This window comes from Tepidanaerobacter acetatoxydans Re1 (assembly GCF_000328765.2).
GTDB classification, from domain to species: domain Bacteria; phylum Bacillota; class Thermosediminibacteria; order Thermosediminibacterales; family Tepidanaerobacteraceae; genus Tepidanaerobacter; species Tepidanaerobacter acetatoxydans.
The window spans coordinates 483,186-598,528 of record NC_019954.2 but is presented as its reverse complement, the minus strand read 5'-3'; the positions used below and the strand labels follow the sequence as shown (position 1 = coordinate 598,528).

The window sequence follows — 115,343 nt, the reverse complement described above, 5'->3', positions numbered from 1 at the left end:
TTCCACTGCACATTCAGCTTCAGCCGAAGCCAAGTGAGCAAGTTGCGGCCCCGGAACTACATCGCCGATAGCATAAATACCTTCTACATTCGTTTGCATATACTCATTTACAAGGATTCGGCCTCGATCCATAGCAATCCCTAGCTGCTCAAGACCTATATCTGAGGTGTTCGCCTTTCGACCAATGGCTACTAGCATCATATCTGCCTGGATTTCCTTGCCGTTGTCCAGTATAGCCTTTACCCCTGCATCGGTTTTTTCGACTTTTTCTATTTTAGATTTAAGCAGCAGTTTTATTTTTTTTCGCTTTAAAACCTTTTCCATTTCCCTGCCAATTTCCTTATCCTCCAAAGGCAAAGCATGATCCATCATTTCAACCATTGTAATAGATGTACCTAAGTTGTTGAAAAACATTCCAAATTCACATCCTATTACACCGGCTCCTACTATTATCATGCTCTTTGGGATTTCTCTGAGATTTAGCGCCTCATCACTAATAATAACTTTTTTACCATCATAAGGAAATATAGGAATCTGAGCCGGCAGCGAACCCGTAGCTATGATTATAGCATCAGCTTCAAGTTCTTCAATGGAGTTATCGTCTTTAACCACTTCTACATGATTTTTATCAGTAATTCTTCCGCAGCCTTTAACAAATTTGACATTGTTTTTGTCAAGTAAAAATTCTATGCCATTTACAAGGCGCTCAACGATTTTATCCTTTCTATCCATCATAAAATTAATATCCGGCTTTACTTCTCCTTCTATCATTATCCCAAAATCTTTGGCTTCTTTTACATTTGTCAGAACATCACTTGATGCAAGCAGCGCTTTAGTCGGAATACATCCACGATTTAAGCAGGTCCCTCCAACCTTATCCTTGTCTACTATGGTTACCTCGGCTCCCATTTTTGCAGCTTTTATTGCACCTACATATCCGCCGGGGCCTGCACCAATAATGACAATCTTTTTTGTCATCATAAATCCTCCCGTCAGTTTCTAAAATCCGCACATATCAAATAATACCGGCAAATTTTCTTCTGCTCCAACCGCCATGATATGAACTCCTGCACAAATTTTTTCTTCTCTCACTTGTTTAATAAATTCAGCAGCAATATTAAGACCTTCCTTTTCCTTGTCCTGAGCTTTTTTCATTTTATCAATTATTTCATCCGGCACATGAATACCCGGAACATTGTTGTTCATATGCTTTGCCATACCGGCAGATTTAAGCGGTATTACTCCTACAAGTACTTTTGCATCCAAATCTTTTATTTTATCCATAAAACCCTTAATAACATCTATATCATAAACAGCCTGAGTTTGAAAAAATCTAGCTCCTGCTTGAATCTTCTTCACCATTTTTATAATTTGCAGCTCAACGGGTTCATACAGCGGTGTAACACTGGCACCTAAAAAATACTCAGGAATACCAGAAAGTTCATGACCATTAAAATCTTCTCCGTTCATCAACTTTGTAGCAGCCTGAAGAATGCCTACCGAATCCATGTCAAAGACTCCTCGGGCTTCCGGATGATCGCCTATGCTTGGATGGTCTCCGGTTAAAGCTAATATATTTTTGATACCCAAGGCCGCTGCCGATAACAGTTCACCCTGGATAGCTATACGGTTTCGGTCACGGCCCGTTATCTGCATTACAGGTTCTAGGCCTTCTTCAAGTAAAACCTTAGCTCCACCCAGTGATGAGGACCTTACCACAGCACTTTGAAAATCCGTTACATTTACCGCATCCACTCTGCCCTTCACAGCTTGGGCGCACTCTCTAATACGGCCAAAATCAATGCCTTTAGGAGGAGCCATTTCAGCAGTAATTGCAAATTCATTATGTTCTAACTTTTCTTTTAGACCCATTTAACGTTCCTCCTTGTATTTAACTATTTGCTTGCCGCAAGCTTTCTGGGATGTAAAGATTTGCTGTAATCTTTGGGCGGCTTTATTTCTAAAAGCGTATTCAGCATATCTAAATCTTTTAGTCGATTATAAATTAGAATCCATGCACAATCGTTTTCCGGATTAATTTCACATTTTCCATTTTTCGCGCCACCACATGGACCATTGAGCAAACTCTTGGCGCATTTTGTTATTGGGCATATTCCTGCTGTCCAGCCCAATTCGCATTGGCCGCAAGCTTTGCAGGCTTCTTGATATTGGCCTATCCTCTCTATTTCGCCGATAAATAGCGTATCATTTGCAGGGTATACCGGAGTTTTTATGCAATTTGCCACGGTCTGGGTGCCGTCACCACAAGCCATACATAAGACGGCATCCGCCTCGTTAATTTGAGATTTTTGTTTTTTTAGAGTTGCTTTTACTTGCAGCTTATGGCAGGATGGGTCTAGAATCACAGAGCCAGTCACTATTTTCCCTTGTTTCTCAAGTTTTTCCTTCATTCTTCAATCTGCTGCTGGCCGCCTGTCATGCATGAAGTAGCACATAGACTGCAGCCTGTTATAAAAATTTTATTCTTACCATTTAAAAATTCCAGTATTTCTTCAAAAGGCTTCTGCTTTGATATAATCATATCAACTGCCTCCTATAAGCCTTGTTGAAGCTTAAAGGCTTCAATTACATGCTTGGCAAGCACTGTTGATGTGACAGAGCCAACCCCTCCTGGAACAGGTGTTATTTGACCCGCTATAGGGCTTACACTATCAAAGTCCACATCGCCGCACATCTTTCCGTTTTCATCAAAATTGATTCCAACATCGATAACCACAGCACCTTCGCTTACCATATCCTTGGTAACCATTCGGGCTTTCCCTGCTGCAGCGATAAGTATTTCTGCTCTTTGAGTTTCTTGTGGCAGATTTTTCGTTCTCGTATGACAAATAGTCACAGTAGCATTCCTTTTCAAGAGCATCATCGCAAGGGGCCGACCTACCACCATACTCCTTCCAATCAAAACGGCTCTTTTACCTTCAAGCCCGATACCGTAATAATCCAGTATTTCAATTACAGCAGCAGGAGTACATGGAGCAAAACCGTCATTATCGCCGCTCATTACCTTACTTACATTAATAGGACTAAAGCAATCTACATCTTTTTCCGGTGCTATTTTATATTTGACCACATCTTCCGAAATCTGACGTGGCAATGGTCTCATGATAATAATGCCATTTATTTAGAATCTTTATTTAATCTGTCAAGAACCTTTAAAAACTCATCTTGGCTTATTTCCTCAGGAAGCTTTTCTACCTGGCAGTCAATACCTACGTCGGTACACCGTTTTACGGCGCCTTTAATATAAGATGCAGAGTCAGGCCTGTCTCCAGCCATTACTATGCATAAACCTAAAGCCTTTCCCTGTTCTTTTAATTTTTTAACTTCTTCAGTAAGTTTATCCTTTAAGGCTGCCGCTACTTCCTTACCACTAAGTATTTTAGCCATTCAATTATCCTCCTTAGCTTATTTTTTAATTCTCTGCTCTACTTTATCGTAAGTTTCATCAGCAATCTTAACGCCTTCCTCTACTAAAGCATCCATTTCTTTGCTGATTTTTAAGACAAAATCTTCATCTTTTATCCCGTTCAAATTTATAATTACATTTAGCTTTCCACTTAGTAATGCAGTCTTTAAGCACAGGACGCCAACGCCCACATCACTTAAAGCCATAATTGAACCTATTTCACTAAGTCTTGCCTGAAGTTTAATCGCCTCTACGGCCGTTCTTATGATATCCATCGGCACAGTACAGGCTTGTTTTAATGCCTTTTCCATAGCTTCGGCCCTAGCTTCTTTTTCTTTATGTGTTTCTTTCGGCATACTATACACCTTTGCTACTTCGCCAAAAACCTCTGCATCGCCATCTACCATCGACAGCAGAGCTTCTTGCAGCTTTGTGGCCTTTTCCATGATTGCATAAACCTCAGATTCTACATCCTTGTACTTCTTTTTTCCCACTGTAAGATTGCCCACCATATTGCCCAAGGCCATACCTATAGCCCCAACCAAAGCTGCCGCTCCACCTCCTCCGGGCACCGGTTCCTTGGAAGAAAGAACTTCTACAAAATCTTTACAGCTTTTTTCAATTAGCATAGCTGTCCTCCTCATGATTTTTTTGAGCGTCCTTTGCCGCATAAAGGTTGATGTACGCTGCCAAATGCATGGGCGAATCTGCTATCTCAGGATCCATATGGCTACTGGAAAGACAAGGGTAGACATGCCATAGTCTGTTGGCAGCATCAACCATATTTTCCCTGTTTATACCTATTAGACCAGAAGCTACATGATATGTTGCACCACAGGGCGATGAACATTTGACATCTACATCTATTACATTTTCTTTTTCATCAGTTATAACTTCGTACTTAGGTTTACCTATTTTAAATTGGTCAATAAAAGCATTGATATATATAAACTTTCCTTTTGAAAGAGAACAAAAGGGGCGAGGGAAGGCATATTCAAGTCCTTTAGTCTCGCACATATTCTTTAATTTATTTACAAAAGAGGTGGTCAACCAATCCGGGTCTTCCCGAGGAATTACTACCGCTTTACACCCGGCACTTATAGCTTTCCTGATAAGTTCGATAAGTATATCAGGATGTACCCCTACGGCAACGAGAATATCATGGGCAGGAATTGCATCTTTTAGATACGATTGTGCATCATCGATAAGTTCTGGCAAAACCGAAGGGAAAAGCATAATCTTGGCGATATCTTCAGTAAAATCTAATGCAAACCTTTGTCTAAATTGATAGCATTGTTTTGTACAAAAATCCGGGTTATTTTTAAAGTTTGTCAGGTGCGGCAAAAATTTTCTTGCAGCAAATTCTCCACCATATTTTACTTGGAAAAAACCCGGACGATCAGTAGTATCTTCGCTTGCTGCTATGAAAAGTTTTAGACGTTTCATCAGAAAACCACCTTTATGTCAAACAGGTTTAAAAGAGTCCCGCTATCTTTCCATTGACATCTACATCTATTTTTTCTGCTGCCGGACGCTTTGGTAGGCCGGGCATTGTCATGATAGCACCGGTAAGTGCTACAACAAATCCTGCGCCTGCAGAAATTTTTACGTTTCTTACATTTATCTTAAATCCGGTTGGTCGTCCTAGTAGTTTAGGATCATCGGTTAGAGAATATTGGGTTTTTGCTATACATACAGGCACATTTTTAAATCCTAGTTCTTCCAATGTATTTATTTCTTTTAATGCTGCAGGGGCAAATTCGACACCATCAGCACCGTATATTTCTTTAGCTATAGTAGTTATTTTATCTGCAATACCCATATCTAAATCATAGATGGGTTTGAAGTTGTTTTTACCTTCTTCAATAATTCTCACAACTTCTTTTGCAAGTTCCAAGCCGCCTTCGCCGCCTTTTGCCCAAACCTCGGAAAGCACTGCATTTACGCCTAGACGATTGCATTCTTCTTGAACCAGTGCCAGCTCTCTTTCGGTATCAGTGGGGAATTGATTGATAGCAACAACTGCCGGTATGCCATATTTTTCGGTAATGTTCTCCACATGTTTCAAAAGATTTGGCAGACCTTTCTTTAATGCATCAAGGTTTTCCTGATTTAAGTCTTCTTTCTTGACCCCGCCATTATATTTCAAGGCCCGAATAGTTGCCACAATTACCACGGCATCCGGTCTAATATCTGCCATGCGGCATTTTATATCCAAGAATTTTTCCGCACCCAAATCTGCGCCGAAGCCTGCCTCAGTTACCACATAATCAGCAAGTTTTAGAGCCATTTTTGTCGCTATTATACTGTTGCAGCCATGCGCTATATTGGCAAAAGGCCCTCCATGAACAAATGCAGGTGTTCCTTCAAGGGTTTGCACTAAATTAGGTTTAAAGGCATCTTTTAAAAGTGCGGCCATAGCTCCCTGAGCTTTTAGTTGTCCGGCTGTAACCGGTTTTCCATCATATGTATAACCAATTATTATCCTTGCAAGCCTATTTTTCAAATCTTCCATGTCATTTGCCAGGCAAAATACAGCCATTATCTCAGAAGCTACCGTAATATCATAACCGTCCTCTCGTGGCGTCCCATTGGCTTTCCCTCCGAGACCGTCAACCACAAATCTGAGCTGTCGATCATTCATATCCACACATCTCTTCCAAGTAATGCGACGAGGATCGATGTTGAGCTCATTTCCCTGATAAATGTGGTTATCTATCATTGCTGCTAAAAGATTGTTTGCCGCACCAATGGCATGAAAATCTCCGGTAAAATGAAGGTTTATGTCCTCCATAGGCACTACCTGTGCATATCCGCCTCCTGCGGCACCGCCTTTTATACCAAATACCGGTCCGAGAGATGGCTCTCGCAGAGCTATCATTGCATTTTTACCGAGCCTTCTGAGTGCATCACCTAAGCCTACGGTAGTCGTAGTTTTGCCTTCACCTGCAGGAGTTGGATTAATAGCTGTTGTAAGTATTAACTTGGCATCTTTTTTATCTTCAAAGCGTTTCAGTAGATTATAATCGATTTTTGCCTTATACTTACCGTAATATTCGATATCATCCTCACATAGGCCAATTTTTGTCGCTACATCCTTAATATGCTCGATTTTTGCCTCTTGGGCAATTTCGATATCACTCTTATAACTCATTTCATTTCCTCCTTAATTTTAATTATTTATTAAATTTAAAATTTTATCCTTGATAGCTCTTACTTCATCAGTATAACATTCGCCTTTATTAAAAGGTGTTTTTCCCTGCCTATCCGCTTCAATTAGAGCCGCATCATAAGGAAGAAAGCCTAATATTGAAATATTTTCGCATGCATTTATTATAAACGATTTTTCCTCATTAGTCCTTATTTTATTACCTACCACAAAGATTTTTTGTATTCCAATATCCAAAGCCAGCTTTTTAATAGTTTTTAATGTTTGTATACTCCTTTGGCCGGGTTCTGCTACAACAATAAACGCATCTACACAATCTGCCGTAGCTCTTCCCAGATGCTCAATACCCGCTTCCATATCCATTATCAATGCCTCCTGAGGTGTTAATAGCAGGTGCTGCATCAATGCCCTCAGAAAAGCATGTTCAGGGCATATGCACCCCGAACCTCCTGCTTTTACGGTGCCCATTACAAGAAGCTTTATGCCATCATGTTCGATACAATATTTTTCAGGTATATCATCAACTTTCGGATTTAGCTTAAACATCTGGCCAAATACCCCTGGAACAGCTTCAGTTCTTTTAGCGATAATATCTTTTATTTCTGAAAGAGGGGTTATAGATGATAATTTTTCTTCAGGAATACCTAAAGCCATTGGAAGGTTTGCATCTGGGTCCGCATCAACGGCAAGCACCCCATAGCCGTCTTCGGCCAATACTTTCGAAAGAACTCCGGCAAACGTGGTTTTACCTACACCGCCTTTACCGGTAATTGCTATCTTCATGGGCAGCACATCCTTTAGTTCTTTATAGTTACTTTTGTTATTTTTATATGTTAAGGGATTTTCTCTTTTTCTCAATATGGTCAATTATTTTTTCTGCCGCCTTCTGCGGATTTGCCTCTATATCAAAACACCCGCCATATATATCTTTAATATCATCTGTGAGGAATCTTGTCAGGTTCTCGGAACCTGTCACTTGTGGTGCCACTCCCAGCATGGTATATACTCCCGAAGCAACGACATAAGTCCCGATTGAAAGCGCCTTTTCCGACATCCATTCCGGAGCCGCTCCTGCTGCCGGAAGATCTTTTATGTCCACATTCATAAACTTAGCCAACTCCGAAAGCAGCAGCAGTATTCTGCTTATATCCACACAAGAGCCCATATGAAGTACCGGAGGTATCTTTACCAGTTCACAAACAGTAGCAAGTCCTTTGCCGCAGAATTTAGTCGCCTCTTTTGACATAAGACCTTCCTTTATACAGGCATAAGCACCGCATCCTGTGGTTACAACCAGTACATCATTTTTTATAAGTTCTTTGGCAAGTTCCTCATGGCCTTTATCGTGTAAAACCTTGTGGTTGTTGCACCCCACAATAGCTGCCGCTCCCCGTAATACTCCCGACTTTATGGCATCTGCCAGGGGTTTTACCGTACCCATGGGATGGGCAACGCTGTTTGCAACACCATCCAAGGCATTTATAATGGCTTCATTGCTATAGCCTACAAAGCCCTTGGATTTTTCTTGGGGAATCAATATGTTTCCACGTCTGTTTTTAAAATTGCTTACAGCCTCTCTTACAATTTTTTTAGCCGATTCTATAGCCTCTTCCTCATTAAATTGCATATGAATGGCACCTGGGATTTTAGCCTTAGGTGAGGTAGTTATGAGTTTTGTATGATAGCATTTTGCTACTTGAGACAGAGCCGGCATGATGCATTGCACATCAACTACCATTGCATCTACTGCTCCGGTAATTATCGCAAGTTCCTGCTGAAAAAAGTTGCCTGCCATCGGTATACCGTGCCGCATGGCAATTTCGTTTCCTGTGCAGCACATGCCGACAAGGTTGATTCCTTCAGCACCTTGTTTTTTAGCAAGCTCAACTAATTCCGGATCATTTACAGCGACAAGTATAGCCTCTGATAAGGTAGGCTCATGGCCATGTATTACTAAGTTTACTTCGTCTTCTTTAAACACTCCTAGATTTGCCTCAATCTCATGAGGCTCGGGTACGCCAAATAAGATATCCGAAAGCTCTGTTCCTATCATGGAACCGCCCCATCCATCGCTAAGCGCCGCTCTTGTGGCCGCAACCATAATATTCCTATAGTCTGCATCACAGCCGATATGTGTTGAGTGTAAAACTTCCACAATATCTCTATCTATGGCCCGAGGCACCACATTCATCTTTTTCCAAATATCAATTCTATCCTCAGGTGCTCTATCCACAAATCTAAGATGCCCAAAAGGTTTGCCAAATTCTTGAAGTGCTGTTTCAGCGACCTTTGCAGCTATATCTTTTATATCGAGATTTTCTGTTGAAATACCCCATTCTTTTGCAAGAGAAATAAGTTTCTCCGGATTTTTTACTTTGTAGCCTGATTCGGGATTTTTTGCGGCATTATACAGGGCATGAGCAATATCCCTGCCGTGGTCAGAGTGAGCAGACGAGCCGGCAGCAATCGAACGAGCAAGATTTCTTGCAGCTATAGTGTCTTCATCTGCACCGCATATTCCTTTTTTGGGACCGTCTTCACTTACTTTAACTATGCGGCATGGCCCCATAGAACAATTAGTGCAGCAAAGGCCCATTTCTCCAAAACCACATTGGGGCTGCATTGCTTCAGCCCTGTCCCAGACTGTTTCGATTTTTTCGTTTTTTGCTTTCTCTATCAATTTGTAATTGGCTTTATCGCAACTTAAACACTTAAAATCTTCAGACATAACATCACCTCATGTTTTTTTATACAATCTTTACCTTTAACGCTCTTGTTGGGCACGACATAGCGCATAGCGGCTTACCCGAATGCATACATCTGTCGCACATGGTAGGAAATGTATGTAGTTCAATAGCACCAAAGGGACATGCATCTTCGCAAAGACCGCAGCCTGTACATGCCATCTTATTTACCTTTATAATTCCTGACTCCTCATCCTTCGACAGTGCACCGGTCGGGCAGGCAGCTATGCAGCGAGGATTTGTGCAAAGCATGCACTGCTCTAATTTCAGTTTGCCACCTTTTGTCCTTATTCTAAGTCGTGAGATTTTGTTCTCCTTTATAGCACCGGCTAAGCTCTTAGTTTCAGAATGAGCTGCCGCACAAGCTAATTCACAGGTCTTGCATCCGAGGCAAAGGTCTTTTTCAAAAAGAATCTTTACCATATTAAATACCCCTCTTCGTTTTAATATTTTATATTTGTTATTATTTTCACAATCCCTGAATTCATGATACAATATTGATAAATATTTGTCAATATGATTTAAAATAAATTAGTAGGTATATTTTGCTATATTGAAAAAGCCACGAATTTACTATATTATCATAGTAATGGCGTTAAGGGAAAACTGTAATTAAAATTTCAGCCTATCAAAGGAGGTTATTGCTCATGATTAGGTTTGGAGTCGTCGGTACAAGCTGGATTACCGATGCATTTATAAAGGGAGCAAGTCTAAATGAGGATTTCAAACTTGCTGCTGTTTATTCCAGAACCGAGGAAAAAGCCAAGAAGTTTGCGGCAAATTACTCTGTCAAAAATATATTCACAGATTTAGATGATATGGCAAAAAGTCCGTTAATTGATGCCGTTTACATAGCAAGCCCAAATTCTTTGCATGCAGAGCAATCCATACTTTTTATGAACCACAAAAAACATGTTTTATGTGAAAAGCCCTTGGCTTCTAATAGTAACGAAGTGAAAAACATGATAAAAGCCTCCAAAGGCAATAATGTTGTACTAATGGAGGCGTTAAAAACCGGATTTCTTCCTAATTTTATTGCAGTAAAAGATAATTTACATAAATTGGGCAAAATTCGAAGAGTAATAGCGAACTTTTGTCAGTATTCTTCCAGATATGATGGATTTAAGCAAGGAAATCGTTATAATATTTTTGACCCCGCCTTTTCTGCCGGTTCATTAATGGACATAGGTGTTTACTGCACATATTTTGTAATAAATTTATTCGGTATTCCTAAAGACATCATAGCAATTGGTACAATGCTGGAATCCGGAGTAGACGGGCAAGGCACTGTCTGCCTCAAATATGATGAAATGGAAGCTGTGATAATACATTCAAAGATAACCGATTCGGCAATCCCAAGCGAAATTCAGGGTGAAAGCGGAAGTATGGTTATCGATAAGATTTCAGTGCCACAAAAAATTACAATACATTACCGAAAAGACGGTGTCCAAAATATTTCCCGACCTCAGATAGAAGACGATATGTATTATGAAGCAGCCGAATTTATAAACTTGATAAAGACCGGAAAAATCGAGTCCGATATCAACTCACACAAGCTTTCCCTTTCGATCATGAGTGTGCTGGACGAGGCCAGAAGGCAGATGGGAGTGGTCTTTCCTGCGGATAATCGCAAATAATTATCTTCTTGTTTTCCGTTTCATATAGTTTCCCAATTATCCTTGAACCTATAAAATTAAACTCTCTGATATCAACGATTAAAAACCGGTTAAATTGAAAGGAATTATTATAATGGATGCCTTTCCATCTATAAATGAAATTCTAGAGATTCTGAATGAAATTGCAGAAGAAATTCCCGGAGAATTTTTTCGCAGATTAAACAAGGGGATTATTTTATTGCCTGATTATAAACTGCATAAAAACAGTAAAGACCCTAATAAGTTATACGTCATGGGGGAATATAGCTCAGATATAACCGGCAGGCAAATTAGGATATATTATGGTTCTCTAAAAAAAGTATACCATGATATGCCTTTAGAGATTTTAAAGGTAAAACTAAAGGATGTACTTCTGCACGAATTTACACATCACCTGGAATCTCTTGCAGGAGAAAATAATTTAGAAATTAAGGATGCAACCGCCTTGGCAAAATATATGGAGAATGATTTCTAGCCGGCAGTATTTAAACTGCTGTTACATCCTTTTTATCCATTAAAGCCAGTTTTGCTACAAAAACTATACCAAGCTCTTTCGGAGTCGATGGTAAGTAACTCACCCACGATTGCAATGGTAATTATTTCACTATCGCTGAGTATAGCGTTTTTGATATTGCGACGATTTTTAATATATATAGGAGTAACATCCTGGTAAATATCGTCAATAATGACATATGCTACTGTGATAAAATCTTTTAATTCAGTTATTTCTTTGATAGAATACTTATTAGGAAACTCCGACATATGCTAACCTTTCTATTGTTTTAGTTAATCATATATAAAATAGGTTAACATATCCTTTCGGAGTTTTCTATTTGTATTTATCTTTAGTTGAACTAGCACCACGGGTTAATTATGTTTTTTAAATCATGTTTTTGAATTTTAATATCTACATTATCGTATTTCAGAAGTGCAAATAAAAATGGAATAGCAAATAAATTACGATAAAAAGTCATTGACAGTGAGTTGTTGCCCATTTCATATGTCAAACTTGCCAATATTGGTGTAAATCCATATAAAAATGCAGATATGATTACAGATAATACCCCTTTAATTTTCATTTTCTATTTCCCAGCCTTCTGTTGAATATCAAAAGACATGCAAAAATCTGTATTGTAAAGTTCTATATCTGTTCAAATAATCCCTGCTACAGGGAAAAAGTCTTGCTAATTTATAATTTCCGAAAATATTCCCCGGATTAATGTCAGCTAATACGTCTTAGAAGAAGATGAGATTTGAGCATAATAAAGCAGGAAATCAGTCAGGATTAGTATTCCTCTACAGATGGTTATTACTCCCGTTTAAAAGCCCTAGGTCGTTAGTTTGTCTAGGGCTTTGCCTTAAATACTAATTAAATTCTATCCTCCATCCAGGTAATAATGTCTTTTATTACCTGATCCTTTTCTGCTTTTTCATTTAATATTTCATGGTAGCAATCTTTATAAATTTTGATAGTCTTATCTTTTGATGGTGTATTTTCATAGAACCATTTAGATGATTCCGGAGGAACTATTTTATCCTCTCCTCCGTGGAGTATAAGGCATGGATATTGGTATTTATCAATATTTTCCGATAGCCATATCGGCCCTTTAACAAAGGCTTCTCCCAATAATTTTAAATTTGTTTCTTTTAACACCAGTGGATCCTCATCATAAGCTTTGACCACTTCAGGATCCCTGCATATAAGATTCGTTAGAGCATTAGGAGCTTTTCCCCTTGGATTTTTTTCGAAAAAATTATCCTTTTTTATGTCTTTTACTAAAGTTTCAATTTCAAGTAAAGCAGGTCCAGACAAGATTTGCCCTTTTATTTTTCCGGGATATTTCATGCCATAGCCTGCAGTTATAAAACCTCCCATGCTATGTCCCAACATAAATATAGGAAGGCCCTTATGCTCAGCCAAGGCCATATCTATAACTTTATCGGCATCATCAAAGAAATTTTGAAAATCCTCCACATAACCTCGCTCACCACCTGATTGCCCATGACCACGATTATCAAACCTGTAGACACCAAATCCCCTTTCATTAAACTTATTCGTCACATAATCATATCTTCCCAAATGCTCACATAATCCATGAACTATAACTACAATTGCCTTAATTGTTTTAGGAATATCCTTTCGATAAAAAATTTCGGTCCCATCAAAGGATTTAAACTTTCCTTCCATTGTTTCCACTGTCATTATAACCCCTCCCTGCTTTAATTTTGTCTTTATATAATAAATCTTAGTTTAATTATATTTTTATGTCAAGTTCGATTTTTCTGTAATATTGTCCTGTTTTATCTTTTTATCTGATAATTGAACCAAATAGTATAGTTCAGTTATCCCGAGAAAATTTTCTCTTATTTAAGACTCTTATAACCTCCTCATCCGATACCTGGGAAAAGTTTTTATAAAACTGACCTACAGCATAAAATGGTTCTTCGGATATTAACCATACCGGCTCATCTACCAGCTTTTCCATTTCCGTAAGGGTATCAGGAGCTATAACCGGTGTGCACAAAATTAACTTTATCGGGTTTAATTCCCTTAGAAAATTTATAGCCGCCATAACTGTATAACCTGTGGCTATCCCATCATCGACAAGTAAAACCTTTTTGCCTGACAATGAGCCATATTCATCGCTGCCCCTATACTTTTTCAGCCTGGCTCGTGCCTCTTCCGCCTTGCGCTTAGCTTCTTTTTCTATATATTCATCATTTACACGAATCATGTTTATTGCATTGTGATTTAAAATCTTACCACCTTTACTATCTACTGCTCCTATTGCAAATTCTTCATTAAAGGGGGCCCCAATCTTCCTGGTAACTACAATATCCATGGGAAGATTTAATTGATCACATACGACATCTGCTACGATAACGCCTCCCCTAGGGATTGCAAATACAATTGTATTGGAGTCGTCTTTATACTTTTGCAGTTTTTCTGCCAATCGTATCCCTGCATCATAACGATCTTGGAACATGACAACCCCTCCTAAAGTAAGCTAGATTGGCTTTTATATTAATATTAATTATAATCAAATATTGAATTTGCTTTAAATTCAAGCTTTAATATAAGATTGCGTCGAGTAATTTTCGGCTCCCTAATTAATCAAGAGCCTCCGCCAGCTTTTACCGCTCACCGCTGGAGCATTACATCAATTGTAGGCAGCGAGCGCCTTGTAACGCTCTTTTTCTTTTCGTTTTCCAAGTATCTGTCCATAAGACTTACGTAGTAATCATCATAATTAGTGACTGGGAAGCCTCTGAAGAAGTGAAACATTATTGTAAATAACAAAAACCGTCATCCTGAGCGATAGCGAAGGATCTAATGTTAGAGCGATTTTTAGGATTCTTCATTCCGTTTCGTTTCATTCAAAATGACATAAACCCAGATTCTAATTCACTGTGATATTTTTACGTTAAATTTTATTTTTATAAATAATAAACATTTTAAAATCACTATTCGTAAAACTTGCAAGGACTATTGCACTCCAACTATCGAAAATGAGATTATAGCATAGATATGTAAAATAATTACAAAAGTAACAAAGGAGTGCTCATTTCAGTCTGTGTACAAACTAGGGTCAAGCATCACCCTAAATATTATTACTGTCATGTTTATATTTACTGTAAGTTATAATAAATCCTCTTAATTATAATGGATGAAGTTTAATTAGTCTCAGACACAATTTTTCTTAAGGCTGGAACGTATTTCCTAAATTCTTTTTCAAAAATTATCATAAAGTTTATCATATTGTCTTGTAACTCGTCCCATTTATCTTCATCACCTAATCCCGCTTCACTAAAACTTTTTTTTAATTCTACATGCTCTTCTATTATCTAATCTTTCCCACTCCAGCTCTGTTTTCAAATTATTCTCAATTTCATGTTTTTTAGAGTAAAGATAGTCAAATCTTTTCTTATTAATTTCCTCAGAACCAGGTCCTCGATCAATGTAAAGTTCAACCGTTCCACCATCATATGTGATGACATACTGTAAAGACAGCCCAGTAAGTCCTATGCCTGTAGCTATCCAATTTGAAGTAACCGGTGAAATTGAAGAGAATAATGAAGTCTTATCCTTACTCTTTTTTAGAAGTAAGCTCCAAAATTCTTTTCGTTTATAGTGTCTTTCAGACAACTTAGCTTTCTCCGAACCAATATCTTTAGAATCTTCACTTGGTCCAACAATTTTATAGAACAACGGTGCAGGTTCTGATTCTCCAATTTTAATTGCTTCCACTTTCAGGAGGTAAAAACTAATGGGGGTATACTCATTTAACCATGTTATTGCTGTAATATGCTCCTGTCTTGGGTCTGACGTTATCCAAATGGCAGTTTTTGCTTCAAGGTTTGCACTATATGTTACTAATTTCCCTAAATGATCATGATCAGTTTTTTCCAGTTGATTTTCTATGACAACAGAATTACCTGACATATCTTCTGCTAAAATATCAACATTAAATGAGCCAACTGATTTTTCTACCTCTGCACAACTACCATTTTCTTTTTTGTAGTTCATAGTTTTTATCGGCAGTAATCCAAATATATTCCGCGCTATACGCAATGTAAGACCTGATACATGCCCCTTTACTACCGCATAATAGTCGATCTTGTTGTATTTTCTTATAGAAAGCTTGTCAGTTGAGGTTTATTTCCTGACTCGGCATAATGGCTTTTAGTATAGTAAAGCCCAGTTTATCGCCATCATTAAAATCTACTACTTTTATAATTCCTGCCAGATTATTTTTTTCGTCAAGCCTTATGGATTATAACCTATTTGTAAAAATATGCTTCCTTTATGCTCTACAGTTTTAATGTTTTAACTGTCTAGTATAAAGGAAGCATAATCGTAAAATTTCCGGAATAACTGCATAGCAAAGCGGTATCCGCTCAATTAACCGGAATCTTTAAGTATCGCTCCTGCTATAATTATTTAAGTGGGATTAATCCCGGTTTTCCATCAACTTTAGGAACTCCAAATCTTACGACCACCGGAAGGTCTGAAGGTTTGCATCCTTGACATATTTCAAAGGAGCCTTTTACAGACATATATAAATACGCATCCGTCATATCCCAATTATAGGCTTTACTAATCAGTAACTGCATTTGCTCACATGCATATTTTAAAGCTGACTCGAACTTATCATCACTTGCTATAACATACCAGGCATTATCGGTTTCTAATACAGGCCATTCTAAGAGGAAATCTTTAATTAAATCAAGCTTTACAGTAACTTCTCCCGCTATTTCAATTCCTGTTCCGCAAATTTCGCCGTCTCCCATTGATGCATGTAAATCGCCCAGCTGAAATAGTGCACCAGGCACTCGTATGGGAAAATACACCCTACTTCCTTTCGTGATTTTATTACAATCCATGTTGCCCCCATGGTTTCCCGGATATCCGCAGGGAATTTCCCCCTCTTTAGGCGCTACGCCGATGACTCCTATCATTGGCTTAGTGAAAAATTCAATATCATTAAATACAGCCTTACCGTCTTTGATTGAAACAATCTTTGTTCTAGGCTCAGCCTTATGACTCAAAGGACCAGTTTCCGGCAGAGTAGAAATAACTCCTTTGTCATCTACTTTTATATCTTTTATATCTACTAATAATAAATCCCCCGCTTCGGCCTCTTCTACAAAAACAGGGCCGGTAGCAGGATTTACCCGATTAAAGTCTATAGATGTAACTAATTGCTCTTCACTTTTTACTTGATTGCTAAAACAGTCCAAGGTTTTAAATACAATTGTTTCACCTTTTCTTACTCTTTCTACCGGTTTATTGTCCGGAGAAAAATGATAAACATATTTTTCGATCATTTTTACAGCCTCCTTTTTTTATCATTTTTAATTATGTTTAAGTTTTGACTAGACATATGCCTTAATCCATTCTAATACCCTGCTTTTCGCTACATTTAAACTGAACTTGCTCATACTTTTCTTAGTTTTATTAGCTCGCCTGGCCATTTAAAGCGATTACATGTTGCCTCAAATTAATCTTATAAATCCTATCTATTACTTATCATACATGGTTTGTTTCAAATATTCAAATATCGAGCGCTCTGAAATTCCCTAAAAAAAGCAAAAGAACCCATCTAAAGGTTCTTTTCTAATACTTCAAGTATATCCTTGGCCGTTGGAGGGCATCCTGGCACGTTTTGTGTAAAGCCTCTGGTGCAGTTTCCTACTCCGATGCCTTCGCCTTTAATTCCCTTGTAGCCCTGGCCTATAAAGAGTTTTGTTTTAAGCCTTCTTAAAATACCTTTTTCGTCCAGTCTTGCAAGAGCATGAATTAAGCTGCCATAGCATGCAGAGCAGGCATCTTTTTCTTTGACATATTTGGATAGTTTTTCGATTTCACGTGAGTAGGGTATTTTTTGAGTATTATTATTTTCGTTCAATTCATTTACCTGCTCCTTTGAGGCAATGCAGTTTCCCACACCTATTTGCTCCGCTATCTTTATGTACGGTATCTCTTTTTCATCATATCCCATTAAATTTGCTACATATGAATCGACTAAAACCGGATCAAACCCCAGGATAATTCTGTCCATTTGAACAGGATTGCCGCCTTCTTCAAAGTTTAAATCTCCTACCAGTCCATCTACTATTATCAAGTCGCTTTTAACGGCTCTATTTAGGTATGCAATGGGTTTATGCAGTCCCATAGTATGAAATCTTCTCTTTTCTTTGTTGGGAATACAGCCCTTTAAGTTTTTCAGAGCACAAGTCATCTTAGTCTGGCAGTGTCCTTTAAGCACCGGCATGTTTATCAGATAATCCACTTCCAGCGCTTTTTCGCATACGTTTATTTGCATACCCTCTATGTCACATACCCTATACGCATCTTTTTGTAAGTCGATCAAAGGGATATCGTATTTTTCGGCAATCTTTGTGTATCCGCATACTTCAAAAGCCCTTGAGGTTTTATCTCCAACCCAGGAGCCCTCCATGACTATAATATTGTTAAAACCCTTTGACTTTAAATAGTCTATTGTCCCTTCCAAGAGTTCCGGTGATGTTGTCGCTCCGGATGTGGAAGGTTTTGCAACTACTAGATTGGGCTTTATGCCTATAAGCGCATCCTTTTTTATGTAATTTTCGATTTGAAGTTCTGACAGTGCGTCGTGAATCATTTCTTTTGGCTTGTTGCCGTATATCACGTAGATTTTATCTTTTACCATATTTTATATTATTTCACCTTCCTGTTGTAATTTTTGCTATAATACATGATATCACTGTTTTTGCGTTAATTTAAAATCGGCTCTAGTGTAGAAACTCTGTTTATGCACCAGAGCTGATAATATATCTATATGGGTTTCTCGTAGTCCATATTCTAAATTGAGTCGCGCGAACAGAATTTACTCTATAGCCGACAGAGATTATGGCATCGAGATTATAGAAGTTAATCTCACGCATTACTTCCCGATTGCCTTCTTTTCGAACTATCCGGAATTTCCGGATAGTTGCTTTTTTATCTAATTCACCTTCTTGATAGACATTTTATAGATGCTCATTTACCGTTCTTACATCAACATCAAATAACTCAGCCATCATCTTTTGGGTAAGCCAAACAGTCTCATCTTGAAAAAATACGTCTATTTTAGCATCTCAGTCTTCCGTTGTATAGAGTAGAATTAAATTATCAACCACAATGATTCTTACCTCCTATCTAATGAACATTCTATATAGCAAGGTGAGCTCATCTTCTAATGATTTCATACTTTTTCTTAAACTACAATAAATTGCTTTCATTTTTCATTCAAAAATCAAGCGGTGCAATTTCGCATTGATACTTAGCTAAAATAAGACCTATTCAACCCCCAAAGCTTTAAAAACAGCATCCTTGGGATCTTGATAGAAGGATATCTGGAATTTTGCAAACAATTCCGGAGGTACTGTGCCTATATCTGCTGCTGATGACATTGGAATTAAAACTTTTTTTGCTCCTGAATCAAAACATACTTGAAGGACATTTGCCAATTCTTCTACTTTATTGATAGTTCCTCCTATGCTCATAGAACCTAACACTACCAGCTGGCTTTGCACCGGCCGGCTTAAAGCTCCTGAGCATAATGCAATAAATGCAGCCAATGCCAGTTCTGATGTGAGTCCTACGCCTTGAATATCTTCAACATGCATTAAATAATCTTTTTTTGATGTACTTATCGTGCCACTTATATTCTTGCTATTTGCTCTAAAATACCTAAAGGCAGTTTCAATTGCTTCCTTCGCTTCTCTATCTGAACCAAGACCTGTTTTTTCAAACTTACCGGTGCCATTTACTACCTCGGTTTCTATCTTATAGACTCCAATCATGCCCGACTTTCCACGACCGACAGTATATAAATGCCCAGGCTTACTTAACCCTTCTGGGATTATCTTACCCCCGCCTTGTTCCGGCACTGATACAAATTTTTCTTCCATAGTTTCGATGTCTATATATGAAAAATGCACATCATAAAACTCCATACCGCCTATTTTCTTAAGTTGTTCTTTAACTCTTCTTCGACCTACCAAGGCATATCTTAATACTTCTTCTACATCTTCTTTTGAAAAGTTCCCATCAGGATAAATCAATTTAAGCAGGCCTGATACAGTCTTTCTGACAGCAATTACATCCCGCTGATTTAAGTTGTTGCCTAGCTTAAAATATTTGTCAAAAGCATCAGTAAAAGATCTTTTCCTCATTTCTCGCATAAATTCTGATAAATAGTCAGTAATAAATCCGTATTCATCGGTAAAATATTCAGGCCGCATCTTGGGTATTTCCCATCCGGGTAAGTAATAGTGCATACGGTCAAAAAAAGCAGCATCATTAGCCATGGCTTCGGGGAATGGTTCAAATAAATGAGATGTTTTTAAAAGCACGTCAACACTCTGATTGATATTTCCGATGAACACCATTGATGCATTTGCATTCTTTTCTTCTTTGCCTCTAGCAAAGGACCCAGATGCCATAAAATCCTTCATAATCTGAATCCCATCTTGGTCTTTAAATTTTATCCCGGCCACTTCATCAAAGGCAACACAGTCCCACAATCCCACAAGGCCGATTTGCCGTGATGCCATGTTATAAAATAAATTCGCTACAGTAGTTTGCCCTCCGGACACTAGTATAGAATTAGGCGAGATTTCTTTGTACAAATGAGACTTCCCAGTTCCTCGAGGTCCCAGCTCGCAAAGATTGTAGTTATTTTCAACAAGTGGCACCATCCGCTCAAGAATATGCCATTTTACTTTTTGTTCTAACTGCGTCGGTTCCATACCGACAGACCGCATCAGAACATCTATCCATTCATCTTTTGAAAAATGCTTTCTGCCTTCAAAAATCTCTTGAATATCCATATGAGGCATCTGAATAGGTGTGAGGGAATCTATATTAAAAGGGCTTGCCATCTTAACTTCCTCATCATAAAAATAGCTCATTTTAACAATACACCAGATACCCCCAGCGAGGAGCTTGTCAAAGTCTTTCACATATTGCGGAGAAATCTCTACGCCCTTTAGCCCGAGGTTAGAAAACTCTGCTTGATATATATCAAGTTTTTCATTGAGCTTAACTGTTATCATATCAATAACGGTGAATCTGCCAAGTTCCCGTACCTTTGACTTGACTTTTTCCGCTTCATCGGGCCTTACGAAATTTTCCGCCAGAATGTTCTTTACTGTCTCAACACCATCGTTGATACTGTTTTCATCATCAGTAGCACAATACATCCCTAACAAGTATTCAAGGACATAAACAGGTACATTGGCTCCTTCTTTAATTTTTTTAGTCAGGTCTTTTCTTACGACTCTTCCGGGGAAATACCTATTTAATTTTTTACTAAGCTCATCCATTCGGCTCTCCTCACTTTAAAAACCAAAATCATTCATAAATGCAATATCAATAATGAACGGAATCTTCTCATATATCCTTTCAACGGTTTCCTCTTCATCCTCTAGAACCAGATAATATTTACTACTTTTATCATATTTCATACTCTTGAGTACGAACTTTTCCCTAAAGGTCCTATCTTCGGGGTTATCTGATGTGCTGTCGGCTATTATTATATTCTCGTTTGATACCCTGTTCCCCTCTTCATCTGCAAGATAAACTGAAAGTCTCCTTGGCACAGTCTTGTCCTGAATTTTTTCCACTTGGAAAAACTCAAGATAGGTAATATTATTTGTTATCTTCCTAGATATACTAGTAAGCTTAACATCAACTTTTTTGACTTCTTTTGCGGTTTTGCCTCTCTCATGTTTGAATTTAATAACAGGTATAACCACTTCCTGGAGTGCCGCACCACCATGAACATAATTAGCTCCTTTCCCCTGGACTTTGAACCTGCTTACACCCCGTGGCACTATACACTTTAACTTTGTATCTTCAATATGACTCATATTAAAAGTAAGAGTGCCATTAAAATCTACATCTTCTTCAGTAAGAATAAAACGCCGATTTTGTAATGAATCCTCTAAAGATTCCTTGGATACCTTATCACTTTCTTGTATATTTCCTCGTTTATATATAAAACCATGATCGGCAGTAATATATATATTGGTTGCTGAAACATTATTTATCAAATCATTGATTAGAGCTTTAAGCTCGCCAAAAGTATCTTCGACAGCATTGAAAACCTCGTTTTCAGTAAGGGCGTTATCTCCTCTAGCATCAATGCTGTTATGATATATATATACTACCTTTTTGCCGCCAAAAAGTTTTCTGAAATCATCCCTTTTCATGCCACTGAGCTGTTCATACCCAACAGCAATACTGTCTTTTTGCGCCTTCTGAAGAATCTTACTTCGGTTCTCTGTTCCATCAGAACTAAGCCCGTCCACAATTACCTGAAATTTATCATTTATTTTGATTTCATTATGTGGAAGCAAGGCAGCCATGCCAAGGGCGGTATAGGAAGGAAGTATGCCAAGCATAGGAGTAATCTTTGTTGAGCCCTTCCTTTCAGTATTCAAATCCTCTTCTAACTCCTTAGCCGCCTCATATCTTAAACCATCAGAAATAATTACAAATACCCTCTCGTCCTTATCTTCATAAGGTTTTACGTGATTTATATAGAAATCCTGCTGCAACTCCAAAGGAGAAATTTTCCAGTTTTGCTCTAAAGTCTCCAAGCTATCGCTCCATTTTATCGACAGTTGGTTCAAATACCCGTTTACATAGGTATTTTCTATCTTTTCCTTTAATTCAAAAAACGGTTCTTTATTAGGTAGTTTATCAAAGAAATATATGAATTTTCTATAAGCCATATCTATAATGTAATATTGACCCGCATATTTTTGAAATAAATCATATGGTTTATCTTCTTTTATATCATCCTTAATCTTTCTCCATGAATCAAGCATAACTAGGGCCCAGTAAACACAGTTATAGTCATTTTCATACTTTCTATACCAATGTTTTGTTCTCCGCTGCAAAATAATATCTGTATATCTTTCAAACTCACCGGCATCAGAAATTAAATTTTCAATTAACTTATTTATAATAGTCTCATCAAAAATTTTAAATACATCACTTACCACATAATTATCAATATGCCATTTGTCTGCATAATCTCGTAGATTTAATTGTTTTTCTACTTTTATTGAAAGCATATCAAAATAATCCATAGCCTTAGCATTGTTCATAAAGTTACTAAGAAACACAAAACAGTCCGCCTTTTTAGGAGAAATAAACTTTTCCCAGTGAGCTGGTATTTTATCTTCAAGGGTATAATACAAAGCTGTTATCAAGAAAAAAGCGCTAAGGTGTTCGATAGTTTTTTCCTCTAAAATATATCCGTAGTATTTCTCCATAAGCGCCCAAAAAGTATTAATATCTCCAAACTTATCTATTTCCGTAAAATACGTGTTATCATCTTTGGCATACTCTATTAAAAGAGATTTTACCACCTCATCAAGGTCGGAAAAGGGAAGTTTGCACAAAGCTGACAATATTGCTATATGAACGGATTCTTCAGTGCAGTATTCTATATTGTAGGATTTGAGGAGTCTATATCTTTCTTTATTATCAAAAAACTTTTTATAATGTTCAAATATATTTTTTAAAGCTTCATTTTTGACTCCTAAGTTTCTCATAATAATAGTAGTCCTGTCAGTAGAAAATTCATCACTATATTTTAAAATATCTAATAGCCAGTTTTCTCGAGGTCCAGGCTTGCAAAAAGGTGCATATACCAGATAGTTGCTCTTAATATCCTGTTTTTCTAGAAGATATTTTGCATAAAAATAGTTTTGGCCGTCCAATTTTAAAATTTTTGCATTGGAAAGCTCTAAAGTGTCAATTTGACCTTTAAATTCGCCATTATCATCATACCAAAAGATGATATTTCGCTTTTTTCCTTCAGAAAGCCCTTTGTTAAAGTTTTGTTCCAGTATTTTTTTTACTTCATCAAGTTCCAAATTAATCACCTGCTTAAATTTTTGCCAATAAATTTGCCTTTAACGGTTTTTTTCCTTCTCCCTGTGGTATCTCTATACCTTGAAACTTAGCATAATTCACGATTACCCCATCATCAAGGTCTATTTTTATTCTTTGATTTGCCACATGGGCAATCACTTGGTCATACTCAAGGCATTCCTGTATCTGTTTTTGCAGCTTTTCCTTTGCCTTTCGGGCATTATTCTTTTCTCGCAGTGATAAGTTTGAATCTATGATTACATCAAGTCTTTTTATCTCATCCTCATATTTTCTCTGAAGTTTATGAAGATAGTCAATTCTAACGCGGGCTGCAATATGTTCATCATATCTGTGCATGTATATAAGCGCTTTAAACCCATCCTGCCTTCCTGAATCAAATAGCCAGTATATTGGCCTTTGTTTATATGTCTGAACATGGTTTTTATAAAAATCCTTTAAGAAATAGCGGCGCAGTGCCTGACGAGAAGTTTCAGACTTCCGTTTCCCTATACTTTCAGCTATATAGTCTAGATTTTCTTCTAATTTTTCCTCTCCAAAAGTCACCTTCAGGAATTCAATAAATCTTGCAACTATATCATCTTCAAAATACTCTTCATCGGTTATGGGGATGGTGTTGTCGCTTTCCGGTGCAAAGGTGGCATCAATCCATGTATCTTCTAATATATCATTATCTTCATCCTTGACTAGTTTACGGACTTTCCATTGCCCGTTTTCTATCTTCCACTTATCGCTCCACTCCCCTCCTGCATACACCAATCCTTCCACATCAGGAGAATACCTTCCGAACATACAGCCTACTGCATAGGAGATAAATGACTTAATGTCCCGCTCCCTGTCGGCTTTACTTACCGTTACATCTTTTTCATCAACTTCAGGAGTAAGCTCATCTTCAAGACCATAAATCTTGATAAATATTCGGTTTAACTCCTCTTCATTGGCTTTGAGCTGATAAAATTGTTTTTCCGCAAACTCCGCCCAATTGTTAAAGGCTTGCTCTATGGTATCTGCATCACCTTTGTGCGTGAGTATTGGATGCTTTTTAAAGTCCCATGAAGTTTCGAAGGAGTCCCAGTCGGTTTTGGAGATGGAGATAGATAAGTCAACAATATGATTTATTTTGTTTAAACACTTATCTGAATTAGCAAGCTTGATTGGCAAACTTGCTACATCGCTAATATTAAATGCCAAGGTTGAACTAAGTATTTTTAGTAATTCACTTGCTACCTTAGTAATGCCGAAACCAAGTATATATCTTATTTTATCTTTATCGATAAATATTGCAGAACCATTAGAATCAAAAATAAATCCTTTAGGAACATACCGCAATCCAAAAGAGTTTTTTGAACTTATCAAAGTCCAAGACAATGCTTCCTTAAAATATAAGTTAATACTTCGTAGATTTGCACTTTTATGTTCTTTCAGTTCTAACCCATTGTTCAACCAGTTTATAACATACTCATTATTGCCATACCATTTCCTAAACCCGCCACCTTTATTATAGGGTATCCATTTTTTTGCAAACTTTATTGTGTCTTCTCCTTTTCTTAATCCAATACCAACTTTACATCTTGACACTTCGTACCAATATCGCAAAAATCTTTCATTATTCCCTGTATCCATTCCTTTTCGAACCTTTGCCATATCACCTAGTAGTTTGTTTTGAAATATGTTTACAATTTTTTTATTAACCCAGTATGCGATGGGACCACCAGGTATTTTTGAAAACATTTCTTGCTTTACGTTATCATACCTATAGTTTACGTTCTTATCTTCTATGGCATTAATGAATTTCTTTTTCTTTTCATAAGCAGAACTGAAATCAACTAATCTAATATATGACGATTTTAATTGTTTCATCGAAGTAGGATATAATTCTCTCCATTTAGCAAAAACAAAAGCGACTGTTTGAACAACTTCTCCTCTAATCTCATTAAATGCTCTTGGCCCTAAATGCACAATGTTAATTATAGTTATATTTTTCATTAACTTTGATCTTAATTTTTCAAAACTCGACAGAAACATCCATGACTGCTGATTTATCATTCCCATAAAACCGTATTGTTCCAAATAATTTATTCCAACTTCCATAAAAACTGCAAATAAATCATTCTTCGAATCTTTGTAATGCTCATCTACATATTTCTTTAACGCATTATTCATCCCCTTCCGCCCCATATAAGGCGGGTTGGTGACTACTACATCATATTTGCTGCTCATTATCTTGGCCTGCTTTATGAGGGGCGGGAGTTTTTCAAGTAGTATTTGTTTATGCCCAAATTCAAATGCGTCGCCGGGATGATTTTGCCGAATTTCCTCTAATCGGTTTTCTGTCTTATCAAAATCAAGCTTTTTCACTTCTAGTATCGAACCATATTCCTTGGCATCTTGAAATACATGGATAAGGTATCTTGCCTGAATTTCAAAATCCGCATCGGACAAGTTGTCTTTGCCTTTTATCTTTTCTTCCAGCTCTGTCTTTGAAATAAATTTTTTTCCGCCGGCAAAGTATGTAATAGTTTCTTCAGGTATTCCATTACTTTCTTGGATAGAGCACAAATTTATATCTATGTTTTCGCGAAATATTCGCCTGTTTTTGCTTCTGGCTTTCATCATCACTGCAAAATAGGCCAGTTGGCCCGCTCGATCGTCAATGTCTAACCCGTAAAGATTGTTTTCCAGGATAAGTTTAGGTATCTCCCGTTCAGAATAGCCGGCGCTTTTATATATATCAAAAAGCACATCAAATGCGTAGACTAGTATATGGCCACTGCCCATAGCCGGGTCTAATACTTTTATGTCTTCTGGCTTCATATCCTTACTTTCTGCCCTTATCTTTTTAAGCTGCTCCTCCACTTCCGGCTCCTGCTCAGCCTCATCAATATAATACTTCCACTTCTCTTTTAACTTCTTACTATCCACTACCCACTTCCCACTGCCCACTATCTCCTGCCCACTAATCTTCTCCAGCCACAATCGCCCCAAAGAGTTTTCCACCATATACTTTACTATCCATTTAGGAGTAAACAGCTGGGTTGCAGCAGGAATTTTTTCTTTAGTTATCTTTTGATTTTTCTTAAGACCTGCAAAAACCTCATCTTTCTTTTCTGAAATATAGTATTGATAGAGCCAGCCTATTATCTCTACTTGTTCTTTGAAGTATTCCTCCGGTATATCGGAAACCAGGCGGCGTATAATCGAGCCTTCTGACAGCAAATTCTTCGGCAGCAATATATCAGTATAGTCTCCTATCTTTTCAAATAGCCCAGGGAGAATATCATTTAGCTTGTTGCACTGTTTAACAAGAAGATATCTGAACAGTTCTTCTGTATCATTTTCATCTTTTAGTCTTGCAACTACTTCTTGGTTTAAATCAAGGTCGATATGCTCGGCATATGTGATGATATCTGGTTCTGTTTTCCCCGGTTCTGCTGATGACAGCACTCTGACCCCTGTGGGAATATAACCGTTTACCTCCATGAACCTTAAGGCTATAATCCGGTTAAACCAAGTATAGGCAACTTCTTCAACTACTTGCTCGAATCCTTTTTCGCGTATTTTAGCCTCAAGGCTTTTTCGCTGATTTATTTCAAATGACTTGAGTTTTTTCCCGTTTATTCTTATATAGTCTTGCGATACTTCTTCAGGCTTTTTTATTTCATTTTCCGTGATTCCAAGTTCATAAGCTCTTTGAGAAATATCTTCAATTAATTTATTTCTTGCCCATACGGCATAGTTTTTTATCAAGCTTTTATCCATGGTAACCCCCTACATCTTGCGATAACTGAAATTTTTTTATATTAACCGTCTTCTCTTATAATTGCATTTTCAAAGCTAGTTAGATTAAGCTGCTCATATTCTATATGATTATTTTTTGAAACAGCATTCTCATCGAACCAATCTTTAATACTTATGCGCTCATCTTCATAAACCATTGAATCTATTGGCTTGGCCCCAATTTTTAATAGTTCCTTATTACCCTCAGGAATATTGTCTTCTTTTCTCACAAAAAGCGGTACCCATTGATTTTTTATATTTTCTGTGGCACCGGTCCAAGTACCGCCTTTGTTCAAATCTGATGATATTACTATTGCATACCTAGATAATGCATAAATATACTTGTTTCTCTCCATTGCAGAATATATCGTAAACCGTGATTTCGGGTTTACAGCGGATAGTATCAGTAAATCGCCACTAATTATTTTTTCTCTGATTTCTTTTTTCTTTATTCTCTGTATCATACTATCGGCAATAAAAGCCACTGCTTTCCCGTTACTCTGTAAAGCAGCATTCTGAGCCGCAGTATCTACGCCTTTTGCACCACCTGAAATGATGCTAAATCCTTCCAATACACATTTTTGAGCTATTTTATGTGTAGCAACCAGCCCATGGCTGTCTACATCCCTTGAGCCTACTATAGCCACACCTTTATTATTTGCTATGTTTATATCGCCACAATAAAATATAATTGGTGGGCTTTTTTTCTTTAAAATAGCTTTTAACCGTTTAGGATAGTTTCCTTCTGCTCTAGTCGTTACACCAATACCCATATTGCTTAAGTTATCTAACTCGATCCCCAGTTGACCCGCATTCGAAAGCAATTGTTTCAATCTGTATGTTTCTGCGGGACTGAGATACAACTCTCTTGCCCAATCTTCTTCATCGGTGTGGAAAAATGCTGCAGGCCTTCGTAGAGAGGAGTTAATTAAACGATCTACTAAAGTATTCCACTGCTTTAGAGTATATGGTCTTATATTTTTTTCTTTACTATTGATTACTAAATTCGAGTATATTAAAAGAGTAGCTAAACTATCTTCCGATAAATTGTTCAATCTTTTCACCTTCTAACTTAACTTTGATGTTGATGCAAGGGCAAATGGATAGACATCTCCTGAACCCGCTCTCTTTAAAAGAACACTACATACAGTTATAGTCCATCCGGAGTCAATCATATCATCTACCAGCAATACAGGATTATTTGAAATTTGCCCTTTTATCTCAAACCCATCTAAGGCATTTTTGCTCTGGTAAAAGCTGTTCTCCATTGTCTTTTGTTGAGGGGTATCCTTTTTCTTTTTTATCACATCATAATATGGCAACCCCAATTTTGCCGCCAATCTTTGCGCAAAGCTCTTTACGAGTTCCGGCCTTCTAAGAGATGGTATTGAAGTTACCCATGTAGGTTCACTTTCTTTGTCCCAATTGTTTTTTATTAATTCTACGCTTGCATCTACCAATTCATCCCTAAAGTAGTTCTTCTCATATTTATCTTGTCTTACATATTTCCCCAACCGGTTTTTTGCACTACTAAAGTTTTTTTACTGTTTAATACAGATTCTATTGCTTCCCACTGGCCCTTACGAAAATTGGCATCCCTGCCGAGAATCCTTTTTAATAGTTCCAATCCCTTATCCCGCATTACTCTAACCTCCTCGGTTTTCTTAAACCAATTTGATTATAGTCTCTTCGTCTAATTTGCTTTCTAGTTTTTCCTTTATTTCAGCCAATAAATTATCTATATCTCTTTGGGATTCAATAGTCCTAGTTCTCGGCAGTATACTGGCAAGGCTAACGTTTACAGTCTTTCTAACTTTGTATGGCGTCCCTCCTTCTCCACCGCAGAGCGGTCCAGAATGTGTTGGTTCGGTCTTTCTTGATTCAAGCTCTTTTTGTATTGTATTGAGGCATCGAATTTTTAGTGTTTCACTTAATTGTGTCAGCCCATAAATCTCTGCAAGGTTGTTAGAATGTTCTAAGGTATTTAATAAATCATCAAAACTATTTTTGAATTTTGCAGTATATTTATACCCAAAATCGCATAAAGCAAGTTCTTCTATAACTTTGTCGCGACTTTCTTCTATAGAAGTTTTGATAGGCTTGCTCTCTTTCTCCAATAATTTAGCAAACTCAGTATTAAATTTTTCAATTAAATCCGGTAGTCTGGGTATGTCATTATAGGGTTCTTTCATGTTTACTATGGACTTTATATCCTGTATATATTTTGCTATAACGGGATTTGTTAGATAATCTTTGTTTTTTTCATAAATTTTTATTTTAGCAAGAGCATCATCAAAAATCTCTCTTTGTTTTCCATCTTTGTTAAAGAAGTTTTTGACTTCCGGAGAATAATCCGCATATTCCAGCAGATCATCCTTGTCTTGATATAGAGTGTCGAAAAATTCCTTGGCATCATCTATAGATAATAATTTTTTAAATAATGTTAAGCCTTTTTTTAATATATCTTCACCTGGATAAGGTGCAGTATTATATTCTTCAAGGAGTCTTTCAATTTTGTAGCTTTCTGTTTCAATAAGTTTATCAAGTTCTCGCATAATGCCATCTTCATCATTTGGAAGAGCTATTATGCCAAAAAGTTGCTGACATAAATTTTTCGCATTGGTTATCTGAAAAGGAGGAACCTTTATTCTTTTTTCTATCAACAAACGTTCAGCGTAGTCCCTTTTAGTTAAATAATTTATCAGGTTCTTGTCTTCAATGTTTAGATATTTACTGTTAAGTTGAAGTTTAATCTCTTGTTCTTTGAAGAGTTTTGCAACAAGACCTTCGATGTCTAATTCATTCCAACCATAAGGAGCTTTCGAAAAATGATTTAATATGGAGCGCATGGTTACGGGTATATTTCTTAATGTATTTCTTTCTACATGATTTGCCACTTCATTTAGGGCTAATTTGTTATCTCTCTCTTCTTCTAAGGACACTTGGACTATATTATGTGTCAGTATATTTTCAATATCTCTGGGAGAATCTATAAAATTATCTATATAATGAAGTTTATGATATATGCTTTCTACCAAGATTTTTAAGCCTTCATTTATTCTGTCGATGGGATTTTTTTCTCTGATATCGAGTTTCTGTGAATTAGCATACATCTCTGCGGATTTCAGTGCTTCTTCAATGAGCTCTCGCACTCTAGTCAGACCGTCGGCTGCCTCTCTTCTCTTTCTATCTTTGATGTCTTCAATTTCTGCCGTTGATGTGCTTCCCCCTGTTTGACGGAGAAAAGTTTCAATCCTTAATACTTCTTCCATTTCTTCAAGAAAAGTAGTATCTTGAGGTAGTTTTATTATTAAATTATTTTCTCCGGATGACATGAGCTTAAGTGCTTGACTCGTCAGCTCTACTTGTGTTTCATAGTAAGGCGTTATGATTTTTACGCCAATATCATTAGCCTGACTTCCTCTGTATAATCTGTCATCGACATTTTGATTAAAAGGAAAATTATATTGCTGAGAGTATTTATATTTTTTCTCAGGAAAAATATCTTCAAAGATTATTTCCGATATCTTTCTAATTGTTTCGGCCATTTCAACATTGATGCTTTTGATTTCCCTATTAATATCCTGTTCTTCGTATGTCAGAAATATATATTCATCCCCGCTTTTTTGAACAAGGGTTTCTCTTATTAAACGTTTTAGTGAATTCTCAACTTCCTTTTTTAGTTCCAATTTGTCATCATCTATGTGGCTAATCATAAGAGTTGTAAGATTTTCAATATTGGTGGGAATTTCTTTTACATACCTTGTCATGAAAAGCACTTTCAATAATTCCACATCAAAGGGTTTTAATCTTTCATTTTTTTGAGCATGGTATATTACCGTTTTTATTCCCGAATCTAAAAAGGTTTCAATCGTATCATAAAAAGCATAAAAGGGTATAAGGGCTCCTGCTTCTTCGTCAGCAAAGCGGATACAGGACTCCTGAAAAGCACTTAACATGGAACGCTCACCTTCTGATAGGTGTTTCCCCGATGAACCGTGGATACGAACCGAAGTAAGAACCTCCTGCATCAATTTAAATTGATAGGGAATAAAAGGATAAACCTCTGTAAAATCTTGTGCATCTGTATATATCTTCTTCTCAGGTGTATTTGCTGAAAATGTGATGAGATTTTTTATTACTGAACTTTTATTCTCATATAATAGTTTTAGAGTGTCTTTCCCAACATCGTTTTTTAATAAAATCCTTCGTTTTATAACTTCATCTACATTGGCACTGGAAAGTGAAAGTCGAGTATCAAATCTGCCCTGAATTTTGGAGAAGTCATTGCGTTTTGTGCCTTTCATATTTGTCATAGAATCGATATCCTGTTGACTTGTTACTATAACCCAGGCCTTTCCCCCACATTCGGTTCCCAAATCTTCCACTACAGTCTGTAGATTTAACATAAGGTCAGAATCATCACCTATATATTGGCCCATTTCATCTACGAGAAATACCACATGATGATTGTTACCTTTACTTTCAATATATTCTCTAACTCTTTTGGCAAATTTATCAACACTTAAAGTGTAGTTTTCTTCAGCTTTGTTGTACCAGTTTCTGGCTGCTTCTTTACTCATTTTGGTTGATTTTGCAAGTGCCTCGATTATTGCGTCCTCTTCATAATAAAAATCTTCTCTTGCATCAACCCATTCTCTGCCTGATATTTCTTTAAAAGCTGCTTTGAAGTTATCATAAGTCCCATCTAAAGTCATTTGTCGTTCCAAATCGGCTACCCATGGAATGGAACCGCAAAAACCCTGCATATCATAAAAAACTCGCATAAATACTTTTACAATGGCATCCTTATTTGCCTTTGAATCAGAGTCGCTCTTAGAATCAATATTAAATAAGATAACATCTGTAGGAGTTTCTCCGGCAAGTTTCATGTCTGCCAAGACCATTGGGTCTTGTATTTTATCATTAAAATATGTAATAGCTTTTTTACCTTCAACTTCTTTGTTTTCCAGCAAATATGATAATATTTTTAAAAAGTGAGATTTACCGCTACCAAAAAAACCTGAAATCCAGACACCCATTTTATCCGTATAACCCAGTATGCTTTTTTTATAGTTTTTGAAAAAATCGTCAAAGTGTTTTGACAGTTCTTGAGTTACTACATATTCTTCTAATTCTTGATATATGTTTTCATCGTCATTTTGACCAATTTTGATGACACCTTTAATATCTCTGGTAATATCTTTATAAAACATATCCTTGATTTTCATATACTCTCCCCCAATTTACTGATATTCGTCAATAAATCTAAAGGCCCTGTAGTAATTATCATCTTTAACCTCATCAAGCAAAACAAGAGAACCACCATCATAGGTCCCTGGGAAAAACATAACCAGCGGGATTTCATCCACTACCGGATGCAAGTTGTTGAGTATAGTATGAGAACGTATAATAGGCCAAGCCTTGCCTACTCCTGTTAAAAAAATTATGTCGTCTTCTTCAACTCGATCCTTTATGTATTTGATGATTAAATCATTAGCAGTTGTAAGTCTTAAAGCCTTTTTGGCAGCATTAAATACATATTCACTTCCCTTTTTTCGTTCCATTTCGAAATTTTTTTCGAGATATCCTTTTGAGTCAAGAATTTCTAACATTATTTCATATAAATCGAATTCTTTTATTTTAAATCCATAGTTCCCACTATTTACTTTGTCCTTTAAAAAATTGATATAATCCCTTACCAACATCTCATGTTGAGGTTCATAGTCAAAAATATAGTACCCAATCTCATTTCCAAGACCTTTGTTTTCCCTAAAAGATTTTTTGGTTATTGCAGGAAGTATTTTATCAAGTCTTTCTTTTGTTGTAGCCACAGCCTGCCTCCTTTCGATCGCAATATTTAATCCAGTTTACCTAATAAGATATCAAGATATACAGTATCTCCTATTTCTTTTAAATGATCTACGACAGAATGTTCTATAATTGGTCTTACTATTTCTATTTTTTTACCTTTATTTTTAACAAGGCCGGATTCGGTCAGAATCCTTGAAATTACCTGCTTAAGCTTATAAAAGGTATAATCCGCCCAGGATGCCACCTTAGCACTTTGCTCCTTTTTTCTGTCAAAAAATATATTAAAGTCCTTGTCCAAAATGAATCTATCCCCAAGTATGATTTTATCTTTATATACTTCATTCATAAATTCAAAAAACAGCCTATCAGTTTTCATTATAGAATATATTGCTATGAGCTTACTTGTTTGTATGTCAGAATTTACTAACTTTTCTATGAAGAATCTATCCAGTGCATTTAGTCTAGTTATAACAGCTGATGCAATTTCTGCTTTTCTGGCATCAGTATTTACCTGGAATATATTGTCATAAAGTGATTTATTTCGGATTTGATATTCATCCTGCCCTTGTAAAACAAGCTTTGCAGCTTTTTTTATCTCTACATACAAAAATGATTGCGATTTAATTGTCGTCCTGTATTTCCATTTATTTTCCATTGTATTACCTCATTTCGGGCCACTTTTACTTAATGTTATTATAGCACAAACATATTCAAAAGTAAGTCAAATCCCCCCTAAAAAGCAAAAAACCCTATCTAAAGGTTTTTTTCTAATACTTCAAGTATATCCTTGGCCGTTGGAGGGCATCCTTGCACGTTCTGTGTAAAGCCTCTGGTGCAGTTTCCTACTCCGATACCTTCGCCTTTAATTCCCTTGTAGCCCTGGCCTATAAAGAGTTTTGTTTTAAGCCTTCTTAAAATACCTTTTTCGTCCAGTCTTGCAAGAGCATGAATTAAGCTGCCATAGCATGCAGAGCAGGCATCTTTTTCTTTGACATATTTGGATAGTTTTTCGATTTCACGTGAGTAGGGTATTTTTTGAGTATTATTATTTTCGTTCAATTCATTTACCTGCTCCTTTGAGGCAATGCAGTTTCCCACACCTATTTGCTCCGCTATCTTTATGTACGGTATCTCTTTTTCATCATATCCCATTAAATTTGCTACATATGAATCGACTAAAACCGGATCAAACCCCAGGATAATTCTGTCCATTTGAACAGGATTGCCGCCTTCTTCAAAGTTTAAATCTCCTACCAGTCCATCTACTATTATCAAGTCGCTTTTAACGGCTTTATTTAGGTATGCAATGGGTTTATGCAGTCCCATAGTATGAAATCTTCTCTTTTCTTTGTTGGGAATACAGCCCTTTAAGTTTTTCAGAGCACAAGTCATCTTAGTCTGGCAGTGTCCTTATTTTATATTATTTCACCTTCCTGTTTTAATTTTTGCTATAATACATGATATCACTGTTTTGCATTAATTTAAAATCGGCTCTAGTGTAGAAACTCTGTTTATGCACCAGAGCTGATAATATATCTATATGGGTTTCTCGTAGTCCATATTCCAAATTGAGTCGCGCGAACAGAATTTACTCTATAGCCGACAGAGATGATAGCATCGAGATTGATTGTAAACCTTTATTCAAAAATCAAGCCGTTTAATTCCGCCTTGATACTTCGCCAATTTGGGAGGAATTTATCCATATATGAAATAAAATGCTTGTTGTGAAGGCGCTCAAGCAGATGCACCATTTCATGCACTATAATATATTCAAGGCAAGCCGGATTTTTCTTAGCAAGTTCTAAATTTACCCAAATCCTTCCGGCATTTATATTGCAGCTGCCCCATTTGGTTTTCATCGATTTTACTCCCCAGGACTTGACATGAACTCCCATTATCGGCTCCCACTTTTCTATGAGCGGGGGGATTAAGGATTTTAGTTCTTGTCTGTACCACTCTTTTAAAACCTTCTGCCTCTGCTCTTTTGGCTTTGGTATTTATATTAACGGGATAATCCGAAGCAGTTTCTGGATTCTTTGACTTTTGGGCTATCTCAACAACTTTTTTTAAATATTCTTCATAGGATATTGCCGCTGCTTTTCTTTGTCTTATTACTTCTTCTAAAAGCGCCGACATATTTTCGTAATATTTAGGATTTGTAGGTTTTTCTTCTACAATCAGTTTGCGCACATTGTTTTCAATAATCTCGGCTGCGGTTTCCTTGTCTTTTTTTATATCATCCGGCAGTTCCTTGATAAAATCTTCTCCGCGATTAACGATCAACTCAATCAATGTCATATCCTCAAAGGCGGAAATCTGCCTGCTTTCATCTGCACTTATACAATTGTCAATTAAATGTCTCATAGCTGGTTCATAGGATTTTAAATCTATATTATCATTTGCTGCAAGCATTACTTCTCTGCGAACAGTATTAAAATGTTTTACATCATTTTTTATGTCTTCTATTTCTTTAGGGGTATATCCGGCTTCTTCCATCTCATTTGCAATATTGGCATAGGCTCTGATTAGCGAAGTAGTATACTTATAAAGGGCTAATCGCTTTTCTTCTTTTTCTTTCAGTTCTTCTTCGCTTCTAAAAATATTTTCCCAGCAAAAATATCTGATATACTGACGTGTATCTTTAGGAGGTTCTACCGGCTCGCAGAGCGCTTTTACCTTTTCCAAAGCTTCATCCAAATGCTCTTTAGCTTTTTCCAATCTGTCGCTAAGTAGCCCTCTAACATCTTCCTCATCATAGCCTGAAAAGGCTTCTGATGTATAATCTTTTACAGATTTTTGCAGGCTTTTAAATAAATCCATATAATCGACTATATAACCATATTCTTTATCATCGCCGTCAAGCCGATTTACACGGCATATAGCTTGGAATAAGGCATGATCCTTCATGCTTTTGTCAATGTATAAATATGTTGCCGGAGGTGCATCAAAACCTGTAAGCAATTTATCCACCACAATGAGCAGCTTCATCTGAGCAGGTTCATCTATAAATTTCCTTTTTACTTCTTCTTCAAATACTTCTGGACTTTTACCGTTAAGCATCTTTTGATAGATCCTGTATTTTTCTACATTTTCAGTAGCTTTATTTTCTCCGGTAGTCTCGCCTTTAATGTCATTTATATTAGGGCTGTAAGATGTCACTATGGCACATTCTTTTAATCCTGCAGCCTCTTTACTTCCCACTCCCCGGTAAATCCTGGTAATCGTTTTTTGCCTGTTAGCAAAAGCTGCATTGTGCCCTGCTTTATTTTCTGTTTTTTATCTATTAATTTCTCTATTGATGTTATTAATTCATCTATATCGGGCAAAACCTCGGCAACGGCTTTTTGTTCTTCAAGGGGTGGGAGGAAGATTTCTATTGTCTCAAATGTTGATTTATTAATAATGGGGATAGCTTGCTCTGATGCCATTTCCCTTATTTTCGGTGTTAAATAGAGGAGGCTATAGTAGACAAATTAAACCCTTTGTTTGAAAGTTTCTTTTCAGTTTGCAAAACATATTTATTCATTCCTAAATCCGCTTAGGATGTGTCCCATATTTTGTGTAAACCGCCATAATTAAGGCATAAAATAGAGCTAATTTATTCTGTAGCAAGGCTGGTAGAGGTCTTGTAAAAAACCTAAGATTACTTGACGCGATCTAATCCGGGCAAAAATATTGAATAATTTGTTTAGATGCGTTATGCTTAACTTGCAAGTAGAATATTCTATTTGACTATTGATATGATTGGAGGTAACATCATGTATCGTTTTGACGGCAAACAGTCTGGGTTATGGCGAATACAGTTTTGGTGCAGTCCACAGTTATGGAGAGGACAAATCAAAATCATTCATATGGGCGCATAAGCCGGACTGCTGATGGTCTGCTTGTGCGCTTTTTAAATTAGAAAAGTTACGGTTTGCTTTGTGAAAGGAGTTAATAATGAAAAAAATAATAGCCTTATTGCTAACTATGACTATGATTTTTACCTTCACAACACCTGCATTTGCTGCGAGTGAGTCGAATGCACTTGAAGGGGTTCAAGTTTCGTCCTTTATTGATGGTGAGGGTAAAACAAACACCGTACATATTTCATCATCTCAAATCGGTACGGCTCATGTAGATTATTATATTGATGGAGTTTTGATTAATACTGCAGATGTTACGCTTCTTGAAATTAATTCTGCCGGTGTTGATTCTATTAATAAATCAAGCAGTGTCCGCATTGTTTATAACGATATAGCTAACGCTGTGTCACGGTCTTACATTGAGCCGCTTTCAAATTATCTTAGCTATTCACATACAACTACTGAATCCCCAAAATCTATATCTTCATATTCTTATCAAGGAAGAATAAACTATAATACGTATTATGATTCATTTGGGAACCAATATAATGATAAACTGTCTATCTATCAGGAAACTGGAAGTACTACTTATGAGTATGAAACAGTTAATGCCGCACAAGGTGCTGTTGCTTCAATAGTAATTGGTGTTATCGCTGCTGCTTTAACGGTTATTTGTCCTGCACTTTCGGTTGTTTCTACAAATCTTCTATATGCTGCTGCATACGCAGCAGGAACGACAATTGTCGGTGGGATTGTACAGGGTGCGATTGCAAAGCAATACTATGTTCGAACGACTAACTATAATGTGAAAGCTCGTGATGTGAGTACTTCTCGTGAGAACATCTATGATGCAAAAAGATACCAAGTAGCTTTAAGTGGTGGGGGCTATTCATCGGAGTATTATTATGAGGGTTATCTTCCTTGGCGTACAAACGCAGTAGCGTATTGGATGTTCTGTGACTTTTGGGCGTACACTTATCCTGGTGTAAGCAGCTATTCATAAAGCCTATGACGACACAAACATGCCCATATTGCGGAAATCCTTTAGAAGAGGGAACGCTTCGAAGCAGAGGTGGTAATTTTTACTTACCCGCAGGCGAAAGTGTTCCAATACTATATTCTAAACAGGCAATGAACAAAAAAGGAGCAATACGTCTTGCACCAAATTTCTTGTCTTTAGCCCCACAGTGGCCGCATGCATATGTATGCCGTAATTGCAAAATAATAATAATACTATACGAAGATTAGGAATATTTTTATAGTCCCACATGCTATCAAACAGAACCCAAATACAATATTCTCTGGGTTCTGTTTGCCATTTTTTAGTTTTTATGTTTCCTTTTATTTGCTTAAATGAATCTTTTATTGCGGACTCGGAATAGGACAGAACGGCTGTTATTATCTGGCTCGTCTTGTGGTATGCTTCTTTATTAACCATGAGCATTAACATAAGTCTTATCACCGCAAATAGCGATGGAATCAGAAAGCACATAAGGATAATTATCGATATATGGTTTAATCACCCTGGCAGCAGAAGTAGCATAACACGAATAAACGAAGAACTGCTTACGGTCGTGTTTTTTTCTGAAGAGGTCTACCACAATATGGGCATTTAAGCGTAAGTTTCTCCAAATAAGCCTTATTAGGATAGAAAGTAGACTTGCATGCCTTACAGCCGGCTGGCCTCTATCACCGGCATTGTCGTATATGTACTCATAAGGGGCATAGGGCAGGTATTACTGAATTCATCACTATATTTTCTTTGTACCATGATTTTATACGCCTCCTAACGCTTATTTTGTATATTTATTATCATACTTAAGATATATTGTCCATTATCGTTAGGTGGCTTAATAGATAGAACATCTACATCATATAGTTCCACACTCACAAGTCGGGAGTAATACCTATAAGAACATAGCTGGATTGTGCAGCAAATGTCATGATAAGGTGCACACTGATTCAAAAGCTAAAGTAGAGCTAGCGGGCAAAGCTCAAGGAATAACGGAGCAATACAAGCATGCTAGCATATTGGATACCATTATACCATATTTATATGACTATCTAAAAGCTCAGTCTGTCTACCTTTTCCTTCCCCTTGCCCAGTTTGTCATCATCATTAAAATCCGCTACTGTTATAATCCCTACCAGATCATTTTCTTCGGCAAGCCTATGAATTATCTTATTCATTCCGTCGCCGATTTCACTATTTCCTTTTAGCTTCACCATATCGTGAAAACTTCCGCCATCAGGCACTACCAATAATGAATCCGGCTTTCCATAATATTTATCCGTTACATATTTCACAAATAGCCGCACCAACACACAATCTTTATATTGTGAGGCATCCATGCCGCCTCTTAATTCATCACAGCTTTGCCAAAGCTTACTGTATAAATCGCTTTTTTTATTGCCATTTACTTTCCTCCGCCTCAATATTTTTACCAATTACCATTATTCCAAATTTTACTTGTAATTGTTTTGAATTCAATAATAATTTTGCTGTATTTTATTATTATAGCATAAAAATGGTTCACTGAAGAGCCCCACCTACAGCGGCCCATAAAACGGCTGCTTTTTTGCAGCAGTCTGCTATTTCTCTAGTCAACTTTAGGAGGAGTTTTGATGTAAGATGAATATCCCAGATGTCTAGTATGCTTTAGGAGGTAATTGCGAAGGTGTTGATGAAACCAATAGAAATGATTGCTTGGTTTAATAATGGTAATTTTCCTATACCTTTTAGGTGTAGAATTTTAACTGAAAATAACAATAATGTATTTATTAAAATAGATAGAATTCTTTTATGGAAGAAGAAAAACTAGCAGATAATAGAATTATACTTTATCGATGTAAAAGTGTAATAAATAATACCCAGAGATTATTCGAATTAAGGTTTGGAATATCCAATTCAAGAATATTCTTGAATTGGATATTTTGATATAGTTAAACTAATTATTCTGTTGCTATTTTAGAAATGTTTTCCTCATTAAGTAAATCTTTTGAATTTGATACAATTACAGCTGCAGCAGCATCACCCATTATATTGGGAACAACTCTTGCCATATTTAGTATTCTATCTATTCCTGCTAATAAACCAATGCCTTCTAAAGGAAGGTTAACTGCACTTAAAACAATTGTTAACATTACTAAACCAGACCCAGGAACTCCCGCAGTTCCAATAGCTGCAAGTGTTCCGGCAAAAAGAACCATTAATTGCTGCATAAAAGTCAATTCAATACCATAAACCTGTGCTGTAAATACTACTGCTATAGCAGAATATATTGCTGTCCCATTCATATTAACAACAGCACCAAGAGGGATAACAAAATTTGAAACTTTTTCATTTATTCCTAATTTTTTTGCTCCATCAAGAGTTAGAGGAATCGTTGCAACACTGCTACAGGTTGCAAATGCAAACATAGCTGCCTCTTTCATTGCCTTAAAGTATTCAAAGACATTTGTTTTACCTAACATACCTACCATAATAACGCCCTGTATTAAAAACATACATATTATAGAACCTAAGTACATTGCTATTATAGTTTTTGTATATGGGATTAAAATTCCCAATCCATTAGTTCCTACAACTTTTGCCATTAATCCAAAGACTCCATAAGGAGTAAATTTTAGTACTATATCTGTGATTGTAGTCATAACATCCTTTAGGCTACTAAAAAATTTATATACAGCGTCTCCCTTTTCTCCTATTTTTGTGATAGCAAAACCAACAAATAAAGCAAAGAAAATAATTTGAAGTAAATTCATTTCTGTTAAGGCTTGGAATGGATTCTTAGGTATGATATTAATAAGTGTATCTAATGTTGATGGTATTTCTACAGTTTTTGCATCAGTTGTTAAATTTGTATTCATACCCAATCCTACATTAAACATATTTGCTAATACTAATCCTAATATTATTGAAGCTACAGTACTAACTAAAAATATAATTACTGTTTTAATACCAATTTTCCCTAGTGATTTATAATCACCTACGTCTGCTGCAGCACAAATAAGTAAACTTAATACCAATGGAGCAACAACCATAGTTAGTAATCTAACTAGAATAGTCCCTAAAAATTCAAGTTTGCTAGCTTTAGGACCTAATATTGCTCCTGCAACTATACCTAAAATGAAGCCTATCATAATTTTTGTAAATAAATTTAGGTTTTTCCAATATTTGGACACACAGAACCCTCCATTCTATTTAGAATAAAATTAATCAGATATTCTATACTTTTTTATTTCCTCATTTTGTAGTATTCTGCCTTCTGTATCTATACCCACAAGCACTCTTAAATTTTCAACATAAAGTTTCTTTATTGACTCTGTCCCTAAATCTTCATATGCAACTACTTCAACGCTTTTAATGTTTTTTGTATATAAAGCTGATAACCCACCTATGCCCAATAAGTACACAGCCCCATATTCTTTACATAAATCAGCTACATAATCCGCTCTTTGTCCCTTACCAATCATAGCTGTTACACCATGTTGTAACATGATTTCAACAAAAGGATCCATTCTCGAACTAGTTGTAGGACCAATTGAACCCGTCTTCCACCCAGGTTTTGCAGGTGTCGGACCAGTATAGAATATTGTTTGATTTTTTAATTCAATTGGTAACTCACCATTAGATTCTATAGCTTCCTTAATTCTCTTATGGGCTGCATCCCTAGCTGTATATAGAAATCCTGTTAGATATAATTCATCTCCTACCTTAAAGCTTTTTGCAATCTCCTTAGTAATTGGTAAATTAATTTTCATTTTTTCATCCCCCTATATAGTAATCGAAGCATGCCTTGAAGCATGACATTGAAAATTTACAGCAACAGGTAATGCAGTGATATGACAAGGGAAATAATTTATATGAACATCTAATGCAGTAATCCTTCCACCAGTGCCTAATGGACCAATTCCCAATTTGTTAATTTCATTTAGTATTTCTACTTCAAGAGCAGCATAATGTTCTTCTTTATGACGTTCCCCAATTGGTCTCAGTAATGCCTTTTTAGCAAGAATTGCACATTGATCCATTGTGCCCCCTACTCCTACCCCAACTATTAATGGAGGGCAGGGTCTACCTCCTGCTTCAATTACAGATTTTAATACAAAGTTTTTAACACCTTCAGCTCCTTCAGATGGTATAAGGGTGGTAAAACTCCCCATATTCTCGCTGCCTCCACCTTTAGGCATAACAGTTATTTTTACTTTATCACCTGGAACTATATCTACATGTATTACTGCGGGTGTATTATCTTCAGTATTAATTCTAACTAATGGGTCCTTAACAATGGATTTCCTCAGGTATCCATTTATGTAACCTTCTCTAACTCCCTGATTAACAGCATTAGTTAAACTATCACCAGTCCATGAAACTTCTTCTCCAATTTCAAGAAATACAACAGTAGTTCCCGTATCTTGACATACAGCAATTTGTTGTTCTTTTGCATATTTTGCATTTTCTAATAACAAGGAAATGGTTTTCTTCCCTATTGGAGATTCCTCATGTTTAAGTGCTTCCTCTAACGCCCCAATAAAATTATCGTCTAATTCGTAACAAGCTTTCTTTACCAGTTCTTCAATTACTGGTATTATTACACTAGTATTTAATACTCTAGCCATATCAATCGCTCCTTTCTTAATCTTTGATACGACCTTTAATATAGCAATTTGTATGCCAAGAAATAGGAACTATTACAAAACATGCATTATCCTTGTATGATAGCATATATTGGGTATCAGATTTTTTAATTCATAAATAAAATAAATGTTGCATGCAACACAATGATTGTTGCATGCAACATTTATTTTATTTATTATTTATTCAAATACCTCCAAATTGTAGATCTGTGAACACCTAAATATTCTGCAGCTTTGCTCTTATTACCATTAAAGAAGTTAATTGTTTCTATAATTTTATCTTTTGTTAAGTTATTATTAAAATTACTTAATTCTTTTATTCCTTCTAAATTTCTTACCTCACTAAAATAATTTAATATATCACTATCAGATATTTTATTGTCATTTGAAATTACACATAGTCTTTCAACAAGATTATCTAGTTCCCTAACATTTCCAGGCCAATCATAATTTTCCATTAAATCTAATGCGTTTTGTGATATTAATACACTATTATAGCCATATTTTGTAATAAAAAATTTTACCAAATCTTCAATGTCTTCTTTTCTATTTCTAAGAGGAGGTATATTAAGTCTTAAAACATTAATTCTAAAATATAAATCCTTACGAAATCTACCATTATTTATTTCTTCGATTAGGTTTTTGTTCGTAGCAGCAATTATCCTTGCGTTTACAGGCATTATCTTATCGTCACCAAGTCTCATTATTTGTTTTTCTTGTATAACTCTCAATAGTTTACCTTGAACATCCAAAGGTATTTCGGAAATTTCGTCAAGAAACAGAGTACCATCTTGCGCCATTTCAAATACACCTGGTTTCCCTGTTTTTTTGGCACCAGTAAAAGCACCCTCTACATAACCAAATAGTTCACTTTCCAAAATGCTTGTACTAAGAGATGCGCAATTTATAGCAACAAATGGTCCATTTTTTAATTTACTATTTTGATGTATGGACTGTGCGAACATTTCTTTTCCAGTCCCAGATTCGCCAAATATTAATATCGGCGATTCATGTTTAGCATATAATTTTGCAATCTTTTTTGTTTCTTGAAGAGCTTTGCTTTTCCCAATAATTTTATCAAAATTATATTTTGCTGATAGCCATCTATTATTTTGTTTGAGTCTTACCTTTGATTCTTCAGCTCTAATGTTTACAATATCTTTAAATATAATCATATAACCAATATCATCATAGTTAAGCTTTAAGTCTTGCTTAGATGCTAAAACAGTCTTTCCATTTATTTCAAAAAGTTCATATGTATCCTTTGATATTTGATCTAAAATATTTTTAAATTCAAATCCCTTTATTTTTATTTTATCTATATTTATACCAATAATATCTTGATTAACATTAAGAAATTCACAGCAAGCTTCATTTATTAATGTAACATTAGAATTCATATCAAATGCAATATATGCATCATCAGTATTATCTAATATTACCCTGAATTCTTCCAATTTCCTCTTTTGATTAATTATTACATTTCGTATCCTTAGGGCTTCCTGATAAGCAATATAGAAGGACGATGGGCTTGTTTCTAATAAAACGTAAGGAATTCCTAACATTTTTGCTATACCACATTGTACTTCTCCTCCTACCACAACTTCGTAGCCTTCAAGTCTAGCCTTTAAAATTTTTTCATATGCATCATCTTCATTATATATAATTTCCTGCTTTATATCTAAATCAACAAGGTTTGAGAGGTTATGAAACCCTTGGATATGATTTTTAAATCCAATTAACAATATTCTATTACCTATCTTTTTTGCTTTTGATAAAGCATCAAATATATCTTCTACCGTTATTTTAATTTCAACTAAGTTAATCCCTTCTATTTCTGATAACTTTAAAGCTGTGCCACCCCTTGATATAAAAATTTTTATTTTATTATCGGAATTAATAATTTCTCTTGCTATACCTACAGCTTCTTCCATTAAACCACATTTAATTGTAAGATCTAAGCCATATATTTTTTTAGCCTCAATAGCACTTTCAGCAATTTGTAAATTCGGGGATATTAAAATAATATCTATCATATAATCATCCTTTCAATGTAATTATCTAAAGATACAATTAAACTCGTTGCGGTTAACCGCAACGAGTTTTTTTAATATATAATTGATTCTAGTGTAAAAATCATGTTTCTACACTCCATCTCTTCACTTTGACAACTTCATAAGGTAAAATCTGTAACTAAAACTTCACACTTTCAAAAGTAATATAAACCTTGAAAATTCAACATTATTGGGTATAAATATAACATGAATCTACCATTTTGGATATAATTAAATTGACAAACCAATAAACCAAAATGGAGGCTCATGCTATGAAAAGTATAACACAAGATTACCAAAATGATAAGATAGTTTCATCATTTATTTATAAAAAGGTTTTTTAAAGAATTTTTTTATTCATCAAACCTTTTTCTTCTTTAATAATTTTAAGCGGAAAAAGTCTTCTCTATCCTTTTCTTCCAATACGTCCGATATCATTTTTACGAGGAATTCATATTTGGGAATCTGAATATTTTGCAGGGCATTGGCTCTTTTTTGTGTTTTTTTGATTTCTACCGCAAGTTTATATACCGAATTTTCTACTTCCGCCAATTCATATATCAGATACTTTACTTCGTGAAATTTCTGTAAGGCTACATCTAGGGCAGTATTTGTATGATAAAAACTATAATAATGCTGAATATCTTGTTTTTCATATTTTATCATAGGAATTTCTACACCCATTACGCTGCGGGTTAGCATAGTTGTTTCATCTGCTGTCGGTATAGACTTTGCCACTTCATAGACTTCAGTTATTCCGAGGGTGACATTTGCCATAATTAGGGCCTCATAGGCTTCTTTGAATGTCTCGCCTATAATCTGCTGGAGTTTCTCTGCCCTGTCCATAAAGCCCATCATTTCCCGAATGAGCACATTTCTTTTCTTATCCAGCAGCTCGTAGCCTTTTTGGGAAAAGTCCAGTGCTGCCTTTGAAGCCATTAGATTTGCCTTAGTAGGTGCGATATTTTCCTGCATTGAAATCACTTCCTAAGGTATTTTTGTATTAGTGATGGGTCTATTCTGTTAAGTTCTTGCTCTGGTAAAATCTTCAGCAGCTTCCACATAAGGTCTAATGTATGGTTAATATCTCTATTTTCTTCGAAGCCTTGTTTTGCAAAAAGCTCCTCAAATTTGCGCCCAAATTCCATATACTTTGCGTCGGTATCCGAAAGTTCGTCCTCTCCTATAACCTGTGCCAAAGCCCTTATTTCCTGAACATTGGAATATGCGGAAAAAACCTGATTGGACACATCGGGGTGGTCCTCACGGGTGTATTCTGCTCCTATGCCGTCCTTCATAAGCCGTGAAAGTGAGGGAAGCACATTAATTGGCGGATATATACCCATTTGATATAAGGACCTGCTTAAAACTATCTGCCCTTCGGTAATATAGCCGGTAAGGTCCGGCACCGGATGTGTGATATCATCATTAGGCATTGTAAGTATGGGTATTTGAGTTATGCTTCCTTTTACGCTCTTTAGCATGCCTGCCCTCTCATAAAGGCTTGCCAAATCTGAATAAAGGTATCCGGGATAACCCTTCCTGGAAGGCACTTCTTCCCGTGCAGAGGATATTTCCCTTAGAGCCTCACAGTAGCTTGTCATATCAGTCATTATGACAAGCACATGCATATTACAATCAAAGGCCAGATACTCTGCAGCAGTAAGCGCACACCTAGGGGTGATAATTCTTTCTACCACCGGATCATCCGCCAGATTTATGAACATCACGACTCTGTCCATAACTCCAGCTTCTTCAAAAACCTTAGTAAAGAAGTTAGCTTCATCATGTTTTATGCCCATAGCCACAAAAACTACTGCAAAGTTGCCGGATTCTTCATCACTGATTTTAGCTTGTCTTACTATCTGAGCTGCTAACTGATTGTGCGGCAGGCCGTCTCCCGAAAAAATAGGAAGTTTCTGTCCCCTTATCAGTGTCATAAGTCCGTCAATTGCCGATATGCCTGTCTGTATATAGTTTCTGGGGTAAAGCCGTGCTACAGGGTTCATTGGTCTGCCATTTATATTGTAATATTTATCCGAATAAATCTCTCCTGCGCCATCGGCAGGCTGTGCTATACCGTTAAATCTCCTGCCTAAGATTTCTCTTGATAATGGTATTTCCATAGGTTTGCCGCTAAATTCCACGCTTACATCACTTAAGGAAATACCGGATATGCCTTGAAACACCTGTATTATGACTTTGTCCTTGTCGATTTGAACGACCTTACCTATTCTGTGCTCGTGATCAGGCATCTCTACTTCGACTATTTCATCATAAACCGCATCCTTGACATTGCTCATGACTATAAGAGGGCCTTCAGCCTTATCTAATTTTCGGTATCTGACTTTCATCAGTATCACCTTCTTTGTACATGCTCTCCAAGCTATCGTAATAGCTGTCTATTTTACTGTTTAGGTTTTCAAAAACTTTCGGTTTATCATCGGAAACATTATATTTCATCATTATAATGTCGGAAAATAAGGTTTCGTCTTTTACTTTAGATATCGGTATGCCCTTCTTAATACAAGATGACGCACGTTCATACAGCTTATCAATTACCTTGAGCATTTTATATTGCCTTACAAGCGGGGCGTATGCATCCTGGGCATGGTATGCATTTTGCTGTAAATACCCCGCTTTTATAATCTTGGCTATCTCAAGAATTATACGCTGCTCATCCGGCAATACATCTTCACCTACTAATTTTACTATGTCCATAAGCTTATTTTCTTCTTGAAGTATTTTCATCATTTTGGCCCTCAGCTCTAAAATATCAGGAGCCACATGCTCCTTAAACCATTCCTCAAGCATTGAAACATAGCCACTATAAGATGAAATCCAGTTTATTGACGGGAAATGCCTGGCATGGGCAAGTTCCTTATCCAAAGCCAAAAAGGCTCCTACTATTCTTTTTGTGGATTGAGTAACCGGTTCAGAAAAATCTCCGCCTGCCGGAGAAACCGCACCAATTATAGTAACTGACCCCTCTGTGCCGTTTAGGTTTTCGACATATCCTGCTCTTTCGTAAAAGGCCGCCAAGCGCGAAGCCAAATATGCAGGATAGCCTTCTTCAGCCGGCATTTCTTCAAGTCTGCCAGCTATTTCCCTCAGCGCTTCAGCCCATCTTGAAGTTGAATCTGCCATTATAGCCACACTGTAACCCATATCTCTAAAATATTCAGCTATGGTAATCCCTGTGTATATAGATGCTTCTCGCGCTGCCACAGGCATGTTGGAGGTATTTGCTATAAGGACGGTCCGATCCATTAACGGATTTCCGGTTCTGGGATCTTTTAGCTTTGGAAAATCCTCTAAAACTTCGGTCATTTCATTTCCTCGCTCACCACAGCCTACATACACTATAATGTCGGCATCGCTCCACTTTGCCAGTTGATGCTGTGTTATGGTTTTCCCTGTTCCAAACCCACCGGGAATAGCCGCAGTGCCGCCTTTGGCTATTGGGAAAAATACATCAATTACTCTTTGACCTGTTACAAGTAGTTTTTCAATTGGCATACGCCTGCTAACAGGCCTGGGAGTTCTTACCGGCCATTCTTGGTACATTTTTAGTTCATGTCTCCGACCGGCCGAATCCTCTAGCACAGCTAAAGTATCGCAAATATTATAATCTCCGCTTTCTACAACACTTACCACTTTGCCCTCTATGCCGGGCGGGACCATGATTTTATGAGTTACGATAGATGTTTCCTGAACCTTCGCAAATACATCATCCTGTTTTAATATATCGTCCTTTTTGACTAAAATATCAACATGCCAAAGCTTCTTTTCATCTATAGATATAAGGCCGATTCCCTCAGGAATAAATTTAAAACCTGAATTGTATATTTCAGAAAGAGGCCGTTCAATTCCGTCAAAAATATTGCCTATGATTCCCGGACCCAGCTTCAGCGATAGCGGCTTACCTGTGCCGATTATTTTTTCATTCATCTTAAGGCCGGATGTTTCTTCATAGACCTGAACTGTGCCAATATCTTCTTCTAGTGAAATGACTTCACCTATGAGCTTTTTATCGCCGACCATTACCATTTCCCGTACCATAAAATCTTCCATATGATCGGCTTTTACCACCGGACCGTTGATATATATTATATTGCCTTGGCCTGACATTTTACCACCTCTCATTAAACTTCGAAGACAGGATTTCTCCTATCAATTTGCGACTTTCTTCTATGATAGAATTCACTGTTAAATCCACTTCCACACCGCCATCGCCATCTCTGGCAAAGACGCCGCCGATTATGTTGTTTGCTTCTTCGATTTTGAAGTTGCCCTCATCTCGAAATAATTTTATTGTGTTTAAAATAATATCTCTATGTTTTTCAATATCATTTCTACTGAAACTGTAACTTACAAAGTCATTATCAGTAAATTGGGAGCTGACTTTCTTAATAGCCTGCCGCAAAAACTCAACATATTCAGGTGTTTTGCCGAAGGCCTCGGCTTCTTTTCTTACCTCATCCATAATTCTTTCAGTAAATTCACGTCTCTGCTTTAACACTGCAAGGTGCATATCAGACTTGGCTTTTGAAATCATCTGTTGTTTTTTAATCTCGGCATTTTTAGTTGCATCATCTATAGCCGCCTTTGTTTTTTCTTCATAATCTTTGATAATCCCTAATTTCCGAGATTCATAATAACTCATAAGTTTTTTTTGTTTTTCTGTGTAGTCTGACTCTATTCTTTCTATCAATACCTTTGTAAAAAGGGATATCTTATCTTCAATTGTAGTGGGCATACTGTCACCTCAAATCTTAACTCCTATGGATTCCCTTATATGCTTTGTCAAAAAGTCGGCGGGCCGTCTAAAGCCATGTCTGTCGGGAATTTCAATTATAATTGGAGGACTGTTTGAGCGTTTCATGAAATCTAATTCATGCTGTACTTTTTCTGCCAAAATCTCCGTGATAATTACTATACCAATATCCCGGCTTCTTTTTAATTTCTTTAGCTCATTTAGCACTTCTTCCCTTTCATGCACAACAACACCCTCTATACCGGCCAATCTCATACCCGCTAGAGTCGTGCTGTTATCACTTATCAAAAAACATTTCATGTGATATCTCCTCTACAATCTTCCGAGAATCATTATAGATACAATCAAGCCATAAATTGCAATACCTTCGGCCAGCCCTACAAATATTAGAGTTTTACCCAGTATATTCGGATCTTCGGAAACCGCTCCTAAAGCCGAGGAACCTACGGCACCTACTGCATAACCTGCACCTATGGTAGCAAGCCCCGTAGCAAGGGCGGCTGCAATAAATCCTAAGCCCGATGCGGGATTAGGAAGAGCTGCGGCACTTGCAGTACTCGGAACCATAAAGAATAGAAAAACCGCCATGAGTATGGCATAAGCCAGTGCACTAAATCTGCTAAGTTTCTTAAATCTTTTTGCTTTTATTCTATCTCCCATTAAGTAAATAACAAGTCCTGTCGCCACAGTTAAAACTGATATAGCCATTGCAATAAATAATATTATATACATGTTGACTACCTCCTAAAGCTTATTGTTAGTTGTATATTTATACACTGCTATGAGCAGTATCTAACTTCCTATCGTTAAACGATTTTCGCTTTATCTTTGCAGGTGCATACTCGATGCCATCTCCCCTGAAATATTTTGTAAAGAGCTCATAGTATTCCAGCCGCAATGCCTGAATAAAAACTATCAAACCCTCAAGCCCAATTATTATCACATTTCCCAGCACAAGCAACAGAATATTCCCCCATGCCGAGCCAATCATCTCTCCCATAGTCGCAAAAGCCATATAAAGGCCTACGTGGTTTAGTGCAAATGCTCCGACCCTAATAAAGGAAATAGTATTAGACATCATTGAAAGCAATGTCTCAATTATCCCAAAACCTTCTTCGATGTAATAGTCGGTGGGAGAGCCACTGTAAAGCTTGCCTGCATGTGTGATACTGTTTGCCAACGGCTGCTTAAACACCATTAAGAGCAAAAGACATATCAATGTATAAACCATCACCGGCGAAATACCACTATTAACAAGAACTGTGCGCGTTACTGCATATAACACTATCAAATAAAAAGCAAGCCCTACTACGCCATTTCTGCCGAAAATGCCTTCTTCCATATTCCGATCAATATAGGAATTCATAATGTTGTATATATAGCCGGCTATAGTCAGGAAAACGCCCAAGACTATAGCTGCTACTAGCATAAAATTTATATTTGCCATCGGTCTTACGACAAGTGGCTCAATAATTTCTTCAGAACCAAAAACACTTCCATAAATAAAACCAAATATAGTGGAGGCAAATCCCACCCTACTTAACACGCCTCCTAAACTGGTCCTTTTCATTACAATTTCCAAAAAAGTCCCGGCCAAAAACAATATAAGGCCCTGCCCTACATCTCCAAACATAGCACCGAACAGCAACATGTATGTCAAACTGAAAAAAACAGTCGGGTCTATCTCGTTATAGGCGGGTGTGCCGTACATTTTTACCAACGTTTCAAACGGCCTAAAGATTCTCGAATTACTCAGTTTAGTAGGCGGAGTTATAATAGAATCGCTTGCATCCGCTTCATCTGTCAGCACAATAACGGCATCTTTGAACTGCTGCTTGAGGCTGTTTTCCAGCCTTGGCACACAGCTTATAGGCACAAAGCCAAACATAAAAAATAATTTATCACCTACAGCAATATCTGATTTGAGCTCTTCAATTTTTTCTTCCATTTCCAGTCTTGAAAAGCCTTTTTCAAACTCCTCCGCAAACTTTACTCTATATTCTTTTAGCGATTTTTTTAAAAATTCTACGGCGTCTTGATCCTCTTTTATACTGTCTGTCAGCTCATCAATAGCCTCTGCAGCAGTGCCTGATATCCATGTAGGCAATGAGAGAAGGGTGTAGTTCAAAGAACCGAATATCCTCTCAACTGTTTCTTCCAAGATTATCGGAGTTATAACAGCTACTATGACATCTTTACTTTCCTCCGCTACCTTTAAAACCACAGCCGGTATATTTTCATAATTCTTTTTAAGCTTAGTATAATTTTCCTTAGAGAGTTTTAAAAGTTTAAAACTTAGATGTTTCATGTTGGAAAGCATATCTATGTTAAAGTTATATTGCCGTAGATACTTCAGGCTATCGATATATGCTCTTTTTTGTTCTATAGAACGCAGCTTTTCATCCACCTCATCAGCAGTACGGCAAACCTTGTCATAGATATCGGAAAGCCCTTGCATGAATTCATCATAATCATAATCCTGGCCAAGATGTTCTAACCTGACATAAGGTTTCATACTAAAGAGATTCAGGAGTGCTGCAATCATCTGTTCATCATGAGTAAAATCACGTTTAGAAGAATTTGGTTTTAAAAACGGCAGTTCTTCTAAAGCCTTTATGTTTTTTTCGTTAGGAGGTAGAAAAAAATCGCTGGAATTTATGCGTGCTAAGGCATTTACCGTATGCATGCTACCGTCTACCAGCACAAGACGTAGAACGCGATTTAAAATAGCATTTTCACCAATTACACCAACGATTTTCATCTTCTCTACTGCCATAAAAAATCATCTCCCACAACTTATATAACCTTAATAAGAAATTTTTTGGCTTGTTCCGGCTGCATATCATATCTTATACTTTCAATTATTGAAACAATATCTCGTATTTCAAATTCGAAGGATATTATATACTCTATAGTCTGCATTACACTCATTGGATGCTCATGAGCTAAGGTTCTTAACTTATAGTACATAAATCGGTTTATTCGCCTTTCCATATAAATATCTCTAGACATTTCTTCTTTTTTAAATAAAAATCCATATCCAAAGTCTGCTGCCATGTGGTAAAGTTGCTCAAGACTTTTTGTATAACACATTGCTTTTCTTGCATCAAAATTAAGCTTATCCCCAAAATTAATGGTATAGTTTAGAAGTTCTTCCGGTGAAATTGCATAGAATTTTTTGCCTCGATATATCCATTGAATATTGTAGAGGTCGGCTACCATGCCTTCCCACTTTTTGAGCACTTCGCTATCTTGTTTTGAAATGTATTTTCTCCTGCTCTCTATAATACTGAAATAACCTGTATCAATAGCCATCTCAAACCTAAAAAGGTCCTCGTTTTTGAATTTAAGTAAAGGCTTAAGTACTTCGAAGAAATCCGAGCCTTCCAGAGCATATATGAGCTCTTCTACAGTTTTAGACTCTAAGAGCTTTCGAGAATCAATTCTGCTATACTTACCTAAAAAAGAAAGCGGCCTTTCCATAGTATCCAGCTTTTCCCCATTAAATATCTCTCTTGCTAAAACTTTCAAATCTTCAGCCTCATATTTTATATAAAATGAACGGATAAAATCTTTGTAATCATGTCTAAAATAATGCAGCAATTTGTCCATATTATTTATCATATTGCGCTTTAAGATATCTTCTATATCTCTTCTTCCTGCTTTATCTATACGCATATCTTCTAGAAGCTTACCGTAAGAAGTGTTATCTTTTAAATAATGAGCCACATCAGCAACTGACTTCTTTTGCAAGAGATTCATATAGTCATCTTGTTTTAAAAATTCGCCTTCCAATGCCTTTATCTTGGCGTTTACTGCTGCATAGACAGTTATTTTATCCATGACGTTCCCTCTCGATATTAAAAACCTGCTCTATTATCTTGGAAGTTAAACTTTGATGAACATTTTGAAATTCTTGTTCCATGTTTTCTAAAGCTTGAGCCGCCTTTTCATTTAGATTATTAACTTCCTCTTGTGCTTCTTGCATTATCTGCCGAATAACCGCATTACTTTCATCTTCTGCCTTGCGTGATAAATCCGCTGCTATTCTTTGTTCTTCTTCCTTATAGTTACGTTCCAATTCTGCCAATCGCTTTTCCCATACTGCTCTAATTTCCTCTACCTTAGCATCCAGCTCTATTAACCTAGTTATAGCCCGTTCTTGCAAAATACCACCTTCTTAAAGGTATTAAAATTTGTAAAAAAGTTTGAAAGTCTGCCCCTAAGCTCATATGAGCCGGACAGACTGCATAAAACGTTTTTTGAAATTTATTCCTAAGTGTATAACTATTATGCCTCAAATGCAATTATTAATTATGCTCAAATGCAATCAAATATTGATAAATCACACCAAAAAACTTTCTAAAAGCAATAAATGCTTGAGCAATCTTTTAATTGCTGCTTTGCTCTAAATGGCATATGCTATAAGAAACGTCAAATCCTACGACTGCTAAAAGGTCTAAAGCTCTGCATCCTTGGCATATTTAAAGCTGACTCAATTTATCATCACTTGCTATGATACTGCTGCAAAAAAAGATTCCTGCATCTTTTTTTAATGCAGGAATATCGTTTTAAAGCAACTCTGATTTTTATGTCAAAACCAATTCTGATAGATTATCTTATAACTGCAAAGTAGAGTATGAATATGACAGCAAGAGCATACATTATCCAATGCACTTCTTTGCCTCTTCCACCTAGTAGCATTACCGCCACATATGCCACGAATCCTATGGCAAGACCAAATGAGATGCTGAATGAAAATGGCATCATTATAATAGTCAGAAAGGCAGGAAATGCTTCATAGAAATCGTTGAAATTTATCTTATTTAAGCTGCTGGACATAAACACACCAACTAAGATTAGTGCAGGAGCTACTGCTTCACCAGGAACGGCCAAGGCAATAGGCGAAAAAATAATGCTTGCCGCAAACATTATTGCCACAACTACCGCCGTAAGTCCGGTCCTTCCGCCTTCACTTACTCCAGCAGTTGACTCTACATAAGTTGTTATTGTACTTGTGCCCATCAGGGAACCTAAAACTGTTCCGATAAAGTCTACAAACAGTGCTTTATTTCCACGCTCTAGTTTACCCTCTTTATCAATCATTCCGGTACGGCTCGCAACACCGACAAATGTGCCGATAGAGTCAAACATGTCTGTAAAAAACAGCGAAAATACCACAGGGAATAAAGATATCTGCATAACCTCTCTAATGTTCAGTTTGAATAAAGTTGGCGCAAGACTTGGCGGAAGTGATATTATGCTTGAAGGAAATTTTGTTATACCCATTGGAATACCAATGATGGTCGTTATTATAATGCCTAGTAAAATACCGCCTTTTACTCTCCTAGCTGTTAAAATTGCCATTATGACAAGGCCTATGACAGCCAGCAAAGGCCCGGGTTCTGCAAGATTGCCCAAATCTAAATACGTAGCCTCACTTGCAACTATAATACCTGCATTTTTAAGACCTATAAATGCTATGAACATTCCGATTCCTGCACCCATAGCGTGTTTTAAAGGCATTGGTATGGCATTAATCAGAAGTTCCCTAAGTCCTGTAAGTGTTACTATGATTCCAATAATGCCGGAAATAAATACGGCTCCCAGAGCTGCCTGCCAAGAAAGGCCAACATTGCCGACCATAACATAGGCAAAATAAGCATTCAAGCCCATGCCCGGAGCCAGGGCAAAAGGATAGTTAGCATATAGACCCATTAATAGTGTAGTAAGAGCCGATGCAAGAGCAGTGGCCATAAATACCGCACCTTTGTCCATCCCTGCCGCTTCTAATGTAATGGGATTTACAAAGAGTATATACGCCATTGTCACAAAAGTAGTTAGGCCTGCTAGGATTTCCGTTTTTGGATTTGTCCCATTTTTTGTTAGCTCGAATCTCCTTTCAAGCCAACTATTTGACCCATTTGGAATAGAGATATCCTCCTTCATTATAAAAGCCTCCTCATAAATTGTGCCTTCAATTAGTTGATATGATTTGTTTTTAAAAGAACTATAGCGTTTTGCTCGTACGTAAAATATCTTAACAAAGTAAGCCCTTCTTGTCAATATAAAAAACGAACAATATATTTAATTGCTGAATATATAGTTCGTATGTTGGTAAAAAGTTTTTTTCATTTCTACTATATAGCATTATAGTTACGTATTATAAACAGTAAAATCCTATCTTAAAATTTGTGCTTTTTGCTGCAGGTTTTTTATTATTTATTTTATTATGGTATAATCAAATAAATATTGCAATTTAGACTTGGCTTGTGAGGTGTTCCCGTGAAAATCTATTTACCTAAAACCCCTGATATGAGTGGAAGTTTTAAACCTCAAGATGTGATAAATGCTCATATAGTACAAAAAACTGAAAACGGGTACATTGTAAACATTTGTGGTGATGAGGTTTTTGCGCACTGCTTGCTTGATCTGAATATAGGCGATTTTCTTAAATTAAAGCTAGTTGAATCTTCAGCATCACAAATTGTATTTAAAGTTGTGCAATATGAAGCAAAAGGAGAGTCGGAAGAAGTCGTATCAAGACCTTTAATGCCGTTTAACATGCCTCAAACCATAGAAACCAATGCTGCATTAAAACTTTTAGCAAAACTTAACCTGCCCATAAAAAAAGAACGTCTGACACTTATTATGGATTTACTAAGGCATGTTGTAAACAATAATGATAGTCAGGAATCTTCATTGGCCTTGGAAAGAGAATTATCCTCTCAATCTCAAAATTTATTATTCCATAAAGCACTGTCAAATTACATCAATAGCGACTCTATATCTTTTGAAGACCAGGTTTTAGAACAACTTCAAGAATTTGTAGCACTTAAAGACGAAACTTCTGCTTTGAATAAAACTACGATACATAATCGAACCAAGGCAGATATAATAAAAGATTACTTGGCATTAAAATCCTTAAACTTCATACACAATGAAGGTGGGAATAATAATATTTGCTTTTATACAGTACCTGTACCTATATATCATAATATTTACCTAAAGGTTTCTCACAACTTCTCTTCTCGTGATAATACACAGGCGCATCATATATGCCTTAGTTTTATTATCAATACAAAAAACCTAGGAGCTGTGCTTATTGACTTGGTATATGCCAACGGAAAAATAACGGCATCATCCACCTTTGAAGATAAAAAAGCCTTAGATGCGGCTAAAAGGGTTTTAAGTATGAATAAGAGCGCTAGCAGTTTAATTAAAAGCATAAAACTTAAAGTCGGTAAGGTATCTGTTGATGATTTCTTCTTTGGCGAAATTAAAGAACAGCCCATGCCGACAGGAATAAATCTCATGGTTTGATATTTTAAAGAGGTGAGCTAAAAATACCATGACTGAAAAATCACCTGATTTTATAAAGAAAAAAGCAACCGCACTCAAATATAATAGCGCCGAAGATAATGCTCCGAAAATCATCGCTTCCGGAAAAGGTATAATTGCAGAAAAAATTTTAGAACTTGCACAAGAGCATAATATAGCAATATACAAGGACCCGGCTTTAGTGGAAGCATTGGTTCAACTTGAAGTAGGGCAGGAAATTCCTCTTGAACTCTATCAAGCCGTAGCAGAGATACTGGCATTTATTTATTCTGTTGATAGGGAAAGCTTTTTTGAATCTTATTTTGACGATGATTAGTCAAATTCTGCTGTTATATCATATACTCCATCTATTTCTTTTAGCTTTTGCTTAATTTCTTCAAATTCCAATTTATTAATTTTGGGTATCATTAAAGTTATCTGCAACTTATTTTCTTCGATGGTTTCCATTTTAATATTTTTAATACTGATATTCATCTCACCCAAGCATGACCCTACCCTACCCAACTGACCCGGGTTATCTTCTATAACTACAAAGAGTGATTGTAAAAACTTTCTTTGGATGATTATCTGGTCTAATTTATTAAAGGTTACAAGTGTTATAAGTATCAACACTGTAGCTAAAGCAGCGCCATAATAAAAGCCAGCTCCAATCGCCAAGCCAATTGCCGATACAGCCCATAAACTGGCAGCGGTAGTAAGGCCTTTAACGGTAGCTCCTTCTCTGATAATAGTGCCTGCGCCAAGAAAGCCTATACCGCTTACAACTTGTGCCGGTATTCTCCCCGGGTCTAGATTAGTCTTGCCTTGAAACTGGGTAAAAATGAATATTGATGTGAGCATAATTATAGCAGAACCCATACAGACCAGAATATGAGTTCTAAAACCTGCCGGTTTATTTGTGCTTTCCCTTTCAAGGCCTACAATTCCGCCCAGCACAATCGACATTATCAGTCTTAATGTTAGCTCGGTATTACTTAAAACCATTTTTTCACCCCTTTTTATTTTTTTATGATAAGTCCATATCCCATAAACTTTTTCTCGTAGTTGAAATGGCAATGGCACCCGAAGCCAACGCATTTTTTACTTCTTCTTCAGTTTCGATAAGTCCTCCCGCTATTAAAGGTGTTCTCACTCTTTCTGAAATTCTTTTTAGCGTCTTGGTTAATACTCCCGGCAAAATTTCAACTGCATCAGGTTCTACTTGATCAATGGTCCTGACAGCCGTATCCACTGCAAGGCTATCGAGGATAAATACTCGTTGTATGGTGAAAATTCCCATCCTGCGTGCACTAAGAGCTAAATTGCTTCTTGTTGTGATGATGCCATCTGGCCTGATTTCCTCTACAATATACTTGGTTCCTTCACTGTCCTTGCTTATTCCTTCGACAAGGTCAATATGCAAAAATGCCCTCTTCCCTGCTTTTTTTATGCAGTGAACCACGTACTTTATGTTTAAAATACTTCCCGTAAGTAAAAAAATGCACTTGGGTTTTCTGGACAGAGCCATATCCACATCATCAATATCTCTTATGGCCCCTATAATGGGATATTTTTTAATATCGGCTAAGATTTCGTTATTCAAGAAATTCACTCCCGATTTTTAAGGTTTATATAGCATAACATTACTACTCTTGTCTTTTTATAACTGTCTAAAAAGATTATACCGCTATTTAATTTTTTGGTCAATTTTACTACTTTTGTAGATTTAAAGTTGCTGAAATTTATTGCCTTGAAATGTATTACAATTAATTGGGAACTTTTTTTCTAAATAGCCGTCAAATATAATAAAGGCACAAAGAAGTATTTAGGGGGTGATAGTTATTTCTATATTCCTTTCAGAGTTCCTAGCATATAGCTTAAAAAATAGAGGAGGACTGAATTAAAAATGAAAAAATTATTATCTTTAGTTTTAGTATTGACTTTTGCTTTCTCAATTGTCAGCCCTGCTATTGCTTTGGCTGACACGAGTATTTCCCAGGAAAAAGCGATAGAAAAGATTAAAAAAATATTCGATACAACTATCTATGACCGATTCAATATAAATTACAATGAAAATGACGGTAACAAAAAGGTCTGGGAATTATACTGGTCCAAATCAAAAGCACCATATGGCAGCTTAAGTGCAAGTATTGATGCGGAAACCGGCAATATCTTAAATATGTACATGTACAAAGGCTATGATCCTGACAGAAAAACTTCGGCTATTCCTAAATACAGCAGGGAGCAGGCTATAGAAATAGCCAAAACCTTTGCCGAAAAATTACAGCCTTTGGAATTTGCCAAAACTAAATTGATTAACCGCGAAGAAATCATTTATCCTTTAAGTGTCAAAGATTACGATGACAGCTATTTCTTTAATTTTACCCGTATAGAAAGCAATATACCTGTTGAAAACGATGGCATTTACATTAATGTAGATGCACATACAGGTGAAGTTGTAAGCTATTCCTTTAATTGGTCTTGGGAACCTTTACCATCTGCTGAAAAGGTGATTTCGCCAGAAGATGCAGAAAAAATTTTTAGTGATAAAGAAGGACTAAAGCTGATTTACCAGCGATATTACGACTACAGAACCCGGGAGGAAAATATTAAGCTCGTTTATACCCTTAGCTCCCAAAGATTTTTAATCGATGCGATAACGGGAGAACTGATTAATGATGTGTACTACGATAATTACAACATGGGAGCCGGCGAAGCACAAAAGGCGATGGATTCCGATTTCACGCCTGCGGAGGCAAAAGAAGTCGAAATTACAAAAAATTGCATATCAAAAGATGCCGCTGTAAATATTGTCAAGAAATACGTTTCCATTCCCAATGATTATAAACAAAGTTGGGCAAATCTATATGAGGACTATGATAACCCTGACCAGAAAGTTTGGAGTATCAGTTGGGAAAAAAGCGATGACAACGGAGAAGGCGGATCAATTTACGCTCGGGTCAATGCAGTAACTTCAGAGCTGCTAAGTTTTGATTTTTACGATTATAGTAATCAGCCAAAGGAATTTAAGCAAAATTATGATAGAACAGCCGCCCAAAAGAAGGCTGAAGAGTTTTTAGAGAAAATCCAGCCGGAACGTTTTAAAGAAGTAAAGTTAGAAGAAGTAAACGAAAGAGTAGATGAGCTAGAAAAAATACGTGAACACAACTTTACCTATACGCGAATAGTTAACGGAATTCCTTATACTGCTAACGGATTTAACTTAACTGTAGATGCACAAAGCGGCAATATAACCAGCTACCGTATGCAATGGCATGAAAGAGATTTTCCCAGTACAGATGGAATCTTAGCAAAATCCGATGCAGAAGCTCGTTTCTTAAAAGATATAGGGCTAGAATTGGTTTATGCATCTATATACAACCCGAAGGATGATACTAATAGCTACAGACTGGTCTACAGACCTAAAACCGCCAAATCATATACCTTCGATGCCTCTGATTTCAAGCCTTTAGACTATAAAGGTAGACCTATTGAAGAAGATGTTAAAACAATTTTTACCGACATTAAAGGTCACTGGGCTGAAAATGATATTCAACTTTTAATAGACCTTGGTGTTATTAAATCTGCAGAAGACAAATTTTACCCTGATAAAAGCATCACCGAAGGTGAATTTATCAAGCTTTTATTAATAGCTAAAAATCAAGGAATATCCGATGACATGGAATTGCAGCCTGTTGCCAAGTCAGAATCCGGCGAAGAAATTCAAAAATATGTCGATGTAGCTTTAAAATTGGGTTGGGTAAAACCAGGTGAGGTTGATATTAAAAGATTCCTTTCCCGTGAAAAAGCAGCGGCTTTTGTTGTAAGAGCTATGGGTCTGGAAAAGGTTGCATGTCTATCTGATATTTATAAAGACATTGCAAAGGATAGTGCTTCTATAAAACCTGAGTATAAAGGTCATGCCACTATAGCTATGGGCCTTAAACTTCTATCGGCTGACAATGGCAACTTCAAGCCAAAAACCGATGTTACTCGTGCACAAGCCGCAACAATTCTGGTAAGAATGCTTAAAAGCGATAATATTCAGTAATAAACATCGGAGGGTTCACGGTATAAATATAAATATTACTGTGAACTCTCTTGTTTTTGCGTGCTCGCTGATAATATATTCGTAACATAGGCCCCACACAAAGTTAAGATAAGCCCTAAAATCATCCTTAAGGTAATAGAGTCATTCAAAAATACAACACCCTCAATTGTAGCAACAATAGGGGTAATAAATGAAGTATATGATATTCTTACAACATCAATGCGAGTCAAAAGATAGTAATATATGAGAAAAGCCAAAGCTCCGGCAAAAATTGAAAGATACAGCAATGAAATTATGCCCATTGTAGAAATGATAATTGGTTGATTTCTTTCAAAAAGAATTCCAAGCAAAGTCATTACTAAGCCGGCGGACATAAGTTGAACGGTAACAACCTGCATGGGCTTTATATCTACTTTATATTTTTTGCTGTAAGTTGCCGCCAAAGCATAAATAGCTGATTGAACCACTACAGCTATCGCTCCCCAAAAAGATTTGGCATAAATCTCCGATCCGCCGCTAAAGATTATCATAAGACCCGCAAAACCCATGAACAGGCCTATAATTTTATATTTGTCAAATTTTTCATCCAATAAAAAGTAGGCATATATTGCCATAAAAAAAGGTGTTGTGGTATTCATCATGGATGTTAATGTAGAACTTAAGAATTGCCCACCCCAATTTAGCATTGCTCCCGAAAGACCGTTAAGTATCCCAAAAACCACTGCAGGTTTGGCGTCTTCCCAACGGGTAGGTAATGACAAATGATTGATTCTCATAACTATATAGAGTACTAAAGCTGCAATAGAATACCTCAAAGCTCCAAAGGTAAAGGGTGGAAAATAAGACAGGCCAATCTTTATAAACATCCAGCCTGATCCCCATAAAAGGCATACTAAAGCGAATAATTGATTTTCCATACTGATGCCAAGCCTCCAATTATGTAGTAACACTAGAGCAAAATTATTATAACATAAAAATGACTTTAATTTAAACTGCAACTAAATTACGTTAGTGTCAAGTAAAAGTTGGCATTTTTCCTCTCAAATTTTTATCCTGCATAATAATGTGGCTTTTTTATTGTTTTAATAGAGAAAAAATCGTTGTTTTTTAATAAAATCATACACCTCTAATCAATGATTTTTAAAGTGGGTCTACTATCCCAGTATGAGCTAAAGTTTGATTGAAAATAATCTAAAGTATCTATATTTAAGCTCTATTTGTAAAACTTGCATTTATTCCACGGTCCTATTGGCATGGAGCTCCTACACCCTCTGGACACTATTGTATCGGGCGAAAATGCCCTGTAATTAGCTTATTTCGCTATTTTAAATTGTATCTCAGAGGGTGACCCATATCAATAGGCTTTCGAGGCATAAAGAGCTTTTTAGTGCAAAGCAAATGATTTTAAAATATGCTTTGACCGCCATATGTTATTAAATCCTGAATTGCTTTTCGGCCATTGGTAACTGAACATCCGGAAAAGGGCATACCTCCCCTGCGGACAGGATATATATTTGTTTTTATCTTGTTTGTTTTCGGCTTAGGTTTCTTAATTTCTTTAACTTCTTGTGTAAGTCTTTCTGAAAGCTCTCCTGATAGTAGTGAGTTAATTTTATCATGTAGTTTTCCACTGGCTTTTAAAGCTAGTATTTTGGCTAAATTATTGGCACCGGCTTTGCTCCAACTCATTTTCCGGTTTTTCATCCTGAGATAGAGTATGTCACATATGTTATGTTCCATAGTACCAAGGTTTCTATAGCTAATTCCTTCGGGAGGAGCTGGTAGTTTAATGTTTTTTCTTTGTTTATAGGGTATTAGACCATCGCGGTTGTTTGTTAGATATTGTTGTAGGGTTTCAAGTTTTTTTACTTCTTTGGCTTCTCCGCCACATTTATATTTTAGTTGTTCTATATGGTTTAGGGCTTGGTCTATTTTTAATTTCTTTATCATTCTTGATACTTTTTTGGCTTCTTTTTTATCATAGATGTATTTGTGTATGGCTTGAAATATGTGAAATCTATCTAGCTGGAAATGTTTTAGGGCAAGGGAAGCGCTTTCTTTTATCCAGGAAGCTCCATCTCCGTTTAATATTCTTAATTGTATTTTTTCTATGTTATATTCTTCGCTTACTGTAGCTTCACTTAAATCGGCAAATTCTTTTGAGTTGTGAAACCCTGCTACTACGTTTTTGTTTATTACTACGTATTCGTCACACTTGCCAAAATAGCGCTTTTCCCAACCTTCGTAAGTTACTGCAAGTTTTATTTCTTTTTTCCTGCCACTGCCGCCTTTTCGGTCTTTGCCTTGCATGTTTATGTAAAGACCATCGGATTCTTCAAATAATACTTTTACTTCTCTTTTGCCTTTTAGTTCGCCTTTTTCATATGCTTTTATTTTTGTTTTTCTTGTTCTTGTATTTTTTCTCCCATCTTTTGAACTACGTCCCATGCTGCTTGATGGCTTATGTCTTGGCCGGTTAGTTCTGTAATGTTTTGGGCAGTTTTTCTGTATGACATGTTTGTTGCGTTTTCTATTATTTTTTCTACTAGGTTTGCTGACATTTGGCCTATGGTTTTGTCCATTTTAAGATACTCATCTAGCAGGCTTATGTAATGCTTGTTTCCATCTTCGTCATAGTATCTATATATCCTTCTGCTGTATTCAATGGTTCCCATTACTGTTTTGATTGATGTCTTTTTTATACATATGTTGCGAAATTTGGCTTTGTCTCGACTTTCCATTATCATTACATCTAGTTTTTCTAAGATTGATTTTATCTTTTCTCTTCCATATTTTAATACCCTTTGGTATATTTCTTTCTCTAGGGTCTTGAAGTCTATGTCATTTAAGGGTAAACTTATATTGAACATGCATTTCACTCCTGTATTTTTTTGTGTGTTAACATTATTATACAGGATTTGCATGTTCTGGGCTACTCTGCTTTGCAGGGTGCCCTTTTTTGTGCCTACTTTGCATACTATAATTTTACTCTAACCTAAATTACACATCATACATAAACCCTGCAGAATTTTATCTCTGCAGGGTTTATATGTTGCCTTTTAAATTAAAGTGTTCTACTGTTTCATCATTGATTCTTTAAGCTCTTCGGCATCAATTTTAATTTTTGCAACTTTTGACTTCATAGCTGCTTTTGCTACTTCGCAGGCTACATGAGCCGCTACTCTTTTGTCAAATGCACCTGGAATGCAGTATTCCGGTGACAGTTCCTCAGGTGTTATAAGAGAAGCTATGGCATACGAAGCTGCAAGTTTCATTTCTTCATTTATATCAGAAGCCCTTACCTCCAAGGCTCCACGAAAAATACCTGGAAATGCAAGGACATTGTTTATTTGATTGGGATAATCCGAACGCCCTGTTCCCACTACTTTTGCCCCGGCTTGCTTAGCCTCATCTGGGTATATTTCAGGCACCGGATTAGCCAGTGCAAATATTATGGCATCTTTTGCCATGGTTTTTATCATATCTTTAGTAACAGTACCCGGGCCAGATACTCCGATAAATATATCGCTGTCTTTTAGGGCACAAGAAATATCTCCACTTAAACCCTGCTTGTTTGAAATATCAGCTAATTCCTGTTTGCTCTTATTTAAATCTGTTCTATCCCTTGACACTATACCCTTACTGTCGCAAACCACAACATCAAAAACTCCCGCCGAAAGCAGCAGTTTAGATATGGCCACGCCGGCGGCTCCTGCTCCACTTATGACAACTTTAACATCCTTTATGTCTTTTTTAACTATTTTAAGAGCATTGATAATGGCCGCTAAAACCACAACGGCTGTACCATGTTGATCGTCATGGAACACCGGAATATCAAGTTCTTGTTTTAATCTCTTCTCAACTTCAAAGCACCTGGGAGCCGCTATGTCTTCCAGGTTAATTCCTCCAAAAGTTGGGGCTATATGTTTTATAGTATCCACTATTTCGTTTACGTCTTGTGTATCAAGGCATATAGGAAAAGCATCCACTCCGCCAAAGTTTTTAAAGAGAACAGCCTTTCCTTCCATCACAGGCATACCAGCCTCAGCTCCGATATTACCTAAACCCAGCACAGCTGAGCCATCGGTAACTACCGCAACCATGCGTCCTTTAGCCGTATATTCATATACAGAATCTGGATTTTCCTTTATTTTTTTGCATGGTTCGGCTACACCCGGTGTATAAGCAAGACTTAAATCTCTTGAATTTTTCAGCGGAACTTTGCTGATTACTTCTATCTTACCTTGATGTTTCATATGAAGTTGCAATGCCTCTTGTTTTAAATCCATATTTGTAAGCCTCCCTTGTTTTTTTATTTAAGACAATTGAACTTGCTATTGAATTCTGTATTTCGGGGGTTCACTTTCATAAAGATTATTGCCATATGAATCTATGACGACTATTGCAGGAAAATCTTCCACATAAAATCTATGTATGGCCTCGGCGCCTAAGTCCTCGTAACAAACGACTTCGGCTTTTTTAATACTCTTAGAAATCAGAGCTGCGGCTCCGCCTACGGCCGCAAAATATACTGCGCCATGTTCTTTCATGGCATTAATTACTTCTTTGGACCTTAGGCCTTTTCCAATCATGCCTTTTAGTCCCAGCTCCAACAAAGGCGGTGTATAGGAATCCATTCGGTAGCTTGTGGTAGGACCTGCCGGTCCTACTGCATATCCCGGTTTTGCTGGTGCTGGACCTACATAGTATATAATCTGGCCTTTTGGGTCAATAGGCAGCTTTTCCCCACGATTTATAAGTTCTATAAGTCGCTTGTGAGCTGCATCTCTTGCCGTATAAATCACTCCGGTTATTAAAACATTATCTCCAGCCTTTAGCTTTCTAATCTCTTCATCAGTAACAGGCGTTTTTATCCTAATGCTTTTTTCCATTTCCTTGCCTCCTCGCTTTATATAACTCTTTGCGCATGTCTTGCTGCATGACAGCAAATATTTACCGCTACAGGAAGACCGGCAATATGTGTGGGAAAGTATTCAATGTTTACCGAAAGTGCCGTAGTCCTGCCTCCCAACCCGGCCGGGCCTATGCCGGATTTATTTATTTCATTTAGAATTTCATCTTCAAGCCTTGCGTATCTCACATCACTGTTATGCTCCCCCACGGGCCTCGTTGTAGCTTTTTTTGCTAAAATTGCCGCCATTTCCATCGTCCCCCCGATGCCTACACCTAAAATAATCGGGGGACACGGATTAGGCCCTGCCTCAACGGCAGTCTTTACAATAAAGTCCTTAACACCTTGTATGCCATCAGCAGGTTTTAACATCTTTATTCTGCTCATATTCTCACTGCCAAATCCTTTAGCAGTTACGTTAATCGTTATTTTATCACCCGGCACTATAGTTATATGTGTTATGGCTGGTATATTGTATTTTGTATTCACTCTGTCAAACAAAGGATCGTTTACAACTGATTTGCGCAGATACCCTTTGGTATAGGCCTGTTTAACCCCCTGATTTATAGCATCATTAAAATCTCCGCCTACCACTGCCACTTCTTGGCCTAGTTCTATAAAAACAACTGCCATACCTGTATCCTGACATAGTGCTATTTTTTCTTCCACAGCTATTTCGTCATTTTTAATTATCTGGTTAATTACTGATTTTCCTATGGGTGATTCTTCTGTTTCATACTGCTGCCGCAACTTATCCAAAATGTCTTTTCCGATTACATAATTTGCCTCTAAAAATAATTCTTTAACAGTCTGTTGAATTACCTTTGCATTTACCTCTCTCATTTAATAATTTTCACCTCTTTAATTTGTTTGTGTTAAGCTGCTTGCGTGATTCTATTTTATGGTTATTTACTTCGATTAATTTAACCAAAATCCTTCTTTATTTTTTATTTTCTTTTATCTATATATATTTGATTCTACCGCAGAAACTTCTTTTTTATAAATTTATGGTCAACATATGGTATGCCTTATTATAATAAAAACAGGGTGTTCATATTTTAGGTCAAAATTGACTTTTTACAGTAAAATCGTGTTTCTCTATTTGCGTAACTTTTATTGTCAATTATATTAAGGTTGTGTTAACATATACTTATGGTTTTGGTGAACATTGTTTGAATTTATAATTAGGTGGTGTCATATTCACCATCCAGCTTTCTGCATTATAATCAATAGTATATTTGGTGATATAAATGGCTATCGTAAATGTCTCAAATTTAAATAAAAGTTTTGGTATAGATACCATTCTGGAAGATATTAATTTTTTAATCGAAGAAAAGGATAAAATAGGGTTGGTAGGTCTCAACGGCACCGGCAAATCTACTTTACTCAAAATACTTGCAGGGCAAATGACCTATGACAGTGGTAACATTTATATAGACCGCAATATCAAGATTGGGTATCTAGCTCAAGGTGCTAAGTTTGAAACCCATCAAACTGTTGGCGAGGCCCTTTCGTCTATCTTTCAAGAGCAGCAAAATCAGGAGAAAGAACTGCATAGACTTGAAGCTTTGATGTCCTCCCCGAAGGTTTATGAGAATGAAGCACGTTTAGAAGGTTTGATGCACCAATACTCTATACTTTTTGAAGACTTTAAGGCAAATGGCGGATTTGAAATACAGAGTCGTATACGGGGAATTCTAAATGGTTTAGGTTTTAACGATGCCGATGCACTGATTTCAAACCTGAGCGGCGGTCAAAAAACGCGTCTTGCTTTAGGTCAGGTTCTTTTAGAATCTCCTGATCTTTTACTTTTAGATGAACCCACTAATTATTTGGATTTAGAATCAATTCAATGGCTGGAAACATTTTTGAAAGATTATCCAAAGGCTCTGCTGGTGGTGTCACATGACCGGTATTTTCTCGATAATATAGTCGGCAAGATTTTTGAATTAGAAAATAACCATATCTCTGTTTATACCGGCAACTACTCTGATTATGTGAATAAAAAACATGCATTGACAAAAGTTCTACAAAAACATGAGGAAATTAGGCAAAAGGAAATCGAAAAGCTTGAAAGCAATATTCAAACCTTTATCTCACACAGGAATTATGTTCAAGCAGAAAGTCGGAGAAAAAGGCTGGAGGATTTGCTGCCGAAATCTATTGTAAAAAATAGCAGTTCTCCCGTTAGGCTGAAGTTTGATATTCAAGAAACCAGCGGAAAAGAAGTGCTCCAGATTGAAAATCTGGGCTTCTCCTATGGAGATAAAAATATATTGAGTGATGTAAATTTAAAGGTGTTTCGCGGCGAGCGCATAGGCATAATCGGTCCAAACGGCATAGGAAAATCCACCCTCTTGAAGATACTGGCAGGTGAACTTGAACCGCAGGAGGGTTTCATACACTTTGGCCATCATGTTGAGCCGGTATATTTTGACCAAGAGCAACAGGACTTTTCTCCTGATGCCACAATATTGGATGAAGTATGGAATTCTGCGCCAGGTCTTAGTTTAACAGAAATTAGAACCTTTCTTGCCAGTTTATTGTTTTTTGATGATGATGTAGAAAAGAATATAGGGGTACTTAGCGGTGGAGAAAAAAGCCGGGTTGCTTTAGGCAAGGCAATTCTTCAAGGGGCAAATCTTCTTTTATTGGATGAACCTACAAATCATCTTGATATATTGTCAAAAGAAAAGCTAGAAGATGCTCTGAAGGCTTTTAAGGGAACTATTATCGCCGTTTCTCATGACCGCTATTTTCTAATGAAAATCGCAACTCGTATTTGGGAATTTGACAATGGCAATATTATAGATTTTAATGGTAATTTCAATTACTATTTAGAGAAAAAAAGCGAGAGTAAAAAGCAGGTCATCCCTGAAAACAAAGAGAATAAAACATTGCTTCGTAAGGTCAAGCTTCGGGAGCGCAAAGAACGTGAAAAAAAGAAGCAGGAGCAAAGAAGACTTAAGCAATTAGAAGAAAGTATTTTGGAAAAGGAAAAGGAACTGGAAAAGCTTGAACATATGCTGTGCCAACCGGAAGTATACAGCAACCCGGAAAATTCTCAAAAGGTCAATACAGCATACAACCAAGTAATTAGCGATTTGGAACATTTATATGAGCAGTTGGATTATGAGGGTTAGAAGGAGCGATATTTTTGAAAGAAAATTTTATTACATTAGGCATTGAAACATCTTGTGATGAAACTTCGGTATCAGTGGTAAATGATGGTAGAAAAATATTATCGAACACTATTTTTTCTCAGATTAAACAGCATCAAAAATTCGGCGGTGTAGTTCCTGAAATTGCCTCAAGGCAGCATCTGGAAGCAATAACCCATGTAGCTCAAAAGTCCGTAGAAGATGCCGGCATTGAATTTGATGACGTGGATTTGGTAGCGGTAACCCATGGTCCCGGTTTGGTCGGCGCACTGCTGGTAGGGGTATCCTATGCGAAGGGTCTGGCTTATGCTCTTGAAAAGCCGTTGGTAGGCGTAAATCACATTGAAGGGCATATTTTTGCAAATTTCTTGGAAAGCGATTTCGCTCCGCCTTTTTTGTGCCTTGTAGTGTCAGGAGGTCATTCCCATCTAATTTATGTAAATGATTATGGTGATTATGAACTTATGGGAAGGACCGTTGATGATGCAGCCGGCGAAGCCTTCGATAAGATAGCCCGTGCTTTAGGTTTGGGGTATCCAGGAGGTCCGCTTATTGATAAAACTGCAAGATTGGGCGATGAATCGGCCATATCTTTTCCTGTGGCCCATTTTAAGGAAGACAACTTATCTTTTAGTTTCAGCGGACTAAAATCTGCGGTTTTGAACTATTTGAATCATCAAAAGCAAAAAGGTTTACCTATAATAGTAGAGGATGTGGCAGCCAGCTTTCAAAAGGCTGTAGTTGATGCTTTGGTAGAAAACACCTTAAAGGCCGCAAGGGCAAAAAACGTTAAGACAATCGCCCTGGCCGGCGGTGTTGCTGCCAATAGCCGCTTGAGGGATGAATTGACCAATAGAGCCGGCGGGGAATTTAGAATTCAATTTCCGCCTATGATACTGTGCACAGATAATGCTGCTATGATAGCTTGTGCAGGTTATTATCGTTTTCTCCGGGGAATTAAGCATGATTTCACTCTAAATGCTCATGCAAGCTTAAATTTATTTTAAATAATAACTAGCGGAGGGTTCTATGCGTAGAGTAGAAAGACACCGAACAGAGCCAATTAATTCTCTGTGGTTTTGGTATAAAACAGTTAATCCGTTAAGAGCGGTCTTTAATTTTATAGTGATTTATACGGCAAGGTTTGTGCCTTTCCTTCCGTTGAAAAATTCCATGTATAGGCTCACCGGAATGAAGGTAGGAAAAAACGTGTCAATAGGATTAATGGCCATGTTCGACATATTCTTTCCTGAGCTCATAGAAATCGGAGATAATACCATAATCGGGTATAACTCAACCATATTGGCACATGAGTATATGGTAAAAGAATGGGGAAAAGGGAAAGTTGTTATAGGAAAGGATGTAACGATTGGTACTAATGTCACCATATTGCCGGGAGTTATTATCGGCAATGGTTCGACTGTTTCAGCCTGTTCATTGGTTAACAGGGATGTGCCTGATTATGCATTTGTAGGAGGAATACCCATAAAGCCTTTAAAGTGAATCTTTCCACATAATAATCGCATCCTCACCATCGTCCATGTAATATCCTCGTCGGATTCCAACCGGTTCAAAGCCAAGTTTGGAGTATAAGTTTTGGGCTATATAATTGGTTTTACGGACTTCAAGGGTCATTTTTGTGGCTCCATGATTTTTAGCTGCTGCCATAAGTGAACGCATCAGCAGCTCTCCAATGCCCTTTCCACGATATTCGGGCAGAACCCCTACATTGGTAACATGAGCCTCGTCTAGTATTATCCACATACCGGCATAGCCTATAACTTTACCAATATGCCTTACTACAATGTAATGGGAAAATTGATTATCGGTAAGTTCACATGCGAAGGAATATCGGGACCAAGGCGTTGTGAAACATTGACGTTCAACTTCCATTACATCATCCAGATCCTTCATTTTCATAACCTCTACGGTTAAATCATCATCGGCTCTTTGCTCCATGATGCTCCTCCCATTTCTCCTCGGCATTGGATTTTCGTATATAGAAAGGTTTTATTGAAAAGCAATCTTGTATATTCCCATGGATATATTCCTGCAAAGCTGCTGCTGCTATTGATGAAGCACGAGGCATAGAAAATACGGGGTGGGCGGAAATGATATTTTCTTCTGCCTGGTTTCCTCTGTTTTTCAATGAATCCTCTAATATCGGTAAACCATCGCCCAAAACCACTATATTTTCATTAATGCCTAAAAGTTCTTCAAGCAGCGTATCAGCTTTAATCAATTTATAGTCCCAAAGCCTTTTAAGCTTGCAGTCTTCCCAACGGTAAAGAGATGTATAAACTTCCTGCCGCTGAGCATTAATCACTGGGCACAGTAAATCTTTTGTGCCCATAAGATTATATGCCAAACCATCAAGGGTATTAACTCCTATCAAAGGCTTGTTCAAGGCATGTGCCATGCCTTGAACACAGGCCATGCCTATGCGGATTCCTGTAAATGACCCCGGCCCTTTAGCCACCGCTATTGCATCTATGTCATTTATGGTTAACCCTGAATCTTTCAGCACTTGGTCAACGATTGCCATCATTTTTTCCGAATGGGTCTTCTTATTATTTACAATATACTCTGAGAAAAGCTTTTTTTCGCTTAATACGGCTGCAGTCGCTACAATTGAAGATGAATCGATTCCTAAAATCCGTGTCATATGCTCAGCTCCTGAATAATCCTGTCATAACGAGGACTTTTTGTTGTAAATCTTATTTGCCTGCGGTTTTCTCCCACAACTTTGAAATCTATCCATAATACATCATCAGGCAGCATTTCCTTTACTTTGTCGGCCCATTCCATAACAATAATAAAATCTTCTAGATAATCATCAAACCCAATATTTTCAAGCTCTTCGAGAGTTTTAAGTCTATATGCATCCATGTGTGCAAGGGCAACAGGACCATGGTATTCATTTATTATAGTAAAAGTGGGACTTGTAACGGGGTGGTCTATGCCTAATCCCTTTGATATACCTCGAGTAAAAGCCGTTTTGCCCGCACCTAAATCTCCGGTTAGAGCCAAAAAGTCCCCTTTGGAAAGAAGTTTTCCCAGCGATACTCCTAGCTTTTCTGTTTGCTCAACATTTTTTGTTTCAAAGACTTTTTCCATTGTGCTCATCCTAATTTTATCCGCTAAAAATTATTTGTAAAATTATTATATCACAAAATATAATACAATAAATTGAAAGAAAACTTGACTAAATCAGCAGCCCTCTTCATAGACTATTTCACCGTTAACTATGACGCAATGGGGTTTAGATTTTATGTCAAGCGGATATCCGTTCCATATTACTACATCGGCATCCTTATCTTTCTCAAGACTGCCAAGGCGTTGTGCAATGCCTAAAATTTCAGCTGCATTGATAGTAATAGCTGCCAAAGCATCTTCTTCCTTCATGCCCTCACGCACTGCCAAGGCGGCACAAACAGGTAAGTATTGTATTGGTATAACCGGATGATCGGTCATTATGGCTACTTTTACACCTTTATCTGCTAGGATTCCCGGTGTGGTAAAACTCAGGTTTCTAAGTTCTACCTTTGAACGAGATGAAAACGAAGGACCTACCACTGCAGGAATACCTAATTCTGCTAATTCATCAGCTATCAAATGACCTTCTGTACAATGTTCAATAACCATATCCACATCGAATTCTTTGGCAATTCTCACAGCAGTCATTATATCATCTGCTCTATGAGCATGTGCTCTTAATGGAAGCTTTTTATCAAGAACATCACATAAAATCTCCATTTTAAGGTCTCTTTCAATTACTTTATCCGGATCGTTTAAACTCTTTTGGTATTTTACTTTATAGTTTTGAGCATTTACCAAGGCTTCCCTGAGCAAAGCTGCCGTTGCCATCCGGGTAGCGGGCATTTTTTTCTGCTCACCATATACCCTTTTGGGATTTTCCCCAAATGCGATTTTTAAGCCTGCAGGCTCTTTTACAACCATTTTGTCTATAATTTTCCCATATGTCTTTATAATAATAGACTGTCCACCGATAACATTGGCACTTCCGGGGCCTGTGAAGGCACATGTGATGCCTCCCATTATTGCATCCTTAAAGGCCTGGTCACCGGGATTTATTGCATCAATAGCTCGAAGTTGAGGTGTCACAGGATTGGTGCATTCATTGCCTTCTTCCCCTATATCGCCTACTCCTTCTTCAAAAATGCCTATATGACTGTGAGCATCGATAAAACCCGGAAAAACATATTTCCCGGACGCATCAATTACATCGGCATTTTTAGGAATCTCTACTGCTTGACCAACTTCCTTTATCTTGCCGTCTTCGATTAGTAAGCTTCCCTTATCAATAACCTTACCGGTCATAGTATATATTTTACCATTTACAATAGCTAACATGTTTTTCCTCCTGCTTATCATATTATACCACTTGTTAAGGCAAGCATAACCCTAAATACTTTGTAAGTTTCTAAGTAATCTCTTCCTGTATAAATTACCGTACGTGCATCTTTTTTCATTACACCTGGTATAAGCTGCGCCATTGCCGACATATCAGATACGGTAAAAGTTACCTCTAATTCCACGGGGGCTTTTTCCACTGTTGGTTTAAATGATGGGATTTTTTTCATGGCTTCAGCCACACCTGCTTTTAAACGAGCTTCAACTCGACTAAATGGATAAATCACAGCAGCAGTGCGCCCTAATGCACGTTTCACCGCCACTCCCACATGTTCATTCAGTTCCTCTCGAGCACATCTTATGGCATTTTGATCTCCTGACACAAAAGCTACTGGAACATGATAATACCCCGCAAGTCGCCCGTTTAATCCTGCTTCGCTTACAGGCCTGCCATTTATCTTTGCCTCTAATACGCGAAAAGTATATGTATGGTCGATTATTGATTCACTGCTTCCTGCTCGAGCGTGATATCCGACAAAAAAGACCGCATCAAATGATTCATCAATACCTTCCATCATACTAAGCGGTTTGAGGCTTCCACTGATAAGTGAAACCCTAGAATCCAATTCTTCAATAAGTATATTATCCATATCTCCATGGGCATCATTTACGACAATATCCTTTGCTCCGTTTTCAAAGGCCGCTTCAATTACGGCATTAACCTCACTTGTCATCATCCTTCTTGCTCTTTCATACTCACGTGCGCCGGAATTTATTTGATGCATGGAAGTAATTCCGGAAATTCCCTCCATATCAGTTGAAATATATATTTTCACAATAATCCTCCTCCAACCGTCGGCTTATTTGTTTTAACACCGCTTTGCAGCATCTATCATGGATTCGAATATGCGTAAAAATGCAGCATCCCCCATCATTTCCTCCGGGTGCCACTGGACCCCAATGCAAAACATATCCACTTCCCTTAGTTCTATGGCTTCGACAACTCCATCCGAAGCCAATGCAGAAACTTTACAGCTAGCTGCCGGTTCTTTTACCGCTTGATGGTGGAAACTATTTACACATAAGTGTTTTTTCCTTAAAATTTGAAAAATAGCAGAATCTTCTTCGACAATTTCAATTTCATGTGTGCCATGCCAGCGAGGTGCACTCTGAACATGTTTTAAAGGCTGTTTAAACTCGGTGGGGATATCCTGAAATAATGTTCCACCCAAAACTACATTTAAAACTTGCATACCCCTACATATCCCCAATAAAGGCTTTTTGACTCTTAGCATCTCATCGGCAAGAAACATTTCAGCAGTATCTCTGCAGGGATTTACATCTCCTAGATTAGTACTTGGTTTTTCATTATAATATGAAGGGTCTATGTCGGGCCCTCCGGATAAGATTATACCGTCAAGCTTTTCAACCATGGCTTTCAAGGCCGTTTCATCTTGAATCGGCGGTATTGCAACCGGTAACCCTCCGGCTAATTGTACCGCATGAAAATATTTTTCACCTAGTTGAGCCTGATTTTTATCATAATCAAAAGACATGGTAATTCCTATAAGAGGCAGCATTTCATATACGTCCCTTCTTATATTTTATACTTCATAACACCCTCGTCGCAACTTTGACTATCTCGGGGTCGAACTGACTTCCTGCATTTTTTATCAGTTCCTTTTTAGCCTCATCCTTGCTCTTAGTTTTTTGATACGGTCTAAAAGACGTCATTGCATCGAAGGAATCCGCTACTGCCATTATTCGTGCACCCAATGGAATATTTTCTCCACTAGCACCGTCAGGATATCCTCTGCCGTCGTATCTTTCATGATGGCCTCCCGCCACAGGTACCAAATCTTTTAGTTCGCTTATCATGCTGATAATTTCCATTGTATACACCGGATGTCTTTTCATAAGCTTAAACTCTTCCAGCGTCAGGGCTGAGGGTTTATCCAATATACTCTTGGGTACTGCTACTTTCCCTGCATCATGTAAATATGCGGCTATCTCGTATTTTTTAGCCGTTTCCTCAAATAAACCCATACCCTTAGCAAGCCTATATGTATAAAGTGCTACACGTTCCGAGTGACCTGCCGTATAACTGTGCTTGGCATCAATGACTTGAGCAAACACTTTGACTGCATTTCTTATATCTATGTTGCATGCTGTTAAGTCAAAAGGAGGCAACTCCCTCATAGCTTTCGGCAGCATTTCTGAAACTCTTTTTTCATCCATAATTTCATCAAAAAAATTACCCTCTTCCAGGGTCGCAATCATTAGCTCACACATTAAATCTGAAAACTCCGAGCCTCTGCGTGCGAAAAGAATAGTTTTTACTCCATTTAGATCCAGCGGGGGCTTTACTCTAGCTAAAATATCAAAGGTATCGGCAATTCTTAATATCTGTGCTCCCAAGTTTATGTTGTTGCCTTTTAGGCCTTTCGGGTATCCCCTGCCGTCCCAATACTCATGGTGCTCTATTATCATATTTGCCGCAATAGTTAGCGGACCTATTTCACTTACGATTTGAGCACTCTTTTCGCTATGTTTTAACAGTACGGGATTTTTAAAATGTTCTTCTATATCTGTGTAGTGAATCACGTGCTCCTTTAAAGATATTGCACCTATATCATGCAAAAGTCCTGCATAAAATATCTGAGTTCTATATTCGGGTAATATTTTTCGCGACATTCTTTCAGCTAAAATTGCAACCCTCCATGCGTGATAGATTTTCCTGTTTTCATCTAAATCCATCATTAAAGACAGTGCCATCATGAGCTCCGTAAAAAACCGGGTCTTCGTCTTTGTCTTTATCTTCATCTTTATCCCCCAACGTCACTCTATATTTTATCATTTTATATATTCTAAATAATATTACATAATCCTCCTTTTTTTAGAAAAATCATGTTTAATTTAACAATGATTGACATAAAATTAAGGCTCCCGCTATTTTATTGAAATGCTCTCCTTGAAGTAGACAGTTAAAGTAATAAAACTGTATACATTAAGGGAATACGGAAGCCTTATCTTCTTATTTTCATTACAGTTCCTCAAGCCCTAGGCTAACTTTTAATGCTTCATCGACTTTTTTCATTATATCCTGATCTAAAATTGTAATCTTTTCTTTTAGCCTTCGCTTATCTATTGTCCTAAGCTGTTCAAGCAAAATTACCGAATCCTTTTCAAGACCATAATCCTTGCTTTGCAATTCTACATGTGTGGGCAGTTTTGCCTTATCGATCTGCGAAGTAATTGCAGCAATAATAACAGTAGGACTGTATTTATTTCCTACATCGTTCTGTACCACTAATACCGGTCTAATGCCGCCCTGTTCCGATCCGACTACCGGATTTAGGTCTGCATAAAATATGTCACCACGCCTAACCAGCACATTATTCACACCCCGAAAGTCTTGTTTCATATAGTACAAAGTCTTTGTAATCCTCACATATCCCCATTTCTGCAAATTTTATGTTTAATTCTGCCATCTGCATGTAACCGGCTTTTAACTGTTCCCTTATCCTTATCTTCTCCATTTCTTTAATATATAATTTCATTGCATCGCGAATAAATTCACTGCGATTTCTATTTTCCAAAGCAACGAAATAATCTACCTCTTCTAATAAATTATCCGGCAAACTAACAACAATGCGTTTTAATTCCGCCATACCGGCACCCCCTAAATTTTTAAAGCAACGTGCAAGTACATAATTTATTATATATATCAATATAATTATGTCAATCGGGCAAGAAAAATATACCTATTTTACCAAAAAATTTTTGATATTTTGTATTTTACCATTACTAATATATACCCTTGGCACTCTTTTTGATATACCACAAGTTATTTCATAATTTATAGTTCCTATGATTTTTGCTATGTCTTCAGCCTCGATTCTCTCGCTGCCATCGGCTCCAATTAATGTAACTTCATCTTTCGGTTTTACCTCACCTTGTATGTCAGTAACATCTACCATGCATTGATCCATGCAAATACGTCCTACAACCGGAGCTCGTTGCCCATTTATCAGTACCTGGGCTCGGGACGAAAGCAGTCTTGAGTAGCCATCAGCATACCCCACCGGTAGTGTTGCAATAATGGTATGCCTTTCAGTTATATATGTTCCACCATAGCTAATTGCTTTGCCCTTCGGCAATGACTTAACATGAGCTACTCGAGTTTTTAAACTCAGTATGGGTTTTAAATGGATTTTACTTTTGGTAATTTCATCTGAAGGATACATGCCGTAAAGGATAATGCCTGGTCGAACCATATCAAGATGTGTATTTGGATACTCTATAATACCCGCACTATTAGCAATATGCTTTATTGGTATCTTGTAGTCTTTTGCTTCAATAGTATTTACCGCTTCAGTAAAAATTCGAAATTGTTCTTCAGTAACTGTTCTATCTTTTTCATCTGCCTTTGCAAAATGAGTCAAAATGCCTTCTACTTTTAGGCCCTCAAGCTGAAACAGTTTTCTGATATCTGAAATAGAAGATGCATCCGTTTGAAAACCTATCCGGCTCATACCCGTATCAAGTTTTATATGAACTTTGGCTTTTTTCTTTCGCTTTAAAGCCTTTTCAGAAAGCAAAATTGCAGATTTTAGACTATATACGGTCTGAGTAATATCGTGTTCTATTATTGTATCAAATTGATTTTCAGGTGTAAAACCCAAAATAAGGATGGGTGCTTTTATGCCTTTTTCCCTTAGTTCTACTGCTTCATCCAAAAATGCCACTCCAAGATAATGTGCTCCACAAGAAAGAGCAGTCTGTGCAACTTCTACGGCTCCGTGTCCGTATCCATCTGCCTTTACTATCGCACATAATTTGGCGTTGGTGGAAGTAATTCTTCTAATTTCCAATAAGTTATGTCGTAAATCATCTAAATTAATCTCAGCCCAAGTAGGTCTGATATTTAGAAGTTCTTTGGGCATCTTTATACTCCTTAATATCCTTTATTGCTTTATACAAATAATCAATAATATCTCCGGCTGCAAGACATATTTCTCCTTTTTCCCTGGCTGCAAGGTCACCGGCTAAGCCATGCAAGTATACACCTGCTGCTGCAGCCTCATAAGGTTTCATGCCGCGAGCCAAAAAAGCTCCAATAATACCTGAAAGTACATCGCCACTGCCGCCAGTAGCCATCCCAGCATTACCCGTAGGATTAATGAACAACTTTCCCTCGGAAGTAGCGACTAAAGTCCTGGCACCCTTTAAGACTACTGTGCAGCCGAACCTCTTGGCTGCTGTCTTAACAGAAGATATTCTGTCCTGTTGAACTTCCGATGAAGTTATAGAAAGAAGTCGGGCTATCTCTCCGGGATGTGGAGTAATAATCACCGGAGCTTGTGCTTTATTTAAGGTCTCCGGATATTCTGCCAAAGCGTTTAAGCCGTCAGCATCGATAACCATTGGCACTTTACAGTTTAGAATAAACTGCATTACAAATTGTTTTGTTTCATTTTTTGCAGAAAGACCCGGCCCCAGGACTACAACCTTACTTTGGTTTGCAAACTGTAATGCCTTATCAAGAGCAGCAATGCTAATACAGCGTTCTGGCGTTTCAGGAAGCGGTATTGTCATAGCTTCCGTAAGTTTTACCTCAAGGATGTCGTTCAGGCTTTCGGGAATTCCAAGTATTACCAGGCCCGCTCCACTTCTCACCGCGGCTTCTGCCGACAGAGCCGCTGCTCCTGTCATTCCATAGGAGCCGGCAATAACAAAGACTTTGCCAAAAGTGCCTTTATGGGCGTCAGGAGGATATTCTTTAAAACAATTCGAAACCCACTTGCAATCCAGAAATTCAGCCTCAGCTTCATTAGATTCAATTAAATTTATCGGCATACCTATGTCGGCAACAATTAACTTACCTACATATTCAACTCCGGGATAGAGTAGTAAACCTATTTTAGGAGCAGCCATAGTAACCGTCTGCTCAGCCTTCACTGCATTTCCAAGCACCTTCCCCGTTTCGCCACATATCCCTGAAGGTATATCCACAGCAATTACCGGAATTTCTGATTTGTTAATCATTTCGATTACATTTCGAGCAATACCTCTCACATCACCCTTTAATCCTGTGCCAAGTATGGCATCGACCAAGATTGAGGCATTGCTTGTCATTTTCATTACTGCATTTAAATCTGTTTCTTCATCAATGACTTTTATCTTTAAGCCCATATTCTTTGCAATTTTCAAATTTATAGCTGCATCACCTGTTATGCTGCTTGGATTTGCTATAATAAACACATTTGTATCAAAACCCATATTAGCTAGGTGCCGAGCAGCTACAAAACCATCACCGCCATTGTTGCCTTTACCACAGAATAATACAACTTTTGTCATGTTTGCCGGTCTTTTATCTTCTCTTTGACAATCCCACATATTCTTTACAGCCAACGCTACCTCTCTACCGGCATTTTCCATGAGAACAACTCCGGGAATTTCGTAAGTTTCAACGGCTGTTTGATCCATCTTCCTCATAGTAGAGGGACTCACTGCTTTCATCTTCTGCACCTCCAAGTGCTACAGCAAAAGCTATAGCATATTCCTTACTGTGCGAAATTGTAACAAGCATGCTTTTAAAGTTCTTTGACTTGAATATTTCTAGAGCTTTCCCTGTTATAGCAACTATCGGTTTTCCAGATATATCACTTAAAATTTCTATATCTTTCCATTTTATATTGCGAAAACCAGTACCTAATGCTTTTACCACAGCTTCTTTTGCGGCATATTTTCCGGAAAGATGCATGTAATAATTCTTTTTGCCGTTTATTTCACTAAGCTCCCTGCAAGTAAAGAAACGCTTCTCAAATGCCTTCCTTTGACAAGCTTTTTTTATTCTATTTATTTCAATAATATCCACACCAATTTGCATATCAAGCCTCTGTATAAGATGAATTATATTTTTAAAATAAGCATAAAATAATCAATACAACCGTATACCATATAAATATATATATAGTTTCTATATCTATGTATAAAAACCTTCGTTTTTTTAAATTTAAACTAAAAATTTATTGACCTATCCTGACCTTTATGGTATAATATTAGTAAATATTTACATTTGATAAAGGAGGAAAATATTATGCAAAGTAGAGGTTTGATGCCTTGGAGGCGGCGTAAGACTTTACTTCCTGAGTTTTTTGACTGGGCTTTTAACACTGATGATTTAACAAATTTTTTTGACGAGTTTGATTTTAAGCCTTTTAAAGTGGATTTAAGGGAAACCGATAAGGAATATATAATTGAAGCAGATCTTCCCGGCTGTGATAAGGATAATATTAAAATTAGTTATGAAGGGGACATCCTTACAATCAACGCAAATTATGAGGAAGCCACCGAAGAAAAAGATAAGAATTTTATTCGACGCGAACGCCGTCAAGGCAATTTTTCCAGGTCCATTCCTATCCCAGACAATGTTAAAAGTGATGCGATTAAAGCAAACTTTAACAATGGCGTCTTAAAGGTTATTTTGCCAAAATTAGAAATCTCAAAGCCGAGCGGAAAAATTATAGATATTGAATAGCATACAATAGTATACAAAAAAACCGGGAAGTATCATATCATTTTTCCCGGTTTTTTTGTATCAATAATTGGTATGAATGCTAAAAAATTTTTTATTTTACTTGATTCTTTAGCTGTTCAATAACTTTTCGGACCTTAGGAATCATTGAAATCAAAAGACATATTAAAATATCTGTTCCTAATACCGTGCCGTTTACTGCTATTGAATAGACAATGGGGCTCATCCCTTCAGGAGCAAAAGACGCAAAAAATATGACTCCTGAAAGAAAACTTGAAAATATCTGGCCAAGACCTCCTGCGATAATACCTAAACTGATATTATTACGGAAAAATCCAGCTAGTCCCCATGCTGCAAAGGCTAAAATATAATCCAGGAAGACCTGAAACGGGTGTAATATATATGGGTCTTGAACAAGTTGCAAAAGACCATATGCTGTTCCAGCCATCAAACCTGCAGCCGGTCCGAAAATATAGGCATAGATAAATATTGGCAGTGCACTTGCCAAAGTTATAGAACCCCCCTGCGGCCAGCGATATAACCGAATGTAGGACAGTATAAAGGCAACTGCAACGCAAAGACCACCATATACAATAGCTTTTGTATTAAACTTTGTGTGTTTCCCTAGGGTGCTAAGCACCACCACAAACGCAAAAATGCAAAACAAAACAAGCCATGTTATTGGAGTTATTTCCGCAAAGTCTTCGAAAAAATTAACTGCAGTATTCAACTTAGCTCACCTCCTCCCCCTGTGAAAATGCAATATGTCCGGAGAGTAGATGGCAAAGAAGCCGCCAACAACAAGGTTAGCGGCTTTATTTACATACTAAAACCACTTCCCTACGCTAGCATTACCTAGAGCAGGTTCAAGGGTCAGTGAGTTTACTCACTATCTCAGCTATCCGCGCTCCCCTAGTGGACATAAAATATAAATATTTATTTTGCTGAATTTAATATAGCATGATTTAGAAAATATATCAAGCATGAAATACTATAGCTAAGAAGAGGGAAGGGAAATGTTCGACTTGTTTAGCTATTAATCTAATGCTATAATGATGAAAGAAAATTTAGTATTTCTAAAGCAGGATAAGCTATCATAAAGATAATTATAAAAAACATAATTTTCACTTTATTTAAAATTATTATGTAGGGAGAGTGAATCTTTTGAAAAAAAACCTTGTTCTCGCCCAATCAGGAGGTCCTACATCAGTTATCAATGCTAGTTGCTATGGTATTATAAAAGAAGCCAGAAAATACGAAATTAAATTATATGCAGCAAAATTCGGTATCGAGGGTATATTACAAAATAATTTGATCGATATGACCAATATCAGCGAATCAGATTTAAATCTTTTAAGATATTCACCATCGGCAGCTTTCGGCTCCTGCAGACATAAACTCAAAGATGAGGATTTTGAAAAAATAATTGAAACCTTTGACAAGTATCAGATAGGTTATTTTGTCTATATCGGCGGTAATGACTCTATGGACACTGCCCATAGATTATCGGAGTATATTAAAAAGATAGGTAGGGACATTAAAGTCATAGGTGTGCCTAAAACTATTGATAATGATCTTGTGAATACACATTTTTGCCCCGGCTATGGAAGCGCTGCAAAGTATATAGCTACAAGCGTGCGTGAAATGTCGTTGGATGCTGATGTTTATGCAAAGGACATCGTCACTATTGTGGAAGTTATGGGACGGAATAGCGGCTTTTTGGCTGCCGCCGGTGCATTGGCTCGTGATAATGTTGTCAGTTCACCTCATTTAATATATTTCCCTGAAATACCCTTTGATGAAAATGAATTTTTAAATGATGTCAAGACAACTTTTAAAAGAAATAACGGCAAAGTATTTATAGTAGCTTCTGAAGGCCTCAAGAACAAGGATGGTAATTATATTTATTTAAACGAGCAGAAAGCCGATGCCTTTGGAAATGTACAAATGGGCGGCGTAGGACATTACATGAGACATCTTGTAACTGAAAATATAACAAAACGGGTTAAGGTTGTTGAGCTGTCAATTATCCAGCGCTGTGCGGCTCATGCGGCTTCACTTGCAGATAATGAGGCTGCTGTCATGGTTGGAGAGGCTGCTGTAAAAAAAATCATGGATGGCGTAAGCGATATAATGATATCTATCAAGAACACTGATAACGGCTTTGAAGCTGGAACAGTTCCCCTATCCGAAGTTGCCAATCGTACTAAACTATTGCCTAGCCAGTGGATAGATAGTAAAAATAGGTGGGTTACACAGGATGCCATCGATTACATGCTGCCACTTATTCAAGGCGAGGTAAAAGTTCCTTATGTAAACGGCATACCTAAATATATAAGGTTTATTTAGGCAAGCAAGTATGTGCTAATGTGATTCGTACAGCCTTAACAATAATTCACGGGTTATACCCGTGATATTTTTTTGCAAATAGAATACCGCAAAACTACCTTGGGACAGTTTTGCGGTATTCTATGTCTGTAAGCCAAATTATTATAAACTACTTAACATCGTCTTTTGTTATAACCGACACACCTGTATCAATAAACTCATGGCCAGTTTCTTCACCATTTAAGGCCTTCGCAGCAGTTTTTACACCTTCATAACCCATCACTTCCGGGTTTTGTGCCATTGTGCAGAGTAAATAGCCTTCTTTAATGAGATTGAGAATTGCATCTGACTTGTCAAACCCAACTCCTATAACATTCTTGCCGGCTTCTTTGATAGCATTGCCAATTCCAACCGTTGAACCTTCATTAGCTCCAAATAGACCCACACAGCCTTGGGTTATGAAATTAGCAGCGGCATCCTTGGATTTGGCCGCATCACCATCACAATACTGTGTTTCAAGAACCTCAAAACTGCTGCCTTTTAATGCTTCCCTAAAACCTTCTTCACGTGCCACTGTAGATGCTGTGGCGGCATTTACGCTAATAACGCCAATTTTACCTTCCTTAATGCCCGCAGCTTCAAGCGCTTTAAGCATTTCCTCACCGGCTGTCTTTCCAGCAGCTTTGTTATCAGTCGCTAAGGTTTGAATAGCGGGAAAATCCGCCGGAGAATCGACATAGACAATTTTAACACCAGCTGCTTGGGCTTCTTCGAGTGCAGACTGAACTGCTACAGGACCGTTAGCAGCAAGCAGTATCGCATCCGCTCCACCAGCTACAGCATTATTAATACATTCAATCTGTTTCGCATCATCTTTAACATCAGGGGCTAACCACTTATAGTCAATATTACCCAGCTCAGATACTGCCTGTCTACATCCTTTATCTACATTTACCCAGTGCTGATCCATTTGATCCATTGTAATTAAATATACTTTATAATTTTGGGAATCGGCTTTACCTCCATTTGTTTGTGTAGGTGTAGACTCTTGTGCTCCTTTATTTGCTTCTTTATTGCCACAACCGGCTGCAAAGCTAGCAATCAAAACCAAACACAGCAACAACGCAAACAACTTAGATTTTAGAAGTCTCACTTTCTATTCCTCCTTGTTTTTAGTTTTTATAAATTAAAGCATCATGCTTTAATTTCACCAGAATCTGAAATCACCTTTTCCCTTTTCTTTCTTATACTTCCACCTCTAACAATAACGTCCAATAAAACAGAAACCACAACAATGATTCCAATCACAATATTACGTATGGCAACCGGCGCGCCGGCAAATTGTAAGCCATTCTGCAATACTCCCCAGATAGAAGCTCCTACCACGGTTCCCAGCAAAATTCCTTGCCCTCCCAGAGTACTTACACCGCCAATAACAGAAGCAGCAACCGCAAACATCTCATAACCGGTACCAGCATCCATAGTACCCATGCCGCTTATAGCGCAAGTAATAAGGCCGACTGTACAAGCACAAATCGAACTGACAACATAAGCTGTTGTAGTAGTAGCAATTATATTAACACCTGAAAGCCTTGATGCTTCTATGTTGCTGCCAATCGCATAAATATAGCGACCTGTTCTGGTTTTGCTAAGAATAAAGTTAAACACTAGCCACAAGACAACTGCAATCCATATGGTATTATATATTCCTAAGATTTTACCATAGTAAAAAAAGTTCCTGAAACCATTTGCTGCAGCCCCAATCGAATCAGTATTGTAGTTATTATTTACAATTTGAGCTATGCCCCTTGCAATAGTCATAGTGCCAAGTGTTGCAATAAATGGCGGCAGTTTGCAGCTTGCAACCAACTGTCCGTTTGTTACGCCAACCACTAGGCAGCAAAAAAATGTAATCACAACAGCAACCCATGGATTAACTCCTTTTGTCATCATTGTTGCTGAAATCATACAACTCATACCGATAACAGAACCTATAGAAAGGTCGATATTGCCTGTAATTAAGACAAATGATTGACCTATGCCGATTATCAGAATAGGAGCAATTTGACGAAGCAGATTACTAATATTCCTGCTTGAAAAAAATATTGGATTTAATATGCCAAATACAATGCAAATTATAATAAGACCGAATGTTACCGATACGACCTGACCCATGCCCCTAGTTGCCATTATTTTTTTAAATATACTCTGATCTTTTCTTTTTTTCATTTATATCTCTCCTATAGATCTATTTATGTTGTTTTTAGGCAGTAGCAGCATTGTTTATTTTAGTCTCGAATTTTGTTGCATATTCAAGGATAAGATTTTGTGTGGCATCTTCAATGTTAAGCTCGCCGGTGATTCTCCCATCACACATAACAAGTATTCTATCACTAATACCCATTATCTCCGGCATTTCCGAAGAAACAAATATAACACCTATTCCCTGCTGCTTTAAGTCATTCATAATATTATAAATTTCTACCTTTGCTGCTACGTCAATTCCTCTTGTAGGTTCATCAAATATCACTACATGAGAGTTTCTGGCAAGCCATTTGCTTACAACAACCTTCTGTTGATTTCCTCCCGAAAGGCTGCCTGCATTTACTTCGGGACTTGGCAGTTTAATGCTTAAATCATTTATAGCTTTGTCTACTATTGATTTTTCTTTTTGAAAGTCCACCACACCCTGCTTATTACAAAGTATATCTAAATTAGGTAATGCAATATTTTCGCGAACACTTAACTCAGTGCATAAACCGTCTTTTTTTCTATCCTCCGGGACTAGCACTATCCCTGCTTTAATTGCATCCATCGGCCTATCAATCGTTATGGTCTTGCCATGTAAGATGATTTCACCTGATTCTTTGGGCTCAGCTCCAAAAATAGCACGAGTGGTTTCCGTGCGCCCTGCACCCATCAAGCCTGCAATTCCCAGAATTTCGCCTTCATACAGTTCAAAGCTGACATTTCGTACCATTCTGCCTGCATTTAAGTTCTTTACCTCAAATATTTTTTCTCCTCGATCTGTAACCACCCTTGGGAATTTCTGCTTAATTTCTCGGCCTACCATATAAGTTATAATTTCCGGCATTGTAATATCAGAGAAGTTTTTAGTTATAATGTGCTTTCCATCTCGCATAATCATGACCCGATCGGCAATGTGCTGTAATTCCTCTAAGCGATGGGAAATATATATGATACCACAGCCTTCGCTTTTTAGCTTTCGTATTATTTTAAACAAGTCATCAATTTCTTTAGAGGTTAAGGCGGATGTAGGTTCATCCATTATCAGTATTTTAGAATTTATTGAAAGAGCTTTTGCAATCTCCACCATCTGCTGTTTAGAAACTGCTAAATCGCCGACAATTGTGTCTGGAGAAATATCAATGTTAAGCTTTTCAAGAATAGCTTTTGCCCGTCTATTCATTTCACGACTTGACAAAATGCCTTTCTGACTCATCTCACGGCCTAAAAAGATATTTTCTGCTACTGTGAGATGTGGACACATGTTCAATTCTTGATGTATAATCGCTACACCTAGCTCTTGCGCCTTTTTAGGAGTTAAATTATCTACTTTTTGGCCTAAAATCCTGACATCGCCGCTATCAGGTGTGTAGACACCACTTAGGATTTTTACCAAAGTTGATTTACCTGCGCCATTTTCCCCAAGTAAAGCAAGAACTTCCCCAGCCTTTAAATTAAGTGATACATCATCTAAGGCATTTACTCCCGGAAAAGTTTTGTAAATATGCTCCATTTCGACTATATATTCTTGCATGAACCTCACCTGTTCTTAGATTTAGTATTCGCTCACCTATTTACCACTATATCATCTGTGATTTGACATAACAAAGAGGTAGTCTTTGGAATTAGGGGGGTATTCTTTGGGACTTCATTTAATTTTATGACAATCTAATAATATGTATTTTTCTGGAAAGTTAAATCCTTCTACATATTAAAAAGCCACTGTAAGCTCCTCGGTAATACTAAATCCGGGTTGCTGACAATGGCTAGTTATAAACTAAGATTAATTATTGGCTTGCACGAAACAGCGGAAATTTTTCGCTGTCATATTTATCTCGAAGTTTCCCTTGTTCTACTACAATAAGTCGATCAGCTACAGTAAGGCAATCCGATATGCTAACAGCTAAAATAACCACTGTAATTCCCTTTTTTCTAAGTTGGTCAATTAACTGAATTACATGATGCCTAAGATACATATCTGCGCCCGAAAACGGTTGCATGCAAAAAACAACCTTTGGGTTGTAAAGATGAACTCTGTAATAGACTAAATTATATAGGGACTTTGGAGTCAAATTTCTTATGTCATCCGCATAAATATCTTCCCCTAACAATGGCTCATATTCTTGGATGATGCTATTTTTAACACTTTTGCTGCGCCAAAAATGATTGGACAGCTTCCTATCCAGCAGGAAGCATAGATTATCTAAATAGCTTCTTTCATAAAATAACATTGTCTGAATAGGGTTTTCTTGAATAAAACAAACCTTTTTATTTAATTTTGCAATCTTCTCAATATAATTATCACCATCAAGAAAAATAGTTCCAGATTTGGGCTCAATTTCTCCGTTAATTAATTTAATAATATCTGTTAAAGTAGTATTATTTATATCTAAAAAAGCAACACACTCGCCTTTTTCAATTGTAAAGCTCATATCGCTGATATATTCTGTGCAAACATTTTGAAATTTTAACATGCCCTTACTACTACTCCTAGAAGCAATTGCCGAACCCACATGACTAAAATCAAGGGTATATGGCTCTATCATTTCATCTCTAAATTCACTTTTATTTAGTACTTTTAACAGCCTGCCATTCTCCATTAAAGAAACCCTATCACAAATTTTAAAGGCTTCTTCATGATGATTGCAGATATATAAAAATGAGATGCCCTGCTTTGAGTAATAGCGTAAAATATCATGAATCTTTTTCAGATCAACCGCACTTATGAAGTTGCTGATATCTCTTAGAACAATCAATTTGACATTTGATACAACTGCTTTTATGATTTCTACTACACATTTTTCAAAAAAAGATAAATGCGATACTAATTCTTCTCCATCAATTTGAATATCCAATTCTTTTGCAAATAGGCTAAACTGAGTATTAAGCACTTTTGGATTAATTACGTATTTTTTAAAGCCTCTTCTCATTACAAATACATTATCCGCTACCGTTAAGTCCTCTACTAATCGGCTTTGCTTTTCAATGATGGATACCGGATTCATATCCATGCCACTATGTTGATAGCTATTGACTAATTTTTCTTGAAAATATATATGTCCATAGTGAATAGGCGTATTTTGGCAAAGCAGTTTAATTAAAGCTTCTTTGCCATGGGCGTTGACACATACAAGACCCATAATTTCCCCTTTAAAAACATGCATACTGAAATTATCTAAAAAAGTCACACCATCAGTAATCTTAGTTACCCGTTCCATACGAAAAACTTCTTCTTTCATCCGGACTTTCTCCACCTTTTTCGGTAATTCTCGGTAACGTAATTTCTACATCTGTACCTAAATTTACTGTGCTGTAAATATCAATCCCGTATTTTTCTCCAAATAAAAGCTTGATTCTATTATTTACATTTATTATGCCGATACCGGCTCTCCTTTCACCGTCAGTCCTCATATAATCAAAAGACTGTGTATTAAGTTTTTTGTTAAGTTCTCGTAATTGTTCTTCCTGTATACCTAATCCATCGTCAGACACCGTTATGATGAGCCGCTTGGGAGTGGTTTCAATTCTAATGGTAACATTGCCCTTGCCCATTTTCCTTTCAATTCCATGAAAAATTGCATTTTCTACAATAGGCTGCAATGTTAGCTTAGGCAAGCGCAACTTTAATACCTCTTTTTTATCCTCACAATCATATTTGACGCTTAAATTCAGGCGCTCTCCAAAGCGATATTGTTGAATAATATAGTAATTTTCAATATTTGTCAGTTCATCCTCTAATGTAACCAAATTCTCCATGTTAGAAATCGTATATCGGAAAAAGACTCCCAACGCTTCCGCCATTTCAGCTACATTATCCAAGCCGGCCACAACGGCTTCACCGCGGATACCTTCTAAGCTATTATACAAAAAATGAGGATTTATTTGATTTTGCAATGCTAGATACTGTGACTGCTTTTTTGTCGCATTTATCAAATCACTTGTATCAAAAATCGCCTTGATTTTTTTAATAGCCTGATCCATTTCCGGGCTAAGTGGCCATCTAAGCTGGTAAATGCCTTGTATGGTGTAACCCTTTGCAAAAAGTTTCAAGACCTTGGACGTTTCTTTATATGGAAGGTATATCCGCTTGTATGACGCACATGCAATAATAAAAAATACCGCATAGCTTATTATAAGCATCGGAATGTATTTGTTATTGGCTACTGATATTAAAGTAAGAGCAAATAGCAGGCAAGCTATAAAGACCAGTAATACCACAAACATATGGGACACTCGAAAAGATATATAATGAGCATTTTTATTTTTCATAACCATCATATTCCTAAGCATATAATTTTCTATATTCATTCGGTCTAAGACCGGTATATTTTGTAAAACTCTTTCTAAAATGTTTTAAATCAGCGTACCCTACTACTTCACAAATATTGGCAATATTCATATCCGTTTCCTTCAAGAGTTCCTTTGCTTTATTCAGCCTTACTTCAGAAAGGTATTCTGTAAAATTTTTTCCGCTTTCTTTTTTAAATAAAAAACTAAAATAGGAATCATTAAACCCGACAAAATCGCTAACATCTTTTAGTGTAATGGGTTTCATATAATTTTGCTGAATATACTGCTTTGCCATATAAATTGGTTTAATATCAGTTTGCATTTTATCTTTTACAATAATGCCTAAAGATTTACAAATGTTCTCTACTAATAGCTCAAACAGTTCCTCTGCAGAGCTGCAAAGGTCTGCATGTAATAAAAAGGTTTCATAAAGCAGTTCCGAGTCACTTATATTAAACTTATACTTCCTCAATAACATCAAGCAAGTACTATAAATAGCCGTTACTAAATCAAATATCTCTTGGCCGGAAATATTCGGTTTATCTAGCATCTTTTCTTTTAGTAAATTAATCTCGCAAATAACACCTTCTGAATCTAAAACTTCCAAAGGACTCTCTATGTTTTCGGTAAGTTCTGCTATTATACTGTCACAACTTTCATGGTGGTTTTTTAATTCCGCATACTCCAGTAAATTTCCTGTTCCTTCTACTAGGCGCTGTCTTATAGCCCATTCTGCCTCAAGGAGAGAATCTTCCAATTGTCTAATATCTTCCACAGGTCTCCCAAGACCAACAGTAAATTCTATTTCATGGTATAATCGCTGTTGCACAAGGATATCGTCAAAACTTGACTTGAGTTTTTTACGTACCACATCCTGCTTCGCTTTATCATAGTTTAGGATACCGTAGACCCTACTGTTTTTAAGGTAAGTTTCTACGTCAAAACATTCTTTGCCTAGACTTTTGTTCAGTGTTTGTACAATTTTCTCGCCTACTACATTCATATTTTCACATAAATCCTTGTATTTGCAGTCCACTTTAACGATAAAAACTTGAAAGCAGGCAGGTTGAAATTTAAAAAGATAGTTTTTGTTAATTTCATCAATCTTCATATCCGCCCGATTTGCATTTTTACTTAATAACATCTCTACGAAAAATCCAGACCGCAATTTGTCTATGTTATCTTTTAATTGAAGTTGCAATTCCTCTTCTCTGGATAATTGTTGAGTTTTCTGCCTGTATTTTTCACGTATTTTATTTAATGTATTTAAGAGTTCATTTTTATTAATTGGTTTTAGTAAATAATCCCTGACTCCGTATTTTATAGCAGTTTGAGCATATTCAAAATGACTGTACCCGCTTATGATTATAAAATCAACATCTTCTTTGATTTGCTTGCCCTTCTCAATCATTTCCAGCCCATCGCATCCCGGCATGCGTATATCAGTAACCATCAGATCAGGCTGAAGTTTTTCTATTAATTCCAATGCCTCAATGCCATTATGAGCTACCACAACTATCTCCATATCTAATGCTTTCCAATCTATAAGATTGCAAATCAATTTGCATACCCTCACCTCATCGTCAGCTATTACAACCTTTATCATGAAGCTACCCCTCTATTCTTAAGATTTTTAGTCATGATAACCTTTTAGCAAGATAAACTCAAAATAAAACCACCTATCAAAAATTACTCTTTACGGTGGAATCATATATATATTCTTTAAAGAAATCCAATTTCCTGCATGGGACGAAAATTCAAAATTCTTTTCTTGACTGTTATCACTTTTACAATGTATGATATATCTGATATTTCTATTATTAGGAATATCTATAACTGCCATAGCTGTGCGTATTCTCAAAAAGCCTTGAGAACCTTCATAAATATCTAATGCAAAGATGTATGCATTTCCCTTGATTTACATGTTATGATATAAGTAAATGTAAAATTTATTATATGAGGTGAGTAAACTAATGAAGACTATACTTTGCTATGGAGATTCAAACACTTGGGGGTATAAGCCTGATGGCACTGGCAGATACCCGAAGCATATACGCTGGACCGGTGTATTGCAAAATGAACTTGGGGAAGATTATGATGTTATCTCTGAAGGCTTAAATGGCAGGACTACTGTTTGGAATGATCCGGTTAGAGGTGAATATAGAAATGGAAAAGCTTATTTATTGCCATGCTTGCATACTCATAAGCCCATAGATTTGGTAGTATTATTTTTAGGAAGCAATGATTTAAAATACAGGTTTAGTGTAACCTCTACTGAAATAGCGCAGAGTGTAGAAATGCTGGTAAATATTATTAAAAAAAGTGAGACAGGCCCTAATTTAGATTCACCAGAAATCCTTGTCATAATCCCGCCTCCAATTCTGATTCCTAAAGAAGCTAGGCAAGTGGATTATCTGATTCCTGAGTTTGAAAAAACCGTAGAAAAAAGCAAGCATTTTCCTCAACAATTTGCAGCAGTATTGAGTGGGCAATGCCATTTACTAGATTCGTCTAAATTTATATCAACCAGCAAAATAGATGGTATGCATTTAGATCCAGAAAGTCATGCCATATTGGGGAAAGAAGTTGCAAAATATATAAAAGAACATATATATGTTTCTTGAATTTTATGGTCTTTTCTTTTAACTTCACGCATCATCAGGACTTCTAATATAATTTCACTTAATTTCACTTATTTTCACTTATTTTTATCCATCATTATTCACAATCTATATGACATAATTATATATAGTAGTTAGAAGCATTTTTAAAGGTCAAAAACACATATCTCCAGCATTAAAGCTTTTAATAAGCTGTAGACACAATTACTTAAAAACTGATATACTATTAGATAGTCAAAAAATATTACAGTTAAAGGGTGAGGACAATTTTAATTAAGCACAAAAAATTTCTAGCTTCGATCATAGTTTTATCATTGGCAATACCATTAATTTTATCTGCTTGTAATACGAGCACATCGGCTAAAAAGGCTGACAACAATGTAGTTGCACGTATCAATGATGAAGTTATTACGAGGGATGAATTGTATGATGCGTTAGTTCAAGAAAACGGCGACGCAGTATTAAATTCCTTAATCGCCAATAAAATAGTGGAGCTTGAGGCTAAAAAACAAAATATAACTGTGTCAGAAGAAGATGTGCAAAAAGAAGTCGATAAACTGGCCGAGCAATACGGCGGCGAAGAAGCACTTACTCAGTTTCTTGAAATGTATGGCTATTCTTTAGATGAGATAAAAGAGAACATTAAAATGAATCTAAATGTCAAAAAACTGCTTGAACCTACAATTAAAATAGAGGAAAGCGAAATAAAGAGCTATTTTGATGAGAATAAAGCAAGTTTTGACACGCCGGAGCAGGTAAAGGCAAGCCATATTTTGGTCGACACTGAAGAAAAAGCAAAAGAGGTTAAGCAGAAATTGCAAGACGGAGAAGATTTTGCAGAACTTGCAAAGACTTATTCTACCGACACCTCAAATAATCAGCAGGGTGGAGAGCTTGGCTACTTTTCAAAGGGACAAATGACCCCAGAGTTTGAAGAAGCCGCCTTTTCTCTAAAGGCAGGAGAAATTAGTGATCCTGTAAAGACAGAATTCGGCTATCATATTATCAAGGTTGAAGACAAAAAAGAGGCAAAAGAAGCAACTTATGAAGAAAGCAAGGATGAGGTAAAAAATATCTTGCTGGAGGAAAAACTGTCAACTGCATTTAGCACTTGGATCCAAGAAAAATTTGGCGAATACAAGATAGAAACGCTCATATAAACAAACAACAAAGTTATCTGGCGCCTGTAAAGTTTCGAACTTACAGGCGCCGCGCTTCTTGATATTTTGCATCATTTGTTATATAATAGACTTGTAGTATAATTTCATATGGGGGCGTTTGGTTTCGACGGGGGTGGCAGTGGTAAGAGCTGCAGGCCGAGCTTTCCGACTCGTAAATCCGGAAGCGAATTTAAACGCCAATAACGATTTAGCTTACGCTGCTTAATTAAAGCGGTGCGTCCTTCCTTGGCTTTGCCCGAGAGCCGGGGATAAGGGCGTCAAAAAGTCGGGATTTTCTTTTGGCATTGCTCTGGTGCTAAAAGAGAAACTTACAGAGCTGGCCGAGCTTTAATCCTTCCCTCAGGAGTAAAGCCGGCAAGATTTAAAATGAGGGATAAGCTTGTAGACGCTCTTATTGATGTACCTCCGGACAGGGGTTCGATTCCCCTCGCCTCCACCATAAAAGAACTTAAATATTGATATAAATATAAACCTCTTGATTTCAAGAGGTTTTGTTATTTTATAGATAAATTTGAGATTAAATTTTCATATACTTTCTTGCATTCGCAAGACCTTAAGCTAATATTTGGAATTACAGCAGATTTTAAGCGTTGAGACTTGTAATCCTTGTATACTCCTCTGCTACTTCTCTCAGCTTTTCGCAGCTAATATCCAAAGTGCAAGAGTCGTTTATTCTAACTGCAGTGCCGAAATGCACTTCAGATATCCCTGTTTTTTCAATAACAGGCCTTAAAATTTCTTTTGTCATGCCTCCGCCTGCCATAATTTCAAGCTTTCCCTCGCCGGCCTCAGCCATCCGGCGGATTACATCGAGGTTGTCTATAATTTTGCCCTTTCCGCCAGAGGTTAAAATACGGTTGATCTGAGGGTACTTTGTTAGAATTTTAACGCTCTTCACTAAGTCATTAGTTTCCTCAATTGCCCTGTGAAATGTCACGTCAAGACCTTCTGCTGCTTCCAGCAATTTTTCTAAATTTTCTTCAGCGATATTGCCATTTTCATCTATCATGCCTATAACGATTCCGTTTGCTTTAAGCTCTTTTACAATTTCTATGTCTTCTCTCATAATCTCTATGTCTTCTTTGCTGTATACAAAAGATTTGGCATGGGGACGAATCATTACATTAACAGGAATGGTAACTTTTTCAACTACATTTTTAATAAGGGCATAGCTTGGTGTAAGCCCTCCCTCAGTAAGACTTGACACCAACTCTATCCTTTGGCCGCCACAAGCCTCTATTTTTAGTGCATCATCAATACATGTCGCTATAACTTCCAACATATCTTATCACCTCTACACTTTCTTTAGTATGCTTTTACAACATTTAAAATGTTGAGCTCTTCATCAAAAATTATAAGGTCTGCATCTTTTCCTATTTCTATACTGCCTTTGTATCTATCTATGCCGATAGCTCTGGCCGGATTTAAACTGGCCATGCGCACAGCATCCTGTAAAGGCACCCCCACCATTTTCACCATGTTATACACAGCTTGATTTAGCGTAAGTGTTGAACCGGCTAAAGTACCATCTATAAGCCGGGCTTGTCTATCTTTTACTATAACTTTTTGTCCGCCCAAGGTGTATTCCCCATCTTGAAGACCTGCTGCCATCATAGAGTCAGAGATAAGTATGACTTTATCTTTGCCCTTTGCATTTACAACCAGCCTCATAGCACCCGGGTGTAAATGAATGCCGTCACAAATCATCTCACAGTATACTCTTTCATCAGTCAGCGCAGCCCCGGCAATTCCCGGCTCTCTGTGCGTAAAACTTTTCATGCCATTAAAAATATGGGTAACCTGTGTTGCTCCATGATCAAAAGCATTTTTTGCAATCTCAAAAGAGGCATCACTGTGACCTGCTGATACCGTTATGCCTTGACTATGTAAAAAACTTACCGCTTCCATGGCATACGGAAGTTCTGGTGCTAATGCCACTACTTTTATAGAGTTTCCTGATAGTTTAATTAAATCCACAAGTTCGTCAATATCCGGGTTTTTTAGGTATTCAGGCGATTGAGCCCCTTTTTTAGCCAAAGAAAAATACGGTCCCTCAAGATACAACCCCAAAACTTCTGCCTGCGGATTGTTTGAGATGTCTAAGGTTCCGTGTTTTTGTTGTACCATATAGTCAGATACATTTTTTATAGCTTTTTTTGTATCCGCAGTTGATGCTGTCATAGTTGTAGCCAAAAATCCTGTTACACCGTTTTTACTGTGAAATCGGGCCATTGCATCCAGTGCTTCAAATGTGGCATCCATGGTATCATGTCCTGAATTTGCATGTGTATGAATGTCTATAAAACCCGGTGAAAGATAGTTCCCTTTGGCATCTATTATTTCATCAAAACCGCCTTCTTCTAATGTTCCCGCTGGCGCTATATGCTTTATTTTAGTTCCTTCAACAGCCAGTTCAAAACCATATAATATCTCATAAGGTGTAATGATATTGGCACTTTTTATAAAAAGACTCATTAAGCTTCCTCCTGTTTTTATTCTAGTACTTTAATATATTTTACCATAGAAAGGTTGATTGTAAAAAATACTTTTCACTTTCGTAAATAAAAAACGCCAGGAGAAAATTGCTCTTGGCGTTTTATCTAGCTTTTATTTTATCTCTTGCACAGCGATGCTGCTTCTTCATCCATTATTATTGTTACATCGGGATGAAGCATGAGTAATGACGCGGGAACTTTTGTAGTTACAACATCGCTATTAAGAAGTTTTGCCATGATTTCGGCTTTATTCTTACCACTTGCCAACAGCAGAATTTTTTTGGCTTTCATTATGGAGCCAATACCCATGGTTATAGCTTTTGTGGGAACTTCTTCTGGCGAATCAAAAAAACGGGAATTTGCTTTAATTGTATCTTCTGTAAGGTCGGTTAGGTGTGTTCCTAGAACCAATTCCTCTGCAGGCTCATTAAAACCTATATGACCATTTACACCGATTCCCAGTAGTTGTAAGTCTATGCCGCCATATTTTTCGATTTCTTCATCGTACTGTTTGCAGTAAGTTTCGACATCTGATACCAAGCCGTTTGGTATGTGGACATTTTCTTTTTTTATATTTACATGGTTGAAAAGATTCTCGAACATGAAATAATTATAGCTCTGGGGATTATCAGAAGCAAGGCCATAATATTCGTCTAGATTAAAGGATACTGCCTTGGAAAAATCCAATCCTTCTTCCTTATGCATCCGGATAAGCTCCTGGTATGTCCCTATAGGAGTGCTTCCTGTAGCAAGCCCAAGAACTAAATCAGGTTTTTGTTGTATTTCATTAGCAAAAATTTGAGCTGCCTTTTTACTCATGGCTGAATAATCTTTCTCAATAAATACCTGCATAAAGCTATCCCCTCCAAATTTCTACATAATTAAACACACTAATGATTATACCACCAAAGCGATTTATTGTATACTTTTATCCAAAAATATTCAAAAGCTTTATATGCACACTATACGGCAATATTAGAGAACAAAAATGAAGCTTTTGCGTCTATTCCCATGATAGGTTTATTTTAGGCAAGTTATTGAGCTTATATTTTATATTATCATATCTTTTTTACCACATCTTCCGCTATGTTTAAAGTTCTTTCTATATCTTCATCTGTATGTGCGGTCGACACAAAGAAGGTTTCGAATTGGGATGGGGGAAGATAGATACCGGCTTGCAGCATTTTTTTAAAGAAGGTATTATAACGGGCTGTATCAGATGTGGCTGCTGAATTATAATCATAAACTTTGCTCTCTGTAAAGAAAAGCGTCATCATGCTTCCTACGCGATTTATTGTAACCGGGATAGCTGCTTTATCCATAATGTCCTTTAATCCTGAGCAAAGCTTTTCCGCTTTCTTGTTAAGCTCACTGTATATATCACGATTTTTAGAAAGTATACTTAAAGTTGTATACCCTGCAGCCATAGCCAAAGGATTGCCGGATAAGGTTCCCGCCTGGTATACAGGACCATCTGGAGATACCTTGCGCATGATTTCTTCTTTCCCTCCATAGGCTCCCACCGGCAGACCGCCTCCGATAATTTTTCCAAGTGTTGTTATGTCAGGCACAATATCATACAATCCCTGTGCACCTCGATATCCAACTCTAAATCCTGTGATGACTTCATCGAAAATCAAAAGCGTTCCGTGACTTTTTGTTAAACTTCTCAGCTCCTGTAAAAATTCGGGCTTTGGGGGCACTGTCCCCATATTGCCGGCTACAGGTTCCACAATAACGGCAGCTATATCGCTTGGATATTTTTCAAAAATATCTCTTATCATATCTATATCATTATAGTTAGAAACGATGGTATCTCTTGCAGTATCTTGAGTCACTCCGGCAGAATCCGGATTGCCAAAGGTAAGGGCTCCTGAACCTGCTTTGATGAGGAGGCTGTCAGAATGGCCATGGTAACAGCCTGCAAATTTAACTATAATATTTCGACCTGTATAGCCGCGCGCAAGCCGTATTGCACTCATAGTGGCTTCAGTGCCGGAATTTACCATTCTCACAACTTCAATTGACGGCACGGCTTCTCTTATTTTTTCAGCCATAAGCACTTCAAGTTCTGTACATGCGCCAAAGCTTGTGCCCAGCTCAGCCTGTTTTTTAATAGCCGATACCACTTCCGGATGGGCATGTCCCAGTATAAGGGGACCCCACGAAAGCACATAATCAATGTACTCTTTGCCGTCCTCATCCCAGATATGACTTTTACTTCCCTTTTTTATAAACGGCGGCGTAAGCCCTGCGGATTTAAAGGCTCTCACGGGACTATTTACACCGCCTGGCATAACTTTCAAGGCTCTTGTATAAAGCTCTTGGGATTTCATATTTTCTCACCTTTTTCAATTATGTTCTCATAGATTTCTATCTTTTCTTCGATTGTAAGATTCTGATGCTTTATCTCTCCTCTTGCCTTTGATAGCTCATCAAGCAGTTTTTCGTACCTGTCTCCTATTGTTTTTTCAAGTTCCTCGCGTATTTTCCTGGCAAGAAGAGGGCTTTTACCCCCCGTTGCAACCGCTATTGTAAGGTCTTGCCGCCTTAGCACCGATGGAACTATATATGAAGAAAGCTTAAGATTATCTGCAACATTTACGAGGATGCCGCTCTCTTTAGCTTCATTTGCCACCAGCTCATTTATACGGGCATCATCACATGCAGCAACTACTAAAAAATAGCCGGCAGCATCCCCTGAAATATAGCTTCTATGTATTACATCGATCTTATTTTCTTTGGAAAGCTCACCCACTTCATCACATATTTTGTCTGAAATTACGGTTACTTTCCCTCCACATTCCAGCAAAGACTTTATCTTCCTACATGCGACTTTTCCCCCGCCTACCACCAGGCACCTCTTACCCTCTATATCGAGCATTACCGGGTAGTAAGCCATTTTGCCGCATCCTTTGCGAAATAGGTTATTATCATATCGGCACCTGCTCGCTTCATGGATGTCAGCGACTCTAGCACCACAACTTTTTCATCAAGCCATCCTTTCAGCGCCGCAGCCTTTATCATTGAGTATTCCCCGCTTACATTATATGTAGCAAGAGGAACCTTAAAGCTGTCTTTTGCGCGCCTTATTATGTCAAGATATGCAAGCGCCGGCTTTACCATCACGATATCAGCACCTTCTTCTATATCCAATGCTATCTCCCTTAAAGCTTCATCTGAATTTGCAGGGTCCATTTGGTAGCTTCTTCTATCTCCAAACTGAGGAGCCGACTGAGCCGCTTCCCTGAATGGCCCGTAGAACCCGGAGGCGTATTTTGCGCTGTAAGCCATAATCGGCACTGTCACATAGCCTTCGCTGTCCAATATCTGTCGTATGCATCCTACCCTTCCGTCCATCATATCGGAAGGCGCTACCATATCTGCTCCGGCTTTTGCATGAGATAAGGCGGTTTTTGCTATAAGTTCTAAGGTTTTATCATTATCCACATATCCGCTTTCCACCACTCCGCAGTGCCCGTGACTGGTATATTCGCAAAGGCATACATCTGTTATGACAATCATGGAAGGTATCGCCTCTTTTATGGCCCTTACAGCCCTTTGCACAATGCCTGAGCTTGCATAAGCCTGGCTTCCTACCTCATCCTTCGAAGAGGGTATGCCAAAAAGTAAAATTGCCGGTATTCCAAGCTCATACGTTTCTTTGACATCCTTGACCAGTTTATCTATGGAAAAATGAAATACCTTCGGCATAGCCTCGATTTCCTCTTTTACATTCTCGCCTTCCACGACAAAGTAAGGATATATGAGATCCTTTACATTAAGTGAAGTTTCTCTTACCATATCTCTGATATTTTGATTAAGTCTTAACCGCCGCGGTCTTTTCACAAGTTCTGCCTTCATTTAAAATCACCTTCCTCATCAATATAATAGGCTAATATAGCTCTTGACAGTCCTTCAAGAGTATACTCTTGAGGCATAATATCAACGGTCTGGCCTGCTTTTTCTAAGGCCGCTTTTGTAACAGGACCGATTGCAGCTGTCTTTATATTTTTAAAACTTGCCATATCATCATTTAGTATTTTGCGCATGAAGTCAAAGGACGATGGACTGGTAAACACTGCTACATCGATGCCATCCTGGACTTTCTCAAGCAGCTTTTCTTTAATCTCAAAATTTGGTTCGTTTTTATATGCCGTAATTTTTTTTGCTTTAATTCCGCAGTTTTCAAGACCGGCTATCAGTTCCACTCCCCCTATATCCGACGTTATGACTGCGGCACTCTTTCCAAAATGCTCTTTTTCTATGCAGCCCAGCAATGCTTTTGATGTATAAACCTCCGGCACCACATCAGGATATATATGTGCTTTTGAAAGTTCTTCACCTGTCTTTGCACCTATGGCCCATATCTGTTTGCCTGCCAAATGCCGTGCATCTATTTTATTTTCTTTCATAAATGAAATAAAGGCATTGACGCCATTTTTGCTTGTAAATATCAGGATATCGTAGTCCTTAATTTCGTTTATCAATTGTTTCATATTTTCCATTTGAAAAGTTATTTTAAGTGTGGGGCACATAATAACCTCTGCCCCCTCTTGCTTTAGCTTATAAAACGGAGAGTCTCGCCTCGGCATCGGCTCATCGGAAAAACCCGTCCCTAAAAAGAGAATCTTTTTGCCAAAAAGCTCGCCTTTTTCATACCATGATAGTTCATCTCTCAAATTTACAACCTGGCCTATCACTATGACAGCGGGATTTTTTATACCGGCTTGCCTTACCTTATCGCCTATGTCGGATAATGTGCCTACCACCGTCTTCTGGCCGGCTGTTGTTCCTTTCATTATGACTGCAGCGGGCGTCTGTGCTGATTTGCCATACTTTATAAGACTATTTGTGATATTGTCCAGGTTGCAAATCCCCATCAAAAATACCAAAGTTCCTTCAACCTTTGCCAATGCTTCAAAATCAATAGAGCTTCCTCCGTCTTTCTCATGCCCTGTTATAATATGGGCGGATGAAGCTGCATATCTGTGTGTTATCGGAATTCCGGCATAAGCGGGCACCGCCACTGCTGATGTAACCCCGCAAATTATTTCAAAGGGTATTTGATTTTGCCTAAGATAAAGGGCTTCCTCGCCGCCTCGTCCGAACACAAAGGGATCGCCGCCCTTAAGCCTTGCTACATTCTTGCCTTCCAGTGCTTTTGTATAAAGAATATGATTTATCTTGGACTGAGGCACCGGATGATCTTTCGGAAATTTACCCACATCAATAAATTCTGCACTGGGAGATGCCCATTTGAGAATATCAGGATTTATAAGGCGGTCAAAAACCACCGTATCGGCATGTTTTAAAGCCTCTACAGCTTTTAAAGTAATCAAGCCCGAATCTCCGGGTCCTGCACCTATAAGGTATACTTTGCCCTTCATAGTTTACCTCCCAATTCCTCAGCAAGGCGGATGCCGATTTGTTCTGCTTCGCTTTTTCTGCCTTCAAGTTTTCCCCACTTTACTACTCCATCCCTTTCTATCATACCTATAAGCTTTAATGCATCATCAAAAATCTCGGCATATGCTCCCATAGGCTGCTTGCAGCTGCCGCCTACAACTTTCATAAATGCCCTTTCGGCTCCTGTTGCGCAAGTGGTCTCATCATCATTTATATACTTAACAAACAAGGACATTTCATCATCAGCTCGAGTTTCCACAGCCAATGCACCCTGCCCTACCGCCGGTACTATTTCGTCCGGCGAAAAATAATCGGTTATGAGGTTTTCCATACCCAGCCGCTTTACGCCTGCCGCAGCCAACACAATGCCATCCAGCCCGCAGGTTTTTATTTTCTTTATGCGAGTGTTAATATTTCCTCTTATTGGAACACACTCGATATCCTGCCTTAGCTTATTTAATTCACACATCCGCCGCATACTGGAAGTTCCTATTTTAGCCCCTGTATCCAGCTCGGAAAATCTCCTGTCATCTGCTGATATAAACACATCTCGGGGATCTTCCCGCCGAGTAATCGCTGAAATTGCAAGCCCTTCAGGCAATTCATGTGGCACATCTTTTAAACTGTGCACTGCCATATCAATAGCACCGGAAAGCAGTGCTTCCTCTATTTCTTTAACAAAAGCGCCCTTGCCCAATTCATACATATTGGAATTTAAAAACTTATCTCCTGTAGTCTTTACGGTTATAAGCTTAAAATCCCATTGTGGAAAGTGTTCTTTTAATTGGCTGATAACTAGCTCAGTTTGCACTAATGCCAACTGGCTTTGCCGACTCCCGACTTTTACAATTTTTTTCATCAAAAATGCCCCCTGCAAATACATTGACCACTGATTCGTCCAGCTTTTCTTCCTCAGCTAATGTCTTTAGTCCAATTAAATATCTGTTCACTATCTTTGCTGCAACCCTTTCAAGTGAATACTTAATCTTTTCCTTTTCTTTTTCATCCAAATCCTGCAGCTTATTTTTAACTCGCTCATATTCGCTGCGGCAGACTTCATCAGCATATTCATTCATATGCCGTATCATCTTTTCGGCATAAATGGCATTATCCCATCTGATAATATCGTTTAGACTCTCCTCGATCATATTTTCAATTATAGTAACTAAATGTTCCCTTTTCTTTTGATTTTCCATAGCGGTTCTTTTTAAATCATCGATGGTAAACAGTGTCACTCCACCTATTTCGCCTATCCGCGGGTCAATATCTCTGGGAAGCGCTATATCTACCATGCAGATTTTATCGTCCGGATGATGACAGGCCGTAAATTTCTCAAGGTTTACCGTATAGTGCGGCGCATTTGTAGCACTTATAACCACATGGCTTCGGTTTATGTATTCATACTTTTGCTCATATGGCACAACCGTTACCTCCGGGATTTCTTCCTTGAGTTTTAACGCATTTTCATAGGTTCTGTTAGAGATATAAATGCATCTTGCTCCCTTTGCCACAAGGTGCTTTATGACAAGCTTTCCCATCTCCCCGGCGCCTATTACAAAAATATTTTTGTCATGCAAATCCTTGAAAACATCTAGTATAAACAGAACTGCAATATAGCTTACAGAAAGCGAATGATTTGTAATTCCGGTTTTACTTCGGGCATTTTTCCCCAGAGTAACCGCTTCTCTAAAGAGTTTGTTCGTGTATTTTCCGGTCGATTTACATTTTTTCGCAATTTCCCAAGCTTGTTTCACCTGAGATAAAATCTGATCTTCCCCCACCACCATTGATTCAAGGCCACAGGCGACTCGAAAAAGATGCTTTACTGCGCAAATTCCATCAAGTGCATAAATATATGGGGCAAGCTTGGCATCATCCAAAGCAAAAAAATCGCCAAAGAAGTTTGTAAGCACATCTGTTTTAGGCTCGGACGTAATTGCATAAATCTCACTTCGGTGGCAGGTTGACAAGATAACTACCTCAAGTATGCCATCAATTTTTTTAAGTTTTGCCAGGGCATCATTTGTTCTTTTATCAAAACATACCTTTTCCCTAAGCCAAATTGGAGCTTCTTGGCTAATACCTACCATTAAAAGTTGCTCAATTCCCATTGCCGTTACACCAAACCTTTTTTTTGAAATAAAATAGTTTCACATAAGAAATCTGTTGCAAATTTCGCAAATAACTTTATCCATGTCATTTGCTACATTGGGGTAATTTACAGATGGCCGCTCAATCAGCAGGATTGGAAGATTAAGCTTTGAGGCGGCTGTGATTTTTTCCGGCACACCGCCGATAACTCCGCTGTCTTTTGTAACTACTACATCCGCCCTGTATTCCTTAAACATTTGACAGTTCATTTCCATACTGAAAGGCCCTTTTGCTGCTATGATATTTTCCGGAGCAAACCCCAAATCTTCGCATTTTTTTAGGACTTCACTCTTTGGCAGCACTCGCGCAATAAGGTATTTACCCATGCTCATAAGCTTTGCAAACTTGTCCAGATTTTTGCTGCCTGTGGTCAGGAAAATTCGCTGATATTTTTCTAAAACCTTTATGGCTTCAGCTATGTCTTTTACATATATCATATTAGAATATTCGGTTTTGCTGCTTTCCCGTTCATAGCGAAGATACTCTATATTGCATTTGCAGGATACGGCTATGGCTGTTTCGCTTATGTCTTTTGCATAAGGATGTGTTGCATCGACGATGAGTTTTATATTGTTTTCCTTGATTATTTGTTCCAGACTATCCTCGTTTAAAGGACCTGTCTTAAGCTCGATTCCGTGACCAAACAGGCGGCTGCCATATTCAGTAACCGTTGTGGCTAAAACTTTAAGTCCTTTTTTGCAAAGCCTTTCAGATAAAATCCGCCCATCCTTCGTACCTGCCAATACCATTATCATAGCTTATACCCTCGCGGTGTAATCATTTTGCCACCTATCGTAAATGTGTTCTTGTTGCCGATAATTACAATACTCGTCATATCAATATCCTCTATCGGCACCGATTCCAGTGTTGCAAATATCACCTTTTCTTTATCTCTGGATGCATTTTTCACAATGCCCACAGGAGTACCCTTAGGCTTATATTTTGATATAATTTCAAGCGCAGTATCCAAATGATATTCTCGCTCATGGCTTCTGGGGTTGTATAAGGCTATGACAAAGTCTGCCTGAGCTGCCGAATCCAGCCTTTTCTCTATAACTTCCCATGGCGTCAGATGGTCTGAAAGGCTAATCAGTGCAAAATCGTGCATTAGAGGAGCCCCTAAAAGGGCCGCCGCCATATTTACGGCGCTAATGCCTGGTATCACTTCAATTTTTATATCTAAGCCCTCCTTTGCTGAAAGTTCCAGCAAAAGACCTGCCATGCCATATACTCCGGGATCGCCGCTGCTGATTACACAGACTTTTTTCCCTTCATTTGCAAGCTCTATGGCCTTCTTGCACCTTGAAACTTCATGGCGCATACCTGAGCCTATGATTTGCTTCTCTTGAATAATCGGCCTTATTAAATCTAAGTATGTATTATATCCTATTACCACATCACATTCCTTTAAAGCATCCATGGCTTGCAAAGTCATGTGTTCCAAAGAACCCGGTCCTATACCCACCGCTTTTATCCAGCTCATGATGTCCTCCTTTTATATACCGCCAAAGTAATGCCCTTCGATGTATAATACCCCAATTCATCTCCTCCTCGGCTTGCCATATAAGCTGCCGGTCTTGCCACACAGCCTGCGCCTACGGTTTTTTTGACAAATGGGGAGCAAGGGAAACGGTTTTCGTATTCTGCAAGCTGTACGCCGGTATATAGTTTAAGCGGCGCATTTAAGCACTCAGACAATTGCAGTATACATTTTTCTTCTCTTTTTATATCCACTGACGCAATACAGCCCACGCTTTTTTCGCTCAAGTTAAAATCCTTTAAAGCCATTTTGACTTGCGCCAGCAGTGCCTCATAAGGCGCGCCCTTTCTTGTGCCTATACCGAGCACCGTATTTTGAGGCCGTAAGATTACATAAGGTACGGGAGGAGGCAATATTTCTTCATCCGTTACAAATACAGCAGCTTTGGCATCTTTAGGCAAATCATGTGAAAATACTTCTGACCGCTTTATAAGATGTGCCAGCTTTTCATATGGGAAGCCTTTTTCCACCGATAATGCCAGCTTCTCACCATTTACAAGGCAGGCGCTCACCTTCGGCAAATCCGAGAAATTGTCAATATAAAGGCCAAGTTTCTTGGCCAAAACATCTATGCTCTCAAAACCCTGAATGTCGCTGGCAGTAGTAATTACCGGCATACATTTTAGAACCTGAGCCACTTTTGATGCAAGTTCATTGGCCCCGCCAAGATGCCCGGAAAGCAAGCTTATAGAAAATCTCCCCTGTTCGTCCACCACTACAACCGCCGGATCCGTTCTTTTGTCGCAAATTACCGGCGCAATCGCCCGAGTCGCAATACCGGCAGCTGTTATAAAAATCAGGCCGTCATAGCTTGAAAATATTTGGCGGACAAAATCCTTAAATGAGGTTTTTATCGGAAAATAGTTTTTAAAATTAGCCTCATTTAAAAACCGACTATTTACATAAACATCGCCGCCGACGCCTGCTCTGATTTTCTCGGCAATATTTATTCCGTTTTTTGTTATAGCAATAATGGCTGTCTTCATTTTCTTACCTGTATTCATGGCTGAATGTTTTGTTATAGAGGCATGAGAAGTCATATTCATCACTTAAGAAATTTCCTACCAATATCAGTGCTGTCTTGCAAATTCCCGCTTCTTTTACTTTTTCTGCAATATCTGAAAGAGTGCCCTGTACAATCTTTTGGTCCTCCCAGGTGGCTTTATATACAACAGCGGCAGGGGCATCTGGACCATAAACCTTTGCCAAGTCTCCTGCAATTTTTCCAATCTGATTTATACTGAGGAAAATAGCCATAGTTGCTTTATGTTTTGCCAAAGCATCTAAGCTTTCCTCTTCGGGAACCGGTGTTCTGCCTTCTGCTCTGGTCAGTATGATGGTCTGGCTTTGTCCGGGCACGGTAAGTTCCCGCTTTAATACTGCACCGGCAGCGCTAAATGAGCTGACACCCGGAATTACTTCATAGGGTATCGCAAGTTTATCAAGAGCTTCCATCTGTTCCCTTATTGCCCCATAAATAGAAGGATCTCCCGTATGAAGTCTTGCCACATCTGCTCCTTTTTCAAAAGCATCTTTCATGGCATCGATGATTTCCTCAAGATTCATCGTAGCACTGTTATAAATCTTTGCTTCGCCTTTCGCATATTTTAGCAGCTCAGGGTTTACAAGCGAGCCTGCATATATAACTACATCGCAATTTTCCAAAAGCTTTTTACCCTTTATAGTAATAAGTTCTACATCACCGGGACCGGCGCCGATAAAATAAATCACTTTCTATACCTCCAAGCAATAATCAGGGAAAGGTAGCTTACGCCCCTGCCCAAATATTTATCTAAATCAAATTCTATCCTTTCATCTTCCTGACCGCAGTGGGTTATGAGCACTGCGCAAAAGCCGTTTTCCTTTAGAGCTCTTACTACTTCATCGTAATTTCTTGATATTTTCATCAAAATAACATTGTCAAAATCCTTTAGAGTTTTTTCAAGTAATTTTTTATCTTTAACAGGTATTACGGCAAAGGGAGCATCTCCTTCTGCTATGGGGATATTGACCTTAGATGCGGCGGCGCAAAAAGATGTTATTCCCGGAATTGTTTCAATTTCATACCCGCAAAGGCGGGATAATATATATGTATAAGTGCTGTATATCATGGGATCTCCCAATGTTATAAACGCAGTGTCGTTGCCTTCTTGGAGAATTTCTTGAATGGTCTTAACGTTTTTGTCCCAAATGTCATTTAGTGTATTTTTATTGCTAATCATGGGAAAATTCATCTCTATAACTTTACAATTGATGTAGGGCTGGGCTATCTTTAAAGCCAAGCTTTCTTTGTCTGCCGCAGGAGCTATGACCATATCCACTTTAGATAAAATCTGTGCGGCTTTCATAGTAATGAGCGCCGGATCTCCCGGTCCCACTCCGATTCCATAAAACTTACCTGATTTATTCATATAAAGGCTCCTCTGCTTTCTTGCTGTCTTCGGGTTTTCTTGCTGCAAATATATAAATGGGATTGTGGGCAAGCATCATTGTTTTTCCCTTTACTTGCTTTGAAGTAGAAATATTTGCCAGGGTAATATCCTCATCCCAGCATCTTACCTTAAAAAACCCCTGCAAGCTGCATACGGTATCTATGGCTATGGCATTTGCCACTATAGTGCCGCAGGGCGCAAGTCTTTCGGCGGCTGTTTTTAAAATTTCCTCGGTAAAATCCCCGGTCCCGCCTATGAATATGCGATCAGGGCAAGGAAGATTTAAAAGGGCATCAGGCGCTTGTCCGCAAACTATTTCCATATTTTTAAGTCCAAAGGTATTTCGATTCTCTTTGAGCAGCTCTACCGCCTCCGGATTTTTCTCAATCGCAAAGACCCTTCCCTCTTTGCAATGCACTGCTGCTTCTACCGAAATCGAGCCTGTGCCTGCGCCTATATCCCAAACTATACTGTCGTTTTTGAGCCGCATTTTTGAAAGAGATAAAACCCTTATCTCTTGCTTTGTCATGGGCACATTGCCTCTTATAAAAAGCTCGTCAGGGATGCCGAATCCATACTGCCACACCTTGTTATCACCACCACATTTAAGTCAAAATTTTGAGTACTTTCGGCAAGTTGTTTAACCGAAAATTCCCTTATTTTTTCATTTTCATAAGATAGATTTTCTCCCACATATATATTTACATCAACAATACCTGCCTGTTTTAAACTTTGAGCAATGTAGCAAGGGGTATGTATTTTGTCGGTAAGTACTACTACCGATTTATATTGCTTGACTTTTTCTGCAAGCTCCTGCTCTCGGCCGTGAAGGCTTATCGCGCAAACATTTTTCATAGGCATCTTAAGTTTCCCCAGCATATATTGAATACAACTTATGCCGGGAATCACTTCAATCTCCTCTTTCTTTCGCAAGCTGAGCACTTTATCAAGGATGCCGTATATCGCCGGATCGCCTGAAGCTAAGACCACCACATTGCCGGGATTATCCAAGGCTTTTTCTAAATCCAATTTGCCATCGAACAATATTTTTGCGCACGAAACCCCTTCACACATTTTAAGCTGCCGCCTGCCGCCTATGATAACATCGGCAGATTGTATCTTTTTTAGAGCAATTGGAGTTATATAGTCAGGATGTCCCGGACCGATGCCTACCACAGTTATCAATTGGAATTTTCCCCTTTCCCATGGGCTTTTGCCAGAAAACCTTGATTTAATGAAAAAATTTTAACTCCTATATCCAAACTTTTCCCTGTATACCACATACAACGTGCGACAATTCTTTCAGCAATAAATTTACTAAAACTCTCCATATCTATGCCTGCTTTTTCGATAATATTTAGAGCTTCCCGAGTTGTAACAGAATTTAGCAAATTTATCGCCACATCCTTTGTGACTCCAAAACATGCTGCATATGCTGTCATTATCTCACTGCGGGCATCGGCAACTTTCCCCGTTGTATCAAATATGCCTGCGGCTACTTTAATGAGTTTGCCGATATCTCCGATTAACAAAACATCTTTGAAACCATATTCCACTACTTTTTCCAGGGCAAACCCCAGGTAGTTGCCATAGGATACGATAAGCTCCGGATTTTCACCGGATTTTAGTGCATAATTTTTGCCGTAATTGCCCGGCACCAAGATTACTTTTTTATGTCCTTGGGCTGCAAGTATTGACAATTGAACTGCCAGTGTATCCTTTAGGGCCTCGGTGGACATAGGTTCAACTATTCCTGTAGTGCCGATAATCGAAAGCCCTCCCTTAATTCCCAGCATCGGATTAAAAGTCCTTTCGGCAACTTCTTCACCGCCGGGAATGCTTATGGTAAGCCTTACACCACAGCCCTCGGGAAGTACTTTGCAAACTTCGTTTTTTATCATAGCCCGCGGCACCGGATTTATGGCAGGTTCCCCCGGCTTTATTTGAAGTCCGGGTTTTGTGACAATGCCTATTCCGGCGCGCTCTGCCTTGCAGTAGATAATAAGGCCGTCCGTCACATCAGGATCGTCGCCGCCATCTTTTTTAATGCCGCAGCTTGACCAATCTTCCCCTTTTTCAAAATAGGCTATCGGAAGTTTAAGCGGCCAGCCTTTTGGGGTGTCAATTTCAATCTCCTGGGGGATGTTGTCGTGAAAAAGCGCAAAGGTTGCAGCTTTTGCGGCAGCGGCTGCGCAGCTGCCGGTAGTATAGCCGTATCGAAGTTTTTTTCCGTTCTTTACGATGTACTTATCCATTTTTAATGGTTTTCTCCTCAAGACTCATATACATTAGAGCATTAACTATGGCAGCAGCTATAGTGCTGCCTCCTTTTTGTCCTTTTGTAATTATATGTGGAACCGAAAGCTTAGAAAGCTCCTCTTTTGATTCCGCCGCTCCCACAAATCCTACTGGAACGCCGATTATTAAATCAGGGCAGGCTTTCCCTTCCCTTATAAGTTCAATCAGCTTAAACAATGCCGTAGGGGCATTCCCTAAAACATAAATCTTTATATCTGGAAATTTGGAGGCCATTATTATGGAGGCCATGGAACGGGTTATGCCCTCGCGATTTGCCATCTCTAGCACCTGCACGTCGTCTACCATGCATAGAACCTCACATCCCAGCTGTTTAAGCGCTTTTTTATTAATTCCTGCTTCGGCCATCCTGGTATCTGTATAGATACGGCATCCTTTTTGTATTGCCAAAATCCCTGCTTCGATTGCACCGGGTGACAATTTTAGCAAATTAGCAAATTCAAAATCTGCCGTAGTGTGGATAACTCTTCGAACAATATTCCAGTCCTTAGAATCAAAATTTGATTTGTCAACATTTTCCTCTATTATCTCAAAGCTCTTTTTCTCTATGCCTTCAGGTGTTTTCACATAGCTTAAATTTCCCATAGTTTTTCTGCAGCCCTTTCGATTAAAATATCTGCAATGCGCTTATCAAAGCCTATTGGCTTTGCAAGTGAAATTTCCAAATCTGGATAAGCATTTTTCACCTTCATAAGTTCCTCTGGAATATCATACCGTATGTGGTTTCCTTCAAATAAAAACATGGGTACTGCTACCACCTGTCTAGAGCCTTCTTTATAAATTTCATCAAAAGCTTCGCAAATATTCGGGTGGTTAAATTCCATAAAGGCCATTTTTACATCCTTATATAAATTCCTTTTTGCAATTTCTTCGCGAACTTGATAGATTACTTCAGTAGTAGATTGGGCTTTACTGCCGTGAGCTAGAATAAGTAAAGTTTTATCCATAGTTTTACTCCTTATCATCCATTTGCCTGCATTTACTTAGAAAATTATCCAAAAGCTTAGGATATGCATAAAAATCTATATGCATATATGAGGCAAGACAGTTTTTATAAATGTAGCCGCATTGCCACTTACGGTTTTGTTCCGGCTTTCTTATAATATAGCTTGCGCTGTTCAAATTACCATTTATCTTAGAATAGTGAAACTCCTGGCCTGTTATTATAGTGCCAGAAGATGCAATAACATTGTCCTTTACCACTTCTGCCGTCACATATCCAAAATTCTGGAGCCTGTCTGTCATCACTGTTGCGCAATCAAATATACCGACCATCGGATAAGCCTTGCCACATCTATCATAAACAGTCTTTGCAAGATACATCAGACCGCCGCCTTCTGCATATGTGGGAAGGCCTGCATTGATGGCACAAAATACAGAATCCTTCATAGAATTGTTTTGGCTAAGCTGCCGGCCGAAGTTTTCGGGAAAACCTCCTCCTATGTACAAGCCGGATATCCCTTCCGGAAGCTCGGCATCTTTTAAAGGACTAAACGGCACAAGCTTGGCACCTTTTTCTTCGAAAAGCTCTAAGGAAGCGTTATAGTAAAAACAAAAGGCATCATCCATGGCAACTGCAATCTTGGGCTTTTTGTCGCCGGTATCTGCGGATTTGCTATATTCATTAGACAGGGCAGGTATATGAGCACTCTCTGCAATTGTAAAAATCCTGGCTAAATCTATATGTTTTTCCACTAAATAATTTAATCTTTCAAGACCTGCTTCAAGGTTTTTCATCTCTTCCGGGGGCATAAGACCCATGGGCCGCTCTGGAATTACAAGTTTTTCATCCTTTGGAAGATAGCCCAGGACACAAAGCCCCGTATCCTTTTCTACGCATTCCTTCAAAAGTTCAAAATGACTATCTCCCCCCACACGATTAAATATAACTCCGGCTAAGTTTAATTCAGGATCAAAATCTTTATAGCCTTTAACCATGGCCGAGGCGCTCCTAGACATGCCGCCGGCATCCGCAACCAATATCACCGGTATGCCTAAAATTTTAGCCACATGAGCGCTACTGGCAAATCCCGAAGAATCTTTGCCGTCAAAAAGCCCCATCACACCTTCTACTATAGAGATATCTCCCCGCGCGGTTTTTTCATAAAATAATTTTACAAGCCTTTCTTCACCCAGCATATGAAGGTCTAAATTGTAGGATGGACTCCCGCTTACGAGTTTATGATAAGCAGGATCGATATAGTCAGGGCCGACCTTAAAAGGCACGACTTTAAGCCTTTTGGAAAGAGCGCCCATTATTCCAAGACTTATGGTGGTCTTGCCGGAACCGCTGTTGGTCCCGGCTATCATTATACCTCTGTTCATAAATAACCAGTCCTTTTATTTAAAGTATGCACCTTAATTCCTCTATTGATTTTGCCTGTCTTTTGCCTATAAGTCCTTTTTCAAAAAGTATTTGATATACTTCTAAAAGCATAGGCTTTTGAAGGTCAGCCCGATTTAGAATTTCATCATTTTCAAAAATCTCTTCCGGTGCTCCCGATTCTAAGAGTTTGCCATCCTTGACAATTAATATGTTATCCGCCCAGCTGTAAGCCAAATTAACATCATGTGTTGAAAGGATTATCTGTTTTCCGCTTTGATGTAGCAAATCAAGGGTCTCAAGGAGAATCCGGCAGTGCTTAGGATCTAGATAGGCTGTAGGTTCGTTGAATATTATAACACACATGGTTGTTTGAAAAACCTGGAAATATATGAGACTTTGCTCGGCGCTTGCCCCAAAATTTATCACTATAGGTAAAATGCTCATCCCAAGGAAAGCAAGGGGAAGGAAGATTAAGTTCAAATACGTTTTTGGCGATATTTTACCTTTGATGGTTATAATGCATGCCATAAGCAAAATAATCAGACCTCTGGAAAGGCCGCTGCCAGTTGAAAAGATGTAACAACATATGTCATAAGATCTCCTAAAGCTGCTGCCAAAAATACAGCTACGCTTCTTGATGCTCCCATCTTTTTTGCAAGTTTATATGCTATCACGCTCATAACCCAAGGCCCAAACAAGATAGCTCCTAGCCCAACACCTGTAGGGTTAGAACAACTTCCTGTCACTGAAGGCAGTTTCAAGGCCGACAGCACAAAGGCAAATGCTCCAACAAATCCCAGTAGCATTTTATTGCTGGGATCTTCACGGATTAACTTCTTTATTGATGAAAGACCGACAACTACAAAGGGAATTGCAGATAAATACCATACGGCAGCCCACACAGGCGGTAAAAATCCTTCCATTATGTGCATGGCAAAAGCTGTGCTAGGCATTATACATAGTAAAACGGCAATTAAGCATATCTTTTTAGTCATTTAAATACCTCCAAATTTAACTTTTATTTTCGTGCCTTCTTTTTTAACATTACTATTTAAAATAAGCAGATTGCCAACCTTGCTCTAATAAAATATCTCATAAATTAAATATCCTATCTTTTACCATTTTAAAAGCCCCTCGACTACCAACATCAAGGGGCTTTATCGCCTAAGCAGTTCAAAGATTACACCTCCCTATCGCTCGTAGGATAGTGAAATCAGCATAGGCAGGTCTCCTGGCTCAGGTTCATCGCTCCTTATGCCTTCCCAGTTTCCCAGTGGCTCAGTATAAGGCAGCTCACCTTTACAGTGGCGGGACCGCGCGGGGTTTTCACCCGACTTCCCTTTTAGTCAATCTTAAGTTGACGCCTACACCTTTGAAATATTTGTTTTTCTAAAGTAATTTCATTATAACAATAAACATCGTTTAATACAAGACGATTTTTTCTTAATATACAATAAATACGGGTCTTTGACAGTTACAACTTTTTAAACACTACTCAAAGCCTTGCAGCCAATGGGTTTTTTATATCAAATTTTATCAAAGCTTAGAGAAATGGAGTTTTTTCAAGTTAAGTGGGAAGATTATATTCCAACTTATATCGTGATGATTTAACTGATGATTAGCGGTGAAGTATTTGGCTTTAGAATCGATTATCAAATCGTGTCTACAGGGTTTTTTTAGGTATGCTAAAATCTTTCATGACCCATTGTCGTCCTTTTAATAATTTTATAATATTGCTATTGGCCTAGCATAATTTTCAATACTTCAACATCAGTTGCTTTCATTCCATCGTGCCCTAATCTTCCAACAGCAGCTATGGTATCTTCCACAGTTTCTTTTATGATACCGGAATTGGTTTCAAAGGCCGTGCCCCTCATTGCCAGAAAATGTGCCATAATTGCTGCGTCAAGTCCTGATGCAATCTTAGCTGCGCAGGAACTTTTTGCTCCGTCGCAAACGATCCCCGAAACATTGCCAAGAGTGTTCGTTATAGTTCTTTCAATCTGTTTCAGGGTACCACCGGCAAGATATGTTATACCGGCTCCACTTCCACAGGCTGCACAGACAGCTCCACAATAGGCTGATAACCTGCCCATCGCACTTCTCAGGTGGATAGTAATAAGATTTGATAACACTAATCCACGGTACATCTTTTCCTGATCAATCTTTTTTTCTTGTGCATAGATAATTACCGGTAGTGACGTGGTCATCCCCTGATTTCCACTGCCGGAATTGGTAACAACAGGTAAATTACACCCATTCATCCTTGCATCTGAGCCGGCTGCAGCATAAGCGCGGATTTTGGTAAATGTGTTATCTCCGTAACATTCTATAAGCATTTTACCTACACCGCATCCATAATTACCGTTAATCCCCTCCCGTGCTATCGACAGATTATACTCAATCTGCCCCTTTAAAAGATCAACTATATCTTCCAGTTTCACTGTGTTTGCAAAATCAAATATGTCCCTTACATTGAGTGTGCTTCTATCTGTAGAAAACCCATTAAGGTTTTCCCCTTTGCATTTCTTTTGAAAAATTAGCTTTCCGTCTTTCTCTATTCTAGTGATGTTGGTATGGGTATGTTTGATTTCAACTGAAGCTTCATTATCTGCATACATAACCTGTATAACAATATGCAGGTTAGCATCGGACTTGAGCATTTCAACCCGGCAGATGTCTGTCTGCATTAATTCTTTTATCTTTGCAATATCTGACTCTGTGAGCTCCTCCAACAGACTCATTTCTTTTGTGCTATCTCCTACAAGAATACCTGCCAAAGCACTAGCTATAATGCCCTTTAAATTCCCGGTGTTGGGCACAATTACTGACTTGGCATTTTTTATAATATTCCCGCTACATCTTACAATCACCTTGTCTGGAAAGCTTCCAAGCATCTCACGGGCTCTAGCCGCAGCATAAGCAATTGCAATCGGTTCAGTGCATCCCAGTGCCGGCACCAGTTCTTCTTTAAGAATAGAAATATAAGCTTGATATTTTTCTTTGTCTAAAGCCAACTCTAACCCCTCCGTTTTTTAACAGGTTAAGCAGCCTCTTTAAATTTTATTACATCAAAATAAAGAGTTGTTTATATATCATGGTAAAATTTCATCTAATTGTATCAGAGCCAGTACATAAATCTTAATCGCATTTGTCAAATCTCTAATCTTAACACATTCATCCGGCTGATGACCGTTGCCTCGCTTAGTCCCAAAAGGACTTGGGTCATTTAAAATTCCGGGGCCGTATCCAACTGCCCTAGGCAATTTTCGTGCATAGGTTCCTCCGCCCATTACATAAGGTTCATAGTCGGT

The 115,343-nt window shown here is 37.7% G+C and carries 103 protein-coding genes, 1 other RNA gene, 11 pseudogenes and 2 riboswitches (2 of these 117 cut by a window edge); of the genes and pseudogenes, 16 read left to right on the top strand and 99 right to left on the bottom strand.

All coding sequences use genetic code 11. The features are described 5' to 3' along the window. The 10 genes and pseudogenes from lpdA to TEPIRE1_RS02725 form a co-directional block, all read right to left on the bottom strand. Positions 1-978, bottom strand: partial view of a dihydrolipoyl dehydrogenase gene (gene lpdA, locus TEPIRE1_RS02770; RefSeq protein WP_013777667.1) — the 5' portion only. The gene continues 405 nt to the left of window position 1, outside the view; the window shows 978 of its 1,383 coding nt (coding positions 1-978); it begins with the start codon at positions 976-978; its stop codon lies off the left edge, out of view. Positions 979-999: 21 nt separating this feature from the next. Next, positions 1,000-1,872 carry a methylenetetrahydrofolate reductase gene (locus TEPIRE1_RS02765; protein ID WP_013777666.1) on the bottom strand — a complete coding sequence of 291 codons (873 nt, stop codon included), beginning with the start codon at positions 1,870-1,872 and terminating at the stop codon, positions 1,000-1,002. Positions 1,873-1,895: 23 nt separating this feature from the next. Continuing rightward, a pseudogene (locus TEPIRE1_RS02760) lies at positions 1,896-2,542 on the bottom strand (methylenetetrahydrofolate reductase C-terminal domain-containing protein). A gap of 12 nt (positions 2,543-2,554) precedes the next feature. Next, positions 2,555-3,408: pseudogene (locus TEPIRE1_RS02755) on the bottom strand (bifunctional 5,10-methylenetetrahydrofolate dehydrogenase/5,10-methenyltetrahydrofolate cyclohydrolase). A gap of 18 nt (positions 3,409-3,426) precedes the next feature. Further along, entirely contained in the window at positions 3,427-4,056 is a 630-nt protein-coding gene (locus TEPIRE1_RS02750) for a cyclodeaminase/cyclohydrolase family protein (RefSeq protein WP_013777663.1), read from the bottom strand. After that, positions 4,046-4,873, bottom strand: a complete 828-nt coding sequence (locus tag TEPIRE1_RS02745; RefSeq protein WP_013777662.1) for a DUF166 domain-containing protein — start codon at positions 4,871-4,873, stop codon at positions 4,046-4,048. Before TEPIRE1_RS02745 ends, TEPIRE1_RS02750 begins: the two co-directional genes overlap by 11 nt. A 28-nt stretch (positions 4,874-4,901) precedes the next feature. Next, on the bottom strand, positions 4,902-6,581 hold the full coding sequence (locus TEPIRE1_RS02740) for a formate--tetrahydrofolate ligase (protein ID WP_013777661.1): 1,680 nt from the start codon (positions 6,579-6,581) through the stop codon (positions 4,902-4,904). Between the two features lie 18 nt (positions 6,582-6,599). Continuing rightward, positions 6,600-7,379 (bottom strand): ATP-binding protein, encoded by a 780-nt coding sequence (locus TEPIRE1_RS02735; RefSeq protein ID WP_041591486.1) that lies wholly within the window; start codon positions 7,377-7,379, stop codon positions 6,600-6,602. Positions 7,380-7,422: 43 nt separating this feature from the next. Next, positions 7,423-9,324 carry an anaerobic carbon-monoxide dehydrogenase catalytic subunit gene (gene cooS, locus TEPIRE1_RS02730; protein ID WP_013777659.1) on the bottom strand — a complete coding sequence of 634 codons (1,902 nt, stop codon included), beginning with the start codon at positions 9,322-9,324 and terminating at the stop codon, positions 7,423-7,425. Positions 9,325-9,343: 19 nt separating this feature from the next. Further along, entirely contained in the window at positions 9,344-9,763 is a 420-nt protein-coding gene (locus TEPIRE1_RS02725; protein WP_013777658.1) for a 4Fe-4S binding protein, read from the bottom strand. A gap of 224 nt (positions 9,764-9,987) precedes the next feature. Here TEPIRE1_RS02725 and TEPIRE1_RS02720 point away from each other — a divergent pair, with 224 nt between their 5' ends. Continuing rightward, entirely contained in the window at positions 9,988-10,977 is a 990-nt protein-coding gene (locus tag TEPIRE1_RS02720; RefSeq protein WP_013777657.1) for a Gfo/Idh/MocA family protein, read from the top strand. Positions 10,978-11,089: 112 nt separating this feature from the next. After that, positions 11,090-11,470, top strand: a complete 381-nt coding sequence (locus TEPIRE1_RS02715; protein ID WP_013777656.1) for a metallopeptidase family protein — start codon at positions 11,090-11,092, stop codon at positions 11,468-11,470. A gap of 50 nt (positions 11,471-11,520) precedes the next feature. Here TEPIRE1_RS02715 and TEPIRE1_RS02710 read toward each other — a convergent pair. The 23 genes and pseudogenes from TEPIRE1_RS02710 to TEPIRE1_RS02620 all read right to left on the bottom strand — a co-directional run. After that, positions 11,521-11,757, bottom strand: a pseudogene (locus TEPIRE1_RS02710) (IS982 family transposase); the annotation flags it as partial. Between the two features lie 92 nt (positions 11,758-11,849). Then, positions 11,850-12,074, bottom strand: a complete 225-nt coding sequence (locus tag TEPIRE1_RS02705) for an EamA family transporter (RefSeq protein ID WP_013777654.1) — start codon at positions 12,072-12,074, stop codon at positions 11,850-11,852. Positions 12,075-12,364: 290 nt separating this feature from the next. Further along, a complete protein-coding gene (locus tag TEPIRE1_RS02700; protein ID WP_013777653.1) occupies positions 12,365-13,198 on the bottom strand; it encodes an alpha/beta hydrolase in 834 nt (277 codons plus the stop codon). 136 nt (positions 13,199-13,334) lie between these two features. Then, entirely contained in the window at positions 13,335-13,982 is a 648-nt protein-coding gene (locus TEPIRE1_RS02695) for a phosphoribosyltransferase (protein ID WP_013777652.1), read from the bottom strand. Between the two features lie 155 nt (positions 13,983-14,137). Then, positions 14,138-14,296 carry a hypothetical protein gene (locus tag TEPIRE1_RS13740; RefSeq protein ID WP_015294971.1) on the bottom strand — a complete coding sequence of 53 codons (159 nt, stop codon included), beginning with the start codon at positions 14,294-14,296 and terminating at the stop codon, positions 14,138-14,140. Between the two features lie 507 nt (positions 14,297-14,803). Further along, positions 14,804-15,523: a DUF4268 domain-containing protein gene (locus TEPIRE1_RS02690; protein ID WP_144080668.1), complete on the bottom strand. Its 720-nt coding sequence runs from the start codon at positions 15,521-15,523 to the stop codon at positions 14,804-14,806. Positions 15,524-15,933: 410 nt separating this feature from the next. Beyond that, positions 15,934-16,824: an acetamidase/formamidase family protein gene (locus tag TEPIRE1_RS02685; protein WP_013777650.1), complete on the bottom strand. Its 891-nt coding sequence runs from the start codon at positions 16,822-16,824 to the stop codon at positions 15,934-15,936. A 275-nt stretch (positions 16,825-17,099) separates the two neighbouring features. Next, complete coding sequence (locus tag TEPIRE1_RS02680) at positions 17,100-18,188, bottom strand: DUF362 domain-containing protein (RefSeq protein WP_013777649.1); 1,089 nt, start codon at positions 18,186-18,188, stop codon at positions 17,100-17,102. Positions 18,189-18,303: 115 nt separating this feature from the next. Then, a pseudogene (locus TEPIRE1_RS14400) lies at positions 18,304-18,606 on the bottom strand (virulence RhuM family protein); the annotation flags it as partial. A 210-nt stretch (positions 18,607-18,816) separates the two neighbouring features. Then, positions 18,817-20,847: a protease Lon-related BREX system protein BrxL gene (gene brxL / locus TEPIRE1_RS02675; protein WP_013777648.1), complete on the bottom strand. Its 2,031-nt coding sequence runs from the start codon at positions 20,845-20,847 to the stop codon at positions 18,817-18,819. A 15-nt stretch (positions 20,848-20,862) separates the two neighbouring features. Further along, positions 20,863-23,421, bottom strand: a complete 2,559-nt coding sequence (gene pglZ, locus TEPIRE1_RS02670) for a BREX-1 system phosphatase PglZ type A (protein WP_015294967.1) — start codon at positions 23,419-23,421, stop codon at positions 20,863-20,865. A gap of 4 nt (positions 23,422-23,425) precedes the next feature. Further along, positions 23,426-27,187 carry a BREX-1 system adenine-specific DNA-methyltransferase PglX gene (gene pglX / locus TEPIRE1_RS02665; RefSeq protein WP_013777646.1) on the bottom strand — a complete coding sequence of 1,254 codons (3,762 nt, stop codon included), beginning with the start codon at positions 27,185-27,187 and terminating at the stop codon, positions 23,426-23,428. Positions 27,188-27,228: 41 nt separating this feature from the next. Beyond that, positions 27,229-28,269 (bottom strand): DNA-processing protein DprA, encoded by a 1,041-nt coding sequence (locus TEPIRE1_RS02660; protein ID WP_023211375.1) that lies wholly within the window; start codon positions 28,267-28,269, stop codon positions 27,229-27,231. A gap of 3 nt (positions 28,270-28,272) precedes the next feature. Next, positions 28,273-28,719, bottom strand: a complete 447-nt coding sequence (locus TEPIRE1_RS02655; RefSeq protein ID WP_015294964.1) for a ComF family protein — start codon at positions 28,717-28,719, stop codon at positions 28,273-28,275. Beyond that, positions 28,704-28,847, bottom strand: coding sequence for a hypothetical protein (locus TEPIRE1_RS13735; RefSeq protein ID WP_015294963.1), 144 nt, complete (start codon positions 28,845-28,847; stop codon positions 28,704-28,706). Before TEPIRE1_RS13735 ends, TEPIRE1_RS02655 begins: the two co-directional genes overlap by 16 nt. Before the next feature lie 22 nt (positions 28,848-28,869). Further along, on the bottom strand, positions 28,870-32,436 hold the full coding sequence (gene brxC, locus TEPIRE1_RS02650; RefSeq protein ID WP_013777644.1) for a BREX system P-loop protein BrxC: 3,567 nt from the start codon (positions 32,434-32,436) through the stop codon (positions 28,870-28,872). A 15-nt stretch (positions 32,437-32,451) separates the two neighbouring features. Next, positions 32,452-33,039 (bottom strand): DUF1788 domain-containing protein, encoded by a 588-nt coding sequence (locus TEPIRE1_RS02645; RefSeq protein WP_013777643.1) that lies wholly within the window; start codon positions 33,037-33,039, stop codon positions 32,452-32,454. A gap of 26 nt (positions 33,040-33,065) precedes the next feature. After that, complete coding sequence (locus TEPIRE1_RS02640; protein ID WP_013777642.1) at positions 33,066-33,674, bottom strand: DUF1819 family protein; 609 nt, start codon at positions 33,672-33,674, stop codon at positions 33,066-33,068. A gap of 98 nt (positions 33,675-33,772) precedes the next feature. Continuing rightward, positions 33,773-34,417, bottom strand: a pseudogene (locus TEPIRE1_RS02635) (DUF362 domain-containing protein); the annotation flags it as partial. A 128-nt stretch (positions 34,418-34,545) separates the two neighbouring features. Continuing rightward, positions 34,546-34,644: pseudogene (gene rhuM, locus TEPIRE1_RS14395) on the bottom strand (RhuM family protein); the annotation flags it as partial. Positions 34,645-34,656: 12 nt separating this feature from the next. Further along, positions 34,657-34,998, bottom strand: a pseudogene (locus tag TEPIRE1_RS14390) (M48 family metallopeptidase); the annotation flags it as partial. A gap of 898 nt (positions 34,999-35,896) precedes the next feature. Then, positions 35,897-36,220 (bottom strand): annotated as a pseudogene (locus TEPIRE1_RS14385) (type I restriction enzyme subunit R domain-containing protein); the annotation flags it as partial. Then, positions 36,193-36,447 carry a restriction endonuclease subunit S gene (locus tag TEPIRE1_RS02620; protein ID WP_015294956.1) on the bottom strand — a complete coding sequence of 85 codons (255 nt, stop codon included), beginning with the start codon at positions 36,445-36,447 and terminating at the stop codon, positions 36,193-36,195. The gene TEPIRE1_RS02620 and the pseudogene TEPIRE1_RS14385, both read right to left, overlap by 28 nt. A gap of 511 nt (positions 36,448-36,958) precedes the next feature. Between TEPIRE1_RS02620 and TEPIRE1_RS02615 the strand changes: the two genes are divergently transcribed. From TEPIRE1_RS02615 to TEPIRE1_RS14375, 3 genes and pseudogenes are all read left to right on the top strand, one after another. Further along, on the top strand, positions 36,959-37,867 hold the full coding sequence (locus tag TEPIRE1_RS02615; protein ID WP_013777641.1) for a hypothetical protein: 909 nt from the start codon (positions 36,959-36,961) through the stop codon (positions 37,865-37,867). Between the two features lie 5 nt (positions 37,868-37,872). Further along, positions 37,873-38,112: a PF20097 family protein gene (locus TEPIRE1_RS14380; RefSeq protein WP_081460100.1), complete on the top strand. Its 240-nt coding sequence runs from the start codon at positions 37,873-37,875 to the stop codon at positions 38,110-38,112. A 609-nt stretch (positions 38,113-38,721) separates the two neighbouring features. Further along, a pseudogene (locus TEPIRE1_RS14375) lies at positions 38,722-38,811 on the top strand (HNH endonuclease); the annotation flags it as partial. A gap of 123 nt (positions 38,812-38,934) precedes the next feature. Here the strand turns inward: TEPIRE1_RS14375 and TEPIRE1_RS02605 are convergent. From TEPIRE1_RS02605 to TEPIRE1_RS02535, 15 genes and pseudogenes are all read right to left on the bottom strand, one after another. After that, positions 38,935-39,300 (bottom strand): annotated as a pseudogene (locus tag TEPIRE1_RS02605) (type I restriction-modification system subunit M N-terminal domain-containing protein); the annotation flags it as partial. A 516-nt stretch (positions 39,301-39,816) separates the two neighbouring features. Further along, complete coding sequence (locus TEPIRE1_RS02600) at positions 39,817-41,049, bottom strand: dicarboxylate/amino acid:cation symporter (protein ID WP_013777639.1); 1,233 nt, start codon at positions 41,047-41,049, stop codon at positions 39,817-39,819. A gap of 30 nt (positions 41,050-41,079) precedes the next feature. Then, entirely contained in the window at positions 41,080-41,628 is a 549-nt protein-coding gene (locus TEPIRE1_RS02595) for a FumA C-terminus/TtdB family hydratase beta subunit (RefSeq protein ID WP_013777638.1), read from the bottom strand. A 12-nt stretch (positions 41,629-41,640) separates the two neighbouring features. Further along, complete coding sequence (locus TEPIRE1_RS02590) at positions 41,641-42,486, bottom strand: fumarate hydratase (protein WP_013777637.1); 846 nt, start codon at positions 42,484-42,486, stop codon at positions 41,641-41,643. 194 nt (positions 42,487-42,680) lie between these two features. Further along, on the bottom strand, positions 42,681-44,540 hold the full coding sequence (locus TEPIRE1_RS02585) for a sigma 54-interacting transcriptional regulator (RefSeq protein ID WP_015294953.1): 1,860 nt from the start codon (positions 44,538-44,540) through the stop codon (positions 42,681-42,683). Positions 44,541-44,918: 378 nt separating this feature from the next. Next, on the bottom strand, positions 44,919-45,533 hold the full coding sequence (locus tag TEPIRE1_RS02580; RefSeq protein ID WP_013777635.1) for a V-type ATP synthase subunit D: 615 nt from the start codon (positions 45,531-45,533) through the stop codon (positions 44,919-44,921). Between the two features lie 5 nt (positions 45,534-45,538). Then, a complete protein-coding gene (locus tag TEPIRE1_RS02575) occupies positions 45,539-46,912 on the bottom strand; it encodes a V-type ATP synthase subunit B (RefSeq protein ID WP_013777634.1) in 1,374 nt (457 codons plus the stop codon). Then, positions 46,884-48,689: a V-type ATP synthase subunit A gene (locus TEPIRE1_RS02570; RefSeq protein WP_013777633.1), complete on the bottom strand. Its 1,806-nt coding sequence runs from the start codon at positions 48,687-48,689 to the stop codon at positions 46,884-46,886. Before TEPIRE1_RS02570 ends, TEPIRE1_RS02575 begins: the two co-directional genes overlap by 29 nt. 1 nt (position 48,690) lies before the next feature. Next, positions 48,691-49,317: a V-type ATP synthase subunit E gene (locus TEPIRE1_RS02565; RefSeq protein ID WP_013777632.1), complete on the bottom strand. Its 627-nt coding sequence runs from the start codon at positions 49,315-49,317 to the stop codon at positions 48,691-48,693. A 9-nt stretch (positions 49,318-49,326) separates the two neighbouring features. Beyond that, positions 49,327-49,635: a V-type ATP synthase subunit F gene (locus tag TEPIRE1_RS02560; protein WP_013777631.1), complete on the bottom strand. Its 309-nt coding sequence runs from the start codon at positions 49,633-49,635 to the stop codon at positions 49,327-49,329. Positions 49,636-49,647: 12 nt separating this feature from the next. Next, a complete protein-coding gene (locus tag TEPIRE1_RS02555; RefSeq protein WP_013777630.1) occupies positions 49,648-50,067 on the bottom strand; it encodes an ATP synthase subunit C in 420 nt (139 codons plus the stop codon). A 37-nt stretch (positions 50,068-50,104) separates the two neighbouring features. Further along, positions 50,105-52,111 carry a V-type ATP synthase subunit I gene (locus TEPIRE1_RS02550; RefSeq protein ID WP_013777629.1) on the bottom strand — a complete coding sequence of 669 codons (2,007 nt, stop codon included), beginning with the start codon at positions 52,109-52,111 and terminating at the stop codon, positions 50,105-50,107. A gap of 20 nt (positions 52,112-52,131) precedes the next feature. Continuing rightward, entirely contained in the window at positions 52,132-53,178 is a 1,047-nt protein-coding gene (locus tag TEPIRE1_RS02545; protein WP_013777628.1) for a V-type ATPase subunit, read from the bottom strand. After that, the gene (locus tag TEPIRE1_RS02540; protein WP_013777627.1) at positions 53,171-53,503 is read right to left on the bottom strand and encodes a hypothetical protein; all 333 of its coding nucleotides are present in this window, start codon (positions 53,501-53,503) and stop codon (positions 53,171-53,173) included. Before TEPIRE1_RS02540 ends, TEPIRE1_RS02545 begins: the two co-directional genes overlap by 8 nt. A gap of 446 nt (positions 53,504-53,949) precedes the next feature. Then, a complete protein-coding gene (locus tag TEPIRE1_RS02535) occupies positions 53,950-55,284 on the bottom strand; it encodes an NCS2 family permease (protein ID WP_013777626.1) in 1,335 nt (444 codons plus the stop codon). 336 nt (positions 55,285-55,620) lie between these two features. Here TEPIRE1_RS02535 and TEPIRE1_RS02530 point away from each other — a divergent pair, with 336 nt between their 5' ends. Both TEPIRE1_RS02530 and TEPIRE1_RS02525 read left to right on the top strand, forming a co-directional pair. Continuing rightward, positions 55,621-56,658, top strand: coding sequence for a hypothetical protein (locus tag TEPIRE1_RS02530; RefSeq protein WP_013777625.1), 1,038 nt, complete (start codon positions 55,621-55,623; stop codon positions 56,656-56,658). A 28-nt stretch (positions 56,659-56,686) separates the two neighbouring features. Then, positions 56,687-56,992: an EscU/YscU/HrcU family type III secretion system export apparatus switch protein gene (locus TEPIRE1_RS02525; RefSeq protein WP_013777624.1), complete on the top strand. Its 306-nt coding sequence runs from the start codon at positions 56,687-56,689 to the stop codon at positions 56,990-56,992. Here the strand turns inward: TEPIRE1_RS02525 and TEPIRE1_RS02520 are convergent. Both TEPIRE1_RS02520 and TEPIRE1_RS02515 read right to left on the bottom strand, forming a co-directional pair. Next, a complete protein-coding gene (locus TEPIRE1_RS02520) occupies positions 56,989-57,660 on the bottom strand; it encodes an MgtC/SapB family protein (protein WP_013777623.1) in 672 nt (223 codons plus the stop codon). The genes TEPIRE1_RS02525 and TEPIRE1_RS02520 overlap by 4 nt on opposite strands. Before the next feature lie 22 nt (positions 57,661-57,682). Beyond that, positions 57,683-58,267, bottom strand: coding sequence for a glycerol-3-phosphate responsive antiterminator (locus TEPIRE1_RS02515; RefSeq protein WP_231848314.1), 585 nt, complete (start codon positions 58,265-58,267; stop codon positions 57,683-57,685). Positions 58,268-58,561: 294 nt separating this feature from the next. Between TEPIRE1_RS02515 and TEPIRE1_RS02510 the strand changes: the two genes are divergently transcribed. Beyond that, positions 58,562-60,706, top strand: a complete 2,145-nt coding sequence (locus tag TEPIRE1_RS02510; RefSeq protein ID WP_013777621.1) for a YcdB/YcdC domain-containing protein — start codon at positions 58,562-58,564, stop codon at positions 60,704-60,706. Positions 60,707-60,741: 35 nt separating this feature from the next. On the opposite strand, the gene TEPIRE1_RS02505 is transcribed toward TEPIRE1_RS02510, so the two are convergent. From TEPIRE1_RS02505 to TEPIRE1_RS02480, 6 genes are all read right to left on the bottom strand, one after another. Continuing rightward, positions 60,742-61,623: a DMT family transporter gene (locus TEPIRE1_RS02505; RefSeq protein ID WP_013777620.1), complete on the bottom strand. Its 882-nt coding sequence runs from the start codon at positions 61,621-61,623 to the stop codon at positions 60,742-60,744. Positions 61,624-62,110: 487 nt separating this feature from the next. Then, positions 62,111-63,154, bottom strand: coding sequence for a UPF0236 family transposase-like protein (locus TEPIRE1_RS14055; RefSeq protein WP_023211370.1), 1,044 nt, complete (start codon positions 63,152-63,154; stop codon positions 62,111-62,113). Next, positions 63,097-63,576, bottom strand: a complete 480-nt coding sequence (locus tag TEPIRE1_RS14215; RefSeq protein ID WP_015294945.1) for a UPF0236 family transposase-like protein — start codon at positions 63,574-63,576, stop codon at positions 63,097-63,099. The genes TEPIRE1_RS14055 and TEPIRE1_RS14215 overlap by 58 nt, the downstream gene beginning before the upstream one ends. Before the next feature lie 204 nt (positions 63,577-63,780). Continuing rightward, the gene (locus tag TEPIRE1_RS02490) at positions 63,781-64,995 is read right to left on the bottom strand and encodes an NAD(P)-dependent malic enzyme (RefSeq protein WP_013777619.1); all 1,215 of its coding nucleotides are present in this window, start codon (positions 64,993-64,995) and stop codon (positions 63,781-63,783) included. A 45-nt stretch (positions 64,996-65,040) separates the two neighbouring features. Further along, a complete protein-coding gene (locus tag TEPIRE1_RS02485; RefSeq protein WP_342294233.1) occupies positions 65,041-65,619 on the bottom strand; it encodes a Fe-S-containing hydro-lyase in 579 nt (192 codons plus the stop codon). Further along, complete coding sequence (locus TEPIRE1_RS02480) at positions 65,616-66,461, bottom strand: fumarate hydratase (protein ID WP_013777617.1); 846 nt, start codon at positions 66,459-66,461, stop codon at positions 65,616-65,618. The genes TEPIRE1_RS02485 and TEPIRE1_RS02480 overlap by 4 nt, the downstream gene beginning before the upstream one ends. Before the next feature lie 407 nt (positions 66,462-66,868). Here TEPIRE1_RS02480 and TEPIRE1_RS02475 point away from each other — a divergent pair, with 407 nt between their 5' ends. Genes TEPIRE1_RS02475 through TEPIRE1_RS02465 form a run of 3 tightly spaced genes read left to right on the top strand, consistent with a single transcriptional unit; the run spans position 66,869 to position 70,282 of the window. Continuing rightward, positions 66,869-68,761 (top strand): ABC-F family ATP-binding cassette domain-containing protein, encoded by a 1,893-nt coding sequence (locus TEPIRE1_RS02475; RefSeq protein ID WP_013777616.1) that lies wholly within the window; start codon positions 66,869-66,871, stop codon positions 68,759-68,761. A 14-nt stretch (positions 68,762-68,775) separates the two neighbouring features. Further along, positions 68,776-69,786 (top strand): tRNA (adenosine(37)-N6)-threonylcarbamoyltransferase complex transferase subunit TsaD, encoded by a 1,011-nt coding sequence (gene tsaD, locus TEPIRE1_RS02470; RefSeq protein ID WP_013777615.1) that lies wholly within the window; start codon positions 68,776-68,778, stop codon positions 69,784-69,786. A gap of 22 nt (positions 69,787-69,808) precedes the next feature. Continuing rightward, on the top strand, positions 69,809-70,282 hold the full coding sequence (locus tag TEPIRE1_RS02465; RefSeq protein ID WP_013777614.1) for an acyltransferase: 474 nt from the start codon (positions 69,809-69,811) through the stop codon (positions 70,280-70,282). Here TEPIRE1_RS02465 and rimI read toward each other — a convergent pair. From rimI to acpS, 12 genes are all read right to left on the bottom strand, one after another. After that, positions 70,274-70,738 carry a ribosomal protein S18-alanine N-acetyltransferase gene (rimI, locus tag TEPIRE1_RS02460; protein WP_013777613.1) on the bottom strand — a complete coding sequence of 155 codons (465 nt, stop codon included), beginning with the start codon at positions 70,736-70,738 and terminating at the stop codon, positions 70,274-70,276. The genes TEPIRE1_RS02465 and rimI overlap by 9 nt on opposite strands. Continuing rightward, the gene (gene tsaB, locus TEPIRE1_RS02455) at positions 70,719-71,444 is read right to left on the bottom strand and encodes a tRNA (adenosine(37)-N6)-threonylcarbamoyltransferase complex dimerization subunit type 1 TsaB (protein ID WP_013777612.1); all 726 of its coding nucleotides are present in this window, start codon (positions 71,442-71,444) and stop codon (positions 70,719-70,721) included. The genes rimI and tsaB overlap by 20 nt, the downstream gene beginning before the upstream one ends. Then, positions 71,441-71,896, bottom strand: a complete 456-nt coding sequence (gene tsaE, locus TEPIRE1_RS02450) for a tRNA (adenosine(37)-N6)-threonylcarbamoyltransferase complex ATPase subunit type 1 TsaE (protein ID WP_013777611.1) — start codon at positions 71,894-71,896, stop codon at positions 71,441-71,443. The genes tsaB and tsaE overlap by 4 nt, the downstream gene beginning before the upstream one ends. A 93-nt stretch (positions 71,897-71,989) precedes the next feature. Beyond that, positions 71,990-73,153, bottom strand: coding sequence for an amidohydrolase (locus TEPIRE1_RS02445; protein WP_013777610.1), 1,164 nt, complete (start codon positions 73,151-73,153; stop codon positions 71,990-71,992). Between the two features lie 17 nt (positions 73,154-73,170). Next, entirely contained in the window at positions 73,171-73,989 is an 819-nt protein-coding gene (locus tag TEPIRE1_RS02440) for a M55 family metallopeptidase (RefSeq protein ID WP_013777609.1), read from the bottom strand. A 33-nt stretch (positions 73,990-74,022) separates the two neighbouring features. Then, a complete protein-coding gene (locus TEPIRE1_RS02435) occupies positions 74,023-74,733 on the bottom strand; it encodes a gamma-glutamyl-gamma-aminobutyrate hydrolase family protein (protein ID WP_013777608.1) in 711 nt (236 codons plus the stop codon). Positions 74,734-74,764: 31 nt separating this feature from the next. After that, complete coding sequence (locus TEPIRE1_RS02430) at positions 74,765-75,976, bottom strand: HD-GYP domain-containing protein (RefSeq protein ID WP_013777607.1); 1,212 nt, start codon at positions 75,974-75,976, stop codon at positions 74,765-74,767. Positions 75,977-76,196: 220 nt separating this feature from the next. Continuing rightward, positions 76,197-76,547, bottom strand: coding sequence for a type II toxin-antitoxin system PemK/MazF family toxin (locus TEPIRE1_RS02425; RefSeq protein ID WP_015294938.1), 351 nt, complete (start codon positions 76,545-76,547; stop codon positions 76,197-76,199). A gap of 1 nt (position 76,548) precedes the next feature. Continuing rightward, entirely contained in the window at positions 76,549-76,824 is a 276-nt protein-coding gene (locus tag TEPIRE1_RS02420) for a CopG family ribbon-helix-helix protein (RefSeq protein ID WP_013777605.1), read from the bottom strand. A 93-nt stretch (positions 76,825-76,917) separates the two neighbouring features. Beyond that, positions 76,918-78,099, bottom strand: a complete 1,182-nt coding sequence (gene alr, locus TEPIRE1_RS02415) for an alanine racemase (RefSeq protein ID WP_013777604.1) — start codon at positions 78,097-78,099, stop codon at positions 76,918-76,920. Further along, positions 78,059-79,675 carry a bifunctional ADP-dependent NAD(P)H-hydrate dehydratase/NAD(P)H-hydrate epimerase gene (locus tag TEPIRE1_RS02410; RefSeq protein WP_013777603.1) on the bottom strand — a complete coding sequence of 539 codons (1,617 nt, stop codon included), beginning with the start codon at positions 79,673-79,675 and terminating at the stop codon, positions 78,059-78,061. Before TEPIRE1_RS02410 ends, alr begins: the two co-directional genes overlap by 41 nt. Beyond that, the gene (gene acpS, locus TEPIRE1_RS02405) at positions 79,623-80,045 is read right to left on the bottom strand and encodes a holo-ACP synthase (protein ID WP_013777602.1); all 423 of its coding nucleotides are present in this window, start codon (positions 80,043-80,045) and stop codon (positions 79,623-79,625) included. Before acpS ends, TEPIRE1_RS02410 begins: the two co-directional genes overlap by 53 nt. A gap of 210 nt (positions 80,046-80,255) precedes the next feature. Here acpS and TEPIRE1_RS02400 point away from each other — a divergent pair, with 210 nt between their 5' ends. Beyond that, on the top strand, positions 80,256-80,696 hold the full coding sequence (locus TEPIRE1_RS02400) for an Hsp20/alpha crystallin family protein (protein WP_013777601.1): 441 nt from the start codon (positions 80,256-80,258) through the stop codon (positions 80,694-80,696). 91 nt (positions 80,697-80,787) lie between these two features. On the opposite strand, the gene thiT is transcribed toward TEPIRE1_RS02400, so the two are convergent. Further along, on the bottom strand, positions 80,788-81,423 hold the full coding sequence (thiT, locus tag TEPIRE1_RS02395; RefSeq protein ID WP_013777600.1) for an energy-coupled thiamine transporter ThiT: 636 nt from the start codon (positions 81,421-81,423) through the stop codon (positions 80,788-80,790). 90 nt (positions 81,424-81,513) lie between these two features. Further along, positions 81,514-81,617, bottom strand: a riboswitch (TPP riboswitch). A 240-nt stretch (positions 81,618-81,857) separates the two neighbouring features. On the opposite strand from thiT, the gene TEPIRE1_RS02390 reads away from it, so the two are divergent. Beyond that, positions 81,858-83,042, top strand: coding sequence for a 6-phosphofructokinase (locus tag TEPIRE1_RS02390; RefSeq protein WP_013777599.1), 1,185 nt, complete (start codon positions 81,858-81,860; stop codon positions 83,040-83,042). A gap of 148 nt (positions 83,043-83,190) precedes the next feature. Here TEPIRE1_RS02390 and TEPIRE1_RS02385 read toward each other — a convergent pair whose 3' ends face one another. From TEPIRE1_RS02385 to TEPIRE1_RS02360, 6 genes are all read right to left on the bottom strand, one after another. Beyond that, positions 83,191-84,174: an ABC transporter substrate-binding protein gene (locus TEPIRE1_RS02385; RefSeq protein ID WP_013777598.1), complete on the bottom strand. Its 984-nt coding sequence runs from the start codon at positions 84,172-84,174 to the stop codon at positions 83,191-83,193. 41 nt (positions 84,175-84,215) lie between these two features. Further along, positions 84,216-85,250 (bottom strand): ABC transporter permease, encoded by a 1,035-nt coding sequence (locus TEPIRE1_RS02380; protein ID WP_013777597.1) that lies wholly within the window; start codon positions 85,248-85,250, stop codon positions 84,216-84,218. Positions 85,251-85,284: 34 nt separating this feature from the next. Then, a complete protein-coding gene (locus TEPIRE1_RS02375; RefSeq protein ID WP_013777596.1) occupies positions 85,285-86,802 on the bottom strand; it encodes a sugar ABC transporter ATP-binding protein in 1,518 nt (505 codons plus the stop codon). Between the two features lie 253 nt (positions 86,803-87,055). Continuing rightward, positions 87,056-88,507 carry an ATP-binding cassette domain-containing protein gene (locus TEPIRE1_RS02370; protein ID WP_013777595.1) on the bottom strand — a complete coding sequence of 484 codons (1,452 nt, stop codon included), beginning with the start codon at positions 88,505-88,507 and terminating at the stop codon, positions 87,056-87,058. Next, positions 88,470-89,492, bottom strand: a complete 1,023-nt coding sequence (locus tag TEPIRE1_RS02365) for a sensor histidine kinase (protein WP_015294930.1) — start codon at positions 89,490-89,492, stop codon at positions 88,470-88,472. Before TEPIRE1_RS02365 ends, TEPIRE1_RS02370 begins: the two co-directional genes overlap by 38 nt. A 58-nt stretch (positions 89,493-89,550) precedes the next feature. After that, a complete protein-coding gene (locus tag TEPIRE1_RS02360) occupies positions 89,551-91,164 on the bottom strand; it encodes a response regulator (protein WP_013777593.1) in 1,614 nt (537 codons plus the stop codon). Between the two features lie 367 nt (positions 91,165-91,531). Here TEPIRE1_RS02360 and TEPIRE1_RS02355 point away from each other — a divergent pair, with 367 nt between their 5' ends. From TEPIRE1_RS02355 to ssrA, 3 genes are all read left to right on the top strand, one after another. Next, positions 91,532-92,182: an SGNH/GDSL hydrolase family protein gene (locus tag TEPIRE1_RS02355; protein WP_013777592.1), complete on the top strand. Its 651-nt coding sequence runs from the start codon at positions 91,532-91,534 to the stop codon at positions 92,180-92,182. A gap of 254 nt (positions 92,183-92,436) precedes the next feature. Then, on the top strand, positions 92,437-93,339 hold the full coding sequence (locus TEPIRE1_RS02350; protein WP_013777591.1) for a peptidylprolyl isomerase: 903 nt from the start codon (positions 92,437-92,439) through the stop codon (positions 93,337-93,339). A gap of 110 nt (positions 93,340-93,449) precedes the next feature. Further along, positions 93,450-93,799, top strand: a transfer-messenger RNA (tmRNA) gene (gene ssrA, locus TEPIRE1_RS13325). Between the two features lie 144 nt (positions 93,800-93,943). Here the strand turns inward: ssrA and TEPIRE1_RS02345 are convergent. From TEPIRE1_RS02345 to TEPIRE1_RS02230, 24 genes and pseudogenes are all read right to left on the bottom strand, one after another. After that, positions 93,944-94,642: a copper homeostasis protein CutC gene (locus TEPIRE1_RS02345; protein WP_013777590.1), complete on the bottom strand. Its 699-nt coding sequence runs from the start codon at positions 94,640-94,642 to the stop codon at positions 93,944-93,946. 23 nt (positions 94,643-94,665) lie between these two features. Next, a complete protein-coding gene (nagA, locus tag TEPIRE1_RS02340; RefSeq protein WP_013777589.1) occupies positions 94,666-95,835 on the bottom strand; it encodes an N-acetylglucosamine-6-phosphate deacetylase in 1,170 nt (389 codons plus the stop codon). A gap of 137 nt (positions 95,836-95,972) precedes the next feature. Then, complete coding sequence (gene nagB, locus TEPIRE1_RS02335; RefSeq protein ID WP_013777588.1) at positions 95,973-96,707, bottom strand: glucosamine-6-phosphate deaminase; 735 nt, start codon at positions 96,705-96,707, stop codon at positions 95,973-95,975. Positions 96,708-96,913: 206 nt separating this feature from the next. After that, the gene (gene hemL, locus TEPIRE1_RS02330; protein WP_013777587.1) at positions 96,914-98,191 is read right to left on the bottom strand and encodes a glutamate-1-semialdehyde 2,1-aminomutase; all 1,278 of its coding nucleotides are present in this window, start codon (positions 98,189-98,191) and stop codon (positions 96,914-96,916) included. Then, on the bottom strand, positions 98,188-98,757 hold the full coding sequence (locus TEPIRE1_RS02325) for a precorrin-2 dehydrogenase/sirohydrochlorin ferrochelatase family protein (protein WP_013777586.1): 570 nt from the start codon (positions 98,755-98,757) through the stop codon (positions 98,188-98,190). Before TEPIRE1_RS02325 ends, hemL begins: the two co-directional genes overlap by 4 nt. Next, complete coding sequence (gene hemB / locus TEPIRE1_RS02320; RefSeq protein WP_013777585.1) at positions 98,739-99,719, bottom strand: porphobilinogen synthase; 981 nt, start codon at positions 99,717-99,719, stop codon at positions 98,739-98,741. Before hemB ends, TEPIRE1_RS02325 begins: the two co-directional genes overlap by 19 nt. Further along, positions 99,716-101,245: a uroporphyrinogen-III C-methyltransferase gene (cobA, locus tag TEPIRE1_RS02315; RefSeq protein ID WP_013777584.1), complete on the bottom strand. Its 1,530-nt coding sequence runs from the start codon at positions 101,243-101,245 to the stop codon at positions 99,716-99,718. Before cobA ends, hemB begins: the two co-directional genes overlap by 4 nt. Continuing rightward, positions 101,242-102,123 (bottom strand): hydroxymethylbilane synthase, encoded by an 882-nt coding sequence (gene hemC / locus TEPIRE1_RS02310; RefSeq protein WP_013777583.1) that lies wholly within the window; start codon positions 102,121-102,123, stop codon positions 101,242-101,244. The genes cobA and hemC overlap by 4 nt, the downstream gene beginning before the upstream one ends. After that, positions 102,065-103,375 (bottom strand): glutamyl-tRNA reductase, encoded by a 1,311-nt coding sequence (gene hemA, locus TEPIRE1_RS02305; RefSeq protein ID WP_013777582.1) that lies wholly within the window; start codon positions 103,373-103,375, stop codon positions 102,065-102,067. The genes hemC and hemA overlap by 59 nt, the downstream gene beginning before the upstream one ends. A 39-nt stretch (positions 103,376-103,414) precedes the next feature. Next, a complete protein-coding gene (locus TEPIRE1_RS02300) occupies positions 103,415-104,170 on the bottom strand; it encodes a cobalt-precorrin-6A reductase (RefSeq protein ID WP_013777581.1) in 756 nt (251 codons plus the stop codon). Further along, entirely contained in the window at positions 104,167-104,898 is a 732-nt protein-coding gene (gene cobJ, locus TEPIRE1_RS02295) for a precorrin-3B C(17)-methyltransferase (RefSeq protein WP_013777580.1), read from the bottom strand. The genes TEPIRE1_RS02300 and cobJ overlap by 4 nt, the downstream gene beginning before the upstream one ends. Beyond that, positions 104,895-105,941 carry a cobalt-precorrin 5A hydrolase gene (cbiG, locus tag TEPIRE1_RS02290; protein ID WP_041591478.1) on the bottom strand — a complete coding sequence of 349 codons (1,047 nt, stop codon included), beginning with the start codon at positions 105,939-105,941 and terminating at the stop codon, positions 104,895-104,897. Before cbiG ends, cobJ begins: the two co-directional genes overlap by 4 nt. A 4-nt stretch (positions 105,942-105,945) precedes the next feature. Further along, complete coding sequence (cobM, locus tag TEPIRE1_RS02285; protein ID WP_013777578.1) at positions 105,946-106,686, bottom strand: precorrin-4 C(11)-methyltransferase; 741 nt, start codon at positions 106,684-106,686, stop codon at positions 105,946-105,948. Beyond that, the gene (gene cobI / locus TEPIRE1_RS02280; RefSeq protein WP_013777577.1) at positions 106,683-107,366 is read right to left on the bottom strand and encodes a precorrin-2 C(20)-methyltransferase; all 684 of its coding nucleotides are present in this window, start codon (positions 107,364-107,366) and stop codon (positions 106,683-106,685) included. The genes cobM and cobI overlap by 4 nt, the downstream gene beginning before the upstream one ends. After that, positions 107,359-107,973: a precorrin-6Y C5,15-methyltransferase (decarboxylating) subunit CbiT gene (gene cbiT / locus TEPIRE1_RS02275; protein ID WP_013777576.1), complete on the bottom strand. Its 615-nt coding sequence runs from the start codon at positions 107,971-107,973 to the stop codon at positions 107,359-107,361. Before cbiT ends, cobI begins: the two co-directional genes overlap by 8 nt. Continuing rightward, positions 107,931-108,563, bottom strand: coding sequence for a precorrin-6y C5,15-methyltransferase (decarboxylating) subunit CbiE (gene cbiE / locus TEPIRE1_RS02270; protein ID WP_231848357.1), 633 nt, complete (start codon positions 108,561-108,563; stop codon positions 107,931-107,933). The genes cbiT and cbiE overlap by 43 nt, the downstream gene beginning before the upstream one ends. Before the next feature lie 5 nt (positions 108,564-108,568). Further along, positions 108,569-109,642, bottom strand: a complete 1,074-nt coding sequence (gene cbiD / locus TEPIRE1_RS02265) for a cobalt-precorrin-5B (C(1))-methyltransferase CbiD (protein ID WP_013777574.1) — start codon at positions 109,640-109,642, stop codon at positions 108,569-108,571. Continuing rightward, the gene (locus TEPIRE1_RS02260) at positions 109,635-110,288 is read right to left on the bottom strand and encodes a precorrin-8X methylmutase (RefSeq protein WP_013777573.1); all 654 of its coding nucleotides are present in this window, start codon (positions 110,286-110,288) and stop codon (positions 109,635-109,637) included. Before TEPIRE1_RS02260 ends, cbiD begins: the two co-directional genes overlap by 8 nt. After that, positions 110,276-110,650: a sirohydrochlorin chelatase gene (locus tag TEPIRE1_RS02255; RefSeq protein WP_013777572.1), complete on the bottom strand. Its 375-nt coding sequence runs from the start codon at positions 110,648-110,650 to the stop codon at positions 110,276-110,278. The genes TEPIRE1_RS02260 and TEPIRE1_RS02255 overlap by 13 nt, the downstream gene beginning before the upstream one ends. Before the next feature lie 4 nt (positions 110,651-110,654). Then, a complete protein-coding gene (locus TEPIRE1_RS02250) occupies positions 110,655-112,028 on the bottom strand; it encodes a cobyrinate a,c-diamide synthase (protein ID WP_013777571.1) in 1,374 nt (457 codons plus the stop codon). Positions 112,029-112,047: 19 nt separating this feature from the next. Continuing rightward, entirely contained in the window at positions 112,048-112,563 is a 516-nt protein-coding gene (locus TEPIRE1_RS02245) for an ATP-binding cassette domain-containing protein (protein ID WP_013777570.1), read from the bottom strand. Between the two features lie 14 nt (positions 112,564-112,577). Next, a pseudogene (locus tag TEPIRE1_RS02240) lies at positions 112,578-113,024 on the bottom strand (energy-coupling factor ABC transporter permease); the annotation flags it as partial. Positions 113,025-113,233: 209 nt separating this feature from the next. Continuing rightward, positions 113,234-113,412: riboswitch (cobalamin riboswitch) on the bottom strand. A gap of 353 nt (positions 113,413-113,765) precedes the next feature. Next, complete coding sequence (locus TEPIRE1_RS02235) at positions 113,766-115,046, bottom strand: L-cysteine desulfidase family protein (RefSeq protein WP_013777568.1); 1,281 nt, start codon at positions 115,044-115,046, stop codon at positions 113,766-113,768. A 78-nt stretch (positions 115,047-115,124) separates the two neighbouring features. Continuing rightward, positions 115,125-115,343, bottom strand: partial view of a Sapep family Mn(2+)-dependent dipeptidase gene (locus tag TEPIRE1_RS02230; protein ID WP_013777567.1) — the 3' portion only. The gene runs 1,188 nt beyond the window's last position; 219 of the gene's 1,407 nt are visible here — the last part of the coding sequence; its start codon lies off the right edge, out of view; it ends in the stop codon at positions 115,125-115,127.

Bases quoted from the DNA above. Each gene is read 5' to 3' on its own strand.
- TEPIRE1_RS02765 (WP_013777666.1), bottom strand. From the start codon at position 1,872: ATGGGTCTAAAAGAAAAGTTAGAACATAATGAATTTGCAATTACTGCT.
- TEPIRE1_RS02750 (WP_013777663.1), bottom strand. From the start codon at position 4,056: ATGCTAATTGAAAAAAGCTGTAAAGATTTTGTAGAAGTTCTTTCTTCC.
- TEPIRE1_RS02745 (WP_013777662.1), bottom strand. From the start codon at position 4,873: ATGAAACGTCTAAAACTTTTCATAGCAGCAAGCGAAGATACTACTGAT.
- TEPIRE1_RS02740 (WP_013777661.1), bottom strand. From the start codon at position 6,581: ATGAGTTATAAGAGTGATATCGAAATTGCCCAAGAGGCAAAAATCGAG.
- TEPIRE1_RS02735 (WP_041591486.1), bottom strand. From the start codon at position 7,379: ATGAAGATAGCAATTACCGGTAAAGGCGGTGTAGGTAAAACCACGTTT.
- cooS (WP_013777659.1), bottom strand. From the start codon at position 9,324: ATGTCTGAAGATTTTAAGTGTTTAAGTTGCGATAAAGCCAATTACAAA.
- TEPIRE1_RS02725 (WP_013777658.1), bottom strand. From the start codon at position 9,763: ATGGTAAAGATTCTTTTTGAAAAAGACCTTTGCCTCGGATGCAAGACC.
- TEPIRE1_RS02720 (WP_013777657.1), top strand. From the start codon at position 9,988: ATGATTAGGTTTGGAGTCGTCGGTACAAGCTGGATTACCGATGCATTT.
- TEPIRE1_RS02715 (WP_013777656.1), top strand. From the start codon at position 11,090: ATGGATGCCTTTCCATCTATAAATGAAATTCTAGAGATTCTGAATGAA.
- TEPIRE1_RS02705 (WP_013777654.1), bottom strand. From the start codon at position 12,074: ATGAAAATTAAAGGGGTATTATCTGTAATCATATCTGCATTTTTATAT.
- TEPIRE1_RS02700 (WP_013777653.1), bottom strand. From the start codon at position 13,198: ATGACAGTGGAAACAATGGAAGGAAAGTTTAAATCCTTTGATGGGACC.
- TEPIRE1_RS02695 (WP_013777652.1), bottom strand. From the start codon at position 13,982: ATGTTCCAAGATCGTTATGATGCAGGGATACGATTGGCAGAAAAACTG.
- TEPIRE1_RS02690 (WP_144080668.1), bottom strand. From the start codon at position 15,523: ATGAACTACAAAAAAGAAAATGGTAGTTGTGCAGAGGTAGAAAAATCA.
- TEPIRE1_RS02685 (WP_013777650.1), bottom strand. From the start codon at position 16,824: ATGATCGAAAAATATGTTTATCATTTTTCTCCGGACAATAAACCGGTA.
- TEPIRE1_RS02680 (WP_013777649.1), bottom strand. From the start codon at position 18,188: ATGGTAAAAGATAAAATCTACGTGATATACGGCAACAAGCCAAAAGAA.
- brxL (WP_013777648.1), bottom strand. From the start codon at position 20,847: ATGGATGAGCTTAGTAAAAAATTAAATAGGTATTTCCCCGGAAGAGTC.
- pglX (WP_013777646.1), bottom strand. From the start codon at position 27,187: ATGGATAAAAGCTTGATAAAAAACTATGCCGTATGGGCAAGAAATAAA.
- TEPIRE1_RS13735 (WP_015294963.1), bottom strand. From the start codon at position 28,847: ATGCGGGATAAGGGATTGGAACTATTAAAAAGGATTCTCGGCAGGGAT.
- brxC (WP_013777644.1), bottom strand. From the start codon at position 32,436: ATGAAAATCAAGGATATGTTTTATAAAGATATTACCAGAGATATTAAA.
- TEPIRE1_RS02640 (WP_013777642.1), bottom strand. From the start codon at position 33,674: ATGGAAAATAAATGGAAATACAGGACGACAATTAAATCGCAATCATTT.
- TEPIRE1_RS02620 (WP_015294956.1), bottom strand. From the start codon at position 36,447: ATGGCATCAGAGCAAGCTATCCCCATTATTAATAAATCAACATTTGAG.
- TEPIRE1_RS02615 (WP_013777641.1), top strand. From the start codon at position 36,959: ATGAAAAAAATAATAGCCTTATTGCTAACTATGACTATGATTTTTACC.
- TEPIRE1_RS14380 (WP_081460100.1), top strand. From the start codon at position 37,873: ATGACGACACAAACATGCCCATATTGCGGAAATCCTTTAGAAGAGGGA.
- TEPIRE1_RS02595 (WP_013777638.1), bottom strand. From the start codon at position 41,628: ATGAAAATTAATTTACCAATTACTAAGGAGATTGCAAAAAGCTTTAAG.
- TEPIRE1_RS02590 (WP_013777637.1), bottom strand. From the start codon at position 42,486: ATGGCTAGAGTATTAAATACTAGTGTAATAATACCAGTAATTGAAGAA.
- TEPIRE1_RS02585 (WP_015294953.1), bottom strand. From the start codon at position 44,540: ATGATAGATATTATTTTAATATCCCCGAATTTACAAATTGCTGAAAGT.
- TEPIRE1_RS02580 (WP_013777635.1), bottom strand. From the start codon at position 45,533: ATGCAGGAAAATATCGCACCTACTAAGGCAAATCTAATGGCTTCAAAG.
- TEPIRE1_RS02575 (WP_013777634.1), bottom strand. From the start codon at position 46,912: ATGAAAGTCAGATACCGAAAATTAGATAAGGCTGAAGGCCCTCTTATA.
- TEPIRE1_RS02570 (WP_013777633.1), bottom strand. From the start codon at position 48,689: ATGTCAGGCCAAGGCAATATAATATATATCAACGGTCCGGTGGTAAAA.
- TEPIRE1_RS02565 (WP_013777632.1), bottom strand. From the start codon at position 49,317: ATGCCCACTACAATTGAAGATAAGATATCCCTTTTTACAAAGGTATTG.
- TEPIRE1_RS02560 (WP_013777631.1), bottom strand. From the start codon at position 49,635: ATGAAATGTTTTTTGATAAGTGATAACAGCACGACTCTAGCGGGTATG.
- TEPIRE1_RS02555 (WP_013777630.1), bottom strand. From the start codon at position 50,067: ATGTATATAATATTATTTATTGCAATGGCTATATCAGTTTTAACTGTG.
- TEPIRE1_RS02550 (WP_013777629.1), bottom strand. From the start codon at position 52,111: ATGGCAGTAGAGAAGATGAAAATCGTTGGTGTAATTGGTGAAAATGCT.
- TEPIRE1_RS02545 (WP_013777628.1), bottom strand. From the start codon at position 53,178: ATGGATAAAATAACTGTCTATGCAGCAGTAAACGCCAAGATAAAGGCA.
- TEPIRE1_RS02535 (WP_013777626.1), bottom strand. From the start codon at position 55,284: ATGAAGGAGGATATCTCTATTCCAAATGGGTCAAATAGTTGGCTTGAA.
- TEPIRE1_RS02525 (WP_013777624.1), top strand. From the start codon at position 56,687: ATGACTGAAAAATCACCTGATTTTATAAAGAAAAAAGCAACCGCACTC.
- TEPIRE1_RS02520 (WP_013777623.1), bottom strand. From the start codon at position 57,660: ATGGTTTTAAGTAATACCGAGCTAACATTAAGACTGATAATGTCGATT.
- TEPIRE1_RS02510 (WP_013777621.1), top strand. From the start codon at position 58,562: ATGAAAAAATTATTATCTTTAGTTTTAGTATTGACTTTTGCTTTCTCA.
- TEPIRE1_RS02505 (WP_013777620.1), bottom strand. From the start codon at position 61,623: ATGGAAAATCAATTATTCGCTTTAGTATGCCTTTTATGGGGATCAGGC.
- TEPIRE1_RS14055 (WP_023211370.1), bottom strand. From the start codon at position 63,154: ATGGGACGTAGTTCAAAAGATGGGAGAAAAAATACAAGAACAAGAAAA.
- TEPIRE1_RS14215 (WP_015294945.1), bottom strand. From the start codon at position 63,576: ATGTTCAATATAAGTTTACCCTTAAATGACATAGACTTCAAGACCCTA.
- TEPIRE1_RS02490 (WP_013777619.1), bottom strand. From the start codon at position 64,995: ATGGATTTAAAACAAGAGGCATTGCAACTTCATATGAAACATCAAGGT.
- TEPIRE1_RS02480 (WP_013777617.1), bottom strand. From the start codon at position 66,461: ATGAGAGAGGTAAATGCAAAGGTAATTCAACAGACTGTTAAAGAATTA.
- TEPIRE1_RS02475 (WP_013777616.1), top strand. From the start codon at position 66,869: ATGGCTATCGTAAATGTCTCAAATTTAAATAAAAGTTTTGGTATAGAT.
- TEPIRE1_RS02465 (WP_013777614.1), top strand. From the start codon at position 69,809: ATGCGTAGAGTAGAAAGACACCGAACAGAGCCAATTAATTCTCTGTGG.
- rimI (WP_013777613.1), bottom strand. From the start codon at position 70,738: ATGGAGCAAAGAGCCGATGATGATTTAACCGTAGAGGTTATGAAAATG.
- tsaB (WP_013777612.1), bottom strand. From the start codon at position 71,444: ATGACACGGATTTTAGGAATCGATTCATCTTCAATTGTAGCGACTGCA.
- tsaE (WP_013777611.1), bottom strand. From the start codon at position 71,896: ATGGAAAAAGTCTTTGAAACAAAAAATGTTGAGCAAACAGAAAAGCTA.
- TEPIRE1_RS02445 (WP_013777610.1), bottom strand. From the start codon at position 73,153: ATGTTAGCTATTGTAAATGGTAAAATATATACTATGACCGGTAAGGTT.
- TEPIRE1_RS02435 (WP_013777608.1), bottom strand. From the start codon at position 74,733: ATGCTGCCTCTTATAGGAATTACCATGTCTTTTGATTATGATAAAAAT.
- TEPIRE1_RS02430 (WP_013777607.1), bottom strand. From the start codon at position 75,976: ATGAAGATAAAGACAAAGACGAAGACCCGGTTTTTTACGGAGCTCATG.
- TEPIRE1_RS02420 (WP_013777605.1), bottom strand. From the start codon at position 76,824: ATGGCGGAATTAAAACGCATTGTTGTTAGTTTGCCGGATAATTTATTA.
- alr (WP_013777604.1), bottom strand. From the start codon at position 78,099: ATGCCCAAAGAACTTCTAAATATCAGACCTACTTGGGCTGAGATTAAT.
- TEPIRE1_RS02410 (WP_013777603.1), bottom strand. From the start codon at position 79,675: ATGAAAGCAGTGAGTCCCTCTACTATGAGGAAGATGGATCAAACAGCC.
- acpS (WP_013777602.1), bottom strand. From the start codon at position 80,045: ATGCAAATTGGTGTGGATATTATTGAAATAAATAGAATAAAAAAAGCT.
- TEPIRE1_RS02400 (WP_013777601.1), top strand. From the start codon at position 80,256: ATGCAAAGTAGAGGTTTGATGCCTTGGAGGCGGCGTAAGACTTTACTT.
- TEPIRE1_RS02380 (WP_013777597.1), bottom strand. From the start codon at position 85,250: ATGAAAAAAAGAAAAGATCAGAGTATATTTAAAAAAATAATGGCAACT.
- TEPIRE1_RS02375 (WP_013777596.1), bottom strand. From the start codon at position 86,802: ATGCAAGAATATATAGTCGAAATGGAGCATATTTACAAAACTTTTCCG.
- TEPIRE1_RS02370 (WP_013777595.1), bottom strand. From the start codon at position 88,507: ATGAAAGAAGAAGTTTTTCGTATGGAACGGGTAACTAAGATTACTGAT.
- TEPIRE1_RS02365 (WP_015294930.1), bottom strand. From the start codon at position 89,492: ATGTTTGTGGTATTACTGGTCTTTATAGCTTGCCTGCTATTTGCTCTT.
- TEPIRE1_RS02360 (WP_013777593.1), bottom strand. From the start codon at position 91,164: ATGATAAAGGTTGTAATAGCTGACGATGAGGTGAGGGTATGCAAATTG.
- TEPIRE1_RS02355 (WP_013777592.1), top strand. From the start codon at position 91,532: ATGAAGACTATACTTTGCTATGGAGATTCAAACACTTGGGGGTATAAG.
- TEPIRE1_RS02345 (WP_013777590.1), bottom strand. From the start codon at position 94,642: ATGTTGGAAGTTATAGCGACATGTATTGATGATGCACTAAAAATAGAG.
- nagA (WP_013777589.1), bottom strand. From the start codon at position 95,835: ATGAGTCTTTTTATAAAAAGTGCCAATATCATTACACCTTATGAGATA.
- nagB (WP_013777588.1), bottom strand. From the start codon at position 96,707: ATGCAGGTATTTATTGAGAAAGATTATTCAGCCATGAGTAAAAAGGCA.
- hemL (WP_013777587.1), bottom strand. From the start codon at position 98,191: ATGAAATCCCAAGAGCTTTATACAAGAGCCTTGAAAGTTATGCCAGGC.
- TEPIRE1_RS02325 (WP_013777586.1), bottom strand. From the start codon at position 98,757: ATGGCTTACTACCCGGTAATGCTCGATATAGAGGGTAAGAGGTGCCTG.
- hemB (WP_013777585.1), bottom strand. From the start codon at position 99,719: ATGAAGGCAGAACTTGTGAAAAGACCGCGGCGGTTAAGACTTAATCAA.
- cobA (WP_013777584.1), bottom strand. From the start codon at position 101,245: ATGAAGGGCAAAGTATACCTTATAGGTGCAGGACCCGGAGATTCGGGC.
- hemC (WP_013777583.1), bottom strand. From the start codon at position 102,123: ATGAAAAAAATTGTAAAAGTCGGGAGTCGGCAAAGCCAGTTGGCATTA.
- hemA (WP_013777582.1), bottom strand. From the start codon at position 103,375: ATGGGAATTGAGCAACTTTTAATGGTAGGTATTAGCCAAGAAGCTCCA.
- TEPIRE1_RS02300 (WP_013777581.1), bottom strand. From the start codon at position 104,170: ATGATAATGGTATTGGCAGGTACGAAGGATGGGCGGATTTTATCTGAA.
- cobJ (WP_013777580.1), bottom strand. From the start codon at position 104,898: ATGAGCTGGATAAAAGCGGTGGGTATAGGACCGGGTTCTTTGGAACAC.
- cbiG (WP_041591478.1), bottom strand. From the start codon at position 105,941: ATGAAGACAGCCATTATTGCTATAACAAAAAACGGAATAAATATTGCC.
- cobI (WP_013777577.1), bottom strand. From the start codon at position 107,366: ATGAATAAATCAGGTAAGTTTTATGGAATCGGAGTGGGACCGGGAGAT.
- cbiD (WP_013777574.1), bottom strand. From the start codon at position 109,642: ATGGATAAGTACATCGTAAAGAACGGAAAAAAACTTCGATACGGCTAT.
- TEPIRE1_RS02260 (WP_013777573.1), bottom strand. From the start codon at position 110,288: ATGGGAAATTTAAGCTATGTGAAAACACCTGAAGGCATAGAGAAAAAG.
- TEPIRE1_RS02255 (WP_013777572.1), bottom strand. From the start codon at position 110,650: ATGGATAAAACTTTACTTATTCTAGCTCACGGCAGTAAAGCCCAATCT.
- TEPIRE1_RS02250 (WP_013777571.1), bottom strand. From the start codon at position 112,028: ATGAACAGAGGTATAATGATAGCCGGGACCAACAGCGGTTCCGGCAAG.